Below are 115,343 nucleotides of genomic sequence, written 5' to 3'. Positions count from 1 at the left end.
GGGGTTTATCCGCAAGTTCTTAGAATCTTAAGAGTTATCTGATTATTTTGCCTAAATGTATTTATGAAGATATGGAGCACAAAAATCAGAAAAAATTTATCCAACAGGCTAAAGGTGCTGTAAAAACATTAGAAAACAATGTGTTGACAACAGAGTGATAACAATGGGCAGTTTGAATGCCCTTGTTCTTGTTACGCTGTATTTATATCGTATTGATTTTGACACCGCAAATCTGTGGGAATGTGACTTTAATTTACTACAAGTGCATTCAAGTCCGACTTGTAATTATATAATTCAATCTACAAAATTTGATTATTTTTTTGCCGCGATCTAACACCTTGTTGAATTAGTATATTGATTGCTTTATTAACAGTTGAAACTGCAACATTAAGTTTGTAAGCAACTTCATTTTTTGTTCCTTTTGGCCAAGGTTGATCCGGTAATAAGTTGTTCACCTCCTCAAGAAAAGCCTTGTCAAGTTCAATAATTCTGCGTTTTATAAAAGGGGTTTTAATTGGTAGACTTAAAATCTCTATACCTTCAATATTGAATTTAATTGCAGCTTTTTCGTAAATATTCGAGTTCAGATTATCACGTTTAGAATTATTCCCAATTAGATTGCTAGACTTTATAAATAGATAGGTCTCAGTTATTTGATCACTTGTAAATAAGTTGACGTCAAACTTCAGAAGTTCTTGTACCCCATAATTATATTTGCCAAATAGCTTTGAGACAGTTAAAAACGATACTATATGCCGATACCTTTTCAAAAATCCATCATTACTATATTTTCCTGTTGGTCTATGTAACTCTAGCACTTCATCTGTTTTGATCAATATTTTTGCAATTATTGGCCAGATTTCCAGAGGCGTCTTTTCCGAAAAAACCTCTTCATAAGACTGTTCATTTCTCATGAATTTAGATTTCAGTAAGGGTGCTCTTTTTGGTCTTCTAAGTATGAGGCTAAGAAAACCTGCTGCTATATACAATGGTGTCACTATAAGTGTTGAAACTATCCCTTGGCTTGCATAATAGTTCGTTCTTCTTTCATAATAAATGCCGTGTCTCAAAAGAACATCTTCAATATCGCGCTGGATTTTATCGGTTGCATGCAGCGCTGATAGCTCCACAATGGTTTGGTTATTTGTTGCTCTTATTATTGAATCCCTAATTGTAAGATCATTCGATACCAGAATCTTAACTAAAACCGATCTTTCATTGTAATCTCTTAAACCAGATTGAAAGTGTTTATAGATAGATTCAGTTGTCTGTAAACCATTTACAATTTGAATATCTTCAATATGAATGGTTTTGCCTATTACTTGTGCAGAAGTAGCTAATATGGTTACTCCATTATTCAGCCACCAAAAATCAGGAGAATCATTATCTTCCAAGGTGGCTTTAATATCTTCATTAACTCGATTAAGCCCCATATATGCCCTCACATTAGAGTCAAACAAATAGCGCCTTAGCTTAGACGATTCATCAATGATAAAGTTGTAGTAGTCAGATAGTTTACTTAATAAAACATATCTTTCTCCCTTTGCAAGTACTTCAATAAACGGTAGCTCTAGAGAGAAGTTTGGAACTTTTCTGCTTAAATCTACTAAATCGGAACTGCCGCAGAAAATAAATTCCGCGTTACATGCGCCGAACGATTGCTTAGTTATTTTAACGATTTGGTTTCCTCTCGACTTAATCGATTCACCCACATCACTCGAATCGCCACGAGATGCGTAGATAATCTTAACAGAAAAAGAATTCAGCTTATGTGCAAGACGTCTGTATGCCGCCACTAACCATCCTCTTTGCTTAAGTAACTTATCATTATAGTCTCCCTTTAAGTCTTTATCTTCTACACCAAAATCAAAAATTTCCGTGAGTGAGGCTGCAATGTTATCTAAAGGTGCTTGTTTGAAGGTATCGCCGTGCTTACAGGTAATTACGAAAACCTCAAGATCTGAATTACTTTTGGGCCAAAAAAAAGAGTTAGGATCAGTTACTAAGTGACCATTGACCAGAATATAGAAACCATCGATACCTCCATCATTTTTCCCATCGACTAATCCGGCTAAGACTTCATCTGTCGTTAGATCAAAATCTTTCATTATCTGTTCTATTGCAAAATATTCAAATGCCTCATCACGTTTTTCGGATGGTAGTTTCTGGAGTATTCTATCGTCCAAAATGCCATCTATCAGAACTGAATCATTTTTAGCCATATTCTCGTTAATTTAAAACGATTAATATAGTGTTTCTCTTTAGTTTTTCGATAATTTTTTATTTTTAGAACTTCCAATTTTAATATTTTTAGTGATCTTTAAATCACTAAGAATTTCGTAAAAAAGCAATTTTTTATCAGTTTGCGAGGTGGCTTTTGCATAAGGAATCTTTTATAAATGCTTTTTAATGAAATTTTTTCTTATTTTTATGTTATAGCAATTGCAGCTAAAAACTTATAAAATAAATGGTGAGCGATTAGGTGAGTCAAAATCGAAAACCGCATAAAATACTATTTAAACGCTGATATTTGAACGAGGTTCGAATCCCAGCGGGATCACGTTACCGGAGTAAAATTTTTCAAGAAATTTTATTCCGGTTTTTTTATGTCTTAACTTCTTGTTAATGTGATAGATAAGTTGAAGAATCAAGCGGAATTGTTGGGGGAAGAAAATAAATTCTTTCTTTTGCATTTGTAAAACAATCTATTTTTCATTTTGAGTCAAGCCGAGCAAACCTTAATCAGTTTATTATTACCAGAAGGTACTCTGGATTATTTTGAGATAACGCAAGTAGAAAAGGTAGAAAAGAAGCTAAAGATCTACCTTGAGGAGCAGAATATAGCCCCTGATGGGTATGATAAAAAAGCCCTTGAATCCAAAGGTTTCTTTCCGGAAGTTGAGATTCAGGATTTTCCTATTCGCGGTCAAAAAGTTGCTTTATGCATTGCTATTGTAGCTATGATTAAAGGCACAGTAGCCGAAGATATTATAAGCGTATTGAGGCGAATACCTGAAAGACTTCGAAAAAGGGTATGGGAAGTTACTATGGATATGGCTGCAAATATGCAATTGGCTATCAAGAGATGTTTTGTCAATGTGCGCAGAATTATTGATCGTTTCCATTTACAAAAGCTTGCTTATAACGCGGTTCAGGAAGTTCGGATTAAATATCGGTGGGAAGCTATGGATCAGGAAAATGAGGCTGTAGCTAAAGCCAGGCAGACAAGAACAAGCTATATACCGGAAATATTGGATAATGGCGATACTTTGAAACAATTGTTGGCAAGAAGTAGATATTTACTGTTCAAACACTTTAGTAAATGGACAGGATCACAGCAACAACGTGCCAAATTGCTTTTTGAACGATATCCCATGATTAAAAAAGCTTATGATTTATCCATCAAACTCGGTGATATATTTAAGAATTGTACGCAAAGAGATCTTGGCTTTACCCGATTGGCTTTATGTACAATCATGTAGAAGACAGCGGAATTGAAGGCTTTAAAACAGTAGCAAGATCCATTTATACACATCGCTTTTCCATCGTCAACTTCTTTGTTAATAGGAGTACAAATGCTTCTGCGGAAGCATTCAATGCAAAAGTGAAAGCGTTCCGAGCTGCTTCATTGATTTTAACGTTTCTATGTATTTCCCCATCAAAAACCCATTTTTCAGGATAAATCGAACTCACAATTGCCCTATTTACTTCAGAATCTGCTGTTGCGTAGCATTCAGTGAGGTTTTTAAGGTTAGTGACTTCTAAATCAGCTAAACCAGCTATGTCAAGATCCTGATTAGCCAGCTGATTTAACTCCTTTAACTCTGCTTCGCATATTGCGATGGCATTTTCGATTTCTTTTCTGATTTTTTGATCACTCTTTTACAGCATCTGATGCATCCGTTTGGCACGGAATAACATGGTCAACTTCTCCGGAATATACACAGTGAAAGGTTAGTATCAATCTGATCTTGAATAATGGTTTTTAGTTCAGTCGCCCAGACCGGTATTTTCCCTGTAGTTCCTTTTTTTAGAAATTTTTGGTACACATCAACCAGTAATTGTTCTACAGGACTTTCTGTGTGTTTCACATTTTGAAGATGTTTTGCCTAGGTGTATAGTGCATTATAGATAACTGTTCCTGCTGCTAACAGTTCTAAATCATCTTTGATGTTATAAGCCATTCCAGCGACAATCGCCCATAATCCGGCACACTAGCTGGATAGGTGATGTTGGTCGGTATCTGCACCTCTCACGATAGGTGCCATTGCATCAAGCACAGGGTCATTTAATTCGTACTTTTTAATTAGGGCATCAAAAGTACATTCATCTTTTTGATGCGTTAGTTCAACATCTGGTACATCAAATGGGATTGCATTTAATTCTTTACTGATCTCAATAACCTGATCGAATGGTACATAAAAAAAACTGAATTCTTATCAATGAAATTCTTGATTAGCCAGGGACAAGCAATGCGGTCGTTTTTTGGTCTTTCACGGGTGATCCAGTTCATTTTATCATTAACTATACATCAAACTTATGATTACTTTTTGATCATTAAATAGTATATGGGTTTTAGTTGTTATTTGCCTTAGTTAACCCTGTATGTTAAAATTGATCTCCGATATATTGTTGATAATAAGTGAGTTATTTCTATGTTTCAACAAAATTGCTTTGTCCAGAGGACCTATCAGATGTAAAAAAAACGCGGAATTATGTAAATTTATTTTTGCACCTTTATATAGGTTTGTTTAATCATGAAAAGTAAAGCTATCTTTCTGTTAGTGATATTTTTGCTCAATACCGTTGTAGGTTTTGGTTGCGCTTTAGCAATGGAGGTGGGTGATCATGATGAACCTGCTCATCATGGACACAAAGATCATGATCACCATCATGCGGGTGGACATGAACACAAAACTACCCCAATATCTGGGCAGAATTTTACAAAAGAAGATCCTTGCTGTAAAACTTTAGTGAATGATTTGGCTACTCAAAGCAAATTAGTTCCTGAAATTAGCAAAGTGCAGTTTTTTTTACCTGTATTGTGGCTTACTGATCATTCTTACTCTTTATTAATTCCCGTAACAGATGTTAAACTTGGTCGAGGCGCCTATGCAGATCATAGAGAAAGACCGCCTAACAAGGACATTCGTATAGTCATTCAAAGTTTTCAGATATAAGATTTAATGTGAGATGTTGAACCCGGTAAAATGGGGGATTAGCATATAATAAACTCCGCATAGCTACCGCTATGACCAAGATTTAGTCTAAACATTAAATTATTACATCATGAAAAAGATATTTTTAGTAGTTGCTGTAATTGCAACTGCGTGGACCAACCCTGGTTTCGCCCAAAGTACTCAGACACAATCATTGTTAACTGCTTACTATGACATCAAAAATGCCTTAGTAAACTCTGATGCGGCAATGGCAGCATCAAAAGCAAGCGAATTTTCTAAAGCATTGGCAAGTGTTGACATGAAGTCTATGCCCAAAGCAGAAATGACAACCTTCATGGGGTTTCAGGATAAACTTGCATTTGATGCCAAACATATCTCCGAAACAAAAGACATTTCCCACCAAAGGGAACATTTCGCTAATTTTTCAACAAATCTTTTTAAACTGGCTAAGGCAATAAAACTTACTAAAGACCCAGTTTATTATGACTATTGTCCAATGAAAAAAAGTTATTGGCTTTCTGATAATGCTGCGATCAAAAATCCTTATTACGGAAAGCAAATGTTAACCTGCGGAGCCGTAAAGGAAACTTTAAAGTAATCTGGTTGTTAATTGTACAGCTTCACCTTTATGTGGGTGTTCTGGCTGTACAATTGACATTCGGATTTTATCAAATAATTCTGCTATAGGATAACACAAGTATGCTTTGTTCCGCTATGCAGGTAATCAAACATTTAAAAAGATTTTATTAAAAATACGATGAAAATATTAATTTATAGCTCAGTTTTTTCCTTATTATTTCTAGCAGCCTGTTCTAATGGTAGTAATAAAACTCAGTCAACCACTCCTTCAGACGCTACAGCAACATCGGCCGCTGCATCTGAATCTTCAGAAAAAGGCACTTCTACTGCCGCAGTATTAGCCTCATACCTCAAATTAAAAAATGCCTTTACGAATGATAATGATAAAGAGGCCGCAGCAGCTGGAAATGAAATGGTAACGGCTCTTGCCAGTTTCTACAAAAAATCTTTAACACCAGAGCAGGATAAAGCTTTTACCGATATACACGATGATGCTAAAGGGCATGCCGAACATATTGGAGCTAATGTTGGAAACATTGCACATCAACGTGAACATTTCGATATGTTGAGTAAGGATATGTACGACCTCGTTAAACTACTTGGCGCTAATCAACCGCTGTATGTGGATCACTGTCCGATGTACAATAACAATAAGGGAGCAATCTGGTTGAGCGAGGTAAAGGATATTAAAAACCCTTATCTGGGAAAAGCGATGCCAACTTGCGGAACTGTTAAAGAAGAATTAAAATAATAGGCATGAAAGGCATAAAGAAAATACTTCTTGGACTATTGGTGATTTTTATACTTATTCAATTTGTACAACCTGCCCGCAATAAAAGCGGGCAGGTTATGCCGAATGATATTTCTAAAATAGTTTCCGTACCCTCAGATGTACAGGGTATTCTAAAAAAAGCCTGTTATGACTGCCATAGTAATAATACTGAGTATCCCTGGTATGTCAATATACAGCCCATGCACTGGTTTATGAATTACCATATACAATCTGGTAAAAAAGAATTAAACTTTAATGAATTTGGTACCTACACGCCAAGACGACAGCAGAATAAATTACGCTCCATAGAGAATAGTTTAAAAGATGGTAGTATGCCCTTATCGTCCTACACCCTGATGCATAGAAATGCCATTTTGAGTGAAGCGGAGAAATCCCTAATTATCAACTGGGTGCAAAATTCAAAGGATAGTTTGAACAAAAAGAATCTTTAACTAATCATTAATCATCGAATAAATGAAAAATATACTAACGGTTTTCTTATTGATCTTCTACTCTGCGGTTTCTGCCCAGGATGTTAAGAAAATGAAAATATCCGATAAAAAGCAAGACGGTGCTGAGCCAGTTCAGAAGGTAATTTACACCTGTCCAATGCATCCGGAAATTCATGCGCCCAAGCCAGGGAATTGTCCTAAGTGCGGAATGAAATTGGTACCTGAAAAGGCTAAAGCAGCTCCAACAAAACATGACGAAATGAAGATGCCTATGAAAGATGCTCCAAAGGATGGAATGGAGAGCATGGAAGGTATGCAGATGGGAGACAACAGTGCTACAATGGAAAATATTAAAAAAGCCAAAACAAATTTAGGCCCGATTAAAACCATTGCTTCTAATCAACCACCTCGAACCGTGCGCTATGACCTTTATATTGCTGATACTACAGTAACTTTTGGAAAAAAAACAAAAAGGGCTATTGCAGTAAACGGACAGATACCAATGCCAACGCTAACTTTTACCCAAGGTGATACGGCATTGATATATGTACATAATAAACTTGATGAAGAGACCTCTCTGCACTGGCATGGTCTGTTTTTGCCGAATAAAATGGATGGTGTACCATTTCTTACCCAAATGCCTATTAAGCCACATTCTACTTATATCTATAAATTCCCGATCGTTCAGCATGGTACACATTGGTATCATAGTCATAGTGAACTGCAGGAACAGATTGGGATGTACGGTGCTTTTATCATGAACAAAAGAAAAGAGTGGGACATTCCAACTATCCCGGTAGTTCTTAGCGAATGGACAGATATGAAACCAGAAGAAGTACACCGTAGCCTGAAAAATGCCAACGACTGGTTTGCCATTAAGAAAGGAACGACCCAAAGTTATGCCGAAGCCATTAGAACAGGTCATTTTAAAACAAAAGTGGCTAATGAATGGAAGCGTATGAATGCTATGGATGTAAGTGATGTGTACTATGATACTTTTCTGATCAATGGTAAGAACCAGAATGTTCAACCACAATTTAAAGCGGGAGACAAAGTAAGGCTTCGTATTGCCAATGGCGGGGCATCTGATTATTTCTGGTTAACTTATTCTGGTGGTAAAATAACCGTGGTAGCTACTGATGGAAATGATGTGGAGCCTGTTGAAGTTGACAGGCTAATTATAGCTGTATCCGAAACGTACGATGTGGTAGTCACCATTCCGGAAAATAAAAGTTATGAATTTTTGGTTACACCCGAAGACCGTACCAAATCTGCTTCACTTTGGTTTGGTAAGGGAGAAAAAGTTCCCGCTCAAAAACTGCCTAAGCTGAAATACTTTGCCGGAATGAAGATGATGAACGACATGATGGATATGAACGGTAACATGATCGAAATGAAGGGCATGAAAATGCAGAACCAGGTTATGGACATGAACACTGTCATGTACCCCGAAGTAACGGGGGAAGAGCGTCCGAAAAAAGAAAGCAAAAAAGCAGTTATGCCGGGCATGCAAATGTCTAATGAAAAAAGCATGGCAGGTATGAATATGACAGCAGAAAGCCCCGACATCATTACATTGAACTACAATATGCTTCGTGATCCAAGGAAAACAACTTTACCTAAGGGACCATGGAAAGAACTAAAGTTTGATCTAACTGGGAATATGAACCGATATGTATGGACTCTGGATAACAAAACAGTTTCAGAAAGTGATAAAATCCCTATCAAAAAAGGTGAAAATGTAAGGATTATCTTATTCAACAATAGTATGATGCGTCACCCTATGCACCTGCACGGTCATGATTTCAGGATTGTCAATGGACAAGGTGAATATGCTCCTATGAAAAACATTATAGACATTATGCCGATGGAAAGGGATACGCTTGAATTTGCTGCCACAGAACCTGGTGGTGATTGGTTTTTCCATTGTCATATCCTGTATCACATGATGAGTGGCATGGGTAGGGTATTCAGTTATGAAAATTCTTTACCTAATCCAGAAATACCAAATCCGAAATTGGCGCAGCGTAAGTTGTTTAGTGATGATAGGGAGTTTCATCCCATGGCGAGAATTGGAATTGAAAGTAATGGAAGTGATGGCGAAATCATGTTGGCAAATACCCGCTACCGTTTCACTACGGAATGGAGAGTGGGTTTTCAAGCTCATCATGGTTATGAAAGTGAAAGTCATTTCGGTAGATACCTTGGAAGAAATCAATGGCTCTTTCCTTATGTTGGTTGGGATTTTCGTAAACGAACGGTTGATCCGACGGAGAAGAATATTTTCGGACAAAAAACTGCACCCGGGAATAATCTTTTCGGACAGGGCAATACAAAAAACTTTAGACAGGTAATTCATTTGGGGGTACAGTACACTTTGCCAATGCTAATTGTCGCAGATGCTTCTGTCGATCATAAAGGAAATGTGAGATTTCAATTGACCAGAGAAGATGTACCTATATCCAAAAGATTGCGCTTTCAATTTATGGTCAATACCGATAAAGAGTATATGGCAGGATTTAGATATATCGTTACCAAGTATTTTGGCCTTTCTACCCACTATGACAGTGACATGGGCTATGGCGCCGGACTAACATTAAATTATTAATTAACATTTACATTATGAAGCATACCTATAAAATAACAGGAATGACCTGCCAGGGCTGTCGTAGTAAAGTTGAAGACGCCTTAAATAATATTGATGGGATTTCTGCAAAAGTTACCCTGGAACCAGCTGAAGCAACGATCACAATGGATAAGCATATTTCCACCGAAAAATTGCAGGAAGTTCTTTCGGCTGCCGGGAGTTATAAGATACAAATGTCAGGTTTCCATAAGAACACAGAGGATAAACAAATACATAATCGCGGTCATCAGGAACATGCAAAGTCTACGCATGGCCATCATGGTAATGCCCCATTAAAGGTTCATAAAAGTGAAACCGGAGTATACTATTGTCCGATGCATTGTGAAGGTGATAAAACTTATGATAAACCCGGTCATTGCCCGGTTTGTGGAATGGACTTGCTGAAGAAACCAGAGTTAAAGCAGGCCACTCAATTTACTTGTCCTATGCACCCCGAAATTATCAGAGATCAGCCTGGTTCATGTCCGATATGCGGAATGGATTTGGTTCCATTGGGCGTTAATTTGGAAGAGGAGGATAAAACTTATGAAATGCTTTTGCACAAGTTTAAGATCGCAACGATTTTTACCATACCTATCTTTTTGATTGCAATGTCTGAGATGATACCAGGTAATCCTATTTTCAAGTTGATGGGACTGAAATATTGGAACTGGGTTCAGTTTGCATTTTCTATCCCAGTGGTGTTTTATGCAACATGGATGTTCTTTCAGCGTGCTTGGCGATCCATAGTTACATGGAAATTAAATATGTTTACCTTGATTGGTATTGGTGCGGGGGTAGCTTGGTTATTTAGTCTTGTCGCCCTGCTTTTTCCTGATGTTTTTCCAGATCAGTTTAAAACCCATCACGGTACGGTCTATGTTTATTTTGAAGCAGCAACTGTTATCCTGACTTTAGTCTTGCTTGGTCAGCTTTTGGAGGCCAGAGCGCACGGGAAAACAAACAGTGCTATTAAAGAGCTGTTGAAACTGGCACCCAATACTGCTACCAGGATTGTAGGCGAAAAAGAAACGACAGTTTCCATAGATGATATTCAGAAAGGGGACATGTTACGGGTGAAGCCGGGCGAAAAGATACCTGTTGACGGCAGTATTAAAGTTGGGGAAGTGACGATTGACGAATCTATGATTTCAGGTGAACCTATTCCGGTTGAAAAGAAACCTGGGGACAAAGTTAGTTCTGGAACAATCAATGGTAATAAAACCTTTGTCATGCTTGCGGAGAAAGTAGGCTCGGAAACACTGTTGTCCCAAATCATTGAAATGGTGAATTCTGCAAGTCGTTCAAAAGCGCCTATCCAAAAAATGGCCGATAAGATTTCAGGTTATTTTGTGCCTGTAGTGGTTTTGATTGCCATAGCTACATTCGTAGTATGGGCAATGTACGGCCCTGATCCTGCGTATGTCTACGCTTTTGTAAATGCTATTGCTGTATTGATTATCGCCTGTCCATGTGCGCTTGGTTTGGCTACGCCGATGTCTGTAATGGTGGGGGTAGGAAAAGGGGCACAGTCTGGCGTGTTGATTAAGAATGCAGAATCGCTCGAAAAAATGAATGCTATTGATGTGGTGATTATTGATAAAACCGGAACAGTAACCGAAGGGAAACCATCAGTTGAAAAGGTCGTTGGTATAAATCCTGATTTTGATGAAAAGAAAGTCCTTGAAAGAATTGTAGCATTAAATAGCAGCAGTGAACACCCTTTAGCGCAGGCAACGCTTCGTTATGGGGAAGAAAAAAAGGTCAGCGTTCAACCTATCTCAAATTTTGAAGCTGTAACTGGTAAAGGCGTAACGGGTACATTAAAGCAGGAAAAACTTGCTTTAGGCAACCAAAAATTAATGGAACATGTTAAAGCTGAAATTGATCCTGAATTAGAAGAGCAGGTTAAGGCCGCACAAAAAGAAGGTAAAACAGTTTCTTATTTAGCAGTTGGAAATAAAGCTGTTGGCTTTGTGGTTATTTCTGATAAAATCAAGTCATCTAGTGCTGCTGCTATCAAAAAACTTCAGGAAGAGGGTTTACAGGTGATCATGTTTACAGGAGACAATGAGGATACAGCAAGAGCAGTGAGTCAAACCTTAAATTTAGATGGCTTCAAAGCTGGGATGTTACCGGAAGATAAACTGAACGAAGTAAAAAAATTGCAAGCTGAAGGAAAGAAAGTGGCTATGGCGGGCGATGGGATCAATGATGCACCGGCATTATCTCAGGCAGATATTGGGATTGCTATGGGCACTGGAACTGATGTTGCTATTGAAAGTGCAGCAATTACCCTTGTAAAGGGCGATTTGAATGGTATTGCAAAAGCCCGTTTATTAAGCCACAAGGTTATGGGTAATATCAAAGGAAACCTTTTCTTTGCGCTCGGATACAATGTATTGGGAATCCCTGTAGCTGCGGGACTTTTATATCCTTTTTTTGGAATTCTACTGTCACCGATGATAGCTGCACTTGCCATGAGTTTCAGTTCAGTATCCGTCATTCTGAACTCCCTGCGCCTTAGAAGTGCAAGAATCGACTAATTTTTAATTAAATACATTTAATCACATTAATTATGGAACATAAAGATCATAAGCAAATGGAAATGCCACAAAATCATGGCAACCATTACAAAAAGCTGCTCATTATGGCAGTACTTTCTTTCATAGCCATGTATATTCTGATGTACTCAATGGCTAATAGCCTGGAAAATGTATATCCTAATATCAACCAATTTTATATGGCGGGGCTGATGACCATGCCAATGATTATCATTGAACTCATTTTAATGGGAAAAATGTATGGCAATAAAAAACTGAATATAAGTTTGATTACGATATGCTCAGTTGGCTTAGTTGCATTCTTTTTACTAATTCAATCTCAAACAGCCGTTTCAGATAAACAATTTTTAAAAGGAATGATTCCCCATCATGCAGCAGCAATTTTAATGAGTGAGCAATCAAAATCAAATGATCCGGAAATTAAAAAGTTGCAGCAGGAAATTATTTCCAGTCAGCAGGAAGAGATTAGCGTGATGAAGGCAAAATTAAAATCTCTGAATGAGAAACAAGGGAACTAATGCTAGATCATCAGTATTTCAATTTCCTAGCTAAGGATGGGTGTAAGCTGAATGCTGCAATATTTAAGCCCAAGAATAACATATCAAAATCAACTGTGATATTACTACATGGCGGAGGACCTGATCATCAAAGTTTATTGCCTCTTGCCAAACGTCTTTGCTATAATAGAACTCTTGTTCTACCTGATGTAAGAGGATATGGTAAATCAGTTTGTTATGATCCAACCAACTATACCTGGGCTAATTATGCTTCAGATGTTATTGATTTATTGAATTATCTACAAATTCCTGACGCCATTATTGGAGGAGCGGGCATAGGTACGACTATAAGCTTAAAGGCTGCGGTTACTTATCCAGAAAGAGTAAGAGGTCTCGTATTGATCAGTGTAGAAGATATTGAAGATGATGAGCATAAGGCCGGAGAGGTAGTTTTTTTTGAAAAATACATGGATCAAATTAGAGAAAATGGATTAGCAGCGGCATGGGAATCGATTTTGAATAATCTTTCCCCCGTAATTGGGGCAATGGTTCGGGACGGTATACCCAGATCGGATACTAAAAGTATTCTCGCAGCGGCATCAATTGTTTACGACAGGGCTTTTTATCATATAAATGAGCTTCGAGAAATTTCTGTGCCTTTACTTATTGTACCTGGAAATGATCAAAGACACCCTTCAGAATTGGCGATACAGCTCACTCAATTGCTTAAACAAGCTGTGCTTTCAGATATTGGTCTGTCAGATGAAATTAGATCGATCGAGGATTTTGCGAATGCGTTTGCTCCTGTAATTAATAATTTTTTAAAGTCCAGGTCATGGTAGAGATTTATCATTTCTAAAATATTAATTTTAGCAGAGATTGCTATTTCCGCTTTGGGCTCAAATTACCTAGGAATGGTTTCTACTAGGAATGTTACGGATGATATGATCTAGTTCGTCGGCAGATGAAAGTAGGTGTTCAATAATTGTAGCTGTTTCTTCGTCCTTTTCATTCGATAATTTTAAGAGTTCTACCAGTCCTATAATTCTGCAAATTGGACCTCTGATGGTATGTGAATGCATCCATGCAATTTCATGCAATTTCTTATTTTGCGCTTCAAGTGCATTGTTAATTCTCTTACGTTCTGCATTATAAATAATGCTTTTATACAATGACAGTGCCGTTAGTTCATCTTTTAGTATATAGTCAGATATGCCAAGTGAAAGTGTTTCAACGCCGAATGTAAAGTCGTGGTAGCCAGTAAGTACAATTATTGGTGTATTCTGGCACAGCGGAATGATTCCTTGGATTAAGGTTTTCCCTTTATTGTCAGGAAGAGATAAATCAAGTAATATGATGTCAAACTCATTTTTTTCTTGGGTTAAAATAGCGACGGCTTCCTTGTAATTTGAAGCCTGCGTTATTTTTGGGGCTTCAATCTGTTCAAATAAAAAATCTTCTATTAATAGGAAATCTCCGTGGTTGTCCTCAACCACTAAAATTCTGTAAGCATTTTTATCGAGTCCCATGCTGTTAATTTTTAGGCATGGTCACAATGTTTATCCAGAATTCCTCAATTTTAGCCACAGCTTTCATGAAATCGGCTACGTCTATTGGCTTTGTAATATAACAATTTGCATAGTTGTTATAAGATTGTAAAATATCTGTTTCGGATGAGGAAGTAGTAAGCATGATGATGGGAATGTGCTTATATTCATTGTCTGTTTTAACGTAATGTAATACTTCGTGTCCACTCATTTTAGGAAGGTTTATATCCAACAGGATCAAATCCGGAATACTATCCTTTGTTGGTAAAGTCTCAAAGAAGTCTATTGCTTTTTTTCCATCTTTGATGACTGTCACTTTATTCATAATCCTGAATTCTTCAAGTGCTTCGAGAGTAAGCAGGATATCGCCATCGTTATCTTCTATAAGTAAAATGTGTATTGGTTTCATATACTTGTTATTTTAAAATAGAAAAGTGAAAGGTGGTTCCCTTATTTTCTTCTGATTCAACCCAAATTTTACCACCAAGGTTTTCCACGATTTTTTTTGTTATTGCTAGCCCCATTCCGGTACCGGAGTACTCATCTTTATTATGTAGCCGTTGGAAAATGACAAAAATCTTATCGAAGAACTGTGTGTCTATTCCTATACCATTGTCTGTTATAGAGAAAAGCCAGTAAGTTCCCAACTCTCCGCAGGAAATTGAAATAACAGGATTAACCCCCGGTTTCTGATATTTTAAACTATTTCCTATGAGATTTTGAAAAACCTGCCTGATTGGAGGTTTATAAGTTGTTATTGTAGGTAATACATCAGTAACGATTTTAGCATTAGTGTCTTTTATTTGCTGGCGAAAAAGACTGGTAATTTCAGTAATAAGGATATTCAAATTTACTTCTTCTAGGTTATCCTCTTTTTTGCCAACTCTTGAAAATTCCAGTAAATCCAGGATAATCTGACGCATTCTTTTAGCACCATCTACGGCAAAATGAATGTATTGTCTTCCTTTATCGTCAATTACAGGAGCATATTTTTTTTCTATTTGTGTTAAGAAACTGGTGACCATCCTCAAGGGCTCCTGAAGGTCATGTGATGCTACATAGGCAAATTGTTCCAGTTCGGCATTGGAAATACTTAACTCCCGACTGTAATTCTGAAGGTTTTGATTTAGTTCTTTGAGTTTTATTTCTGATATTTTTCTTTCAGTGATGTCTTGAAAGCTTCCTCTTAACTTGACGCAGGTACCATTTACAAACTCTGGTTCACCGATAACCCTTACCCATTTTATTTGGTCTTTATGTGTGACGATCTGCGTCTCAGTGTCGAATGATATATCGTTATTAATGGCTTGTTCGATATGCCGTTTAATAATAGCCTGATGTTCTATTCCATTATAAAAATTAATTCCGGATATCAAATCAGGTTTATAGTTTAGGTCAACTTCATGAATTTCCTTTGTGAGGTCAGACCAGTATATAGTTCCGGTTACATAATCTATCTCCCAACTACCGATACCAGCTAGATCTGTAGCTTTATGCAAAAGGGTTTCCATTTCTTTTTTCTCGGTAATGTCTCGTTGGACTGATATCCAATGCGTGTAGCAACCATTTTCATCAGCTACAGGAGTTACTGTTAAATTAATCCAAAATTCTTCTCCGCCTTTTTTATAGTTGACCAATGTAACTTCGCAAGGAGTCCAGGTTCGTAAGGACTCGCTCAGCTTTTTTAGTTCATTTTTATCTGATTTCGGCCCTTGTAAAATTCTGGGTGTTTTTCCGATTATTTCTTCAGATGTATAGCCCGTCATTTTTGTAAAAGCTTCATTCACATAAATGATTGCCGGACCCGGTTCATTCAGAGGCTCAGCCTGTGTAATTAATACAGCATCGTTTGTATGGGTTATTACTGATTCTAGTAACTTCAGGTGTTGCTCTTCCCGCTTTTGCTTGCTAATGTCTCTTATGAATATGGAAAGGCCATCTCCAATGGGGTAAATACGGTTTTCCTGCCATAGATTTAAAGGTTGGTAATAATCTTCATGGCATATATATATCTTTTCAGTTAATGCTTTTTGTATAGCATGGTATGTGGAAGAGCCAACGGCTTCAGGAAATACTTCCCATATGTTTTTACCAATTAACGTTTCCTCATTTAAGCCTAATATTTTTCCAACTTGTTTATTGGCATACGTATAATGTAAATTTTTGTCAAGGCCAATAAAACCATCCGTAATACATTCCAGGAGGTTTTCTATTTGTTCGGTCTGCCTTCTAATTTCGAGCTCGGCTTGTTTCTTTTCGGTAATATCGGATCGGATGGCGATATATTGATAAGGCTTTCCTTCTTGATTCAAAAATGGAACAATGGTAGTGTCTACCCAATAATAACTATTATCTTTTGCTTTATTTTTTAATTCACCTTTCCAGATGTTACCGTTTGCAATGGTATGCCATAGGTTCTTTATAAATTCTTTATCATGATAGCCTGAATTGATAATCCGATGATCTTTGCCAATTAATTCTTCGCGGCGATATTTAGAAATTTCACAAAAATTATCATTAACATGGCGAATGATTCCTCTTTGATCGGTAATTGCTATTATTGAAGATTCATCGAGCGCGTATTTATAAGCATATAATTCCTGATTTGTTTGATTTAACAACTGAGTCATTTCCTCCAAGCGATCATTTTCATTCAAAGGAGATTTTTTTTTAAGAAGCGCCATATTTTTCCTTATCTATTTATCCCGTGATTTTTAGCTAGGTAATTAAAATTAATACATTTATTTGCAAAATCAACTAATTATTCTCTTCTGAACATTTTTTTTTGATTGTTACCCAATAATCTGATGACAAGTGCCAATTGACTGGGCGATTATTTCAAGAGGATCGAAGTGAATAATAAAAAAGAACATACTTTAATGGTTAAGCCAAGTGATGGAGCCCGATCATTGAAGGATAGGTCCAAAATATCAATACTTCAAAAATACCCTGCTAGAGGTTACCTCACAAATGTTTGAGGGGATACCCAGAGAATGTTACGGACGAGGAAAACGACTAATCACAGATGCTTTTAATAAAGTTAAGGGTTTAAAAAATGTATATGCAATTGGTGATACCTGCATACAAACAACAGATAATAAATTCCACTAATACCTTTTATATATAAGGACAAGGGTACTATGGCTATAATCGGACGTAACAAAGCAGTAGTAGATCTTCCGTCTAATTTGCATTTCAAAGGTTTTGTTGCTTGGTTTATCTGGATTTTTATTCACCTAGTTTCATTGGTACATTATAGGAACAAGATTGCAACCTTGTATAATTGGATTGTTTCTTATTTCACCAAAGATCAATCACTTAGAATGATTATACGGCCAATAACAAAATAGGCTTGCAAAGCCTCATAGAAATTTGAGGCTTTTTTTTTGCTGTCTACACTTACTCGCTCTTAGTCACGAATAATATGGAATTAATTCCGTATTAAATTTATGCTGGAAGATAAAGACCAGTTATTGTATTTGCTACTAAAGAATAAAAGGACGATGGGTTTTATAGGTGACATCAAACCTTCCTTTCGTAATATTCATTGTAGCAGTGTAACATTCGTTGCTGAGAGATAGCCATAATAATTCTGACCATTGTTGGCGATTATAGGGAGTGAACTCTGATCAAACTTCAGCGGGATGATTCGGTCATATTTATCCTTATTACAAGAAATAAACATCAAAAGACATAGCCCAAAGGGCATGAGTTTACCGCGAAGGTTATTTATAGATAGCGTCATTATTAGATTGTTTCTACAAACTAACTAAATATTTCTGGTTAATTGATGTCGATATCTGTAATTAAGATACAACTCTAATAAACTGATAATATAGTACATAATTTGGATAATAAATTTTAAAGCGACAATGCTTGTATCTCGCATATTTGTGTAATGCCCTTCTGATTTTTAGAAAGAGGACATAACATATAACCAAATAGATGTGAAAACCTTGATTTACTTTAGTTAAGCTATTGTTAATCTAAAAGAGCCTGAGCGTGTACAAAAATTCAGATAGTTTAGATATTGAAAAGCTTATTGCAGGGGATGAATCTGCGTTCAATAGAGTATATCATCTTTATTCTGAAAGAATTTTTAGATTGGCATTCCGATTTGTAAAAAATCGAGCGCAATGTGATGGAATTGTTCAGGAAACATTTCTAAGACTATGGCTATTTCGCTCAAGGCTCGATCCATCTGGTAATTTGTGGCTTTATCTATATGTAATTGCCAAAAGACTTTCATTTGATGCCTATAAGGAAATTAGTAAATCATCAGTATTGAGACAGGAATTATTACTTAATCTCCAGGTAATCAGAAATACTACAGAAGAGGAAATTCTGGCAAATGAACTGGAAAGCTTTACCCAAAATGTAATAAGTAAGCTACCTAATCAACAACGACTGATTTTTAAATTAAGTCGTCATGATGGTTTATCTCATCTCGAGATCGCCAATCAACTGAATATCTCTCAAAATACAGTGAAAAACCATATGGTTGAAGCACTAAAGACCATAAAGAAAGAGCTGAAATATGCCGATTTAATCTATTTCCTGGCGCTTTTTTATATAGTTTAAAATTATTTTCATTTTGAATAGTCCTATAGTCCGCATTTTAAGTACTCTCTTTTAACAGCCCCTAAAAGGCCAAATATAAACCAGATTTGAACAAAGAAAAATTACAGCTTTTATTAAAAGCCTACTTAGATCATACAATCAGTGAAGAAGATTGTCTTGAGTTGATGGATCTTACCAAAGATATTGATCAGAAAGAAATGGATGAGATGATTGATAGGGAATTGCAAGGGATAAATAGTGGACCATCATTTAGGGGAGCAGAAGCAGATGCCGTCTTAAATCTGATAAAGAAAGATCCTAAGTTCAACAGTGTACATTTACCCATATACAAAAGAATTTTTTATAACAGCTTCTTCCGCGTTGCAGCTATATTAGTACCTGCTGTTTTTGCAATTCTCTATATTATCCTTTCGGAGAAAGAAGATACAACCGCTAATGTTAAGAGTAATCAAATCGTAATTAACCCTGGTAACAACAAAGCTGTACTTACATTAGCAAATGGCAAGCAAATATCACTAAGTGATGCACAAACAGGAGAACTGGCAAATGAAGGAAATGTATCCATTAGAAAAATCAGTGCAGGACAATTAGTTTATAACCGATCAGACTTACCAGCTGTTGATAAGAAAGAAGCAAGTTATAACACGATCAAAACGCCTAATGGAGGTGAATATCATATCGTTCTTCCTGACGGTACCAGGGTATGGTTAAATTCTGCATCATCGCTCACATTTCCAACTAAATTCTCTAAGAAAAATAGAGAAGTGAGTCTTAAGGGGGAAGCATATTTCGAAGTGGCACATGATAAAAAAGTACCATTTCATGTCCAAGCAAAAGGAAGCGTGGTAGAGGTGCTTGGGACGCATTTTAATATTTCTGCATATGAAGATGATGCTGAGGTTGCAACCACCTTATTAGAAGGATCAGTAAAAGTTTCTAAAAATAAGCATAAGTCTCTTTTGGTACCTGGTCAGCAATCTTTAATAATGGATGGAGTAGATGGTATTGTGGTAAAAAAAGTCAATACTGAAGATGTAATAGCCTGGCATAACGGCTTTTTCAAATTTCAGGACGAAGATATTAAGAGTGTGCTGAAAAAAGTATCTAGATGGTATGACGTAGAAGTAGAATATAGAAATACTAAAAAGAGCCCCAAGCTAGGAGGTTTGTCCTACAGAACCAAAAGTTTAAATGACTTACTTGCTCAATTGGAAAAAATTGGAAACTTACATTATAAGCTCGAAGGAAGGAGGATCATTGTTGTAGACTAATACTAATCTTTTACGACAATTATCGGCCAAAAATACCGGAAGTGTTCGCTGCACTTCCGGTTACCGAAAAATCGGGTCGGATAATTCTATTTATTGCCTTAAACAACCAAATATTAATTAACCTAATAACCAAATGTATAAAAAATCCACTGCAGTACCAAGCAGCAGGGCCACCTCTGCTTTGTATAAAATTTTTCTTATAATGAAGCTATCTACTGTTTTATTACTGCTAACTATTATGCAGGTTAGTGCATCCAGTTATGCTCAAAAGATTACTTTGAAAGCGAATAGGATGTCTATAGCAGCATTTTTTGCTCAGGTGCAAAAGCAGACCGGCTATGATTTTCTTTACAACTCGGATGACCTAGAAGCGGCCAGACCGATTACAGTAAATATAGAAAACATGCCATTAAAGGAAACGTTGGACTTGTGTTTTAGCAATCAGCCACTTAATTATTATATAGATAAGAATTCTATACTAGTAAAAAGAAAGGAACCCGAAGTTTTCAGAACCACTAAGGAGTTTATGCAAACTGTAATAACAGGGAAAGTCACCGATGTAAATAATATCCCTTTTCCAGGTGTTGCAATCAGGGAAAAAGGTGGTACTGCAACAGCAGTCTCTGATGTTAAAGGGAATTTTACGATTAGAGTATCTAAAAGTAATTCAATACTTGTTTTTTCTTTTATTGGATACGATAATATGGAAGTGGCAACCGGGAATCGGAATACTTTGAATGTTGTATTAAAGGAAAAACCAACCAAACTCGATGAAGTACTGGTCGTAGGTTACGGTACTGTGAACAAACGGGACCTTACTGGATCTGTAGCTGAAGTTAAAGTAGCCGAATTACAACAGGCCCCGGTAACAAACTTTGAACAGGCTCTGGCTGGAAGAGTCTCTGGGGTTCAGGTATCAAGTAATGATGATCAGCCGGGTACCGGGATGAATATTGTTATTAGAGGTGGTAATTCTTTAACGCAAAGTAATTCTCCGTTGTATGTGATAGACGGATTTCCAATTGAAAATTTCTCTACTTCTTCTTTAAATCCTCAGGATATCGAATCAATCTCAATACTTAAAGATGCTTCGGCTACAGCTATTTACGGTTCTCGTGGAGCAAACGGAGTAGTTATAGTAGAAACAAAAAAAGGTAAACCAGGCAAACCGGAAGTAAGTTATAAAGCTTATGCAGGGAAGCAATTTGTTACAAAGAAAATGGATATGATGAGTCCCTATGAATTTGTGAAATATCAATTAGAAGTGCAGCCTAATGAAATGGGAGATTTGTATCTGAATAAACCTAATATGAAGCTGGAAGACTATAAAAATATTAAGGGTATAGATTGGCAGGACTTATTGTTTAGAGGTGCAGTAATGAATAGTCATGATTTGGCAATTAGAGGCGCAACTCCGCAAACAAAGTATTCTTTTTCTGGTTCTTACGTAAATCAGGATGGTGTTGTTATAAACTCTGGATACAAAAGAACTCAAGCTAGAGTATCTATAGACCAAAATGTTACTAGTAAGCTGAAAGCTAATATAAACGTAAACTTTAGTGTAGACAGAAATTATGGCTCCGTAGCTTCTCTTCGTCAATCTTCTTCAAACTCTTATGCTTCGTTTTTAATGTATAGAACATTGGGATATAGACCTGTTTCTAATGAAGCAGATATTGTGAATGATCTATTTGACACTGAAGATGCTGTGGCATTGGCTTTAATGAACCCATTGATTACAACACAAAATGAAATCAGACAACAGACTAAGAATAGTTTATTAGTAAATGCAGGTTTAGTTTATTCAATTTCTAATAATTTGACCTTAAACATTAGAGGTGGGCTCAATTCTTTAGGAACAAAAGATGAAGCCTTTTATAATTCAAAAACTTATAAAGGACTTGCCAGTAGTGTTAACGTAAATGGTGTAAATGGAGCTTATGGCAATACTGACCTGAAAAGCTGGGTTAGTGAAAATACTTTGACTTATAAAAAGAACTTTCGTAAAAGCAGTTTAGATGTAGTTGGTGGAATAACATTTCAGCAAAATGAAGTAGAAACTTATGCTTATGAAGCAACTAATATTCCTAATGAAGACTTGAAATTGAGAGCATTACAATTAGGCTCGCCTGCAGGACTTATCTCCTTAGCTTCAAGAAATGCATTAGCATCGGCAATGGGGCGGGCAAATTATAGAATAAATTCAAAGTATTTATTTACGGCATCTATAAGAATGGATGGATCATCAAAATTTGCAAAGCAAAATCGTTGGGGATTCTTCCCTTCAGGAGCATTTGCCTGGCAGATGGGTAGAGAAGACTTTATTAAAAGATCAGATATTATCAGTGATGCAAAATTACGCCTTAGTTATGGTTTAAGTGGAAATAATAGGATTGGAGATTACGCAAGGTATCAGAATGTAGTGTTATCAACATTCTTCTCATTTAATAACCAGAAGCCGGAATACATTGCCATGGTGAATAATATGGGAAATCAAGATTTGAAATGGGAAAAGACAGCACAACTGGATATAGGTTATGATTTATCCTTATTAAAAAACAGGATTAACTTAAGTGTCGATGTCTATTCAAAAATAACCAGAGACTTACTTTTGAACTCTAACCTTCCATTAAGCACAGGTTTTTCAACGGTATACAAAAATGTAGGAAAAATTAGAAATCAGGGACTGGAATTTACTTTAAATACAGTAAATATAAACACCAAAGCATTTAAGTGGGAAACGGAATTCAACATCAGCTTTAATAAAAATAAAATATTAGAATTAGCAGAAGGTCAGGACATGATACAGTCTACTGTGCCGTTTACAGGAGATTATAATGGTACTTTTTTATATCAAGCAAAATTAGGTGAGCCTGCCGGTCAGTTTTATGGCTACGAATGGCTGGGGAATTATCAATATGAAGATTTTGATCTTGTAAATGGTAACTATGTTTTAAAAGCAGGAGTTTCTACAAATGGAAATACTGCAGCAACTATTAAACCAGGTGATATCAAGTATAAAGACCAGAATGGTGATGGCGTTGTAAATGATAAGGATGCTGTTATTATTGGAAGAGGACTACCTGTTCATTTCGGTGGCTTTACTAATAATTTTGTTTATAAAAACTTTAGTTTAAATGTGTTTTTTCAATGGAACTATGGTAACCAGATCATGAATGCAAACAGACTGGCATTTGAAGGAAACTTTGCAAACAGGGCTAACTTTAACCAGTTCGCTTCATATGCAGACCGTTGGTCACCTGAAAATCAAAGTAATGAACATTTCAGGGTTGGAGGTTTTGGGCCTAAAGGCAGGTACTCTACACGGACATTGGAAGATGGGTCTTTTTTACGACTTAAAACGGTTAACCTTTCCTATAACCTACCTAGAAATCTATTGAAGAAAATCAATGGGCTTGAAATATTCGCTTCCGCTCAGAACCTTTTTACCTGGACAAAGTATACTGGATTTGATCCTGAAGTTTCAACTGCAAATAGTACGTTGACACCTGGTTTTGATTATTCTTCTTATCCAAGAAACTTTACTGTCAGCTTAGGTGCCCGCATCTCATTATAAATTGATTATAGATATATAAAATATTGATATGAAAATCTCGAACTTTAAATTATGCTGTTTAAGCTTGTTGTTATTTTTCTCTATAAGTGTTCTTCCTTCCTGTAAAAAGATGCTGGAATTGGATATTGATGGATACATTTTAGCAACAGATAATTATTACAAAACTCCAGAGCAACTGGAAACTGCGTTAAAAGGTATTTACTCTACTTTGAGAGAAACTTATGTGTATGGAAATACTATGTTGGGCCGCATGGGACTGGAAGCTGATGAAGCTTTTCCAAATTTTAGTAACGACAAGGGTACAATCACCTATTATACAGTAAATACAACAGATGATAAGTTATTGAATCATTGGAGAGCAATTTATAAAGGGATAAACAGAGCAAATCTCTTATTGGCAAATGTTGAGAATAAAGATATTGATATAGACCAGGTGGAAAGGAATAATGTAAAAGGTCAGGCTTTATTTTTAAGAGGTTATTATTATTTTATGCTAGTCAGCCGCTATGGAGGGGTACCCTTAGTATTAAAACCCTCTGTATCTGGAAAGGAGGAAGATGTTCAGATTCCAAAATCTTCAATTAAAGAGGTTTATACTCAAGTACTGAAGGATATGGAGCAAGCTGCTGATTTGGTTGTAGAAACAAATAAAGTAGAATCTGCAGGAAGAATCAGCAAATCTGCTGTCTGGGGTATTTTAGCAAGGGTGAATTTATATATGGCTGGTTTTCCATTAAAGGAAACAGAGAGATATGCTGAAGCAGAAAAATGGGCTGAAAAAGTCATTACAAGCGGACAACATGCACTTAATAGTTCTTACGAACAGGTTTTTATTAATTATGCTAAAGATTTATATGATATAAAAGAAAGTATCTGGGAAGTCGAATTTTATGGTAATGGAAGCGGCTTATACGCCAGTACCGTTGGACAGGTAGGGATAAATAATGGTATAATGTATTCTGCTACTGGAGTGGGTGGCTTTGGTTATTCAAATGGAATTCTTCATCCGACTAAATGGTTATATGATTTATATCAAACTGGCGACAGCAGAAGAGACTGGGCAATTGCTCCTTTTCGTTATTTAAGTGATAAGCAAAATCCATGGCCTGCTAACATTGATATCATTAATAGATTTTGTGGCAAGTTCAGAAGAGAAAACGAAAGCGTTTTGCCTAGAAATAGTGTTGGTACTCCGCAGAACTTTCCTTTGTTACGTTACTCAGATGTTTTGTTAATGTATGCAGAAGCAATAAATGAGGTAAACAAAAATCCAAATCCTCTGGCTTATAATGCCATAAATCAAGTGCGTAGAAGAGCCTATAAAAAGCCTTTAAATGCAGTTAGTATTGAAGCTGATCTTCCGCAGTTGGATTATGATGGCTTTAAGACGGAATTGAAAAATGAAAGAGCAAGGGAGCTATGCTTTGAGGCTTTAAGAAAAAATGATGTAGTAAGATGGGGCGATTTCTATAAGAATATGAAAATTCGATTATTGGAAATACCAGTAGGAACAGCTTCTGTAAACGTGTCTGGAAAAGAGTATTATACCAATGCTAGTGAAAGAGACGTGCTCTGGCCTCTTCCTTCTTATGAAACTGGTGTAAATAAAAAATTGATTCAAAATGAAGACTGGTAAAATTTTAACTATTATGATCATGCCTTACATTAGATGTATCCTGTTGTCTGCAATTTTATTTTTTCATACAATTAATAATGCAATTGGACAAGAAACATCCGAGTTACAAGCACCACTAAGATATCCAGATAGTTTAGTAACCAATTTTAGCTTTGGTTTGGAGTTAACGCCAACAGTGCTTCCAAGTGGTAATTTATTAACGAATATTTCCCTTCTGGGAAAGGGATTTTATTTAAGTAAATTATTGGGTAGAACAAATGATGGAGCTTTAATTTATAGCAGGCCTCAGTTTTTAAATCACCTTTCAGCAACTATAGACCAGACTAAAGTAGTTTATTTAGAAAGTGATGAACCTAAGCTGATTGCATCAAATAAAAAGAATAAACACTGGCAGTATTATAAAGCAAACGAGAGTAAGGATAATTTAACTTTAACTAATCCTATAGATATAAAAATAGATGGAAAACCTTTGACTGGCGATTTTACTATTTTCAGACAAAAAGGGAAGAACTATGCATTGAAAATCAGAGCAATTAAAGGAAATTATTGGCCAGGTAACCAACATCCATGGGGTGTTCCGCCAAATCCAGATATTGGCTTCAACAAAGGTTATGATGCCGATGGAATATGGTTAGGACAAAAAACGATAGTTCAGGTTTCTTACACTGAACAGTTAAACGATTGGAATTTCAGTGCATGGAAAACTGTATTTGAAGATGATAAACCATTTGTAATTAATGAATATTCAAGCGCTATTAAATTAACTGTTTCAGACTTTCTTCAGAATGGTCAAAAGCAGGTCTTAATATCCTATGATGTGGATAAGCAAACAGCTTATGATATTCGGATTTCCGATAAAGGTATGGTATTTAAATTGATCAGGCTTCCTAAAGGGATTCCCTCTACAACCAAAGAATCGTACTTTAGTATGCCTACAACGCTCACAAAAGCTATAGATAAAAGCAATGGATTTCTGCTTGGCGGTAACCCAGGTACTTTAACGGAATTTTATAGTAAGAATGGTGTATGGAACTCCAGACCAGTGATGGTTAAAGGTGGAGATTTACATGTACAAACATTAGCAGTTCCTAATTTCATTGATTGGGATAATAATGGTTCTGCCGATATAATTGCAGGAGATGCTTCTGGGTTTTTATGGTTTATTAAAAATTTAGGTTCCACAGATCTCCCTGTGTGGGATATCCCTCAAAAGATGCTGGCTAATGGTAAATTGATACATCATCAGGCTGGCTATTCTGGTTCTATTCAGGGACCAAATGAAAAGAGATGGGGATACTTACAACCTTTAGTATGCGATTGGGATAATGATGGATTGTTGGATGTGGTTTGTAATGATATTACTGGCAAGTATCTGTTTTACAAAAATACAGGGACTAAAGGAGCTCCGGTCTTAGCCAAAGCTGTTCCAATAATGTACCTGAAAAAACAATACAAAGCGGCATGCAGAAGCAAACCTGCTCTGTTGCCAAAAAAATATTTGTCAGATCACTCACCCAAAAGCCTACCTTCTTTTGTAGCTATTAATGGTGAGGGTAATTTATGTGTATATAAAAGAGATTCATCCGCACCGAATAACATTTTTAATGAACAGGTATTAATGAGCAACAATAAAGAACCAGTAAGGATTGTAGGTTTTGCAGGGCACGAAGGGCGTGCTACATTAGGGGTATGTGATTATAATAGTGATGGAATATGGGATGTCGTTTTTGGTCAGGGAGTTCATATGTCCCAGTCAAAAGTTGCACCTGGAGCTAAACCTTATGCAACGGCCTATATAATGGTAAATAAAGGAACAAATGAAGAACCCTTGTTTGATATTCCTAAACCAATTTGTCAGGAAAATGGAAAGCCAATAAATTTAGATAGACATGGTGCCTGGATCTATCCTTTATTAAATGACAAAGACAATCTTGTTGATTTGTTTATTGGGGGGGAAGACGGGAGGTTTTACCACTTTAAGAAAGTGACCCTTTGCAATCAATAGTTTCAAATGTATTTTTTAACTCATTCCCATTATTAAGCAAGACCATTGTTTAATAATGGGAACTAAAACAATTTTATTATGAAAGTTTTTTCCATTTCAGCTCGTACCATACTACAGGTTTGTATTGTATTAACATGCTGTGTATTTATTTCTTGTAGCTCTAAGGTGATTTCTAATCAATCTGCTGCAAATTCCAATAATCCTGAAGTCTCCCTTGGCTGGAAATTAGGAGCACAGGCTTATACCTTTAACCGCTTTAGCTTTACCGAGGCCTTATCAAAAATTGATAGTTGTGGTTTAAGGTATGTTGAAGCTTATCCTCAGCAAGTAATTGGTGGTGGAATAACAGAAAAAATGGATTATAAGATGTCGCCAGCGAGTAAGTTATACTTGCAAAACCTGCTTAAATCGAAAAATATCCGTTTGATTTCATATGGTGTAATTAAAACTAAAGATAGTAGTGATTGGGAGAAGATTTTTGCATTTGCGAAATCAATGGGCGCAGAAAATATTACTTGTGAGCCTGAGTTGAAAGATATACCCCTGGTTTCACAACTTTGTGATAAGTACCAGATCAATGCTGCCATACATAATCACCCTAATCCAAGTTATTATTGGAGCCCTGAGGTTATTCTAAAAACTATTAAGGGACAAAGTAAAAGAATGGGAGTTTGTGCTGATATCGGTCACTGGGTGCGGTCAGGGCTAGACCCGGTTGCTTGTCTTAAACAATTAGAAGGTCATATAAAACAGCTTCATGTTAAAGATTTGAATGAAAAAGCAAATGTTAAAGCTCATGATGTGCATTGGGGTACTGGGGTTGGTAATATGTCTGGTGTTATTGCTGAATTAAAACGTCAGGGCTTTAAAGGTGTGCTTTCTGCCGAATATGAATATAATTGGAACAACAACACTCCAGATGTAACGACTAGTGTGAAAAATTTTAGAAAAATGTTGACGAAATAATAACTATGAATAGTATCATTCCCAGAAGAACTGCTATACGAAACCTTTTAATAATTGCTGGTGGAGCAATGGTACTACCTGCTTGTTTTAGGGAGTCGGGAAAGCTTACCATTAAACTAAATAATTTTAGCATTACAACAGAGAACGAAGCTCTTTTGGAAATGCTTTGTGAAACACTTGTTCCGGAAACGGATACTCCAGGAGCAAAATCTCTCAAATTACACTTGTTTGTCCTGAAAATGGTGGATGATTGTTATAAAGAAGAAGATCAGCAGATTTTTGTCAAGGGCCTGGAACAATTCGCTGATTTTGCAAAAGAAAAAGCAGGTAAGTCTTTTTCGGAAGCTTCAGCTCTTGAACGGGAAGGACTGCTTAAAAGTATTCAGCTAGACAAAGAGAAAGATAAAGCAATTCAAAAGTTTTATAAAATCACTAAGAGTAAAACCATTCAGGGCTATTTAAACTCAGAATATGTCATGACAAACCTGGTAAAGTATGAACTTGTACCTGGTCGTTACAACGGTTATTTCCCGGTATAATCCTGAGCAAGGATTTTTTAGATTATAGAAATATGGCGAATATCGCAATAGACAGTATAAAAGAAAGAACATTTGATGCTATAGTTATTGGTTCTGGTATCAGTGGCGGATGGGCAGCTAAAGAGTTTACTGAAAAAGGCTTAAAGACTTTGGTGTTGGAGCGCGGAAGGAATGTGGAGCATATCAAGGATTATCCAACCACAAACAAGTTCCCATATGAGTTCGAACATCGTAACGAAATGCCTTTTAAAGATAAGGAAGCAAACCCTATTGCAAATCGCTGTTATGCTTATAAGGAAGATTCACAGCATTTTTTTGTAAAAGATAATGAACATCCATATGTGCAGACAAAACCGTTCGACTGGATTCGTGGTTACCAGGTAGGAGGTAAATCTCTGCTTTGGGCTAGACAAACCCAGCGTTGGAGCGACTTTGATTTTGAAGGTCCGGCACGTGACGGATTTAGTGTTGATTGGCCAATCAGATATAAAGATTTGGCAGACTGGTATACTTATGTAGAACGTTTTGCAGGTATATCAGGTAATAAAGATGGATTAGCGGAACTGCCTGATGGTGATTTTCTACCTGCATTTCCATTGAATGCGGCTGAAGAGCATTTCAGAAAAGTGATTAAAGGAAAATATCCCAATCGCCATTTAATCAGTGCCCGGTGTGCACATTTGTCTAAACCTAATCAAATTCATTTTGATCAGGGTAGAGGTCAATGTCAAAATCGTATACTTTGTCAGCGTGGGTGTCCTTTTGGTGGGTATTTTAGCAGCAATGCAGCTACTTTGCCCTGGGCTCAAAAGACTGGTAAATTAACGTTAAGGCCATTGTCGGTAGTTCATTCAATTATTTATGATTCAAAAAAAGGAAAGGCTACTGGCGTTAAAGTGATTGATACGGTTACCAAAGAAGAAATTGACTTTTATGCAGAGGTGATTTTTGTAAATGCTTCTGCCATAAATACCAATCTCATTTTGTTGAATTCCGTTTCTGATCGATTCCAGAATGGTTTGGGGAACGATACGGGATTGCTTGGTAAATACATGGCATTTCATAATTATAGTGCAGCAATTACTGCTGAATATGATGGGCAGCTTCAATATAAGACTGACGGACGGAACCCCGCCGGAGGTGGTTATATCCCACGTTTTAGAAATTTATATCAGCAAGAAACAGACTTTTTAAGGGGATATGCTGCTGCACTAAGTGCTAGACGTAAGGAATCAAATGATACGAGTGGAGTAGGTAAAGCTTTGAAAGAGAATCTGATTAAAAAGGATTTGGGACCATGGAGAGTCGGATCACATATGATGGGGGAGACAATTCCAAAAGAAGGCAACTTTGTGAAACTTGATTCTGACTTGAAGGATGTCTGGGGAATTCCTCAATTAAATATCTCTATTGATTATGATGAAAACGATCATAAAATGAGAGCCGATTATTTTGAGCAGATGACAGATATGTTTCAAACCGCAGGATTTACAAATATTGAAACACGTATTGATGACAGAAGACCAGGGAATGATATACATGAAATGGGCGGGGTACGTATGGGCAAAGATCCCAAAACATCGCTCTTAAATGAATGGAACCAAATACATTCTTGTAAAAATGTATTTGTAACTGACGGGGCATGTATGACATCAACTGGTACGCAAAACCCTTCTTTAACTTATATGGCCTTAACAGCACGAGCCTGTGATTATGCTGTAACACAATTAAGGAAAGGTAATTTCTAATAAATAAATCACTTAATGTGACTCTCTTAGCAGTAAATATTTGTTCTTTATTCAAATATTTACTGCTATATTCCTATTTTAAGCTTTTCAAGCATTAATGATAGAATATTTCCAAAAATAAATTATTAACATTGCCTTGAAAAGAGCCAAGTGTAGCTGTAAGGCAATCAATGGGAAATTATGCCAAATATACGGATGAACAGTTAACCGCATTACTTCGGACAGGAGACCGTATGGCGTATACTGAAATATACCACAGGTATAAACGCTTGCTTTACCTTTTTGCTTATAAACGTCTCGGAGAAAAAGAAGAAGTGTGGGATATTGTCCATGAAATATTTCTCTCTCTATGGCTTCATCATGAAGGACTAGAAATAAATTATACTCTAAGTACCTATCTACACAGTGCTGTCCGTAATAAGATTGCCAATTTAATTGCCCATAAACAAGTTTCTTTAAGGTATCTGGATAGTTTTAAGAATTATTTGGATAGCGCAAATAGTACCACCGACCATTTATTAAGGAGTAAGCAATTGGCCGCTTTGATTGAAAGGGAAATTGCAGCACTTCCTGATAAAATGCGTGAGGTATTTGAAATGAGCAGAAAAACGAACTATTCCCGTAAAGAAATTGCTGAAGAACTTGGACTTTCCGAAGAAACGATAAAAAGCCATATGCATCAGGCATTGAAAAAACTAAAAGTAAAGCTAGGTTCTATGCTTGGAATGGTGTTTTTTATCTGATAACTGAAATATTTATTTTTTTTCTTTTTAGACTAACCCTTAGGTGCTGATTAGCTGACTAACTCTTAAAATCAGCAAATAGTGGTTATGGATAATCAGAAGGAAAAAGCTTTGTTAGAGAAGTATAAGCTTGGTGAGGCTACTGAGCTTGAGAGGGCAATGGTTGAAGATTGGATAGCTCATGGCATTTTTCCTGAATATGAAATCTCAGATTTAGATCTTGAAGTGCAATTGTCTGAAATGGACAAGCAGCTTCCTTTGTTTGAGAAACAGACAAAACTTTGGCCTCGTCTTGCCGGTGCAGCTGCTATTTTTTTAGTGTTAGGTGCTGGCATTCTATACTACATCGGTAAAGCAGACAATGAACTGCCAAAAAATGAAACTTATGCTAATGATGTAACTCCTGGCTCTGTTGGTGCAACTTTGACATTAGCTAACGGAAAAAAGATTAAGTTAACTGATGCTCTAAATGGTGAACTTGCGAAAGAGGAAGGTGTGGTAATCACTAAATCTGCTAATGGAAAATTGGTATATAGTGCTAAAGATATTGTAACGGAAGCCAATAGAATGAATACCCTTTCTACGGCAAGAGGAGAGACTTATCAATTACAACTACCTGATGGCTCAAAAGTCTGGTTAAATGCCGCTTCAAGTTTAACGTATTCTGCATCGCTAAATAAAGAAGGAATTCGTCAGGTCGTCCTGCAAGGGGAAGCTTATTTTGAAATTGCCAGAGATAAAAAACGTCCTTTTATAGTGGAAACTGCTAAACAAAAGGTTGAGGTATTGGGTACACATTTTAATGTGAATAGTTATTCGGATGAAGCGTTTACGGCAACAACCTTATTGGAAGGCTCAGTACGGATAAATACAAGTGCAGATGCTGTTGCAAACAAAGTAATCAGGCCTGGAGAACAAGCTGTTCTTGCTGCAAATGGTTTGCGTATTTCGGAAGTGGATATTGAAGAAGCTGTAGCCTGGAAAAATGGGAAGTTTATTTTTCAGCAGGAAACAATTGGAACTGTTATGCGCAAGATTGCCCGTTGGTATGATGTTGAGGTAGTTTATGAGGCAGATTTAAAGGATAAGACTTTTAGTGGCTCTATGAGCCGCTTTGAAAATGTTTCACAAGTTCTTCGTAAGATAGAAATGACCGATCTGGTTCATTTTAAAGTGGAAGGAAGGAGGATCGTGGTAATGAAATAGGGGCTATCTGAAAGGAAGGTCTTAAAAAAACAAGAACCGGGAGTACTTGGAACTACCCCCGGCAAATGTCTGGACTATCCTGTATTAATTTTTTCGAATCAACTAAATAAGAACCAAACTAAACAAATGTAATGATTTTTACTGACCGTAGAGGGTCTATGCCTTTTCCTGATGGAAGGGGTAGACGAAATGCTATACTTAGAAAATTGCTGATGAGGTTAAACTTTACTATCCTTATGATGATTATGATGCTGTTGCAGGTTAGTGCTGTTAGTAAAGCACAAGTGTCTGTCAATGGTTCAGCGATGCCATTACTCGAGGTAATTAAAAGCCTCAAGAAACAAACTGGCTATGACTTTTTTTACAGTGACCAAAGTATAAAAAAAGCCAGACCAGTAACAGTAAGCCTTAAAAATGTCTCTCTGGAACATGCGCTGAAAACTTGTTTGGATGCCCAGTTCCTGACTTTTAAAATTGATGAGCGTACTGTTGTTATTAAAGAAAAGTCTGTTAGTCTTCTTGATAAAGCTGTAGAATACATCCAGAATTTAAAAATTACCGGAACGGTAAATGATGAAAAGGGTGTGCCCATTCCGGGAGTCACCGTAAAGGTTAAAGGAACCAATGCAAGTGCAATTACTGATAAAATGGGTAATTTCAGAATGGATATAGCTAACCCAAAATCAGTGCTGGTCTTTTCATATATTGGATATGAGAACTTAGAGCTGGAAATTAAAAACAGAACTAATCTGGTGGTCACATTAAAGGAAAATCCTACCAAATTGGATGATGTTGTTATTATTGGTTACGGTCAGGTTCGCAGAGGGGATTTGACAGGCGCTGTTGCTACTGTTGATATAAAGAGTTTTGAAAAGGCTCCTGTTGCAACATTTGACCAGGCTCTGGCAGGCCGTATAGCCGGTGTTCAGGTTTCTGGAAATGACGGACAGCCTGGTAGTATCAATAATATTGTTATTAGAGGAAATAATTCAATTACTCAATCAAACTCTCCTTTGTATGTCATTGATGGTTTCCCCATAGAATCAATTGACGAAAGTCCGGTGAGCCCATCTGATATAGAATCGATACAGGTATTAAAGGATGCTTCATCTACCTCTATTTATGGATCAAGAGGAGCTAATGGAGTAATTATCATTACAACAAAACAAGGGATGAAAGGCGCACCTGTGATTAGTCTGAACAGTTATTACGGACTTCAGCATGTGGCTAAAAAACTGGATATGTTATCTCCTTATGAATTTGTGAAATATCAGAATGAACTGAATCCTACTACAACAGATAAATTGTATCTGGATGGTAGAACTCTTGATGATTACAGAAATATCAACGGAATTAATATGCAGGACGAGCTGTACCGTACCGCTCCGATACTTAATAATGATATCGCTATAAGAGGGGGGACCCAGGGAACACAATATTCAGTTTTTGCAAATATCCTCGGATCTGATGGGGTAATTATTAACTCTGGTTTTAAAAGAACTCAGGGGCGCTTCTCATTATCTCAGCAAATTAAGAAAAATCTTAAGGCGAATATTAATGCTACTTATACCAAATCAACAACAACAGGATCAATAATTTCAGACCCAACCGGAGGGATACCTAGTTTAAGTACAATTTATAGTGCTTTAGGTTACAGACCCGTATCTGGTATAGCTGATGTAGATTTATTGGAAGAACAATTTGATCCTGCTGTAATTTCCGAAACACCGACAGATTATAGGGTGAATCCTATTATTTCTCTTAAAAATGAGATCAATGAAAGGTCTCTTAGTAATGTCATTATCAATGGTACACTGGATTTTAAAATAATTAATAACCTGGAATTGAAAATTCGTGGAGGGTATATAGGAAATAATTTTGGTACAAAAACATTCTATAATTCTAAAACCCAGATAGGAAGTCCTTTTTATCCTACAACAAAAGGTACTACAGGTGGTATATATAATCGGAAAATCGATAACTGGCTAAATGAAAATACACTTACATATAACACCAAAATCAATAAAAACCGGATAAATGCAATGGTAGGATTTACCATTCAGGAAAACACAAACTTCTACTCTGGTTATACAGCTAGTTATATAGAAGACGAAAGCCTGGGTATTGATGGTTTAGATCTGAGTACATCTATCGTACCAGAAAGCATCACAAAAAAGTGGAACCTGGCATCGTTCCTGACAAGGTTAAATTATGACTATAGCGACAAATATCTATTCACATTTAGTTTCAGAGCAGACGGTTCTTCTAAGTTCAGAAGGAAGAACGTTTGGGGATATTTTCCTTCAGGTGCTTTCGCCTGGAAAATGAAACAGGAAGATTTTATGAAAAATCTAAGTTTTGTGTCTGATGCAAAATTGCGGGTAAGCTATGGTACAACTGGAAATAACAGGGTAGATGAGTACGCTACTTATTCGGGAATCACTTATCCTTACGTTAATTACTATTCGTTCAACAATGGTAATCCTGAAAGAGGAGCGGCCTTAACTACAACAGGTAATGTGGATTTAAAATGGGAAACTACTGCACAATTTAATATCGGCTATGATCTAGGCTTTTTTAAGCAAAAATTAAGACTTGTTGCTGATTATTATAGCAAAAAGACGACTGATTTATTACTTAATGCTCAATTGCCCCATACTACAGGTTATCTTACTTCTTTTCAAAATATTGGAAACGTTAAGAACGAAGGGTTTGAATTTGCACTGCAATATGATGCTGTCAAAACTAAAAATTTTGAATGGGCTACATCTTTTAACATCAGCTTCAATAAAAATAAAGTCTTGAAATTACAAGATGACCAGAATTATCGCTTATCTACCGTAAGCTTTGTTGGGGATTTCAGTGGTATTGCCCCATATTATGCAGAGGTTGGAAAACCAATGGGAATGTTCTATGGAGCTGAATTTGAAGGTTTGTATCAATATCCGGATTTTAATTTAGCCAATGGGATATATACATTGAAAGATGAGATACCAACGAATGGAAGAACCAGAAACAGTATTCAACCTGGAGACATGAAGTTTAAAGACCTGAACAACGATGGAACAATCAATACCAGTGATTATACCATTATAGGTAATGGAAACCCGGTTCATATAGGTGGATTTATGAATGATTTTCGATACAAGAATTTTGACCTGAGTGTTTTTCTACAGTGGTCTTATGGTAATGATATCATAAATGCAAACAGGTTATACTTTGAACAGAATACCTATAACTATTATAATTTCAACCAATATGCTACTGTGGTTAACCGCTGGTCACCAGACAACCAAAATACCAACATTCCCAGAACGGGTGGTGTGCCGCCAAGAATTTATCACTCAAATATCATTGAGGACGGATCATTTCTAAGGTTAAAGACGGTTTCATTAGGCTATACTTTTTCTAAGGAATTGCTGAAGCCCATAAAGCTTAAAACAGCAAAAATATATGTATCGGCCCAAAATTTATATACGTGGACAAATTATACAGGTTCTGATCCTGAAGTTTCGGTGAGAAACTCGGCTTTGACACCTGGATTTGACTGGTCTGCATATCCAAGAGCCAGAACAATCACTTTCGGTCTAAATGTTTCACTTTAAAGGTTTAAGAAGATGAAAAAAATTATATTATTATTTGTCTCATTATGTTTTTTCGGATGTAAAGACTTCCTGGAAAACACACCTACAGACTTTATTAGTCCTGAAAATTATTATAATACTGAGAAGGAATTGAGTAGTGCCCTAACCGGTGTTTATGATGTAATGGGCGATGCTTATATCTATGGCAAGTGGTACCAGATGCAGATTACTGTAGGTACCGACGAAACTTATATGACAGGGGTTCAGCCATCTGGCGAGCTCAATACTTATCAGCATAGTCCATCCAATACTTATGTCCGTTATTTTTGGAGATACTTGTATTTTGGTATAGAAAGGGCTAATAATCTTATCGCCAATATAAATAAGCCTAAAATGGACGAGACTAAAAGAGCACAGATTTTAGGCGAAGCACTGTTCTTAAGGGCATATTATTATTTCGTTCTGGTTTCTCATTATGGAGATGTACCATTACAACTTATCCCAAATCCTTCAACTAAAGATGTAAGTATCGCCAGAACTGATTCTAAAGTGGTATACGAGTACATTATAAATGATATGAAAAAAGCTGAGGAGCTATTGTCTACACAAACTGCCAGCAGTTTAGGCTTTGGAGGCAGAGTTAGCCTTTCAACAGTCCGAGGCATATTAGCCAGAGTCTTTTTACATATGGCAGGCTTTCCATTAAAGGACGAATCGAAATACAATGATGCCCTCATCTATGCCAATAAAGTGATTGATTCTAAAGAACATGCTTTAAACCCTAGCTATCAACAGATATTTATTAATTATGCTCAGGATAAATATGATGTAAAGGAAAGTATCTGGGAAGTTGAATTCTGGGGTAACAGAACAGGAAATGCTTTCCAGGAAACTGGAAATCTTGGAAATATCAGTGGCCCTCTTGCCAGAGACCCTGAGATTGGGGTGAGCGCTTCAGCAATAAAAACTACAGGACTGTTTTTTAAAGCTTATGAGGTTGATGAAAATAGTGCAGCAACGTTAAAGTATTCTCCTGATTTAAGGAGGGACTGGAATTGTGTGCAGTATGGTTATGGTACTGCTACAAGTAATCCTGGTAGGGTAAAAACCTTAAATACTAATATTTACAACATGGATCTGGGTAAATGGAGACGCGAGTATGAAACCCTTATTCCTAAACACACCACCTTTACGCCTCAGAATTTCCCTTTACTTAGATATGCTGATGTATTGTTGATGATGGCTGAAGCAGAGAATGAAGTAAACGGGCCTACTTCTGTTGCAATTAAAGCGGTAAATGACGTCAGAAAAAGAGGATATGGAGAATTGGTAAATGGTCAGACTTTAAAAACAATATCATTGAGTAATGGTGGAAGTGGTTACACGACGGTGCCTACTGTCACCATTACCGGGGGCGGAGGAACTGGAGCTCTGGCTACGGCGATTATTTCTGCGGGAAAAATAACCAGAATAGCCATCAGTAATTATGGTAAGAATTTTACTTCTGCACCTGTAATTACAATAACTGGTGGAAACGGAACAGGGGCAATTGCAGTCGCAAGTATCATGGATGCAAGTTTGACTCCTGCTCAAACGGCTTCAAAAGAGGAATTCCGTAAAGCCATACAAAAGGAAAGGATGCTTGAGCTGGGTGGTGAGTTCTTAAGAAAACAAGATTTGATACGCTGGGGTTTACTGGTTAAGAATCTGAAAGATAATTCAGATGATATTATAAAAAATGCAGCTGCAAATCGTAAATATACTTCGCAAGCAGGAGATAATGTTACTGAAAGAGATGTATTACTGCCAATTCCTGAGTACGATATTAGCCTCAATAAACTGTTGACACCAAATCCAGGCTGGTAAAACGTAAACTTATTTATTTAGAACCTTTTAACTGCTTATCAATAAGCGGGTAGACAACTATTTTTTATTATGAAACATAAAATTCTAATATTTCTATTAGCACTTTCCAGCAATTTATTTGCTCAAGAGCCTGTAAAACAGCAAAAAGTACCCGGTATTCAAATTGTGCATTCTCCAAAAAGTTCAGGAAAATACCTGGGTAGCCCATCAATTATAATATTGCCTAACGGAGATTACCTGATGTCATTTGATTTCTTTGGGCCTGGTTGTACATCAGATATTGTACAGGTGTATAAATCATCTGATAAAGGAAAAACATGGAGTTATTTGACGGAATTACAAGATACGTTCTGGGCAGGTTTATTCCTTGTGAAAAATGATGTTTATCTCCTTGGCGTAAGGGGATCTGACAGAAATCTTTCGATTAGAAAATCTACTGACTTTGGTAAAACATGGTCCGCTCATTCCATCTTAAGAGAAGGACGTTTCCATGGCTCTACTACACCTGTACTTTTTCATAATGGAAGAGTATATAAAGGATATGACCATCTTGGAATTGAAGACAAAAAGAAAAAATGGATGGCTGATAACAAATCCTTTATCATGTCGGCACCTGAACAATCTGATCTCATGGATCCGAAAAGCTGGTCTTATACCAATGAAATAGTAAAACCGGCTGCAATAGATGGAACTGGATGGCTGGAAACTAATGTCGTTCTGGGAAAGAATGGCAATATAGTAGGGTTAACCAGACTAGCGAATGAATCTGGATATAATGCTGGTTACTATAGTCTTAAATCCGATACTGAAATTGATGAAAATACAGTTGGAAGAATTCCTTTTATCGGTGGGGCAACTAAGTTTAATGTGATGTGGGATGCTAAAACAAAAAGATATTGGGCATTAACTAATTATCCGGCCGAGAAATTAAGAGCACCAAAGATGAGAGCAGGAGGAATGAGAAGTGTATTGTCATTAATCTCTTCTAAAGATTTAAAAAGCTGGAAAACAAATGCAATTCTGCTGGCAAGTGAAAATGTAAAATACCACGGATTTCAATATGTCGACTGGCAATTTGAGGGCAAGGATATCATCTTTATTTCCCGTACTGGATTTACTGATGCATTCGGAGAAGCTGATAATGCTCATAACTCAAATTACATGACATTCCATAGGATAAAAAACTATTCAAAAGCCAAAACCCCAACGGAATTCAAATACCTGATAAACTGAAATGAGTAAAAATTAAATTATATTCTGATGAAAAGATTACTGTTTATATTTTTTATAGCATATCCTATTTTTCTGTTTGGTTGCAAAAAAGTAGAAGGAACTAACTTTATGGTGGTAAATGATACCACCACAAACCAATTTGCTCAGGTGCCAGGAGTTGTTGTGGTTCATAGTCCCAAATCAAGTGGTAAATACCGTGGGACTCCAAGTCTGGTGAAATTGCCGAATGGCCATATTTTATCATCAAATGATGTTTTTGGCACTGGTGTTCCTAATGCTACGGATATTTTTATCTCAAAGGACAATGGAGTTTCATGGTCATATGTATCAACCGTTACAGGTGCTGTTTGGTCCGGTTTATTTTACCATCAAAATAAATTGTTTCTATTAGGAGCTGATGTAAGTCAGGGAGCAAATTTGGTGATACGAGGCTCTACAGATGAGGGATTAACCTGGTCTGCTCCAACAATTATTGTTCCGGGTGCTTGTCACGGTTCTTCTACACCGGTTTTATTTGCTAACAATAGAATTTATAAAGCTTATGAATTTCATGATACGGATCTCAACGGTAAATGGATGTCTGGAAATAAGTCTTACATTGTTTCGGCATCGCAAACTGCAGATTTATTAAATCCTGCAAGCTGGCTGAAGTCAGATGCACTTCAAAAACCTGCCTGGTTAGATGGAACTGGGTGGTTAGAAACAAATGCTGTTATAGGTCCGGATGGTAAGATAAAAGGGATATCTCGTTTGGCCTCTATGGAAGGTATTTATGCAGGGTATTATTCTCTGTCTTCCGACGCACAAATTGAAGCTGGCTCTGGAAAGAAAATTCAGTTTTGGGGCGGATCTTCAAAATTCAATATCAGGTATGATTCAAATACTCAGAAATACTGGGCATTGGTTAATTATGCTCCGGCACAGTTCAAAGCTGATAACAGATCGGCAGGTGGAATTAGAAATGTTTTGGCCCTTAGCAGTTCAACAGACCTGGAAACCTGGGTGATCGAATCTATAGTTTTGGCCAATAACGATGTAGAGAATGTTGGATTTCAGTATGTCGACTGGGTTTTCGATAATAATGATATTCTTTTTGTTTCACGTACTGCATTTGATGACGGATTGGGAGGGGCGGATAACTATCACAATGCAAACTTTATGACTTTTCATAAGATTACAAATTATGCTTCAACAAGTACTCCTGTAGAATGGCAAAATCTTTTGCCTGGAAATAGCTGGAATGGTGGAGTGCAGGATATTGATATGTCGGCAGGTAAAGGGGACACTAAAGCGAACCCTGCATTAATTTCTCATCCCGGACAATTGGTTTATCTGTCAGAACAGGTTTATAAGGGAAATTCTTTTGAAAATAAATATTTCAAAATGACCAATGATATAGATCTGAATCACTTTAATTATCTGCCAATAGGATGGTACATCACAACAACTGTAAATAAACCCTTTAGCGGAAATTTCGATGGCGACGGACATCAGGTATTGAATCTTAAGATCAATAGAAATGATGATACTTATACTTCTAGTGGGTTGTTTGGATATACACTTAGAGGTAGCATTACAAATTTAGGTATAGGTGGACAAAGTGACATCCTCGTCGGTGGGGTAGCTGGTGGAATTGTAGCTTATGCTAATGCAACTGTGATCTCTAGCTGTTTTAATAAGGCAAATGTAAAAGGTGTTTCTTTTGTGGGGGGAATCATAGGCTATGGTGTAAGCGCTCCTAAAATTAGCGATTGTTACAACACTGGAATAATTTCATTGCAAACAACAACAACTGTTAATAAAAACGTAGGTGGAATAGCTGGCTATCTGAATACCGGTTTTATAAAAAACAGCTATAATGCCGGATCTATTTCTACAACATTAACTTCGACAACAGGTGCGGGTGCCATATCGGGTAAGACAAGCAGTTTAATTTCTAACTGTTATTTCTTGTCCGGAACTATTACCAATACCAATAACAATGAGGTTGAATTGACCGAGACCATTATGAAAAATATTTCAACAGTTAATCTTTTGAATAATGGACGAACACCATTGTTATGGAAAACAGATGATCTCAATCTGAATAATGGATATCCTATTTTAAATTATTAAGCTTATTAAAAATGTTAAAATATAAAATCATAAAAGATTTATTAGCAATTGCCTTCTTGACAATGTTAAGCTATAGTTCTTCTGCACAGGAAATACAATGGTATAATCCAGAAAAAGAGACAGGCTTTATTATAGAAGGGCAGGCTTGGACAAAGACGGTGAAGAACCGTTACGACAGACTTCCTGCCTCTGCTGAATCACAAGTGAGAAAAGAAGTCTGGAAACTTTCTAATAACTCTGCAGGTTTATACATAAGCTTTACAACGGACGCAAAAGACATAAAAGTGAAATATGGCTTGAAAGAACGTTTGGCTTTAAATCAGATGCCAGCCACTGGGGTTAGTGGGGTTGACTTATATGCACTGACTAAAGACAATAAATGGAAATGGGTAAAAGGACAGTATCTTTCATTTAAAAATGATACGGTTTCAATCAATTTCGATAAACTTTATCCTGAATCTGTTAAAGCATATAGAATTTATTTGCCTTTATATAATACACCTAAGTGGTTTGAGATTGGTATTGATAAAAAATCTACATTCAAAACCTTGTCGGATAAGCAATCAAAGCCAATTATTGTTTATGGAACCTCTATAGCACAGGGTTCCTCTGCATCCAGAGCAGGTATGGCCTGGACAAATATCCTGAACCGTAAATTAAATGTACCTGTTATCAATCTTGGTTTTTCAGGTAACGGGCGACTGGAACCAGAGATCACCAGTCTAATAGCTGAAAAAGAAGCCTCAGTTTTTATTCTGGATTGCTTACCAAACCTCATGATTTTCTCCGAAGCAGAAGTAAAGGAGAAAATTCTAAAGGCAGTTCAGACGATCAGGCAAAAACATAAGCATACACCAATTATACTTACTGAGCATGCGGATGCTACAATTTCATTGGTCAATGAAGATAGACAAAAGCCTTTTTTGAAGATTAACACTTTGATGAAGAACCTGTTTAACCAGATGAAGAAGCAAGGGGTTAAGCACATATCTCTGTTAACAGCCGAAGAAATAGGGCTGGATATTGATAGCACTGCTGATGGTATACATCCGTCCGATTTAGGAATGATGCAATATGCTGAGGCTTATGAAAAGCTGATCAAAAAGATAACCAAATAACGCTCATTTAAAAATCCCCGCAGCAATGTGGGGATTTTATGTTTTGATATTAATTTAATCTTTTATAATATTGTTATAACCAAATCTAAATCTGGCATCATAAACGATGAACCCAATGTTTACTTCATACACATTAGAAGAACTCTTCCTATACGTTAAGGAGGGGGATCATGGGGCATTCGATGAACTCTATGGAAGGACCTGGGAAGATTTATACATCAAAACTTATAGCAAATTAAAGATCGAGGACCTGGCAAAAGATGTTGTTCAGGAGGTTTTTGTAGATCTTTGGAACAAGCGGACTGAGCGCAAGATCGATAATGTAATGGCCTATTTGATGCAGGCGGTAAAATTTAAAGTGATCGATGAATTCCGCAAATCAAAATATAAGTTTGTAGAGATCGATAATTTTATTGAACAGATACGTGACAGTAGTGATGCTGATGATCAGCTTATTTCGAAAGAATTTTTCAGTCTGCTCAGACAATGGACAGAAACGCTGCCACGTAAAAGAAGAGAGATTTTTAGATTAAAATATGAAGAAGACCTCTCCAATAAAGAAATAGCAGAACAATTAGGTGTTTCAGTTAAAACTGTTCAAAATCAGTTGCTTAACTCTTCTTTTGAGTTGAAGTTATTACTTCGGAATGCACTGTTTACATATTTTTTACTTTTTTTTGGGAGATAAGGGGACTTTCTACGACAAGTAGTTATAAGACCATTTAGTATGTCAAACAAATCTATTCGGAATAGATTTTTGTCGATTTTCGACAAATACCTGAAAGGAAAAACTACTGCTGAACAGAATAATCTTGTAGATTATTTTTATGATTCTATTCCGGATGAAGTTGTAGCTCCAGAAAAACTTACAGCGATCCAGTCGGAAATTAAATCTGCTATAAATGAGAGAATTAGGGGTAGTGTAGTAAATTTGGCCCCTCGTTGTCGATTTAACTATTTAAAAGTAGCTGCTTGCCTTGCATTAATTGGTCTTTCAGCTACCTTCATCTATCAGCATTATTTTGCTCCAGCTAATCAAACTGCATATACACTCGCCATGAACGACAGCAGTTCACCTGTTATCGTGCTTAATGATGGGAAAAGCTATGATCTGAATGATAGTCGTCTCCATAAAAAAGCGCTTAAAATAGAAGACAATGGAGAGAAAGTTTTTGTACTATCAGGAGATTCCAAAGATAGTCAGGATATCAACTTCATTAAGAACCCCACCAATCGGATATTTGCTTTTCAATTGCAAGATGGAACCAGGGCATGGTTAAACCCAAAGTCGACTTTGGAAATACTTCCTGTGTCGAATGGTAAACGTATGGTTAAGATAGAGGGAACAGTATTGTTTGATGTGCAAAAAATAAAAACTGCCGATCATTATATGCCCTTTGTAGTTAAGACTGCATTACAGACCATCGAGGTATTGGGAACAAAGTTTATTGTTAATTCCTTTGATAAGGATGAGGATGTCCTCTTATTAGAAGGAAAGGTTAGGTTAACTCATAACAATTATAATACAGCTGTAATACTGAAGCCAGATCAGAGAGCCTCTTTACAAAGTAATGATCCGAGGATTTTAATTACCAAATCTACAGACGGACATAAAGTAGAAGCATGGCATAAAGGATTATTCTATTTTGAAAATGAGAAAATGTCCGATGTAATGGCAGAATTGGCCGACTGGTATGGTGTAGAGATTATAGTAGATCGCGCCATTAAAGACATCCCGATTACTGGTATGATCAGCAGGTATGAAGATGTTGAACAAGAACTGAAAATGATCGAAATGACCAACAACGTAAGCTATAAACGTAGTGGTGGAAAGATTTATATAAAATAACAAACTAAATAAACCCTTGTGATGCAAAAACTATTATTGAGGCGCGATAACGCGGTGCTGACCTTACTGCGTTATCTATCCATGCCACTGTGCTTGTTGGTCCTTGTCGGTTTTTTAAATGCCAGTCAGGCATTAGCCAATCAGCAGACAATTTCCATTTCGTTCAGCAACACCACCATTAAAGAAGTGTTTAAAGAATTGAACCAGAAAACTGGCTTGAAATTCATTTATTCTACGCTTGATTTAAATGAAAACAAGAAAGTAAGTGGAACTTTCAAAAGTGTTACTGTAGATAAAGTAGTAGGTCATGTTCTGGCCAATTCATCAGTAACTTATGTCATTAAAGACAACACCGTTATTATCAAGAAACTAAAGGAAAAATCTACTCAGGATAGGGTAATAAATGGAAGGGTAGTAGATCAGCAGACTAAACCTTTGCCCAATGTAACTATCAGGACAAATGTATCCAATGCGGTGACTTTGACAAATAATGATGGTAGGTTTTCTATCAAAGTGACTGATAGTGATACAGAGCTGAACCTAAGTATGTTGGGTTTTACTATCCAGGTGCTGAAATTGGATGAAAGACTTGAGTATGAAGTGAAATTGGTTGAGGCCGATCAGTACTTGAACGAGATTGTTGTAGTAGGCTATGGGGTACAAAAGCGTAAAGATTTAACGGGTTCCGTATCGTCTGTAACTTCTGCCCAAATCAATAAAATGCCAACAACCAGCATTGCAGAAATGTTAAGGGGAGCAGCTACCGGTGTACAGGTTACAGCTGGTAATGCATCCCCTGGTGGAAGTTCTAGCATTCTTATCAGAGGTAGAAGATCTCTTTCTGCAGGTAATGATCCTTTATATATTGTTGATGGTATACCTACAGTAAGTATTGATGATATCAATGCCAATGAAATTGCCTCAATTGAAATTTTAAAAGATGCTTCTTCCCAGTCAATTTATGGTGCCAGGGCAGCAAATGGAGTGATTTTGGTAACAACCAAGAGAGGTATATCTTCAAAAACTAAAGTCAATGTAAATTCTTATGCAGGGGCACAAAACCTTTATCGAAACTTCGAGTTTTATGACGGTGAACAATGGGCAGCTTATAGAAAAGAAGCCTTTTATAATGCCTATGGTTATTATGATGAAGAAGAGGCTTTTAGAGGCTTAATGCGTGATGTATACAGCTCTAAAGAATATGTGAATTGGGAAGATGTAATGCTTGGTACTGCTTATCAGAACAAAAATGATGTACTGATCCAATCAGGAAGTGAAAAGACAAAATATGCATTGTCGCTGGGACATTTTTATCAGGATGGTCTGGTGCCCTCCTCAGACTTTAAACGCTTCACGGGTAGATTGAATGTCGATCAAACACTATCCAAAGCAATTTCGGTCGGAACTAATATTTCCTACACCAAATCATATAGAAACATTGCTGATGGAAGCTTTAGCTCATTTATCACAATGCCTCCATTGTCAAAGGTTTATAATGATGATGGTTCTCTGAGAGAGGATGTAACTGAAGCAGGAGAGTCACATTATAATCCGCTTTGGAATATCGACAATTCCGTAAATAACAGCATCACCGACAGGGTAAATATTAATCTTTTTGGCGATTGGAAGATCAACAAAGATTTTTCTTTCAGACTAAATACTAGTTTAAACAACAGAAAGGTACAGGATAACACTTATTTAGGACTAAAACATACCACTGGACGAAATAATGGAGGTGAAGCAACCGTTTCGGAAAGCACTTATAATGATTATGTGGTAGAAGGAATTCTAAATTACAATAAGGATATCAATAAGCATCATTTTGATGCCACAGCCATGGCCAGTATCAACGGAATCCAATGGAAAAGAGTTGGCAATACTGGCTTTGGTTTTGCTAACGACGACCTATCGTATAATGCCATTAGTTCTGCCAAAACTTATGCGGTAATGGCCTATGAAATGTCTGACAGGAAGTTACTGTCTTATATGGGAAGGGCAAGGTATAATTTTGATAGTAAGTATCTGGTGACTTTGTCTTTAAGGGTGGATGGTTCTTCTGTTTTCGGAGCTAACAATAAGTATGGCTATTTTCCTGCGGCAGCAGTTGCATGGAGACTTAAAGAGGAGTCTTTTTTAAAGGATGTTAAATTTCTATCAGATTTAAAACTGAGATTGAGCTATGGGCAGGTGGGTAATCAGGGGATTAGTCCATACACCACGCTGGGATTGGCTGATCGTTATCTGATTGAATTCGGAAATGACACACAGGTGGGGTATCTGCCAGATTCACAATTGAGAAACCCAAAACTAAAATGGGAAACTTCTACATCAAGCAATTTGGGTATTGATTATGGTTTTTTTAATGGCAGACTTAATGGTTCCATTGAATTGTATGATACACAGACCACTGATTTACTGGTAGAACGTTCTTTGGCTACAACCACTGGATATCAAACCCAATTGGTTAATCTGGGGCATGTACAGAACAGAGGTGTAGAGATTGGTGTAAATGGAGCTATCATAGAAAACAAAGACTTTAAATGGAATATGAGTGTGAATTTCACGCTTAACAGGAATAAGATTAAGAAAATTGATGGTTCTTTAGATGCGAATGGCCTTCCTAAAAACGATTTAAATAACAAATGGTTCATCGGTGAATCTATGAACGTGTATTATGATTATCGTTTTGACGGAATCTGGCAGTTGTCTGATAATATTGCCGGATCGGCAATGCCAAGTGCTAAACCGGGTGGGGTAAAGGTTGGTGATATAAATGGTGACAATGTAATTTCAGTTGATGACAGGGTGATTATCCAGAGAGATCCGAAATGGCTGACTTCATTCATCACCAGTTTTGATTATAAAAACCTAAGTCTATCATTGGATTTCTATTACCTGACTGGTGGCTATCGTTATAATTCTTACCTGGCTACTTTCGATACCGGTGGAGATTTGACCGGAAAAAGAAATGGTATCCGTAGGGATTATTGGACCATACATAATCAATCAAATACGGCACCAGCTCCAAATATGGTACAAGCACCCGCATTCTTGGCTTCTGGTGCTTACGAGAAAGCAGATTATCTAAAATTGAGGAATATCTCCCTGGCTTATAACATGCCCGAAAAATTGATACAGAAAGTTAAGCTCGACAATTTGAAATTGTTCTGTACCATAAGCAATGTATGGACCATGACTGATGTTCAGGCTTATGGACCTGAACAAAATCCAGGGCAGTATCCAGAGCCAAGGACCTTATTATTCGGAATTAATTTTTCATTCTAAACGAAGGGAATTATGAAAAGAAGTATATTTTATGTTTTATTGTTGTCAGCAACAATGATATCCTGTTCTAAAGTATTAGAAGAGGAAAATCTTACAAAGTACTCAGCTGATTATATCTATAGCACAGAGGGTGGATTAAAATTAGCTACAAGTGCTGTGTACTCTTTGTTACGGAGTTATGCGAACGATACAGAGAATGCAACAATTTTTGCATTGGAAAGAGGTACAGATCTTTCGGTAACTAACGGTGGAACAGGAAACTACTTTGGTATTTATGATGCCAATAACCTCAGGCCATCATCTTCACAGGTAGCGCATATGTGGCGTACCATGTATCAGATTATTGGAAAGGCAAATGAAATTATCAGTGCAGGCGAAAAGCTTCCTGAAACAAATGGTCTAAAAGCTACAATTGCAGAAGCGAAATGTTTTAGAGCACAGGCATACTTCTTATTATACAGAACTTACGACAGAATCTGGCTTAATACAGTACCTACGACATGGGAAAATGTAGATGCACCTAAAAACTATAAAGCAGCCAGTAACGCAGAGATTTTTGATCTTCTTTATAGTGATTTAAACTATGCCATTGAGAACTTACCCTGGAAATCCACAGAACCAGGAAGGTTTAATCAGGCCGCAGCAAGACATATGAAAGCTAAAGCTGCATTATGGGCTAAAGACTGGGATACGGTACTCGATCAGGTTGATAAAATCAATACATCCGGACAATACAGATTGGTGTCGTTGGATAGTGTTTTTAACGCAGCAGATTTGAACCATAGCGAAGCATTAATGGTGCAGCAATGGAGCAAGAACCCAGGTGGAAATTTATCTAATACTACACCTCTGGGGAATTATTTCTCCGCTTATTTTATCGCCTCATATAGAACTGAAATTGGAGGAACAGCAGAATATGCCTGTAGTTATGATAATTGGGGTTATACTTATGGCAGATGCTTACCTAGTCCTTATCTATTCTCTCTGTATAACCCGCTTAAGGATAAACGATATAATTCCTTCTATATCCATAAATATAAAAACACCACGCCTAAGGCTATCCCTTATGGAAGTGTGACGGTAAATCCTGGTGACTATTTTCCATTATACAAAAGTGGTAACAAAAACAGATTGGTTTATCCTGGATGTACAAAATATGGAGACATCTGGACACGTACACCATCGGAGACGCGTAGTTATAAAGACCTGATCATTTATCGTCTTGCCGAAACCTATATCATAGGGGCCGAAGCTGCGCTGATGAAAGGCAATCAAACCTTAGCGAAGGAATACTTTAATAAGGTTTGGAAAAGAGCAGGAAATGATGAGTTTACTGGTTCATTAACCATCAAAGATATTATTGATGAACAGGCCAGAGAGCTTGCTTTTGAAGGAGATAGATGGTATTTCTTAAAAAGATTGGGAATCCTCATCTCTCAGGTTAAAAATTATGCAGGCGATCCGGAGATATCAACTTCAGTAGCCGGACGTACTAACCTGCCTGCAAATCCACATTTTGTGAGGTGGCCAATTCCAGAAGCAGAAATTATCAATATGGGAGCCAATAACTTCCCTCAAAATCCAGGATACAACTAAATTAAAATCAAGATATGAAACAGATCATTTATATAATTCTATTACTTACTTCATTTAATACTTATGCTTTTAATAATCCGAATACCTACGATATATGTGTATATGGGGAGTCGGCTTCTGGTGTAATCACTGCTATACAGAGTGGTCGGTTAGGAAAAAAAGTGGTGCTGGTTTCTAAGAACAACCATGTAGGTGGTTTGGTAACTTCGGGCTTAACGGCTACAGATATGAACAGAAATGAAGTAGTAGGTGGACTGACAAGAGAATTCTATCAACGCTTGTATAATTACTACTTAAAGCCAGAAGCCTGGGTAAATCAGAATCGTGATGAATTCTTCATCAAATCGCTCAAAAGAACCTATAAAGGTAAAAATGAAGAACGTAAAATGCAGTGGGTATATGAGTCGAAAATTGCAGAAAGGATTATGCTAGAAATGTTGAAAGAATCAAATGTTGAAGTATGGCATAATGAACGTTTAAAATTAAAAGGTGGCGTAAAAAAGAAAGGGAAGCAAATTGTATGCATTCAAATGGAAAGTGGTAAGTCAATCGAGGCTAAGGTATTTGTAGATGCCACATACGAAGGTGACCTTATGGCTAATGCTCGTGTGTCTTATACCGTAGGCAGAGAATCAAATGATACTTATGGAGAGACCTTAAATGGCTATAGGATCAATTATGAAAAAGGAGCAGATTTAACCAAAATAGACCCATATGTAATCGAGGGTGATAAAAACTCTGGTTTGTTGCCTTATATCGATAAAAGAATACCAAGTAAACAAGGTGCAAAGGATAAGAAGGTACAAGCTTATTGCTACAGACTTACTTTAACTGATGATCCGGCGAACAGAATAAAAATTCAGAAACCTGCAAACTATAATCCATTATGGTATGAGGTATTGGCCAGACAGTTGAAACTAAATCCAGGTTTAGAGCTGCAAAAAATCATTACGTTAACGCCAATGCCAAACCGTAAGACTGATACCAACCATTTAGATTTCTTTGGTGCTAGTTATGATTACGCAGAGGGAAGCTATGAGAAGAGAAAAGAACTTGAACAATTGCACAAAGATTATGCTTTAGGGATGTTATGGTTTCTGGAGAATGATCCAAGAGTTCCGGAGCATGTTAGAAATGAAATGAGCAACTGGGGTTTGCCTAAAGATGAGTTTGCTGATACTGGGAATTTTCCTTACCAGATTTATGTTAGAGAGGCCAGAAGAATGCAGGGGACATATGTTATGGTCGAAAAAAATATCAGTAAAGAGAACAGACAGAATGCTGAAAATGCTATCGGCTTAGGTTCTTATGCTTTAGACTGCCATTATGTATCAAAAGTGTTGGATGGTGAAGGGAAATTACGTTTTGAAGGGACAATTTTTAAAGCTGTTGTGCCATATCCAATTAGCTATTATGCCATTACACCAAAGAAAAATGAATGTACCAATCTTTTAGTGCCGCTATGTTTGTCTTCATCTCACGTAGCCTATAGCTCGATAAGAATGGAACCTGTTTATATGGTTCTTGGACAATCGGCAGCTGTTGCAGCTGTGATGGCAATAGATGGTAATGTTGCTGTTCAGGATGTTTCATATACTGATCTGGCAACTAAACTAGAAGGATTAAATCAGATCATCAAAACCAATTAACCTATTTCGATATGAAAAGTCAATTGATCATCTTTTATTTACTCCTGGTGTTAACAGCTGGGGCCTGCAAGGATAAATACGATTATCCAATACCTAAAAATTCATTCGAAGAAACATTTATGGATCCTCCGGCTAAGGTTAGCTTATCTAAAGTGGCTGGACAATGGCAAATGCAGGTAAATGGAGCTGAATTTTACATCAAAGGTGTATCCACGAATAAGTTCTCAGAAAGGGCAATCAACTACGGAGCCAATACGATTAGAACCTACGGAGTTAATGATACTACAAGAACAGTTCTTGATAGAGCTTATGCTGCAGGTTTGTATGTGAATTTTGGACTCTATATTGGCAGGGAAACTGATGGCTTCGATTATAATAATGCAACGGCAGTCAGTCAGCAGTTGGAAAAAATGAAACAGGATATCATCAGGTTCAAAGACCATCCTGCAATTTTATGCTGGTCTATCGGAAATGAAGCAGAAGCTAGCTATACTAATGTAAAGCTATGGTCTGCGATCAATGAAATTGCCACATTTATTCATCAGATAGATCCGAATCATCCTACTACAACTGCATTAGCTAGTTCTAATGTTGATCATATCAAGAATATCATCAACCTTGCACCAAATATCGATATCCTTTCTGTAAACACTTATGCACCTAATTTACCAGGGGTGTTGGGTAACCTGACTACAGCCAATTGGCAAAAGCCATATATGATTACTGAATATGGACCCAGAGGTACCTGGCAAATGGCGCCAGAACCTACAAGAATACTTAGCTGGGGTGGTTTGGTTGAACAAACAAGTACTGAGAAAGCTGATGTCTATCAGCAAGCTTATAAGGATAATATTCTGGCCAATAAATCAAAAGGATGTATCGGATCTTTTGTATTCTTATGGGGTTATCAAACACATGGTGAAGTATTGACATGGTATGGTTTTTTTGATAAAAAGGGTTACACTTTTCCTGCTGTAGATGCAATGCAGTTTGCCTGGACAGGAGCTTATCCTTCTAATAGGGCACCTATAATTCAGGATAGGAACCAGGTTTTAATGGATGGTAAGAAAGCAGAGGACAATATTATGGTTACTAAAGCTTCTGCACATACAGCAACAGTTGTAGCGACAGATCCGGATAATGATCCGCTGACTTACTCCTGGAGAATCGTTAAAGAGAAAACAGCGGCAGCTGATGGAAGTCTTCCGGATGCTATTGCGGGTCTCATTCCCAATAATGCTTCGGCAAATATTTCTTTCACGGCGCCAAATGAAACCGGTGCATATCGGTTAATTGTTTTTGTAAATGATGATGCCCATAAGAAAGTAGCAAGTGCAGTAATTCCATTTTACGTTAATTAGTATTGATCATGAGGTACAAATTATTAAAAATCGTAATGTTCTTATTGATTACAGGCTTCGTCGCTTGTAAAAAAGACAATAAGGAACAACAACCGAATCAGTTTTCTGTAAAGGTTACACAGAATGTGGCGATCCCGTATATAGTCAACTCTTCTAACGAGATAAATTTCGATTTGAGCATCACATCTACAAGCTCCCTGAAGATTAAAGACGCTGAGCTGATGCTTGATGGAAGTAGTCTTAAATTAGCTACAGCAGGTGCTGCAAATCAGGTAGACTTAAAGCATGTATATAAAGTTTCTGGTCCCGAGGTTGGGAAAAGCCTGATTTTTAAACTGAAAGTTTCAAGTGAAGAGGGAGAGCTCGTAGAGAAAGATTTTGTAGTGTATGTCGAATCTGCTCCCGCTAACATCAGTGTCATTATTCCAGGTACAGCTCCTGTTGAAATTAAAGATACTGAAACCGCTGATTTCAGTATCAGCGTTAAATCAGAATACGATTTCCGTTATATCAAAACATTCCTTAACCAGGTAGAAGTACCAGCTTTAACCAAAACGAGCTTTACTAATCCAAAAGAGGATACTTATCGGTTTACTTATCATCCACTAGCTACTGATGTAGATAAAACACTGGAGTTCTACATAGAGGTAATGGATGTCATGGGGAACCTGGTCAGACAACCTTTTACTCTGGCTGTAAAACGTTCTCAGGTTGTAGACTTTAATGTATTCCCTAATCTTAATCTGGGTGCTCAACGTTGTACCACAGCAGGTCCATTCTTCAATGCAGCTACTGGTCAGGTCTATCCTACAGCTGGTTCAGCACAAATATCGGCAAGTATTGATCTGTCAGTTTTTTACAGCGGTTCAACCAATAGTTATAATATCACTTCGCCTACTTTAGCAAGTGTATCGGATAATATTTATACCGTTGCTGCTTATGGGGCAGACGCAATGGCAAATTGGTTAACAAGAAATAAAACTCTTATCAAGAAAATTGTATTTTCACAGAATGATTTTGATTTGATCAGTTCAACTGCTGATATCACAGCCCTTTATGAAAACTCTCTTGTTGTCGCTTCGGAAACGTCAGGGGGAATGGCTAACGGGAATGTGATTGTGTTTAAAACAGCTGGCAACAAATATGGTGTGCTAATAGTTAAATCAAGATCTGCAAATGCTAATACAGGATTTATAACCGTAGACATTAAAGTTGGAAAGTAAAATGAAAAAAGCCTGGTATCCATTCCTTTTAATATGCTTGAGCTCTTTGCTGAGTGTAGCAAATACAATAAAAGAAATCTCTGTAGATATTTGTATCTACGGAGGTAGCTCGGCAGGAGTGATTTCTGCGTATACCGCTGCCAAAGCTGGTAAAAAAGTAATATTAATAGAACCCGGAAATAGGTTAGGTGGACTTAGTGCAGGAGGATTAGGGCAAACTGATATTGGAAACAAGTATGTGGTATCAGGCCTGGCTTTAGATTTTTATAGAAAACTTGGTGCTCATTATGGTAACCTTGAAAACTGGATTTTTGAGCCGAAAGTAGCCTTAGGCATTTTTAATGATTACATAAAGCAAGGTGGTATAAAAGTACTTTATCAGAATCAGTTGATAATTGTAACAAAAACTGGCCGTAGTATTAAAGAAATTGTAGTAGCAGATTTGGATCATAAAAGTGCTGCGCATGTTAGGGTTAAAGCAAAAATGTTCTTAGACTGTACTTACGAAGGTGATCTGATGGCTAAGGCGGGAGCAAGTTATTTTGTAGGTAGGGAAGATAATAAAGTTTATAATGAAACCCTGAGTGGTGTACAATTTCTGAAAGGCCATCAATTGCCTGATGGCGTAGATCCTTATGTAGAAAAGGGTAATCCTGCAAGTGGTTTATTATGGGGGATTAACAAGGAAAGCTTGTTACCTGATGGAACCGGAGATAAAAAGGTACAAGCCTATAACTTCCGTATTGCTTTAACAAATGACCCTAAGAATAGAATCCCAATCACTAAACCTGATAATTACAATCCAAAAAGATATGAACTCTTAATCAGACAAAAAGAAATACAACCATGGAAGGGTTTGAACGACGTATTTATCTGGAGCAGGATGCCAAATTCTAAAACAGATATCAACAACAGAAATGGAATGTCGACAGACATGATCGGAGCTAATTGGGAATATCCGGAAGCTGGCTATTTGAAAAGAAAAGAGATCATAAAAGCACATGAAGATTATACTAAAGGATTGTTATATTTTGTTGGGAACGATCCGGCAATTCCTGAATTCATCAGAAAAGAGATGCAACTTTGGGGTTATCCGAAAGACGAGTATCTGGACAATAACCACTGGTCGCCACAACTGTATATCCGTGAAGCCAGAAGACTGGTAGGAGAAGTCGTTATGAATCAGAACCATTGTCAGGGAAGAGAAGTAGTCACAGATGATATTGGCTATGCTGCATACACTATGGACTCGCACAATTGCGACCGATTAGTGGTCAATGGGATGGTTAAAAATGAAGGAAATGTCGAAGTAGGTGGGTTCCCACCATTCCCAATTTCTTATCGCGCCATTATTCCTAAAAGAAATGAGGTCGACAACCTTTTGGTTCCAGTCTGTTTATCTGCATCGCATATAGCCTTTGGTTCAATAAGGATGGAACCTGTATTCATGGTATTGGGACAATCAGCTGCGGTTGCAGCTTGCATCGCTATTGATAAGAAAATTAAAGTACAGGATGTAAACGCAAGTGCCATTAAAGTAATACTGAAAGCTAATCCTAAAGCCGATTTTCGCAAACCCGACCTGGTTAGCCAGGTGGCTGATAGCACTGCTGTACAAATGGAAGGAAACTGGAAAAAAATCATGGCAAAGGGTTATGGGAAATATCATCTTGAAAATAATTCAAAGAAAGCAGATGAATATGTGAAGTTTAACTTCAATCCGAAAGCCTCATCAGGTAGTTATAAAGCTTATTATTATTTCCCTAAAAGTAAATCAAACAACAAAACTGTCCAGTTGGCCATTTATAATGGAAAAGAAATGAAAATGATCTCGCTAAGATTAGATGAGGTTAAGATACAAGGGCAAACAAGCAGTACCTGGGTAGAGATAGGAGAGTTTGAATTTAGCTTTGCAAATAATCCTTACATTAAAGTGTTAACAACTGATGCTACCGGTATTGTAGCCGCTAATGCCATACTATTAGTTCCAAACAATTAAGAATGAATTGAGTAAATAAAGATTCCTATTTTTTGTTGAATAGGTACTTTTTTAATTTCTTTACAATGTTTTGAAAGATTTTATTTTTGATCAAAAAGTTGGCGGATTTTTATTAAAAAAAAATGTACTTTCACAAAATGATTTTGATATGATCATTCCTGAAACATCAGGAATGCTTCATAGAATAGAAATATATTTAAAAAACAGATAATTAAATATGGAGTTTTTAAACGGCGTTAACGCCCTTACTTTAGTGTTTGTCTCACTATTGGTTTTTGCTATTGCCTATCGGTATTATGGATTGTATTTAGCCCACAAGGTATTGCGGTTAAATGCAGCAAATGTCACACCTGCCATAGAATTTGCTGATGGTAAAGATTATGTAGCAACTAATAAAAATGTACTTTTCGGACACCATTTCGCCGCTATTGCTGCAGCCGGACCATTAGTTGGTCCTGTATTGGCAGCACAATTTGGTTATTTGCCTGGTACATTATGGATTTTAATCGGATGTGTTCTGGCAGGCGGTGTTCACGATATGGTCGTTTTATTTGCTTCAGTACGACATAAGGGAGAAAGCTTAGCGACTATTGCTGGTAAAGAAATTGGTAAGGTAACTGGTATTATAGCCGGATTTGCGATTTTATTTATCCTGATTTTAACCTTAGCAGGTTTATCACTGGCCTGTATCAGTGCCATGCATGAAGCATCCTGGTCTTTGTTTACTGTAATTGCAACGATGCCTATCGCGGTTATTATGGGATTGATCATGAGGTATAGAAAAGACAGTGTTACTATAGCAAGTATTATAGGTGGGGTATTATTGATTGCAGCGATTATCGGAGGACATGAGCTGATGAAAATCAAAATGCTAAGTGATATATTCCATTGGGATATTAAAACCATCTCTATATCTATTACTGTTTATGGATTTTTAGCTTCAGTACTACCTGTATGGTTGTTATTAGTACCACGTGATTACTTGTCGACATACTTAAAAATCGGTACGATTTTAATGTTGGCTGTGGGTGTTATTTTTGTACATCCAACCTTGCAAATGCCAGCATTCACTGAATTTGTGAGTGGCGGTGGACCAATAATCGGTGGTCCGGTATTACCTTTTATCTTTATTGTTATTGCTTGTGGTGCCATCTCTGGTTTTCACGCAGTTATTGCTACAGGAACTACTCCTAAGATGTTAAATAATGAAAAGGAAATCCTTTTTGTTGGTTATGGAGCAATGTTAGTTGAAGGATTTGTTGCCCTGATGGCGCTTATTGCAGCTTGTACATTGGTACCTGGCGATTATTTTGCAATCAACACTCCAAAGGAAATGTACGACTCTTTCATTGCCCAACATCCGGAATTGCATACGGTAGACCTCGATCATTTTAGTGAAATGATTGGTGTAGATCTACATGGCAGGACAGGTGGAGCGGTATCTTTAGCTGTAGGTATGGCTCATATCTTTAACAAGATCCCTTTCATGGATGATGTAATGGCTTACTGGTACAATTTTGCCATCATGTTCGAAGCGGTATTCATTTTAACTGCTATCGATGCTGGAACCAGAGTTGGAAGATTCTTTTTACAAGAAATGCTGGGTAATGTTATCCCTAAATTCAATGATAAGAACTGGATACCAGGAATTATTATCAGTAGTTTCTTGTTCACTTTTGCATGGGGCTATCTGGTGTATACTGGTAATGTGAGTAGCATCTGGCCGCTTTTTGGAATCAGTAACCAGTTATTGGCGGCATGTGGACTGATTGTTTGTACAACGATGCTGATACGGATGAACAGACGAAAATATGCACTGTGTGCAGCCATTCCTGGTGTGTTTATGGCTATAATTACCTTTTGGGCCGGTTATGAGCAGATTGTAAATGTCTATATGCCTAAGGAACAATTTTTATTGGCATTCCTTGCATTGGTAGCTATGATATTAATGCTAATTGTATTTGTCAACACGTTCAAGAGATGGCATAAACTTTTAACGATGGACGGTGAACATATAGATCATTATGGAGATTCTGTAAAAGAGCTCGTTGAGCGCTAGTATTCTTATATACATAAAAACACTTTAAATAAAATGCCCTTTTGGATTTCCAAAAGGGCATTTTATTTAAAGTGCCTGCAGCTTCGTAAATAAACCTGTTTTATAACTAAGGCCTTCTTTATATCCATTAAAGCTTCTGCTGAAGTGCCAAATGTTGCAATTACACCTTTAATGTTATTTTGTGTGTTGCTATTGTAAACCTCGTCTATTGAGGTTAACAATACTATTAATATGGCTCAGTAGGGCTTGAAACATATCTTTAGGCTTTCATTGTTCCAGTTTCCCTTAATCTGGTATGCCAGCTAAAAGCTTCTTCAAGTATATGTGGCGTTTGTCCACCTCTTTCAAGTGCCCGATCAAAATAATCCTGTAGTTGCATCCGGTAATCCGGATGCACACAGTGATCAATGATCATTTGAGCTCTTTGACGTGGCGCTAATCCTCTGAGATCAGCCAGACCTTGTTCTGTTACAATTACATCTACATCATGCTCAGTATGGTCAACGTGTGATACCATTGGAACGATACTCGATATCTTTCCACCTTTTGCTAAAGATTGGGTAACAAATACACTCAGGTAAGCATTTCTGGCAAAATCACCAGAACCACCAATACCATTCATCATATTGATCCCACTCACATGTGTAGAATTTACATTGCCGTAAATATCACATTCCAATGCAGTATTCATTGTAATTACCCCCAGTCTGCGAATTACTTCAGCTGCATTGCTCACACTCTGCGGACGTAAAATAACTTTGTCTTTATATTTATCTAAGTTGTTGAAAATACGATCATAATAAGCTTCAGATACAGTAATAGATGAACCAGAAGCAAAATCCATTTTTCCTGAATCCAGCAAATCAAAAGTACTGTCCTGTAAAACTTCGGAGTACATGGTCAAGTGCTCAAAATCACCTGCCCTAAAACCATCCAGAACTGCATTGGCTACCTTACCGATTCCGGCTTGTAAAGGAAGAAGTGATCTCGTAAGATTTCCTTTTTTCACTTCCTGATCAAAAAAGTTAACCAGATGTCTGGCCATAGCTACAGTTGCTTCGTCTGGTGTTGAGATTTCTGCCGGGCTATCTTGTTTATTGGTAATTACAATACCTGCAATTTTATTCGGGTCTACATGAACATGTGTAGAACCTACGCGGGTATGTGCTGCAACAATTGGAATCTCTGAACGGTTCGGGTATTCACCAGTAGAAAAAATATCGTGTAGTCCAATAATTTCTTCAGGAATACATAGGTTTACCTCTATAATAATTTTATTAGCGAGTAATGCGAATGCACTTGAGTTGCCTACAGAAGTTGTGAGTGCTAATCTGCCATCTTCTTCAATCATAGCCACCTCTATAACTGCAATATCTATTTTAGGGAAATTGTTAGCACGTAAAAGATTTGCAGTTTCTCCCAGATGCTGGTCTATGAACATAATTTCACCATTGTTAATGGCTTTACGCAAAACCGGATCAACCTGAAAGGGTAACCTTAAAGATAAAGCGTTAGAAGAAGCCAGGGCTCCATCTGTTCCATAACCTAAAGAAGCCCCCGTCATTAAAGTAATTTTCAATGGATCTTTCTTTGCACGTTCTGCTAATGCAGGTAAAACAGCCTTGCTGTCTCCGGATTTTGTAAAACCACTGGAGGCTACAACCATCTTGTCTTTAAATAAAGAAGCAGCTTGCTCTGGCGTAATTATTTTGTCTATTAATTCCGCTCTCTTGATTCTGTTTTCGTACATAAGGAGTTTTTACAAAAGGATATTTTTAGATCAGCAAAGGTAGTCAAGCCAATTAAGTTACACAAATCTGGAACTAATACGATTCTGGTTTGTTATGGTTTATATGAATTAATGCTTGTGTATTAACGTACTTAAAAATGGAGGAACGTTATCATGGAAACATTTTCAGTAATGTTCAGGGCGGGTAATCTGAACCTGAATGCAATTGTTACCGAACATAGTCATCATCAGAAATTTAAAGTAGAACTGGTGACGAAAGAGTCGGACCCGATTTTATTAGACCGTTCACCTAAAGGTGACTGGAAAATTATGCAACCTGGTTCCCGAAACTTTTCGAATAAGGATTTTGAGGAGCTTGAATGGGCGATAGAGAAGAAGCTGATGGAAAGGTACAGTGTTAAAAATATGTTGGTGCTGACAGATTATTCTAATGAAGCATCAAATGCGGCAAAATATGCAACTGAACTTGCTCAGCAGTTGAATACCCAAAAAATATTCCTGTATCATTCTTATGAATCAATAGCACTTCCTGCTACTTCCTTTGCACCTATTTCAGGGTTCCCGATGGAATCGCATGATTCGAGCCTTAAAAATATTAATAAGTTGAAGAGTGAACTGGAAGAAACAGATGCGTTAAAGGCTGAAATAGAGGTTCGTACTGATGAAAGAGAACTGATTTATGGGGTTAATACACTTGTACAGCAGCTGTATATCGGCCTTGTTGTGGCGGGAATTACCGGGAAGAATACCCTTGAAAGGGTGTTGATTGGTAGCAATACACTTAGTCTTGTTAAAGAGTGTTTAGCTCCTTTACTAATTATCCCTTCAGTAGCAAGGTTCGAGCCTATAAAGACAATTGTTTTTGCTTGTGATCTGAAACGGGTATCTGAGGCTACACCGGTATTGGCGATAAAGACTTTCCTGCAATCCTTAGGTGCAAAATTACTAATCTTAAATGTTGATTCTGAAGGAAAGCATTTTACAACAGACACCCTTAAAGAGATGAGTCAGTTACATGAATTCTGGGATGAGCATGAGCCTGAATATCATTATATTGATCATAGTGATACCGCTGAAGGAATAATGGGATTTGCAAAAGAGAAAGGAGCACAACTGGTCATTACTGTTCCTAAACTGTATGGATTCCTTGAAAGTTTGTTTCATAGTAGCTTAACCCGTAAACTAACCTTTAATAGTTACTTACCTTTATTGCTTTTTAGGGAGGATGTATAGTGTTTATTATTTAAAGAGGTAATTATGAAAATTTTTGTATTGCTTGGGCGTATTTTGTTCTGCCTTATCTTTTTAACATCTTCAATTGGTCACTTTTCAGCTCAAAATATTCAATATTCTGCTTCTATGGGCGTGCCTTTAGCAGGTTTTTTTGTTCCGGCCTCTGGTGTAATAGCAGCACTTGGAGCTTTAAGTATCATTTTAGGATATAAAGCCCGGCTGGGAGCTTTCTTAATAATAATTTTTTTGGTGCCCGTTACTTTCATTATGCATCCATTCTGGGTTGCTACAGATCCTGCAATACAGCAAATGCAGTTGGCAATGTTCATGAAAAATATTTCAATGCTTGGTGCCGCTGTGTTGATTGGTTACTTTGGTTCAGGACCATTGAGCTTAGATGAGAAGTATGTTGAAGATTCACCATTACTATAACATGGTTAGTAAATTTTAAATTATGGAAACAAATAAAATAAAGCAACTGCATGAATTTGGCCAAAGTGTATGGTTGGATTTTCTTGATCGTATGCTGATTTCTTCTGGTCAGTTGAAAAAGCTGATAGAGGAAGATGGCCTGAGGGGTATGACTTCCAATCCTGCAATTTTTGAGAAAGCAATCAGCAGTAGCCCCGCCTATGATGAACAGATCAAGGAGATTGCGAGTAGGCAGCAGGATAATGAGGCAATTTTTTATGAAATAGCCATTACAGATATACAAAATGCAGCAGATCAATTTGCGGCTGTATTTGCCAATGGTGATGATGGATATGTGAGTTTAGAAGTTTCACCAAGATTGGCACATGATGCTAACGGAACAATCAAACAAGCTGTAGCACTTTGGCATAAGGTTAATCGCGAAAATGTAATGATAAAAATACCAGCTACCATTGAAGGCCTGCAAGCTATTCGTAAAACAATCAGCGAAGGACTCAATATCAACGTTACTCTTTTATTTGGTTTGGAAAGATATGAGCAGGTGGCTGATGCTTATTTATCAGGTTTGGAAGATCGGGTTGCAGCAGGACAACCTATTGATCATATTGCTTCTGTGGCCAGTTTCTTTCTAAGTCGTATTGATGTAGTTGTTGACCCGCAAATTGAAGCAAAGGGATATCCAGAAATGAAAGGAGAGGTTGCAATAGCATGTGCAAAACAAGCTTATCAGATATATAAAAACATCTTTACAAGCGATCGTTTTATGAAATTACAAGCATTAGGAGCAACACCACAACGGGTTTTATGGGCAAGTACCGGAACCAAAGATCCTTCTTTCTCCGACACGAAATATGTAGATGCGTTGATTGGTCCTGAGACCATCAATACCATACCAATGGAAACCTTGATGGCTTTTAAAGATCATGGACATCCGGCAAGTAGATTAGAACACAATCTGGATAAGGCAATTTATACCCTGGAACAACTTAAAAAAATTGATATCGACCTGAATTCAATTAGCAATCAATTAGAAAAAGAAGGAATTGATAAATTCAATAAACCCTATGATCAGTTGCTACAAGCTATTCAGATGAAGAAGGTTTTTAAAATTGCAGCGATGTGATCCCGGCTAAATAACAATATCAAGTAATTATGAACTGTCGTCAAATTATTGAAAAAATGCTTGCTGTTGCAGACATTAAAATAAATGGTAACGCTCCATTTGACATTCAGATTAATGATAATAGATTTTATGATACCATCTTAAGTGAAGGTTCTATGGGACTGGGTGAGTCTTACATGCAAGGCTGGTGGGACTGTAACAGGCTGGATGATTTTTTATATCGCATTCTGCATTTCAATCTCGACAAAAAAGTCAGACGCAATCTGCATTTGCTGTACCTGATGTTATCCGCTAAATTAATGAATCGGCAATCCGGTAACAGAGTGCTTAAAGTGGCCGAAAAGCATTATAATTTAAGCAATGAGCTTTTTGAACTGATGTTAGATAAATATATGATGTATTCCTGTGCTTATTGGGAGGATGCAAAAGACCTTGATGAAGCACAAGAACATAAGCTAGATCTGATATGTCGTAAGCTATGGCTTTCACCTGGTCTTAAAGTGCTGGACATTGGATGTGGATGGGGTGGTTTTGAACAATATGCATCAGAAAAATATAATGTACATGTAACCGGGATTACCATTTCTGAAAAACAAGCTGAGATGGCAGCAAAGCGTTGCAATAATCTTCCTGTAGAAATCAGAATGCAAGACTACCGAGGAATTAATGAAAAGTTTGATCGCATCGTTTCCATAGGTATGTTTGAGCACGTTGGCCCTAAAAATTACCCGATTTTTATGAATACAGTTTATCGTAACCTTAAAGATGATGGACTGTTCCTTTTACATTCTATAGGAAGCACTGAACAAAAAGACATAACTGATCCCTGGATTGATCGGTATATTTTTCCAAATGGTGTAATTCCATCAGCTAAAAGGATTTGTCAGGCTTTTGAGCAGTATTTTGTACTGCAGGACTGGCATAACTTTGGTCATTATTATGATCTGACCTTAATGGAATGGCTCAGAAAGTTTAAAACAGCCTGGCCTGCTTTAAAAGAACAATATGATGATAGATTTTACCGGATGTGGGAATATTATTTGAATATCTGTGCAGCATCATTCAGAAGTGGTAAAAATCAGCTCTGGCAACTGGTCTTAACAAAACAAGGTTACAATGTGAATTATAAATCTGTTCGGTAGTTAATTTTACATTTTTATGCTTTAACTTTTCTGAACTATTTCGTTATTTACAGATTGTATAGCACAGGTCGATACAAATACCTCATAAAAATTACAAAATGAATAGAATGTTAATGATAGGTCTGATGGCCTTAGTTTTTTCGTCTTGCCAGTCTGGATCAGAAAAAAAACAAGATGTAATCATACCAACACCAACTGGTGTACCTTCTGCATCAACTCAGACTGTACCATCAGGACAAAGACCAACTAAGAATCCTGAACATGGCCAGCCATTTCACGATTGTGCAATTCCTGTTGGTGCAGATTTAGTAGCAGAAAACTTACCAGCACAACCTAAGGCAGTAGAAGCTCCTGTAAATATGCAACCAGAAGTTCAGCAGCAAGCTGTACCTAATGCTAAAGATGTAAAATTAAATCCAGCTCATGGGGCTCCGGGCCATAGATGCGATATAGCTGTAGGTGCGCCTTTAAGCTGATATAAGAACAGCGTTTAGAAATTATAAAGCCGTTTTTCGATAAGAGAAACGGCTTTTTTAAGAGATCTGCTGTGATTTAAGGCGGAGGAAGAATGTCAATCTTTCTCCGCCTTTTTGTCGTCTGCAAAAGATTTGTAGCGCAGGAATATAAGCTTTACCTTTGCGGCTTCTTAAAAAAATACAGTCTGAATAATAATATAAATTTTGAAAATTCTGCGTTCTGGTCCTTTGGTGAATCTATCGAAATCAATGAACTTGTCAGTGGTTTAAGTTTCTCAATCAATAATGAGTTGCATCCTCTATGTAGGTTAGCAGCAACGGAATTACAACATCATCTGCAGCATCAACAGGATTGGGAGCATAATTTCGGATTGTTAGCTGAAGCTGAAGGAGTGGTTATAGGAAAGATGTTTGGTGTATTAGTTGTTCGTACTAAAGAAGGTAAAATTGGTTATCTGGCTGCATTTTCAGGAAAACTGGCAGGTAAAAATCATCTTCCTAAATTTGTCCCACCCATTTTTGACGGTTTGGAGGTAGGAGGTTTTCTAAATACAGGAATGGAGGAGTTAAGTCGGATGAGTGAAGAAATCAGAAGTCTGGAAACACTGGAAAATGAAAGTCTTAATCTGCAAATTCAACACTTAAAACTATTTAGGAAGAATCATTCAAATGCGTTACAGGATCGTATATTCGAGCAATATCATTTTTTAAATCGTGCTGGGGTTTCAAAAGGTCTGATGCAGGTTTTTGAACATACTGTAGCCGGAAAACCATCAGCTGGAGCAGGAGAGTGTGCAGCCCCTAAATTATTGCAATATGCTTTTAATAACGGGATGGAGCCTCTGGCCTTGGCAGAGTTCTGGTGGGGCTTATCTCCTAAATCAGCACACTGGAAGCATGGCGAATTTTATCCACCATGTCGCGAAAAATGCCAGCCGATTTTAGCACATATGTTATCCTAATAGTTTCGTTCTCTTTACATAACTAACTATTATCAGCCTTTAATATGATATAAATCATTATTTTTTTGTGCCCTATCTTCTAAATTTGAAAAGATGGATTATATTAAAATATATAATGAGATTGGCGCTAAAGATATCGCTGAAGTAGGTGCAAAAAATGTATCATTATGTGAGATGTACGCAAATTTAAGCCCGAAAGGAATTGCAGTTCCCAGAGGATTTGTAGTTACAGCCTCTGCATACAGACATTTTCTGCATTATAATGAACTGACCTGGCCACTTTCATTGCTAATGAAAGATTTAGATAGAATAAATTACCATAATTTAACAGATATTGGCAGACAAGCAAGGGCACTTATTTTGTCTGGTCGTTTAGCGAATGATATTGGTATGGCCATTATTGCCAGTTATGAATCCGTATTTAATCATACAGGATTAGGAGTTGCTGTACGGAGTACTGCAATAGCTGAAGACGCTCCGGAGGCAGACTTTGCAGGGCTTCATGATTCGTACCTGAATATTAAAGGAAATTACGCGCTACTTCATGCTATAAAGCAATGTTACGCTTCACTTTATAGTGATCGGGCTATTCGTTACAGGGAGGATAAAGGATACGATCATAATAAGATCTTTTTATCAGCGGGAATTCAGGAAATGGTTCCCGCTGATATTGATAATTCTTTTGAATTTACAGAATAAGGGTAACTTATTTAACGTATACCGTTTTGATATTAACAAACTCCTGAATTCCGAATGGACCTAATTCACGACCATATCCAGATTGATTGATGCCACCAAATGGCAATCTGGGGTCAGATTTAACCAGTGCGTTTACAAAGGCGGAACCAGCCTGCAATTTTGTTCTGGCAATTTCCTCACCTAATGTTACGTTTTTGGTGAAAATTGCAGCGCCTAAGCCAAAATTTGTATCATTAGCCAGTTTAATTGCATGTTCATTGTCTTTAGCTGTCAAAATAGCTGCAACAGGACCAAACATTTCCTCATTGTAAGCAGGCATTCCAGCTTTTATACCAGTAAGTATTGTGGGTTCATAATAAGCATGTTTACCTTTGAATTTTGGAATCTGACCTCCCAAAATACATTTAGCTCCCAATTCAATATTTTTCAATACCTGCTGATGAAGTTCATCCCTCAGATCTTCCCTTGCCATGGGGCCAAGGTTTGTATCCTTTTCTAAAGGATCACCAGTTTTTCGCTGTTTCATTTTTTCTACAAAAAGAGTTGTAAATTTCTTTTCAACTTCTTTAACAACAATGAACCTTTTTGCAGAGATACAGCTTTGTCCGTTGTTGATCAGTCTGCTGCTTGCACAAATTTCAGCTGCTACTTCCAGATCAGCATCGGCCAAAACCACATAAGCATCACTACCTCCAAGTTCTAACACGGTTTTCTTAAGTAGTCCGCCAGCCTGGGAGGCAACTTTAATTCCAGCTTCAGTACTTCCAGTTAGGGTAACTGCTTTAATTAAAGGATTTTCAATTACTTTAGATACAGCCTTACTACCGATCATTAATGTTTGAAAAACATGATCAGGGAAACCAGCATTTTTGACGAGTTTTTCAATTGCAAGTGCACAACCAGGAACATTAGAAGCATGTTTGAGTACACCACAATTACCAGCCATTAAAGCAGGAGCAAGGAATCTGAATACCTGCCAAAATGGAAAATTCCATGGCATGATAGCTAATACTACACCGATGGGCTGGAAACTTACATAACTTTTTTGAGCCTCAGTTTTGATCAGCTGATCTTTTAAAAAGCCCTGAGCTTCCGCTGCATAATATTTGCAAACTGATGCACATTTTTCAACTTCTGCAATACCCTCTTTAATTGGCTTTCCCATTTCGTAAGCCATTAATTGCGCTAAGCTCTCTTTCTCTTTATCAAGCTGATCAGCTAGTTTTATCAATAATGCAGATCTGTTTGAAAAATCATTATTTCGCCAACTGAGCCAAGCTTTATGAGTTTGAGATACTTTGCGCATAACTGCATCTGGAGTATCTTCCCTATAAGATTTGATGACTTTCCCATTAGCTGGATTAATGGATTGTATGCTCATGTTTATATTATTTATTTCTGACTTTCCATAATTGTTTTTAAGCTGTTCAATCCATCTTGTAGACTTTTGCCCAGCATATTCTCCATATTCATAAAAAGGAGCATGATATTCATTGGATAAGCCATTCTACCATTAAAACCCCATTTTACTTTAGTTTGCCCATTCCCCGTATCTTCAGTAGTCATATAAGCTTCATCCTTTGCTTCAAAAGGCTCCATAAACCTCAATTGCATATCAATTCGTTCGCCATCCTTTATATTGGTGATTTCCTGTTCGCCTTTGCCGACATTCTTATTTTCACTATTCCAGGCGTATATAAAGCCAACGGTACCGTCAGTACCCGTATAAGTCTTTTTAGATGCAGGGTCAATTTTATTCCAGACGCTATAGTTGTCCTGGTTTTTAACATACTTAATGTATTCAAATACTTCAGATTTAGGCTTATTAATGGTGACTTGACGCTCTACAGCATAATCTTTTTTAAGAAATAATGCTATAATCAATGCTAGAATTACAATCCCAACAAATGCTAATAATAGTCCTTTTAAAAATTTCATGATGATTTGATTTAGTTTGTTTTTCAGTTTTTCTTTTATATAAATATCATCAAAATTCATCTCAATATTCAAATTCATCTTACACTTAAAAAAGTGCGGCAGGGATGTTGCATAATGTATCGTATATATTGAATAAAATTTAAGATTATAACGATGAAAAAATTAACGGTATTTATATTTTTAATGGTTGCAGCATTTAATGGTTTTGCACAAGAAACATCTAATGGTTATGCAGAAACCAAACCTGTAGCTGTGCAATTAAACAGGACTCCAGCGGCGTTGGGTATCTCTCAAAAAACGATGGATAGGTTGAAAACCATAACAAATCCCCCTACAAATCTTGCATTGTTTGCGGTAGATAGGCGTCAGGATGGTGATAAAGCCAATTCTGATGTGATCATGATTATTTCATTAGACCAACAAAGTGGGAAAATAAAAATGTCTTCAATCATGAGAGATACTTATGTAGATATTGAGGGACACGGAAAAGATAAAATAAATGCCGCATATTCACTTGGAGGGCCACAACTTGCTATAAAAACCATCAATCAGAACTTTGATATGGATATTAAAGATTATGTGAATGTTGATTTTTACAGTGCTGCAAAGATTGTAGATGCATTGGGTGGAGTAGAGGTAAATGTAAAACAAGCTGAACTTGAATTCCTGAATAACTACCTTAATGAGCTGGCTATATATGATAAAATACCAGCTATACACGTAAAAAATGCTGGTCTTCAAAATTTAAGTGGTCGCCAAACTGTTGCTTATACCAGGATTAGAGCGGTAGGTAATGGTGATTGGGAACGTACAGAGAGACAAAGGTCTGTATTGGTAGCTTTATTTAATAAAATGAAAAATGCCGGCCCGGAAAAGTTTCCGGTATTAGCTTCACAAGTATTACCAAATTTAGAAACCAGTATGGCTAGTTTTACTTTAATGAGCTTTGCTGGAGCAATTTTGAACGCTAAAAATAAAGAGATAGATCAGGCAAGATTTCCACTTGATGGGCAAAGTGCGGGTAAAAAAATCAACAACATCTGGTACCTTACTACGGATGTAAAAGTCACTACGAATTCAATTCATAATTTTATTTATAAAAATATTAAGCCTGTCTCTAAATAGAAACAGGCTTAATTAAAATGCCTGGTTGGTTATTTTTTAGGAACAAACCTGGTTACCTGGTGGCTGATAGGTTTGATGGTTTTAAGGTAAGCGAACATTGCTCCTAAATCACTTTCTGTCATACCTCCATACATGGTCCATGGCATCGGTGTCTGGAACTGATTATTGGTTTTTGTACTGTCAACGTCAACGTTACCAGGTTGTGCATGGCTTTTAAATTTACTGATGAACTGTTCTGAAGTCCAGTTTCCGATACCTGTAGTTTTATCAGCTGTAATATTCATAGAATATACAGTTCCTGAAGGCATCATGAAGTCCCTGCCACCTGCAAATTCCATCCCTTTCACATTGTTGCCTTTATCCTGTTTCGTATGACAATCAACACAAGCTGCTGCATTAACCAGATAGCCACCATATTTTAAAGTATCAGAAGGCAAAGGCTTTGTTTGCAATGAAGCAGGAGCAGGAATGGTATTAACTATGAAATTCAGAGGTACATTTAGTTTACGTTCAGGAATCTCAGAAGATTGTTCAGGCAATGTACGGATATAGGCTATAATATCATATATATCTTCTTTATCCATTTTACCATATGCCGGATAAGGCATCAGATTGATCAGAGCCTTTCCATCTTTTGTCACACCAGTTGTAATCAAGCGGAAAAGTTCGCCATCAGTCCAGTTTTTTAAATTGAACGGAGTAATGTTAGATGAATACACTGTGCCGGGAAATCCAATCGTTTCATCGAACTTTTCACCACCTTTACCTAAAGAACCAGGGATAGGAGGTCCGGAAAATATAGTCCAATCTCGTTGAGAGTGACAATCTATACAAAGTGTAACATGATTAGCCAGGTATTTACCACGTTCGATGCGTTCTGCAGTTGCTTCGATTTTAAGATCAGGGGCATCACCAACACTAGGTAAGGCGAATTTTACATAGCTTAAAGCTGAGCCTATCACGATGAATAACACCAGGGCTATGTAGATAAGAGCTTTTTGAAATTTTTTCATTTTTCTTTGAGTTAGAGAATGCTAATAATCAAAAATAACAATTTATTTAAAGGAAAGAATTTTATTTTTATTGTATTTTTAAAAACGCCGTTTTTGTACATCTGATTGAACTTTTTTATAATATTTATTTTTTTGATCTCAAAAATAATCTAGTGTAATTGTCTGTGATACAGTTTGTCATGTTGGATTTTTTCTCCAGGATTTAAATTGAATAGGGTTGATATTCCCCAGGTATTGAGATAATGTTTAGTTTTGAGTATTATGAAAGCTTTAAAACCAACTGTTTGTATTGAATACTGTCCGAAATGCGGCTGGATGCTAAGAGCAGCCTATATGGCACAAGAGCTGTTAAGTACTTTTACTGATGAAATCGGAGGTGTAATGTTGAAACCCGCAGAAGTAGGGGGAGCCTATATCATTAGTATTGATGGAGCAATTGTTTTTGATCGCAAGGAGGAGGGGAGATTTCCTGAAATAAAAGAATTAAAACAATTGGTTCGTGATGTAGTTAGTCCTGATAAGAGCCTTGGACATTCTGATAAGACGGTTTAATTAAATTTTAAAAATAATAATTATAAATTATTTGGAATAAGCTCGTTCTGTGCTTATATTGTTGATAATCAGCTTTTTTTACAGTGTTATTTTGAGTCAGGTATTCATAGTTAGTGGATGCCAGGTTAGGCGTGACTTAAAGTTAATTAATGTAGTTTAAGTAAAGTGCAGATGAGGGATATTATCTGTTTAAGCTCAAATTCTATAGGGAACACACAGGGAAAAAACAGGGGTCCAACAGGGACTTAACAGGGACAAATGCCTATTTAATCCGTGTAGAATTCTTGTTTAATACTTATTAAATTATATTTACCTATTGTTAATGGTAAGAAAGTTCTGAGAGGTGTTATTATTTACTTTAAAACTTAAATTATGGCAATTATTAAAAACGGAATTTTAGGTGGTTTTCAGGGAAAAGTAGGAACAGTAGTAGGGTATAGGCTAGATGATCAGGATATTATTCGTAGCGTAGGCGAAGGGCGTACTGCTCTATGGTGATATGGATCTAGCAGAAACCGCATCTGTGGTATCAGAGGATACTAATACGGTTACATTTAATTGGTCTGGCGGGAAACGTGAGCATGATGATCGTGCAATGTTCATGTTATATGATATTGATGGATGTGAAGCCGAATTTGATACTGCAGCAGTAAAACGACAATTTGAAACTGGAGTATTTAAATTACAGAAAAATTTTTCTGGTAAAACAGTACACGCTTACCTGGCTTTCGTATCTGAAGATAGAAAAAGAAGAAGTAATAGTCAATATTTAGGCTTGGTAACGGTTCTTTAAATTAACTTTATGGTTGTTTAACGCTCCTTTTAGCATAAAATAGTTGCGATTTAAGGAGCGATTGTAAATAATGTGGCTTAATATCAGTGTACTACGGTATTTGTTAATTAATTGTTTGGACAATATATATTCTAACCCTATATTTGCACCACTCAAAAGGGAAACACTTAGGGTAATAGTTCAACAAGAATTATTGATTCCGTAGCTCAGCTGGTAGAGCATTACACTTTTAATGTAGTGGTCCTGGGTTCGAATCCCAGCGGGATCACAGAGGATAGTAACAAAACGTATAAAAGCTTGCAAATCAAATGATTGCAAGCTTTTTGCATTTAGTGCAGACCCCAAAATATTCAAAAGATCGCAAAAAATAGGTGAGCGATTCGGTGAGTAATTTGAGGTTCCGATTTACTCACCGAATGATACATAACTATTTGTTATTCAAGTAGTTCAAAATATGAACGACTTGATGCGTAAAGACTGCAAGGCTAACTTTGTTAACCTTAAATCTTTGATTATGAAAACCAATTTCAGTCTGCTCTTCTACATGAAGAAACAAAAAAACTACCTTTCTGGTAGTGCACCTATCTATTTAAGAATTACCGTGGCAGGTAAACGCTCTGAGATTGCAACAGGTAGGGTATGCGAGCCAAAACAATGGAGCTCAAGAACTGGACGATTGAGGGGGACTAAGGAAGGTGTTAAAAGTTTTAATGCTTATCTGGATAATCTACAAGCAATGGTATACCAGGCACATAAATTATTAAGCCTAGCAGGAGTGGCGATTACAGCGCAAAGCATCAAAAATAAATTTGCAGGTAAGCAAGAGCAAGCGCATACTTTATTGGAGGCGGTTAAGGATCATAATGCGAAGATGAAAGCTTTGGTTGGTATCGAATATGCAATAGGAACACTAAAGCGATTTGAGGTATTGGAAAGACATCTTAAGGCGTTTATGCAGGAGAAATACAAGATTGCAGATATCAGTCTCAAAAAAATAGATCACGCCTTTATCAGCGATTTTGAGTTTTATCTGAGGACCGAGAACAGTTGTGCGAACAATACAGCGATCCGATACCTTAAAAACTTTGGGAAGATCATCCGCATCTGTATCAGCTTAAAATGGATGGATGCAGACCCAATGTTAGGCTATAAGCTCAAATCTAAGCCTGTAGAGCGCCCATTTCTAACCGAAGATGAATTGCAGCGCATAGCTGAAAAACAATTCAGTTCCCAAAGGCTTTTACAGGTAAGGGATGTGTTTCTGTTTTGCTGTTTTACGGGGCTTGCTTATGCAGATGTGCAGAAACTAAAACTATCAGATATCAGCAAAGGTATTGATGGCAACAGGTGGATCTTTACCCACAGAAAGAAAACGGGTACCCGTTCTGCTATCCCTTTGTTACCGACTGCTACAATGATTTTAGACCGATATCGTGAAAATGCATATTGCATCAACCAAAATAAGGCAATGCCGGTTGCCAGCAATCAAAAAATGAACGAATATTTGAAAGAGATCGCTATTCTATGTGATATCAGTAAACCACTTAGTTCACATGTGGCCCGGCATACCTTTGCTACCACTGTTACCTTATTAAATGGTGTGCCAATAGAAACTGTATCAAAAATGATGGGTCATACCAGTATCAGAACTACGCAGATCTATGCCAAGATACTGGATATTAAAGTTAGTGAGGATATGGCTTTATTGAGAGATAAATTCCAACAGGCGATATAAAACCCAAATGAAGCGTCTGAAGATTTAGTATTTCAGACGCTTGATTTGGCAACCAAGGCAAACATGAACTCAATTGTTTTCTGTTTAAATAATCAACTTAACTGTGCTGCATCTTTGAGGATGCCAGGATGGTTTGTATTCAATATAGCCGTAAGTTGTTAACTCGTTAATATTCTTGTGATAGGTAGCTATTGATTTGATACGTGAAAACCGCATGAGTTTAGGTCGGCTTACCTGAAATGGTGTTTCTGGCGCCTGGCTATTGCAAAAGTAAAACAAGGCCATAAAGAGACTGATATGGGTAGGTAATAGTCGTTCATCAAGTGCCATACGTTGAAAATAATGGGTTAAAGTATGCTTCTGTATATTCAGGTAATCCATGTTGTAAGGTCTCATATTATTCTCCTTTCATCATTTTCTCAATTTCTTGTTTGTTGTAGTACATACTACCTCCAATCTTTTTGAAGGGGAGTGTCCCACTGACTCTCAGGTTTTGTAAAGTGCCAGGTGATATATTTAGCATCTTTCTCACTTCTATACTTCTTAGCCATTCAGTCGTTTGTGTAGGCTTGTTGTCTATAATAAGGCTTCTCATTTCCCGTATAAACTCTGTTTTGAATTGTTGCAATTCCTCCATTGTCACGATGTCTATTTTCATAATTAGTGTGTTCCTTTCCTTGTTCTGGTTGATAATTTTTAAATGCTATTTTGTATGTTTTTTTAGATATGATATCTAAAACCTGCTTATTGCTAATTTTATATTGATATAAATTAGTGTTAAAGTTTACTTAGGCAAATAATGGATAATGTTTTTGCGTTGATCTCTACTAGTGATAAATTTATATAACTAATGACGAAGGAAACAGCTGATTTTTGGTAGGGGCGATGAATAATGGTGACAAAACATGCGTTGTAGCTGGTAATGGAGTGGGCCTGCTATCTATTAATTCTACACCAATTTAGCCAGCTGCTTTCGGGGCGCAGAAATTGTTCGGCATAAACGCTCCTGTGGTATTTGCCCGCTTTCCCATTTATTCCGCTGCAATCCCTGCTTGCTCAGCAGCTGTCTGGACCCAGCGCATAATTAATCAAATTTTCAATTAAAAATTAAGATGATGAAAGCGCAAATTCAAAATTCCTTGTTCATGGTATCCGAAATCAAAGTATCCTATATGCCTAAATTTAAAGCCAGTGAAAGACCCCGGATCTGCAGATCTAAAGATGCCTATGAGATTCTGTATAACAACTGGGATTTAGGCAGGATTGAAATGACTGAACAATTCTTTATTCTCCTTTTAAATCGGGCCAACAATGTGATCGGTATGACAGAAGTTTCAAGAGGAGGCTTTGCCGGAACTCTAGTGGATCCCAAAGTGATTTTTTCAATTGCCTTAAAATGCGCAGCATCAAGCCTGGTATTGGCGCATAATCATCCAAGTTCAAATATTAAACCAAGTCAGGCTGATCTGATCATTACCCGTAGATTGGTTGAAGCAGGAAAAATTCTTGATCTGGAAATAATGGATCACATCATATTATCTAAAGACAAATATTTCTCCTTCGGAGATGAAGGGCTTTTATAGCCCTCTTTTAAGTCCTTTTCTTTCCAATTGGAAATGGATGGTGCTTAATATATTGAGCAAAATGGTCTCGCTCGTATAATTATTTATCTCTACTAGTGACCAACCCATTTTCTCCCTTTCCACCTTTGGCTATCAATTCATATAGCCATGAACAAAACCATAAAACTGAAAGCGCAACTAGAGGAAACAAGATTGCCATCAAGGAAAACCAAAGACCCGAATCTGAAGGGCAGAAAATATAAAGGAAGTCCTTACCTGAAACTAAAGAAAGTCAAGGCCGAACCACGTATCAAAATCCGGCAACTCCTAAGGAGCTTCGTACCCCTGGAACAGTTCAAGCCACCTCGGATATCTGAACAAACCGTCCGGTAAATAATAGCCAATCCATTCACCATAGTTCAATCACCAACAAGCGTTTAAAAGCACTCTTGTAAGGAGCTTATTGTAGCCCGCGTGGTCTAAGCAAAGATATATTTTCGTCCACGAAAACCTTTTTACAGGCTGCGGAACTTGCCTCTTTTATTTCAATATAAACCGATTATGCCCAGAAAGAAATCAACCCATCCTGAAGCCATATTAACTCATTTTGTCAGAACCAGGGTAACTGAAAAAGTCTACCTCAGGTTAGATAAGATCAGCCGGAATAGTGACTGTCATTCTGTGGGTGGGGTTGCGAGAAAGATCCTGAGCCAGGAGAGGATTACCCTCTTTTATAAGGACATTACAATGAATGCAACTATGGAAGAGCTGGCATTAATTCGCAAAGAATTAAGAGCAATTGGTGTCAACATCAACCAGATCACGCGCAGTTTCAACCAGGACAAGTCTGAAACCAAGCGCAGTTTCTATGCGATAAAAGCAGCGGATCAGTATCAAAGGATTGATGTTAAGGTGGACGAACTGTTAATCATCATTTCCAAACTTGCGAACAAATGGTTGCAAGAATAATTCCGGGCAAGACCATTAGGGGGGCATTGCATTACAATGAGAACAAAGTTAACGAGGGAGAAGCCAGTTTAATTATGGCCAGTGGTTTTGCGGGGGAGATTGAGCAGATGAATTTTAACCAGAAACTGAATCGCTTTAAACACCTGTTGGAATTGAGGCCGGACGTGGGTACTAACACTTTGCACATTTCCCTGAACTTCCATTCCAGTGAGCAGCTGGATAATTTTACATTACAGCAGATCGCGAACCGTTATATGGAAAGGATTGGTTACGGGGATCAACCTTTCCTGGTTTACCGTCACGATGATGCTGCGCACATGCATGTGCATATTGTGACTACAAATATCACCGCCCAGGGGAAACGGATAGACTTGCACAACAATGCCCTTCAGTCAGAATTGGCCAGAAAAGAAATTGAGACGGAATTTAACCTGGTGAAGGCTGAATCAACGAAAATCCAAAAGGAAGCTGGGATCAAAAAACTGGAACCTGGAAAAGTTAAATATGGTAAAATGCCGACCAAAAGAGCCATCAGCAATATTCTGACAGCAGTAACCCGGGATTATAAGTTTACTTCTCTGGCTGAATTTAATGCCATTCTGAAGTGTTTCAATGTGGTGGCTTTACGTGGCGGGGAAGATACGCCGATGTATAAGCATAAAGGATTAATGTTTTCCATGCTGGATGAAAAAGGTGTGCCCATAGGGGTTCCAGTAAAGGCGAGTGCTTTTTATGTTAGGCCGACGCTGAAAAACCTGGAGAAGCTTTTTGCCAGAAATGTAGAAAAGAGAAAACAGTATAAGGCTGGTCTGAAACAGCGGATCGAGCAGGTGTTAAGTCTACCGGGTAAAATGTCTAGGTCTCAGTTTGAGCAGGAAATGAAAAAGCAAGGTGTTGAGGTGGCTTTTCGTCAGAATGCACAGGGTTTTATTTTCGGGGTCACTTTTGTAGATCATCATAGCCAGACTGTATTTAATGGCAGTGATCTGGGTAAGGCTTATACCGCGAAGGCAATATCGGATCGGTTTAGAGCTGCGAGTCTGAAGACTGTTCAGGAGAATAAACCATCAATAAGACCTAAAGTAAAACCAAGTACTGATATCCGGCAATCACTAAAAGATGATGTACGCCCTGAAGGAAAGACCAATTTTTTAGAGGCACTATTAGCCAAAACGCAGCCTGAATATGGTACGGGTATGCCGCGTAGAAGAAAAAAGCGGAAAAAACGTCGTCCGCAAATGAATCAGGAATTGACATTATAACCATTTTTATATGAATACAGGAGAAGATGTGCAGGGCTTGCGTAAGATCATTGACCTGACCAGGTTAATCAGCATCGCCATATTAATCATTCATTTTTACATCGTTTGTCACCAGGCTTTTCAGTTATGGGGATTAACGGCAGAAATTACAGACCGTATGGCGGAAAATGTCGCACAGACAGGATTGTTTATTGGCCTGCTCAAAGCCAAACTAGCTGCATTACTGTTTTTGTGCATATCCCTGTTGGGGGTAAAAGGCAAAAAGGACGAGAAGATCCAAAGGAACACTATAGTGGCTTACCTGTTATGTGGCTTACTGGTATATTTGTTTAGCCTGCTGGTATTTTACCTGCCCGGGAGCATTCCCCTCATAGCTGGCTTGTATATGGGCTTAACTGTTACCGGGTATTTACTGATCCTTACTGGTGGCAGCTGGTTGTCCAGGTTGATCAAACTCAATTTAAGCAAAGATGTGTTCAACTCGGAGAATGAAACCTTTCCTCAGGAAGAAAGGTTGTTAGAAAATGAGTATTCGGTGAACCTGCCTACTAAATACAGGTTAAAGGGCGTGGTCAGAAATGGATGGGTCAATGTGGTGAATCCTTTTAGAAGCATTTTGGTGTCGGGCTCTGCGGGTGCCGGGAAGACGTATTTTGTGATCCGGCATATCATCGATCAGCATTTGAAAAAGGGATTTGCGATGTTTTTGTACGATTTTAAGTTTGATGATTTGAGCAGGATGGCTTATAATAAGCTGCTGAAATATCATCAAAATTATAAGGTCAAACCTGAATTCTTTGTGATTAACCTGGAAAATCCCAAGCATAGGTGTAACCCGCTTGATCCGGAAAGTATGGAGGACATTACCGATGCGACGGAATCGAGCCGGACGATTATGCTGGGGCTGAACAAGGAGTGGTTAAAAAAGACTGGGGATTTTTTTGTGGAAAGTCCGATTAACTTTTTAACAGCGATCATCTGGTATTTGCGTAAATATCAGAATGGGAAGTATTGCACGCTGCCGCATGTGATTGAGCTGATGATGATTGATTATGATCCTTTGTTTGCTTTGTTGCAACAGCAGGAGGAAATTAAGGCTTTGATCAATCCTTTTATTTCAGCTTACAGGAATAATGCGATGGCGCAACTGGAGGGGCAAATTGCTTCGGCTAAGATTGGGCTGGCGAGATTGTCTTCTCCTCAACTCTATTATGTGCTTTCGGGTAATGATTTTACGCTGGACATCAATAATCCTGATGCGCCTAAGATTGTGTGTATGGGGAATAACCCGCAGAAGATTGATACCTATGGGGCGGTATTGTCTTTATACGTGAGTAGGATGTTGAAGCTGGTGAATAAGAAAGGGAAGCTAAAGTCGAGTCTGATCTTTGATGAGTTTCCTACTTTAGTGGCTACGGGTATTGTGAGTACGATCAGTACGGGTAGATCGAATCTGATCAGTTGTACGCTGGGGATTCAATCTATTGAGCAGATGAAAAAGGAATATGGTGCTGAGTTTGCGGAAATTATTGCGGGGATTTCGGGTAATATCATTAGTGGCCAGGTGACTGGGGATAGTGCCCGGAAGCTTTCTGAGACTTTTGGGAAGATTATGCAGGATAGGGAGAGTGTGAGTATCAATAGCTCGGAAACTTCTGTTTCTAAATCTACGCAGCTGGATTATGCGATTCCGGCTTCTAAAATTGCGACTTTATCTTCCGGTGAATTTGTGGGGATTGTGGCGGATAGTCCTGGTGAAAAGATCGATCTGAAAATGTTCCATGCCCAGTTGCAGAATGATCATGAGGGGATAGCTAAAGAAGAAGCTGCTTATATGCCTATTCCTTTGATCAGGAAGGTGAGTTATGATGATTTGCAGGAAAATTACATCAGGATCAAGAATGATATTCAGAAGATTGTGAGGGCGGAATTGAAAGTGGAGGAGAAATCGCAGCCTGCTACAAAAAAGAAACCTAGGGCGAGGAAGCGACTGGTCAAGAAGTCTGTTCCTGCCGTTAAAGGGAAAACTAGTAAAGGACAGCAGCAGACTTTGTCTTTGTGATTTTTATTCGGAATGGTTTGGTTTTTGGGTTTAGTTTTTTACCTTAGATATTGAGAGCGTTAATTTAAAAAGCGGAGCTGGTCACCTGACTGGTTCCGTTTTTTTTTGATCGCTCATCATTCTAAATAGGCAACTACCAATTTTTTTTCTGAATTAAATTTTTACTTCAATTGCCCCTGTTTTTATTCTCGGCAGTCTATAGATAAAGAAGTTCATTGGAATAGGGGAAGCACTATTGAAGTAAAGCCACTCGTATGATTAAGCGATTTGACTAGTTCACTTTGCAATTGAAAGACATGGTAGGAATTGTGGTTACTGTTGCAGTGTTAGTCGTATTGTCAGTTTGTACGGATGCAATAGTTTGTATGAGTGAGCGGTTAATGAAAATAAATTTTGATTTGCGGCTGAGGTTTAAGTTTTTGGTTTTCATATGCTTGAGGTTTAGATTAACAATAGGAATTAATCATAAGCACAGGAAGCAACTAAGTGCTGCTTCCTGTTAAAAAATTGAACTAGTTCACCTTGCAAAGGTATGTTATAGTTGGATGTGTTGTCTGACTTGTTGTCGTCGGATCACTTGGAGCAGATGAAAAAGCTGTCGATTTGTTTTTGAATGTAAATTTCGATTTGCGGTTAATGTTTAAGTTTTTGGTTTTCATAATAATGAATTTAAAAATGAATAATTGATTTATAGGTCTGAAACCTTACCTAAAGATAAGTAGTTGGGGACAACCGAATTTTGAATCGAATGTGAATAGCAGGATGGCTTGCTGAACGACCAGATGGCTCCGTAAATGGTCGCTGAGAAGTGAATAATGATGGATAAAAAAATTGTGATGAATTAATGAAGAATTTGAGCTGTTATATAGTTGATGCCAGACCAGCGATTTTGGAATTGCTTTCGGGTTATGTGGAGATGACTCCAGGATTGGTATTGCTTGCGGGAGAGGGGAATCCGGTTAAGGCGATGAAGGCTTTGCTGAGTAAACAGGTACAGGCGGATATTACTTTTACGGATGTGGATTTACCGGGGCTGAATGGAATTGAGTTTGCCGGGGCGGTGAACCAGTTGACCAATCTTGTGTTTATCACTGAGAAAAGGGAATATGGCCCGGAGGCTTTTGAACACAATGTGATGGACTATATCCTGACGCCGCTTTCTTATTGCCGCTTTTTAAAGAGTATAGAAAAGCTGAAAACTGCGGTATTGGGCGGGAAGAAAAGAGGAGCAGATCTGCAAACGCCATTTTTGTTTATTCCTGGGGATGGAAAGGGCTCGTGGATCAAACTGATGCATGAGGATATTTTATACGTCAAGGCCGATTCAAATTATATGCACTTTGTAACCAGTGATCGAACAAGGATGTCTTATACGACCATGGAGCAGACCGAAAAAGATTTGCCTTCAGAGCTATTTGTACGCATCCATAAATCTTATATTGTCAATATTCAGCGGGTCACTAAAATTGATAGCCACACCGTTTATTTGTCAAACGGTGCGGAGTTACCAATTGGCCGTAGCAATAAATCTTTATTGATGCAGCGGGTTTTGAGGAAGCATTAAACCAATTCCTTATGATGGTGCTGTGCGGTTTTGATTTGTTTAACCAGGTAATTGTAGATGATGGTTTCATGAATGCGCTGATCGGAGGCAAAGAGCCGGTTGATGTGCATATGAAACAGGTTCGCAAACAGGTCTGGTTTTCGCTTGTCGTCTGTGATCGTCAGCATATTGACAAATGACTGTCTCAGAGATTTGAAGTACTGTATCAGGAATTCCGGAATAATGTGTCCTTGCTTATTGAATTCGTTATAGTTACTGTTCAGCATCTTAAAAAGTTTCGTATTCATTTCATGTTCTCGGTTATGCGCTTCACAAAATTTGGAAATGAGTTGTTGGAAATCGCTCGCATTTCGGAAAATCGCTTCGCCCGTTTCCAGCATCAGCATAAGGGTCAGATGGTAAATCATGGTTTCCTCAAGATGATTGCCAATACAGCTGAAGGCATAGCAGGAATCAATATGAAAATGCGTTTCTATTATAGGGTAGAGCTGGGCAGAATATTTTTCAATTTCCCGTTCATATCGGCATACTCGGATATCAGCGATTAAGCCGCAATCCATTTTTACTTGCATTAAACCTTCAGTAGCCTTTATGACCACGGATAGTTGACTACTATCAGGAATTCTTAAACGCAGGCGGATGTGATCACCGTTTTCATTGTACCGGATAAAAAACCATTCCGTTATGCTCTTTTGTTGGTTGTTCAATAATGTAGCAATTTCATTCAAGAGCAAATCATCTGTTTGCAGGAAATGCACATAGAATTCAAAGTAAAGCCATTCACTTCCAGGCAGGAAGAAACGCTGAATTGTATTTTTGTTTCTTTTCTCAAAGGGGATTGTTTGATAAATGCATTGTGTATGATAAAAAGACAAAAGAAATTCAGAGTTAAAGTCTTCTCCTCGTTGATTTTTGACTTGAAAGTTGGATGAGGTAAAACCTTCGTTTACCAATAATGTTTGTTTTGCTTTGAGGATTGAAATTAACATACGGATATCGCTGTCATCTTGCAGATCTAAAATTAGCGTTTGATCAGCATGACCAACTTTAATGTGGAAAGGAAGATTAATTTCTTTAACGTAATTCAAAAAGTTTTGCAGGTTTTGGAATTCTTCTCTGTATTCAAGTTTCCATTTTGCGGTCGAGATAATAATGTTTTTGTATTGTATTCTGGGGTAAAATAGCTGTCCGGGTATGGCCTGTTCAGGATCGAAAAGAAACCGGGTTTGTATGCCTTGCATTTGGACGTCACAAAGTAGTCTGAATAAAGAGAGGTCTGATCTGACATAGTTGTATGCTGTAGTGAGCCTGGGTATCAAACGTTTATTATGTTTCCGGGAAATCAAGTAAAGCTGATCTCCCATCACAGTAAGATCAATATCGTCTATACTGATGGGTTGCTTAGAGCAGTCATAATTCAAGATGGAAAGTTGAAAATCGTAAATCTGTGCTCTTCTATTAACATTATCTACGTTAATATCTCCTACATGAGCTATATCAAAGAATAGCACATCAGGATTCGCCTGCTGTTCTATTTCTGCAAGTTTGCGGCAGTTATCGAGGACTTGATCATTAACAATAGAAAATCTGCCCAATAATGTGTTTGCAGAACTACCTCCCAGCTGTTCCAGTAATATACCTTGGTCTGTTATGGAGAAAAGCATATTGATGCCATTTGGTAAAGGCATTTTCTGTTTTTTTAAGTCAATGGTCTCATCTTCAAGACAGATAACTTTTGATCCGTTTCCTTTTAACATTATTGGAGCCAGTAGTTCTCTGAGGTTAGTATCCTGGTTTATAGCGGACTTTGATTTGTTTTCCTGGATGTCTTTTATCAAATTAGATAGCCCTTTTTGTGATTCCAGAAACCCAAAGCCGATCCCGATTTCAGGATCGAGCGCTTGCATGATTGGAATACGCCTTTGATCGTATTTCTTGCGGAATCCAGTGATAAAATTGTCAAGATCTACCGTGTTTTTTTGTGTTGGTGCCCAATGGTGCAAAAAGTTAATGAGTTCTTGAAAGTCTTTTAATAAATACTCATTCAAGGCGCCGGATAATTTATGATATTCGGTAATGGTATAAACTGTAGAGGACAGATTAACCGGAATTTTTAGCCGCTGGAAATAATCCTTTCCTATGATATTGGGATGAAAATTGGTAATTAGTAGCTTTGCATCGATCAGATCGAAAATCAGGGGTTTGATGGAATTAGTGTCAAGGCAAAGCGGAATCAGCTCAGCGATCAGTAGGGTAAGTTTTAATGGCACTGAGCATAATTCGAGGATGCGCTCAATTACTGGTTCATAGCCGACATCACTCAATTCGAATTCCCTTCCTTCTTTATAGAGATACCTAATCTGATCGCCGATCCGGTAATAACTGGAATTGGCGAATACCAGTATATCGTGATCTGGTTTGTTTTTCCAAAAATCATTTAAATCAGCAATTTCCGGCCAGTTTCTGAAATGATGCGAAATTGGTTTTTCATTAATTACTATGGGCTCCTGGTCATTTTGAGTTAAACCACAAACACCAAATCCTGCAAAACTGCCATAAGGTGTTGCGCGGAATCTTGCCCTGTTGAAGTATTTTCCAATGGTGATCTGTACCCCTGATGATTGGTTTGGAATGTCACTTGGCTGTAAATCCCTGATCATTTCATAAAAGTCGGGAGAAGCATCAGCAATAGAGGCTTTAAGTGCTTCCCAGCAATCTTCCAGTTTGGCGTTTAGAGGAAACTGGGGGATTCTGAACAGTACAGTATCGTGCAGGTATAGTTTTGTTTTAATTTTGCCCTTTTCCATAAATCTGATTGAATTGAGTTTTCAGTCTGATTGACTGGTCTCAAAGATAATATGAGAAGGCTGGGGACAGATCACATACAGGGTAAGCAGCTATATTACTTGCTGAACAGCCGTATGGCTATGTAAAATACATTGTTAAAATCCTTTGAGGTTGCTGCGTCAACAACGTATCCTAGGGATGGCTGTTGTTTTGACTAAGATTCTTCCAATAGCATTTGAGCAGTTTGCAAAGTCTCGGCATCTCTTGCCATGCATTTAAGCATACTGATCTCATTTTGGATCAGGATGACTGATTTCAATTCTTTTCCTATCCATATTTTATCGGGATAGGAGAAGGGGTTAAAAAATTGGTTCCAATGCTTTTTTATGGGAACATACATGGCATACCCTTCAAGACGAAATTCCAGTTTGCTGTCAGTATTTTCTGCTATCCAATGCACATATTCGGTGAGAAGCAGCGTAGTCAAATTGAATTCAAAGGATTCCCATTGTTCTTTAATTTTGATGTATACCATAGGATCATAAGCGAATAGGTGATCTTTGCTGACCATAAATAAATCTGCAGGCCGGTTGTTGAGGATGAATTCGATGCTTGATTCGCTTTCTTCTAGGAGGGCAAAAAATGGATAGATGGTATCATTAGGGGATTTTACAAATGGAGAAACTACCTGAAAATAGTTCTGCTCAACTTCTTGGTTATCCAGTGATTCTTTGGGGAACAGCGTCTGGTGTAGGATTTGTAGCTTTTCTTTAAATTCCGAAATTGTCATAATTGTTGTTTTACTTTTTTACGCGCTTAAAAACCCTTTGTTCCCGATGGTCTTTATTTGAGCTTATAATATTTCCTTTTTCATCCCATCGAGCTGTTTTACTTCTTAAGTACAGTCTTCCTTTTATAATCTCCATTTCTATGCAGTCGTTTTGGTTTCTGACTGCCGGCAGGACAAGTAAGTTTCCTTTTAGTTGTACTTTAAATGTTTTGGTGGGGGCCACGCCTGTACCAATATCAGTAAACAGAGCATAATCTTTCTTTGGCTCAAAATATATCTTAACCGTATTGGTATAATGTTTTTCTTTACTCTGCCAGGTTCCTTCAAATGCCGATTTGATGGTATCAGGAATGCCTTTTGTTTGGGCAAAACAAAACTGAGTGCCGAGTAACAGGACTAGAAATGGTTGTTTTATTGCTGGATGTGTGTACTTCGAAATCATCATGATGGTGTTTTATTTTGACTGCATCAATGCTTTGTGTTTGTAATACAGTTTCGAGCATCTTTTAGAAAAATTAAAATATGTTTTATCACTAAAGCCGGTTAAGTAAGTTTTATTAAACCACAGTTTTGTTTTGATGGTGGGGATTTTTACCAGTTTTCCTTGTTGATTATTGGCCAAGTTGTCGTAGAAATTCCAATTGCCTATATAGTCACCGGTGAGTAAATTGACACTGGATTCGCCACTGCCATCGTTGTTGGCCGGGCCAAATTCGTAACGGCTCATGCCTATTAATTGGACTTGCTTTGTTTTTTTATCATAACGAAACTGGTTTTTGTATCCTGCCCGCATCCAATGGTTTTGAAACTCAAAGCCGTTTTTTGTTGCACTTACACCGCTTTGCTGGTTCAGTATTTCTATGGGCTGGCTTGTTATGGGCTTGTATTGCTGAGAGGAAAGCTGGCATACAATAACTGACTCATCTGTATCCAGATAAATGGTGTCGTTCTTTCCGTCAAAATCAATGTCTTTAACCAGTTTTTGCTGTGCCCTTGCCTGCGCAATAGACAATAGGATAAGGAGTAAGGTAGTGTAGATTTTCATTTGTATTTTTTTATTTATAAAACCGAAAATTCAACACCATTGTATCTTTTTTGATAAATCGAAATATCCAAAGGCTCATTTTTTTCTACTGCCATCAAGATTTCATTTTGAAACCCTACTTCCTGTTCCAGTAAATGGTTCCAGTATTCGGTTCTTCTGAGAAATTTTCGTAATGGTCCAGCGTGTCTATAATACCAAGAAAAAGTGCAACTACACTTGCCTTTTTTTTGGTATCAGCCACAGCATTTTCAAAAGCATCCAATATGAAAATTGATATCTGTTCAAGTTCTTCATAGTCATCTGCATATTCGTCTACTTCAGCATTGCTTTTTTCAATTGCCTGGCTGTAACTTTCTGTTTTTTGGTTAAGTATATCGGTTCTTAGCTGATTTTTACTGACATTGATTCCAATATACCTGTTAATAGCTTCCTCAAAACCGGGCAATAGATAATAAAATTCCATGACAGCAAGTTTTACATTTTTAGCTTGTTCTGCCGATAAACGCCCGAATACATTTTGTAAGTTTTCCGTATGCTGTTTAATATGTTTTACGATGTCCATAAGGTAGGTTATGATCTATGCTTCAAATAATACTATATTTTTTATGCCATTAATAACCGTTTGGGGCAATGAGATTGCCCACATTATTGTTTCTTCGGTACTTTGGCAAACGATACTGTTTCCTTCAAAATAAAAAGAATTCAAAGGCAGTTTCTGAAAGGGATATTTTATAACAAAGGATTGTTCTTTTTCAAATAATAAGGTGAGGAAATCTATGGATGAATAATCAACTATTTTAATTAATCTGATGCTTTTAAGCACTCCTTTTTCTAATGAAATTTCAATTTTGGTAGTGTCATTTTCGGCAAACCGAATTTCATTTGCATTTAACAGCAACATTTCATTTATAATTGCTCGGTCTATAGGAAAGGAAGATGCAATTATAATGCTTTTCCTTTGACTTGTGAACTGCAGTCCATTATTTAAAGCAATTAAATCAAAAATAGGTACACATCGTGGATCTCCATAAGGATTGGTATCTATTTCAAATTGTTGGCTATCGAAATTGAAGAAAAATCGTTCTCCAAGTACGATACTGAACTCCTTTATGGATGGGTCGAGTACAATTGTTGCTCCCTTAGTTTTTATTTTTTTCTCACTCATTTTTAATTACTTAATTTTAAGTATGCCCAACTTACCGTTATAGAAATAATTTCCGTTTTCTGTAATTAGGTAACACTCTGTTGTAGACTTAAACTTTTTTCCGCCAATCTGGTAATAAAACATTTCGTGCATGGTTCCAAGCCTTCCGGTATTTGTCCATTTGTAAATTATGCTTTCATCAAACTCATTCAGCTTCTTTAATTTTTCATCCATTTTTACATCCGCAATGTTCCTGGTTGCAATAGTGTCAGCTTTTATTTTTGAGTTGTAATCAGGTGCTAAAAACATGATATCCTTGATGATGAAGTCATTTTTTTCGTTGATGTAAACTGATGATTTTGAATCTAAGGTTTCAGAAAGATACGTTTTGCCGTTAAATACATTTTTAAGCGCAAAGCTGTTTTTTATGCTTACATCAGTCGCTGTTTTTCCATTACTGCCTGGATTTTTAGTTTCGGAGTAATTATGATGAGGCATTTGCGTTAGATAGACCGAGTCGCTTAAAAACGTAATGTAAGGAAATAGTGACACTGAATCTTTTTTCTCAATGAAAATAACCTCCCCGTTTTCAATTAGTTTTTCCAGGGTTAAAACATCTGGATGCTTATCCTTACTGGTACAAGAATGAAAAAGAAAGGCTGTTGCCAAAAGTAATGTGGTTAGTTTTTTCATGTTTGTTCTTTTTTCAAAACCCTTATTTGTCTTTTAGGCTTGTTCAGAAGCTTTTTATTTATTTTTATTCCTCCAAAAATCAATTAATCTCTTGATATCAAAATCAGATTGTGAACTGTACCAAGGATATGGATTATCACTATTGTCTATGTTCTCCTGTCTTCCATCTAAATAATAAAACTTTGGTAATTCTTTCGGTCCCATATTAAATTTCAATTCGCTATAATCTTCTGGCACAAAATCGCCCGCTCCATTTTTAACAACATCAAAACCTTCCTCTCCTAAAAAAAAGATACTATAAGAATCAATTATATGAGGATAGTGTAAACGCTCTTTTTTTATTGCCTTGTCATAGTCGTGTTTTTCGTGGCTAAAATAATTGAACACTTCAATCACATCTCCAAAATCATCTTTTGCAATTACCCTTGCAAATGCATATTCATTTGAATCTAACAGGATACTAATAACGTCTCCTGTTTGTAAAACAATTTTTCTTTTTTTCTTTGCCATAATCAAAATATTGCTCTTTTAATAGTGAACTTTTGCACTTCCATTTGGTTCTTCTGACCAGATCTAAGCTTGCCCCATATTGTTCCGATCGTTTTAATTTTATTGTGCCTGGGTGATCTTGACTTTGTAATATTCATACGTGTTACCTGTTTCTTTGTATTGGATGACTTCTCTAAAATAAAAAATATCATCGGCTGTCCAGAATCCTTTTTCAATGACACAAAGCCATTTATTATATTTCTTTTTAAAGATTTGATCAAGCTCAAATACTTTCTGGAATTTACCATTTTTCTTTTCCTGGATGAAATGATAAAAGCATTCCTGACCTTCAAATACTTTGTTCAGTCTGTATTTGCCACCAGGAGAAGTGCTGACCAGATCTGGATTACCAGCATCATAGGTCTTTTGTCCAGTTTTCAGATCAAAGCTTACATCTATGGTATGGCCTCCTTCCAGGAGTAATATGTCTTCGCTTGGAAAATAGGCAACAAATGTGCAATCCTCTAATTGATCGTTATTTCCAGAAGTGCTGCCGTTGCGAAAATTGATCTTACTGACCCTTAAACGACTGTCCATTTCCTTGAAGTCAACTACTCCGGTCAGTAGCTTTTGTACGGTATTAAAATCAGTGATTTTCTCTAACGGTTTGCTCACTTTTTCTTGTTGAGAGGCTGTGTTAAACTGAGCTGCGGTTATTTTTTCTATGGTTAAAGTGGCTGGAAGGGGTATACTTTTAACTGGGGGAGTTGCCAGAATTGTAACTGGTTCTTTTATGGGTTTTGGATCAATTGGGTTTTTCGTTTTTATTTTCTGCTCACAGGAAATGATGACTACTGGCAGTAAAACAACTGCAGGTATTTTTTTCAGAAACTTGATATTCATTTTATCGAAATTTTATAAGAATGCTCTTTTTTATATCCATTGCTTGTACGATTTGTTACCCCATATTTTGTCTTTTTTTCCATTTCCAGTCTTTCAATTTCGATTAGTCGGAAACGAGCTTTATATCGTTTAATGTAGTATCGGCATGTATTTGGTTCATTTTCAGCTGATGATTTTCTGTCTTGGAACCTGAATTCATCTGCGACTGCGCTATTTTTTCTGCGATCAAAAGGCGAGCCATTTTTTCATAAGTACCTGTTTTCTCTGAGGATAGGGCAACCAGCAAATTGTAACTGTTTTTATTAGGTTTTTGAAAATAAATCTTTAGTATTGCTTTGGAATTTGATTATTTTAAGGGATAAATTCCATTCATTACTAACAAGCAAATAAACCAATTGGCAAATATACCGGAGATACTGCCTGATGAACAGCGCCTTTTAAAGCAGATTGCTGAAGGGGATGCGTATGCGTTTCGCTCGGTGTATGACCATTACCACAGAAGGGTTTATACCTTTTCGCTGAAGTATGTAAAATCTGAGGCCCAGGCGGAGGAGATTGTTCAGGAGGTGTTTATGCGTTTCTGGTTGATGGGGTCTCGGGTGACTGAAATAAAGCATCTGGGGAATTACCTTTTGACAATTGCGCGTAACCGTGCGATGGATGCGATGTACCGCAGGCAGCTGGAGATCCGGGCGGATTTACGGATGGGAGATGACTGGAAGGAAATTCATAATGATACCGAGGAGCTGATTTTGTTGAATGATACGCGTAAGGTTTTACTGGATGCGGTGGAGTTATTGCCTCCTCAGCAGAAACGTGTTTACCAGTTGTGTCACCAGCAGGGTTTGAAGTATGAACAGGTGGCCAGTGAACTAGGTCTATCCCAGCAGACGGTTCAGCGTCACATGAAGCTGGCGCTTCGTTTCCTGCGCAATTATCTTCGTGAGCATACCGATGTGGCGGCATTGATTGTCATCTTTAAATTGCTGTAAAAAAAAATATTTTATTTCTGATTGCCCCTGTTTTGATTCTCGTCAGTCTATAGAGAAATGGGCGTGTTTTGCGCTTATGATAACGGACTCAAAAAAATGAATAAAGACAGGATCATATACTTACACGGGCGCTACATAGAAAATGCGCTTTCTACGGCTGAACAGTTGGAGTGGACGGCTATACTAGAAGATGAAGTGCAAAGGGATTTTGTAAAGGAACTGATGGAGGGGACTTGGCATGGGATGAAAGCTGAGGAGGATCTGGAGCTTCGGGGGAACCGTTCTGAGGAGATTTATGCGCAGGTGATTGCTACGCCTCGTGAGGAATTGAAGCTTAGGAGGCTTTGGCCTAGGATTGCTGCGGCTGCGGCGGTGGTATTGGTATTGGGGGCTGGTTTGTTTTATTATAATCAGAAGGAGGGAATTAAGCCCGGTTCGGAGATCGCTGTGGTGCAGGATGTTGATCCGGGTGGTAACCGGGCTTTTTTGACTTTGGCTGATGGGAGAAGGATTGCTTTGACGGATGCGGCTAGTGGTCAATTGGCAAAGCAGGGGGGGATTACGGTGAGTAAGACTGCGGATGGTGAGCTGGTTTATGAGGTTAAGGGGAATGATCATGCTGCGGTGGAGGATGTGAGCTTGAGTAATACGGTGGAGACGCCTCGTGGTGGTCAGTACCAGGTTAAATTACCCGATGGAACGAGGGTTTGGCTGAATGCGGCTTCAAAACTGGTGTATCCGGTGAATTTTAAAAGTTTAAGCAAAAGGGAGGTGGTTTTGACGGGTGAGGGTTATTTCGAGGTGGCCAGGGACAAATCGCGTCCTTTTGTGGTACATGCTGCGGGTCAGGCTGTTCAGGTGTTGGGTACGCATTTTAACATTAGTGCTTATACCGATGAGGATGTGGTGAAGACGACTTTGCTGGAGGGTAGTGTGAGGGTGAGTGCTTTGGCGGGTGGGAAACTGGAGAAGGTGCTGGTGCCGGGTGAGCAGTCGGCTTTAAAGGGTGATAGATTGAAGGTTGCTGAGGTGGATGTACAGGAGGCTGTGGCCTGGAAGAATGGGGTGTTTATTTTTGAGGGGGAGACGGTGGGCAGTATCATGCGTAAGCTTTCGCGCTGGTATGATGTGGAGGTGGTGTATGAGGATAATTTGGCGGATAAGACTTTTAGTGGTTCTATGGGACGCTATGAGAAGATTTCGCAGGCTTTGCATATGATTGAGATGACTGATCTGGTGCATTTTAAAATTGAAGGGAGGAGGGTGATCGTGAGGAAATAGGCTACTAGAGTGTTGGATGGATCACTAGAAAAAGGAGCCGGGAGTACTTGCGATACGCCCGGCGAGGTTTGGATCTGTCCTGAATAATTTTTGAGAATCAACTGAACAAGAACTAAACTAGACAAATGTAATGAATTTTAATGACCTGAAGTGGTCGAAGTCTTTGCGGTATGGCAAGGGCTGGACTGTGGCTGGAAAGGGTTTTTCGGGTTTTCCTGGAGCCGGATCTGGCTGGTTAAGGGGGGTAATTATGAGATTGAACCTGATCATATTTTTTTTAACTGCGATGCTGATGCAGGTGAGTGCGATTAGTACGGCGCAGATTACTTTATCTGAGCATAAGACGCCTTTACTTGCGGTAATCAAGAGCTTAAAGAAGCAGAGTGGTTATCACTTTTTTTACAATGACCAGAATTTAAAGGAAGCTAAACCGGTGACGGTGAGTCTGAAGAATGTTTCTTTGGAGGAGGCGCTAAAGGCTTGTATGGAGGGGCAGGAGCTGACCTATAAGATTGAGCAGAAGATGGTGGTGATTAAGCAGAAGCCTAAGAGTTTGCTGGATAAGGTGATGGGCAGATTTTTGTTGTTGGATGTCAAAGGTGTGGTTCGAGATGAGAAGGGGGAGGCTTTGGCTGGTGCTACGGTGAGGGTGAAGGGTACGGATAAGGTGGTGATGACGGGGAGTAAGGGGGAGTTTGTACTGGTGGGTGTGGAGGAGAATGCGGTGCTGGTGATTTCTTATCTGGGTTTTGAGAGCAGGGAGCTGAAGGCGCAGAAGGATATGGGGGATATAGCGATGGTGTTGGCTTCTGGGGAATTGGATGAGGTGAGTGTGGTCGTAAATACAGGTTTTCAGTCGCTGCCACGTGAACGCGCAACAGGTTCTTTTGTAGTTTTAGATAGCACATTGTTAAATCGTAAAGTATCTACTAATATTTTAGATCGATTAGACGGAGTAACGAGTGGTTTGATATTTAATAAAACAAGCACTCAGGATGAGAAGATCTCAATTAGAGGCCGGAGCACAATTAATGCATCAGCTGACCCACTGATCGTGGTTGATAATTTTCCGTATTCCGGTAGTATCGAAAATATCAACCCCAATGATGTGGAATCAATTACCGTGCTTAAGGATGCCGCAGCAGCAAGTATCTGGGGAGCGCGATCAGGGAATGGCGTAATCGTAATTACCACCAAAAAAGGTAAGCTGAATGAGAAAATCAATGTATCCTTTAACGCCAATACAACAATTGGAGATAAGCCCGTTATTTATTACACAAAAAACTACTTGACCGCGGAAGGTTACATTGAGGTAGAACAGTTTTTGTTTGACAAAGGCTTTTATAATTCATTGATTAATAATACTACTTCCCGGCCAGCCTTAACACCATCTGTAGAACTGATGCTGCTGCGACGTAATGCAACCAATAGCACAGATAGTGCGCGAATATTAGGACAGCTTAATGATCTGAAAAATTATGATGTCCGGGAGGACTTTGATAAATACGTTAATCGAAAAAGCGTAAAGCAACAGTATAATTTGGCATTCAGAGGTGGTGGTAGCAACTATACATTTACTGTATCCGGCGGATATGATAATAATAAAGACCATTATATTCGAAACGGAGATCAGCGTTTAACCTTTAATACTTTAAATTCCTACAGACCTACAGAAAAGCTGGAATTTACAACGGGCATTACGTACGTAGAGACGGAAAGGAAAGGCAATGCAGGTGGTTTGATTTTCGGAAGTGGGGGTACAAATTACTATAGTGACCGAGCACTTTATCCTTATGCAAGACTCGCTGACGAAAATGGCAATCCTCTTTCTACTACAAAAAATTATCGACAGTCTTACCTGAACAGCTTAGCCGGACTTGGCTACCTGGATTGGTCTTATGGTATCCTGGATGAAATACAGCGAAGTAACAATTCTACTAAATCAGATAACCTGTTTTTCAGGAGCAGTGTAAAATACTCTTTTGATAAATACCTGAATGTTGAACTACAATACCAGTATGAACGAGAAAATGCGAATACACGTAATCTGTCCGATTTAAGTACTTATTCAACCCGTAATCAAATCAACAGGTATTCACAACGCAATGCGCAAACGGGCGTATTTACCTATCCCATTCCCAAAGGGGGCATCCTATCCATGATCAATAATAAGATCTCGGCTTACAATATCCGAGCACAGTCCAATTATAACAGGAAGATTAAGGGATTGCATGATGTAAATGCAATACTTGGAGCAGAGATCAGACAGGTTCAATCAGACAGATATTCCAGCACATCTTATGGTTATAATGACGAGCTTGGTACGGCAATTAACAATTTGAATTTCTCAAACAGTTTCCCCCTTACACCCTCCGGTTCAGCTGTGATTCCAGATCCTTCTGGGTTTAGCTTGGGAACAATGAACCGTTTTATTTCTTACTATTCTAACATTGGTTATACATATGATGAAAGATATACCCTTACTTTAAGTGGTCGAAAAGACGGGACAAATCTATTTGGGGTCAAAACCAACCAAAAAGTCACACCTCTATGGTCTGCCGGATTAAAATGGAACCTGAGCAACGAGTCCTTTTATAATTTTGAGCTATTGCCTTACTTAAGTTTACGAGGTACCTATGGATTTAACGGCAATGTTTACAATCAGTCGGCATACCTGATTGCCCAGTATGGTTTAAATGCCCAAATTTCTGGTTTGCCAGGAGCTGTGGTGGTTTCCCCTCCTAATCCTGAGCTTCGCTGGGAGCGTGTGCGCAATTCTAATATTGGCATCGACTTTCGTACAAAGAGAAGTATTGTTTCAGGTTCATTAGAGTTGTACTATAAGGACGGTTTGGACCTGATTCAAGACCAATATCTTGCTCCATCGACGGGCTTTAGTACGTTCAAGGGTAATTCTGCTAGGGTGTCGACCAGAGGTCTTGATATAACTCTAAGCTCTCGAATTATAAGGGGAAAGCTAAGCTGGACGACAGATATTCTTTTTAGCCGAATTAGTGATAAGGTGAAAAATTTTGATCGCAATTATAGTTCCACAGATGTGGTTTCCGGTTCTGGATTAATGAAACCAGTCGTTGGTAATTCTTTATACGGTCTATACTCTTATAAATGGGCCGGATTAGATGCTGGAGCAGGTGACCCTCTTGGATTGTTAAACGGGGAGAAAAGTAAAGATTATCTCAAGATCATAAGTACTGCTAAGATCGAAGACTTAGTTTATCATGGCTCTTCACGTCCGCAAACTTTTGGGGGCCTGCGAAATTCAATAGGTTGGAAAGATCTTTCTTTTTCATTTAATATCACGTACAAGTTAGATTATGTGTTTAGGAGGACGGGGATGAGTTTGAATCTACAGGATATAGCGACTAACGCACCACATTCAGATTACTATCTTAGATGGAAGGCTCCGGGTGATGAATTAAATACCTCAGTGCCATCATTAGTATATCCTTCGAACATTAATCGCTCAAATTTTTATAAATATAGCGAAATACTGGTGGAGAGTGGTGACCACATCCGTTTTCAGGATATTAATCTGAATTATAACTTAAAGAAGGAAAAATATGCCTGGTTACCCTTGCGATCGATGCAATTATACTTTTATGCAACAAATTTTGGTATAATATGGAGGAAAAACAAGCAACAGATCGACCCTGATTTTAATGACATTTTTACAATCAACTATCCGACACCAAAGAGTTTTGCTATTGGGATTAATGGAAGTTTTTAAAAGAATAATTATGAAGACATTTATTACACTATTTATAACTGTTTTGTTATTCAGCTCATGCGATAAGCAAAATGAGTGGCTTGAAGTCAAGTCGAATAAAAAAGATGTGATACTATCTACCGCTGCAGACTATCAAGCGGTTTTAGATAATTTATTTAGACTTAATTACAATCAGGCTTCATTCGGAATGCTTTGTACAGATAATGTTACTGCTGATCTGGCATTATGGCAACAAGCTGATGAGCCATCTCGAAATGCCTATATTTTTGCAGAGCAAATACTTGGTACCCCTTCCGCTCCATCAATTGGATGGTCATCTGAATACAGTAACATTGCAAGTTGCAATATCGTAGTTGAGGGCATTCAAAGGATAAGGAATAATGTAACATTAGCTGAATACAATAATATACTTGGTTCTGCATTATTTTTCCGTGCTAACAATTACTTTTCTCTTACCCAAAATTTTTGTACTCCATATAATGACAAGGCCATAAATTCCAGCTTAGGAGTTCCTATACGGCGAACCACTGACGTCAACGAGAAATCTGTTCGGCCAATTTTGAAGGAAAACTATGATAATATTCTTGACGATTTAAAAAATGCTGAAAAGTTGTTGCCAGATCTGCCTGCTTATCAGACCCGCCCATCCAGGGTAAGTACGTTGGCTCTCTTGGCTCGTGTTTATCTGACAATGGGAAAATATGAGGAATCTCTTTCTTGCTCGGAGAAAGCCTTATCAATCTATAGTGAATTAATTGATTATAATACCTTAAAAGAGAACGACGAATTTGTATTCCCGGTATATCCGAACAATAAAGAAATTCTTTTTTTTGCAGGGAGTAGCACTTATCATCCATTGTATCGGTATCAATATACTCAGGTTAATTCGGAGCTATATAATTCATATCAGGAAAATGATCTTAGGAAAATTCTTTTTTTTAAAAAGGGTAATGGGGGTATTATTCTATTAAAAGGGCAATATACCGGTGAATATTCTATGTTTTCTGGTTTTGCTACGAATGAACTATATCTGATGAAAGCCGAGTGTCAGGCAAGACTTGGGTTTACTGAATTGGCGATGGAAACTATTAATTACCTTTTGAAAAATCGTTGGCGGAAAAATACTTTTGTACCGTTGCCTGCTATCAATGCTGATGCTGCTTTACACATAATTCTTGATGAAAGGCGAAAGGAAATTCCCTTTTTATCGAACATGCGGTGGCAAGACCTCAGAAGGTTAAACCAAGAACCTCGTTTTGCAAAAAAAATAGTACATAGACTAGATAATGTAGATTACGTTTTAGAACCCAATAGCCCAAAGTATGTATTTGATATACCCTTTAATGAGATTGAGTATAGTGGGATTCAACAAAATATACGATGATAAATTCAGTTAAGGTAACAGCATTGGTATTATTCTATCATGTATTATTTGCCAATCCACTAAAAGCAAATACATGTATACAAAAATTCAGTGATAGACCTCCGAATAAATTCAATTTAAGTATACATTTTATCGATACCAAAGAGATTGATTCAGTGCGAATGATTGTTTGGGAGCAATATTTCACTGGGAGGCCTATCGCCATTTTCCCACGCAAGGAGTATACTGTTGTTGGTAAGAAAGGATCATTCAACTTTGTTATCTCCAACGTCCCTAAAACCTTTTATTTCACATTAGTTGATGTTAAAGGGAATAGCATTTTTCCCATAGAGCTTGCTTCTGGGCCTCTTTTGGGAACTACAGGAGATATCGTTAATTGCAGGGTTTCTAATGAAAAGGTCAATTTTAGTGGGGCTAATGAGAAGCTCTATAACTTTCAGCTCCTTTCTCGCAAGGTTGAGAGAGAACTCACAAATGCTTATATGGGAAGTTTTTCACTTTCAGTGAAGGATGTAGCATCATTTGCAAGAATTTATGAGAAGTCTTCAATGTTTCAACATGCCATAATGAATGCTCAATTAGCTGTACTTAGTGGATTCGAAAAGGGTTTTTATGAAGACTTAAATCTTTTGTTAAAAGCAGATATAATCGGCGCTCGTCTCGACTTAATCAGCGAAAATTATAGAAATAATGTCCGCCTATACATCAACAAGCAATTTACCGAAGAAAAAGATAGAGAAGAAGCTCGAAACAGACTTAAAAAACTATATGTTCAATATACGGTAAATAAGCTTGGAATTGAATTCCCTGATAGTATAATGGAATATTCAAAAGCGTACATTCCTTATTTAATTACTAAAGCCAAAATCGAGCAGTTAACTGAAGTGCAACCTGATGTAATGACATCTATTAAAAATAATTACCAGGGAAGTATTAAAGACAAGCTAATCGCTTACTATTTAGCTACGAACTACGAACAATTGGATAATTTGAGTTCTACTCTTGATAGGGAAATTGAGGGTTTAACAACACCACGTTATAAATCAATTCTAAAAAAACTAAAGACTAATTTTTCTTTTGGATCTAGTGTTTATCAATTTACCCTTCCAAATGCAGGTGGCGAGATGGTAAGGCTTTCTGATTTAAAGGGTAAAATTGTATTAATCGATTTTTGGTTTACTGGATGTACAGCCTGCTCTATCCTTTATAAGGATATTCTTAAAGACATAAAGCAATTGGTAGATACTTCTAAGGTAGCATTTGTTAGCATTTCAACAGATAAACAAAAGGATCAATGGTTACGAAGTGTAGAGAGTGGAAAGTATACTTCACCAACTGCAATTAATCTTTATACTGAAGGTAAGGGATCAGATCATGAGGTGATTAGACAGTTCGATGTAAATGCCTTTCCTAAACTAGTATTGATTGATAAGAATGGGAAACTTTTGTCGAATAACAAACAATTGTTAAACCGTGATTTTTTATTGAAGTTTTTACGAGCTGATTAAGGAAGGAATTAATCTAATTCGCTATTGGATATAATGCCAATTTTAAGAGAGGGTATGCAATAGTGTAAACAGGGCAATAGGTTTCTTTGCCCTGTTCTATATTTTTTATTTAATTGTTTGTTATGGCTTGGTTTGAGGAAATCGATACGCCCCGGAAGGATTTTGAGTCTTTGATGGGCTGTTTGTTTGTTGATAGGAGATTACCGGATTTGGGTTTTGAAGGGGTGTTTTTTGGGATGTTGAAAACTCTGGTCTATCATAGGCCAATGATATTGCAGTATGAGCGTAAAGCGGCTGATCGGGCATTTTTTGTGGTTAGGGGTTTCGTATTTGCTTTCTTTTATAACCAGGATCAGGAGATTGTACCTTTTAGAATTTTCAGGCAGGGAGAACTGGCTTTGATTCCGGAGGGGATTAGGGAGAATGTGCCTGCTGATTATGCTTTGATGGTTTGTGCGGATACGCGTTTGCTGGAGGTTTCTTTTGAGCAGATGAAAGAGCTTTATCAGGCTTTTCCCTGGTGTTTGATGGCGGTGCTTCGGGTGATGGCTACTGGATTTTTTCGTGATTTTGATAAGTCTTTGATGATTTCTTTAGGACATAAGGAGTCGATCCGAAGGTTTTATGAGTTATATGGGGAACTTTTTGGGAATGTTTCTTTCCGTTTCAGGGATATGTATATTGCCCGTTTTTTGAATATGAATCCGGTTACTTTTAGTAAACTGCGCAGGGAGCTTTTTCCTGCTTATCCATTGCGATAGGTTTTGTTTTGTGCTCAATGTTTTTTGATAAATTATTGTTTTTTAATTGTTTCTCTTAATTTTTGTTAAGACGGGTTATTGGTAATGGGTTTATTTTTGTATAAACTAACCTCTTATCATGAATAATTTAATCTCTCAGTTAGGACGATATTTAGTCCGGGTATTATCGCTCACTTTCGGAAACAATAATTTTGTTGGTTTACTTACTGCTGGCTGCGTTGCTGCTATGCGTTGGTGTGATTGTCTGATGGCTGTTGCATTAAGGCTTTGCCTGTATCTTGAAATCTTTTTTAGGTGTGTGAGGCGAAGGGCTTTTGTGCTGTTATTGTTTCCTGATCGGGTTTGTTTTTCTTTTTCACCTTTATTTCGAGGACTTCAATTGATCATTGGAGTTATTGGGGTTTTTAAGCTTTTTAAGGTTTTACATAAGGAGAATCTTTTGGAGCGTTTGCATCCTGCTGGTAAGTTATTTTATCTGTGGTTTGATGGGGTTTCTCCTCCGGATTTGGCTTAGGGGGGTATACAGCTCTTGGATTGATTTGCGGACGCTGCTGCTTTGGGTAGGGGAATCTACTTGTTGGTCTTTTATTGAACCTATTCTGATTTTATCGGAAGGGTTTTGAGCTTTATTTACTCTTGTTGAAGGGAGCAATCCCTTTTCTTTGCCTCGCTGGTTGTGTCTGGCTCAGCGGTTTCTTTTTTTTATTTTTTCTGATTTTTTCTTTTTGCCTATGTTGCTTTTTAATTCTGAAATGCATCTGGTCACTTTTGTTTTTGTGATTTTGGAGCTGATGATGCTCAGTGTGCAATTGTATTTTTATTTGATCTGGCCGGCGGATAGGCGGCGTTTGATGTATTTGATTTTGCTGGTGTTGTTGATCTTGTATAATGTGGTTGGAGGGATATTTCCTGATCCTGGTATGGGTTGGCCTTCTGTGGTGGTGCAGCATATCGTTGCTTATGGCGTGGGCTTTTTGATGGGGGCGTATTTTCCATATTATTTTTATGTTTCTTTTGAGTTGCGTTCGCTTCGCTTTCATGCGCTGTATGGGACGGTGATTTTTTTGCTGCTGCCTTATGTGGTGTTTTTTGTGTTGTTATACCCGCTTTTGGGGGATCTTGATTTTGCGATCCGTTATGGTTTGATTGTTCCGGGTTTGTATGCTCCTGTTTTGCTGTATGCGATGTTTTCGGCGATTCGTTTGCGTTTTTCTTGTGTTCAGGGGGAGTGTGAGGCTGATCCATATACGCGGGTGGAGATGCTGGCTGTGTATTGGGCGGTTTTCCCTTGGGGATTGATGCCTTTATTGGCTTATTTTGGGGTGGAGCAGTGGGTGGAGGCTTTGTTTGCCAATATGGGTTTTTCGGTGATTGCGGTGTTGTTTTTATGTCAGTCGGCCAGGTATGAACGGAAGCAGCGTCGGCGTAGGGAGGAACGAGATGCGATGGAGGAGAAGCTGCAGGCGGATTTTAATCAGACTTGTCTGGAGATGGGTTTGAGTGTGAGGGAGGCGGAGGTGGCGCTGTTGCTTTGTCAGGGTTTGGAGTATCGGGTGATTGGGGATTTGCTGCACATTTCTTCGCGGACGGTGGATACGCACGCGCATAGGATATATTACAAGTTGGAGGTGAGAAATAAAATTGAGCTGCAGCAGGTGCTGGGCTTTTCAAATTAATGCTTTTGTGATGAGTGAATTGATTAAACCTATTTCTGATGGTGCTTTTGCGCGCTTGTTGAAGGTGCTGGAAACGGTAATGGTATTGAGTTTTAATTTTAAATTGGAATTAAAAAAGGTGCTTTATGAAACCAGTTTTCTCAAGGATGCCCGGATTTTGAATTTTGGTGATACGCAAGGGTTCGCCTGGTTTATGTTATCGGGCTTGCTGCGGGAGGTTCGGATCAATAAGGTTACGCTGAAAGAAAAAACGAGCTGGTATTGGTTGCCTGATAGTTTTGTGTATACTGATCCGGGGTTTTTTAGTCAGCAGCCTTCGCTGCGGGCGATTCAGGCGGAGGTGGATTGTTGTTTGATTCTGATGAGTTATGCGGATTGGCTGAATTTAAAAGCTGAATTTTCTGAGTTGGATGCGATTACGGAGGCGATAAGGGGCAGCTACAATCACATGCGTATTGAGCATATGGAGGACATGAAGTTGCTGAGTGTGGATGAGCGTTATTTGGATATGGTGGAGACGCTGGATTATTTGTTTTTAAGGACGCAGCTGAATTATATTGCGGATTTTATGGGGATGGCGCCTGCTACCCTAGGACGACTAAGGACGAAGTACTGTGATAGGATAGGTTAGGGGGACACGATTTAGATCGTGTTTTTTTACGATTTGGATCGTGTCTTTTCGGTTTTTCATTTCGGAATTTAGGCTTAACCAAATATCAAGTTATGAATAACCGTTTTACAAACTTATTTACGACCCTTTCAGTTTTCCTGTTGGTAGTATTATTCGTTTATACAGCTTCAGATAAACTTTGGAACATGAGCGAGTTTCAGCGCTTTCTGTTGAGTTTACAGTGGATCGGACCTGCGGGTAAACTGCTTGCCTGGACGATCCCTCTATTAGAATTGCTGATTTCGGTTTTACTGCTGGTTCCGCTAAGTAGGAGGGTTGGATTGTTAAGCGCATTCATCTTGATGATTTCTTTTACCAGTTATCTGGTATTGATGAAGTTATTTGGTTCAAATGTTCCCTGCCACTGTGGGGGCGTGATCTCAGAACTGACTTGGTTGCAGCATATCTGGCTTAATGTGGCGCTGATTGTAATGAGTGGATTGGCGTTGTTATGGTATGCTAAAGGACAGCAAACAACTTTTAAGAATACGGTTTGAAAATATTTACGCGCGTAATGACAGGTTATCGCTGTGTCCTGCTAGAAAATACGGCACCAATAATTTAAACTTAATAACATGAAAAACCAATTATTCGGCATTGCAGCCGTGGGATTAGCACTGGCATTCAGTGCATTCACCAATGTTCAAAAAACGTTGACACCAGTAGAATACGGAGTGTTAGCAGAAGACAATGACAGGTATCAGATTACCCCTAGCCAGGCCGCACCGGGTCATGGCTGTGCTTCATTATCTATTCCATGTACAGTAGCGTTCGATAATGTGACCAATCCGATATATCAGGAAGGTTTGAATTGGTACGTAGATAAAGATGGAACTCCTGCTCATTTCAATGAAATCGGTAGTGGTGGCTATACAGATTAATTTTTTTTTAGAGGAACGGTGTTGAACCGTTCCTCTTTTTTATTTTAACAGGTTGTTGATGACATTGGTCAGTTGATCCGCATTTTTCATGGAATCCTGGTACAGACTACTCAGCTTACCGTAGCTGAACAACAGACCGGTTGGATAGGATTTGATCTGGTAATGGGCGATCACCGGATGACGATTTCCTTGTCCGGCAGTATACAGGTTAATAGCTTGCTCTGAAGTATATTGATTGCCTGAGAGACTCTTGAGCCAGGTAGATTGTTGCTGGTCTACGGATATGGTCAAAAAGACCACTGCTGGGTTGTTTTTAAAGGTTTCCTGTACTTTACTTAGTTCATGTTGGTAAAAGTAGGCACAGCCCTTGCAACCGGTAAACCAGAAATCAAGGTAAACAATTTTGTCCCGGTAGTCGCTCAGACGGACGATCTTTCCGTTTTTGTCGGGAAGCACAAAATTGAAAACAGCCGACCCGTTTGCATACCTGTTCGCTGCGCTGTCAAGTAGTGTCCCATAGAACTGATTTTTAACCTGCTTTTGTTCAAGCAGTTCGCTGATTTGGTCTAATTTTCCTAGGTTTTCCAGTAGAAAAACTGTCAGGAGTTTTTCCTTCATTTCGCTCTTGTATTGCAGGTTGATCTGTGTATAGATTTCAGTATCGTCCTTACCATGTTGCATGATATTTTCAAGACGTAATTTGGCCAGTAAATAGGAAACATAAGAATCGGACTGAAGTTGGGCCCATTTAGTAAAAAATGCGTCTGACTTGAGATCAATAAATTCCTTGTTTGCTTTGATCTTTTCTTTTTCTTCATTGCTACTTTTGTAATTAAATCCGGAACGTTTCAAAGCATTGAGGGTGTTGAAATTGCTGCTGCTGATGAGGTTTGTTTGGAGTAAATTGTATATCGGCTCGCTGAGTGCTTTCTGATAATCAGTTAGCCTTTTTTTTGCCTGTTCAATTCTGCTAGCTTTGTTTGCTCGGTTTTTGAAATATAAATTGCTGTCAACTGCGTATCGGCATTGAAATTTAGCAGATCCTTTCCCCTGGAAATTCACCTTCAGTTTTTTTAAGATATCCTGACTTAGTAGATAAGGATTTCCGCCGATCAATTCCCAGTCTTTTACCGGAATGGAATCCTGAAGGTTGATAGTGATCTCGTCACCAGGTTCTACCAGATACATATACAGCAGCTGCTTTTGGATTTCCTGTTCATGGAAATTCAGGTTGAAATATCCAATAGGTGAATCTGCTTTAAAGCGGAAGTAATAAGACCCCTGATCATACTTATAGGGAACGATTTTTCTGGATGGACAGAATTCCGCTGTGCTGGCGCTGGCCAGTTTTGACCAGTATTCTAATTGCGGCAGGCTGTGGTTAGTACCGGAAGACAGACGGATGGTTACTCGGATTTCATTACTGTTTTGATCATCTTTTGTTTGCTTTCCATGTCGTGAAAAGAAAGTGCTGAGCAGGATGATTAGTAGGAGGATATTTTTCATAATCATTTTATCTGGGGTTTTGGATAATTCCGCTGAGTTGAATTTCTCCTGGTGGAATTGGGTATGTGTATTTAGGATCATTTGGGACAAGCAGGTAGGTTTTTCCGGCAAGAACACGTTTGAGGGTAATCGCAGTATTTTCCTGTTGGTTCAACCGTCTGAGGTCTGTCCATCTGAGCCCGCGAAAAAGAAGTTCCTTTCGGCGCTCTTCCAAGATCAGCATCAGAGCTTGCTCGGCTGATGTGACCGTTATCTTTGTGTATTTTCCGGTTTTGTAACGTTTTTCCAGTAGAGTATTAAGGTCTGCTAATGCGGCTTCGGTCAAACCTGCTCTTGCCAGGCATTCGGCCCGGTTTAAATAAACTTCATCTGTAGCGAGACCGATAAATGGAACAGCTGAACCGGAGTAGGCTGCTTTTAGGTATGGTGTTTTTGCAGGTTGAGCAATAGAAAAATATAACGTTTTTCTAAGATCATCGTCGCTATAGGACTGATAAAGTACTGAATCTATGATGCAGGTCGGCGAAAAGATATAGTTGCCGTTCAGTCTTTTTGCAGCAAAAAGTACCTCTTCATTATCCGGAAAAGGAAATGGCGCAGTGGAACTACTGTTGAGGGTATTGTAATCAATGAGTTTGCTGTAAAGACTTAAGCTACTGTCTGCGTAATTTTTGGCTTTTTGGTAATCCTGCATGGTAAGATAGACTCTGCTTAGCATACCATAAATCATGGCCTTTGATGGTCTGATGCGGTTACTGGCCTGGAAAGGAGTATTGCAAAGGGTAGCTGCCTGTTTCAGATCAGATGTGATCTGGTTATAGGTCTGGCTGTTGGTTGCGCGCTGGATGGGAGCGGTAAGATTCTGACTCAGTCGTAGGGGGATGCCCAAATCGCTATCTGCTGTGGCGGGACGATAAGGTTGTCCATAGGTTTCACTCAGCTGGAAATGGCTGTAGGCTCTTAGGAACAGACCTTGCGCTATAAGATTGTTATATTCGCTAATCTGTCCGCTTTCTGGTTGGAGTTTACTGAGTCCTTCCAGCAGGACATTACAATAATAAATTGCAGAATAGGGATAGCTCCAATCCTGGTTTTGGCCATCGTTACCTTCGTAAATATCCTTTTCCCATGTATAAGCATTTTTAAAGATATTGACCCGGGAGTTCCAGTCTTTTTCCAGCAGGTAATAGTTGTCGGTTCCGAATTCGGAAAGATTGGCCATCTGGTGATACAGGTTTTGGTTGTCAATTAGCTGCTGGTACTGGCCGATTTCGGTCAGTACGGATAAGGATTTGTCTGGAACTTTGTCCAGATATTTTTTACAGGAACTTGCGCTAAGCAGCAGGATAAGTCCTGCGATATGTAGTGATTTCATCGTTATAGTTTAAAAAGTAAATCTTAGTCCGCCGGCAATACTTAAGGGAATGTCGGTATTTGGGGAGTCAGGGTCTATACCCGAATCGTTTGCCCTCCAAAGTAGGGAGATATTGCTTGCATATAGGTAGAAGCGTACATTTTGAAATGGCGATCCTTTATAGCGCTGACGGTTAATATCATACCCTATCTGCACGTCCTGCAAGCGGATATGGTCAGCTTTTTCTACTAGCGAGGAGGAATAGGTATAAACCTGGTCTCGCAATGGATTTGCGGGATAGATCATGGAAGGAACGCTGGTTTTGGTTTCATCACCGGGTTTTTGCCAGCGCAGCTGATAATCTCTTTGACTAGCGTTTCCACTGAACAGGCTGGAATAATTCAGGCTTGGTCTTCGGAAATAATAACCGAATTTATAGACCAGATTAAAAGATAGTGAGAAATCTTTCCAGTTGAAAGTATTTCTGAACCCGCCGAAAACAGGTGGGCGGGAGGGACCGTTATAGATCATGTCTGAAGCATTAACTGATCCGGTGATTTCGCTGTAATTGCTGCTGGGATTACCATTATGGTAAGCTCTTGGATCTCCGGTTTGAGGATCAAGGCCAGCGTTTTGATAGCTATATAAAGCATAAACTGGCTTACCAGTCCGATAGGCTCCGGTAACAATATAGCTGCTGATATTTGCAGGTTGTACACGGTACTCGGTAACCTCATCGCTGGCGATACTGAATTGAATAGAGGTATTCCATTTGAATGCTCCATTGGTATTTTGGCTGTTTAGTACCAGATCAAGACCACTTCCTTTAATGCCGGCAGTATTTCCTTTGAAGGAGGCAAGGCCTGTTGAAGAGGCTAGCTCTGCTTCGCCGATCATATCAAATCCTTTCTTCAGGTAATAATCAAGACTACCGGAAATGCGGTTTTCAAATGCGGAGAAATCTGTTCCCAAATTGATCATGCGGATACGTTCCCAGCGCAGGTCTGGGTTTGGTGGGTTTTTAATGAGTTGCGTAGGTAGGTTGTAGCTGTTGGAAACGTAAGCTTGGGCAACCAGATAGGCGGATACGGATTTGTCGACATTTCCACTGTAGCCGTAACTTGCTCTGATTTTAAGGCGATTGATTTTATTCATTTTGAAGAATGCTTCTTCGGAGATGTTCCAGCCTGCTCCAATAGAATAGAGTGGCACCCATTTTTGATTGGTATTGACGCCGAACAGGTTGGAAGCGTCTTTACGCATACTTGCAGTAAACATGTATTTGTTTTTATAAGTATAGGCAGCATTGGTATAAAAGGAGAGGTAACGGTCTGTCAGACTTTTCATGTCCTGTCTGTTTGTAATTTTTAGGTTTTGTCTGCCGGTAACGTAACTGCGATAATTGCCGATCAGGTCTACGGGACTGTTGATGGCGTGCTCATCATCGTAACCATAAAGTCGACTGCCGATCCGTTCACTTTGCAGGTCGTTAATTTCAGCGCCGCCAATGATGCTCAGGTCATGGCTGTTCCATGTTTTGGCATAATCCAACTGGCTTCTGATTCGGTGTGAGCTGGTACTTTGGTTGTTCAAATCTAATATGCCACCTAATGGTACTGGTCGGTTTACTGCTCCCGTGGTTAGGTTGATGGTAGAGAATTGATTGATATAATCCCTTGCCATAAAGGTTTGCGGGTTGTAATGATTCTTTCCTTCTGTTTGTGATTTGCCATATTGATATTTAATGTTCAGATTCAACCCTGGTATAATGCTGAATTTCAGTCCGGCGTTGATTCGGTAATCTGTAGCTTGAAGGGTGTTGTCAGTCAGGTTGAGTTCATCTAGTGGGCGATAATTCCAGTCTAGTAGTTTTCCTTTTCCTGCGGTATCAATGAAGGTTTGCCTGTAACGGGCTATAGGTAATGCATTTCCGTTTTCGTCTGCAAAACTGGCATAAGGATAAGCATAGATTGGGGCGGTGTAATTACTGAGATCTGTTGATTTGGTGAAGATAATGCCGCTGGTGAGTTCCAGTTTGTCTTTGATAAGCTGATAGGTATTGTTGAGGTTTAAAGTTAGTCTGTCGTAGCCGTTTCCTTTTTGTCCTTCGAGGTTTTTATCCCATCCAGCGGAGGCATAGTAGCGGTTTGTATTGCTTCCACCGCTAATGTTAAAAGCGTATTGCTGGGATAGGCTTTTGCGGTAGAAGTATTCAGATAAGTCGTTTCTTGTATCGATTTTCCTGAGTGCTTCGAGTTGTGCTGTGGCTTCTGTGGGGAGAATTTGTCCGGCTTTTCTTTTGACAAAGATTTCTACGGCTGGGGAAACTGATGTTTTGGCAACGGCTGTGAGTATGGTGTTGTAAAAACCGTTATCAAACAGATATTCTTCCAGATCGATGTAATCGCTGCTGGAAATTTGTGCGTTGGAGAACAGGTTTGGTTTTCCGGTCACCGATAAGGTTGTGCTTGCAGATATTTGTGTTTGAGCATTGTATTTTCCGCTATTGGTCGTGATGACGATTACGCCGTTTCCGGCTTTGGCACCCCAGATGGAGGCGGCTGAGGCATCTTTGAGTACGGTGATGGTTTTGATGTCATTGGGGTTAATGTTGCGGATATCTCCATCATATTCAAAATTGTCCAGTATGATAAGGGGCTGGCTATTGGCCATAATGGTACTCAGACCACGTATGGTCATGTTTACTGTTTTGGGATTTCCGATACCTTTATTAAAAACAAGTCCGCTGGTGACCCCATCAAGTCTGCTTAGGATATCGGTGGAGAATTTCCGGTCAATCAGTTCTTTGTCGATTACGGTAAAACTACCGGTTGTTTTCTCTTTGGAGAGGGTTTGGTAACCGGTACTAACGATTTCAACTTCTTTTAGTTCGCTTTGGTCTTCTGTTAGGATGATGTTATATGGGCCTGTGGTTCTTGTGTTGAATGAGATTTCTATGGATTTATAACCTAGGTTGGTGATTTGTAACGTACCTGTTTGGTTGTTAGTGACGATAGTGAATTCACCTTTTGAATTGCTTAGGGCAGTAACCTTTTCGTCTTCGATTCTGATGGTGCTGCCCGAAATGGGTATACGTTTTTGATTGGTTATTTTTCCGCTTAAGGTCGTGGGTTGTTGCTGCGCATTTGCGTTAAAAAAAAGGCAAAGCGTGGCCATAACGATGATTAGTATCGATTTTTTCATACAGTTTTTATGAATGGTTATTGGTTAGTTTATTTCAAGATTAGGGGATAAAGCGAGGCAGAACGGTCTGCTCCCTAATGCTTATGAACTGCCTGCTTTGGGATTGTCAGTCAGGTGGACTAATAATAAGATTGTTGGTGTGGTTGAATTGGCGTAAAGTTTTCATATTAATAACAATTAGTTTTATAATATGAAGAGAAGGCAAGATATAAAAGTGGGTTCTGCCAACCGCAATCTCCATTCAGTTCTCACGCCTTATGTTGACACGGATTTACAGCAGAACCCACTCTTATTTTAGAATATGCGAATATAGCATATCCATAACAAGAAATGGGCATGATCTGCTGTCTTGCGTCAACGGCGTGAGATTTGGAGATTGCAAGACTCTTCAATAATGCCTATATAAAAGGCTCGATTTTGTTCTCTAATTCGTTTTACTTCATAATACTAATATAATAATAATATATTACACTTCCATATATCGAGGTGTTAAAAATCGCTTTTTTTATTCACTTGCCTCCTTAGAAAATACCTATGGAGGAAATCAAAACTATTGAAATGTCGGAGTTAGATTATCGATTAATCCTTCATATAAAAGGTTTGAGAGAAAGTCGAGGTCTTAGCCAAATTGAGCTTAGTCACAGAATGGGATTGTCCTCTGGATTTATCGGTAAAGTGGAGTTGATAACAGCTCCTGATAAGTACAGTATTCGACATTTGAAATTACTTGCTGATATTTTCAAAGTGAAAAACTTCGCTGATCTGTTCCCTAGCAAAATGCCTGCTCACGATATGATCAGATTAACGCTAAAAATCACAAACGACATAAAAAAGGACGGTACTCCATCCAAGAAAAAAATTACTGAGGTTATCAAAATCGAGTCAATCACGAAAAAGGTAAACTAAAGTTTTTCTATCGGTGGTTGTATTAAATAGAAATAAGTTATAAATGCAGATATGCTAATTATTGAAAAGACATACCATTTTGATTTATTAAGTTTTCGATCTGTAAGTAGGTATTGGTAGAGTGTGACAAGGGCTCCTGTTAGCGTTGCCATGCATATTATAAACGCAAATTTCATTGTTGGATTAAAATAGTAGTCATAATACAAATACATCAGATCATTAATTTTGGATAAATAAAATATTGATGCAATTATACCTATGGCGAAGGTCATCATCCATTTTAAATGGGGATTGAGCTTGAAAAATCTGATCATTATCCAGGAAGCAATGAATCCGGTAAGTAAACCTGCTACAATGCGGAAACTCATTTCTATCAGCACGCGTAGCTCGCCTGGAAGACTTCGGAAATAATCAATCCACATTTTATACAGAACGAAGGGAGTGGCAATAATGACTGTCGCGGCCATTATGAAGAAAATCCCACCACCAGCATTGCCAGTGACACCATCTGTTTTACCCATCATCTCATCATATTGTGCTTTTTCTCGTTCCGCAATACCTTTCGCTATTCTTCCTTCGGGTGTTGACGGATCGTAAAAGTAACCAGAGCGTGCTGCATTACGGGCGCGGTCAATATCTTCCTGTGTTCTTCTCCATTGGTCCATTTCTTCGTTCATAGATATTTAGATTGCTGGCTTTTAAGTGTGGTGGAATAGTTAAATTTAAATCTTTTTTAGTAATCATAAAAATTATATTTAGTGAATGAGTTTTCATAGTAAATTGGAAATTTCGGCTCCATCGCCGTCAATTCTGGAAATGTTGTGTTTAGCAGTTTTTTTGTTTTATGGAAAAGTAAAATGAGGAAAATTGTATTTAGGTTTTGGCTGGTTATTTTTTAATTTCAGGCGTTTGATAGAATTGGTTTAGCGACGTTAAATACCAATTTTATTCTTTATAAAGCAACAATGAGTATTTGTACTGAATGTATTTTGCGATTCTGGTGTGTCGATTAATCATATTGTATTATCTTCGAAGACTTGACGTTCCATCTTAGTTGTTTTAATCAATCATTTCTTGGCTGTCAGGTATTTTTGGACTAACTCGATTTTTGCAATTCGAGTGTGAATTCAGTTAGCGATTTTTATTTATAAGAGATATATGCGCGTTTTCAAACCAGTTTTATTTATTAGCCTGATAGTATTAATTTCAAGTTGTGTTAAAGATCAGATGTCAATTGAGAAAAAGAATCCTGTTCTTGTAAATTCATTTGCCATGGAGGTAGATGGCCTGCTCTGGCAACCCGGGCAGGTTGGCAAAGAGGAATGTAACCGTACTTTTAAGGGTGCATGGTCTTCGCTGGGAGAGAAACCTTTTTTTAACATATCCGCCTATAGGGATGCAAAGGGAAGAACAGATGCCGATAGCGAAAACGTATTAGAAATACAAGTAATGAATGTAAGGGAAACAGGTGAATATAAGCTTACCGGGTCTTATCTTGAGTCGTTTAAATCCTATGCGCTTTTCAAGATCACTAAACAAGATGGAAGCTCTGGCATGTATTCTAATAAGCATGATATTTCTTCATTTACTGTTAGTTTTGAACAATTCATATCCAGGCCAGGTACAAATCTTAAAGGGGTGAAGGGGGCTTTTTATGGAACGCTCTACAATGAAAAAGATCCGCTGGACTCAATTGTAATTAAAAGGGGAGCTTTTGTATTTAAGAAAACAAACGAATATAACTTCAGACAGTGTGAATAGTTTAGGTGTGAATTCAATTTGTCATTAATTTGAAGCAGTTTTGACTAGGCTTGATTTCCGTATTTTGGTAAATGTTTACAATGACTGCCTCGATTAAAGAAACGTATAAAGACTTTTATCTTTTTCTAAAATGTCCAATTGACCAACCGGCGATTGACCAAACTGCGAGGCAAAGAATAATTGCGCTTTTTTCCATTTTGGCGATGGAAATTCCGATTATAGCAATAATCGCAGCATGCATTTATGGTATTCAAAAACTAGGATTAATTGATACAGGGACGCATAAATTGGATACATTATTCCGGAGTTACCTTTGTGGAAATTTGTACTTTGGGGGGTGATTATAAATCCGTTTCTGGAGGAATTGATTTTCAGGCTCTGTTTAAGATATAATTTTAAAAATTTGACACAGTACTCTATATGGCCAGTTTCAGCTATCGGCAAGCAGACTATGACAAAAATTGAGCTATTTTTAACTCATTTTTGGACCAATAAGTTTCGACTGGTATTTTTCCTCTCTGCATTGGTATTTGCATATTTTCATTTGTCAAACTACCAGCTTTCAATTACGGTACTGTTGTTGTCACCCTTGCTTATAGCACCCCAGTTTATCACTGGTCTTTTTTTGGGCTATTTGAGGATTAGGTATAGTTTTATGTTGGGGTATTTCTTGCATGCTGTTCATAACGGCTTTTTTATAATGATCTCTCTTATTTTTATGAATTTCAATTGAACATTTTGTTGAAACACCATTTGATCCAGGTCATAGGGTGGATGTGGTTAAGAAAAATGCTTGATGATTTGGCTTTGGGTTGGGCTTTGTATTAGGTTGAGTTGTAAAATCACGCTGATGCAAAAATTCTTAAGCCGGCTGGGTGTGTTGTATAAACGCTTTTACTCAATATTGAATTCCGCATAGACTTTAAAATTCTCTTTTGTTTTTTGATAATCAGAATTGAGGTAATATTTAATAATTCTGTATTTGCCTGATTTATAGCTGATTTGGTCTTTATATAGATTTTTTTTGAAATTTTCGGTACCGCTTGGTTTGAGTTTCCAGCCAAGGTCCTGGAATAGCATATCCTTTGGAGAGATTTCTTTCCAATGGTTCTTTTGATATTGCTCAATCTGATAATGTAATCCGGTTGTAATGGTGTCATTGGTATTGTTGGTCATGGTTATGCTTACAGAATCTGGAATTTCAGAAAGTTTAAATACGTTTGGCTCAACCGATAATGATACGGTTTTGTCGGCAATATCATTTACTTGTTCATTTTCTGTTGATTTTTCTTCACTGTTTTTTGTTGGTTGGTATTGGCAACTGAATAACAAGGTTGTCGAAATTATAAGCAGGATCAGTTTTTTCATTTAGATTTCTTTGTCATTGTTTCTACAGATTACTAAGATACAACAAAAGCCAATGTAGGTTAATCGGATTTGATCTGCTTAGCTTTTTTTGGATTTATTTAACCGCTAGGTACGGGTAATCCCGTATAATTTAATTGACGGTTTTTTCTGTACAATTTTCTTTTTTCTGTGTGGCTAGATTGTGGGCTTAAAGTTTTTTAGGCCTATGATGAAATTTTACTTTTTCCCCAGCTGTTGTGATGAATTAATGCCAGTTAACGGGTGCCGGTGGGGTTTACTTAATCTTTAACGCTATGCGTAAAAATAACAATGCTAAACAGGAGTTCCGGGATCTTCGGCTGAGGTTGAAGGGGATTGCGGCTCGTAATGATTTTTCTTTGATGGTTCGGTTTAATGAATCGATTTCGTTGATTAATGTTTTTCTGGGGGTGGTACGGGAAAGGGTGACGACGGTGGCTTTCAGGGATCAGTTGGAGGAGATTTATTTTTTTAAGTTTGAAAAGCCGGAGTATTATGCGCTGAAGATTTATGAGGTGTCGCTGTTTGGGATTCTGAACCAGCGTCCGGTCGGTACGGATGAGATGCTTAAGTCTTATTATCTGGAGGAGCTGGCTTTTATTTCAAGGTTTTTTAAGCAGTATAGTTTTTTGTATGAGTATTACCGTTCTGGTTTTACGCAGATGGATGAGTTGTTGTTTTTGAGGGAAGGGATGGCGCCTGATGTGCTTTTGCCTGAGTTTTGGGAGCTTGACCCGGAGTTTTCTACGCCGGGGGATTATTTGTTTTCTAAGTTTATTGCTTATGAGGGGCTTAGGGAGTTTATTCTGGGGGAGATCCGGGTATTGGAGGTGAGGGCTGCTGCTGTGGTTGCGCCTGTGAGTGGGGATAAGAAGTGGTCTGACTGGACGGGGGAGGTGGTGAATTTGGTGGAGTTGGGGTATGCGCTTTTTGCGTCCAGGCAGATTGGGGATGGGAAGGTGTCTCTGGCGGAGATTTTCCGCTGGCTGGAGGAGAGTTTCGGGGTTGAGGTTGGGATTCCTGCGAATAGGTTCAGGGAGATTAAGCGTAGAAAAAGGATCAGCCGTACACATTTTACGGATTTGCTGCGGGAGAATTTGTTGAAATACATGGATAATGATCAGGATGGGTAGGGTTGGTTTTTTAGGCTTGATGCTCGTTTTTGGTGGTTTTGGTGGTTTTTTTCATGGGTTTTGAAATTTATTGATCTCTAGTAGTGACCAACTGTTTTTTTGGTTTTGAAATTTTGTGGTGTGAATCCGTTGCAATGTCGTGGCGGAATAAAAATAAAGATATGATGATGTTACAAGCGTTTACGTGGCAGGAATTTTTGATTGCTGCGCTGGTCTTGAGTGTTCTTTGGTATGTGGGGGTTGGACTGCTGTTTTACCGGGCGGAGATTTCGGGGTTTTTATCGGGGAGGGGAAGGACTGCGGAGCCTTTGGCTCATGGCTGGGCGGATCAGGTGGATGAGCTGGAGGTGGATCTGATGGGTGCTGCGGCGGGAGAGTCTGGGGTGAGCGTGCTGGAGGCGGATGAGTTCAGTTTTGTGCCCAGGGAGTCGGTGGATAGACCTTTAGATCCTTTGGGTGATCTGGCGGATGTGCAGGAGGAGATTAAAAGCATTTGTTCGGTGTTGGAAATGGAGGATGGGACGAAGGCTGATTTCTTTGCGCTGTTTGGGATGATCCGGGAGAAATATCCGAAGGTATTTGCTACAGGGCTAAGGGCTGAGCTGGCGGAATTTATTGTGGAGCATTTGCCTTTTGAGCTTTCCGAGGATGAGCTGGCTGGTCTTTTGGATTAGGAGTTTTCGTAGGTTCTTGTTGAGTTTTCTTTTCGAGGTTTTTTTTAAGTTTTCTTTTTTGAATTCCCTGCCAGATAGGTAATGGCGGTGATTTGACTGCTGATCGGGGAATTTTAAATGAGAAATATGAAGAAAAAAATGAGTGATGCTTTGGCTTTTGGGAAGCGAAGAAAGTTATCAGGCCGGTATGTTTTACTGGCGATGTGTTTGTCGGTTTATGGGGTGTTAAGTGCGGTGATTGCGAGGGCACAGGATGGAGAGGCCGGTGCGCCCATATAGGGTTGTTAATAAATGTGCCTTTGGCAAGGCATTGGGTTAGTGTTCAAAAGACCCAACATTAATCAGCTAACTCGTGAGGGAAACCAATAACGGGAAACATAGCCTGCTGATAAAGCTATAAGTCAGTTAGTTATCAGACTGCGACTGAATAGTGAGATGAAAAAACAGATATAAGGATAAAGTCCTGATTGATTGAATGATAGCCTGAGTGTTCTTTGCCGTGTTTATGACGTAAGATAACTAAAATCGTCATACTGTAATACTCCCAGATTCCCTGCCTATCGTGGGAGCTAGAACAAATTACAGCACAACTGCAATATGCAGTAAAAGGTGGAAGTCATATCCGATAATCTGTTGCGCCATAATTATTAACAACTAAATGGGGATTACCTAAATCGGAATGCCACTGGCGTGGCTATGAGAGTAGTCTCTGAATATCCGGTATGGTAACGGAGTCTTCGTAGTAGTCCGAGCAAGGGAAAGCCTTGTACATGGCGAAGGAAGACAGCTAATATTTTTTAATACTAATAAAGGAAAATGTGTGAGACATTATGAGAAGTCCGCAAAATGTATTAAACAGTCTAACAAGACACAGTATGGTTCCAAACTATAAGTTTGAGAAACTATACAGGATTTTATTCAATCCTGAGATGTACTATGTTGCCTATCAACGTATTTATGCGAAGCCAGGTAATATGACAGCAGGTTCTGACGGCAGTACTGTCGACGAAATGAGCCTTGCAAGGATTGAAAAGCTAATCGGTGCCATTCGTGATGAATCGTACCAACCAAAACCTTCAAGGAGGACATATATTCCAAAGAAAAAAAGCGGAAAAAAACGTCCTCTGGGGATACCAGTATTTGATGATAAATTGGTACAAGAGGTAATCAGATTGGTGTTGGAAGCGATTTATGAGGGACAATTTGAACATTGCTCTCATGGCTTCAGACCCAAACGAAGTTGCCATACTGCACTAATGCAAGTTAAAACTACTTACCGTGGAGTAAAATGGTTTGTTGAAGGCGATATTAAAGGTTTCTTTGATAACATCGACCACGATGTTTTAATCAATGTCCTGAGAGAACGCATAGAAGATGACCGTTTCATTCGGCTTATAAGGAAGTTTCTAAATGCTGGGTATGTTGAAGATTGGATTTTTCATAAAACGTACAGTGGAACTCCGCAAGGTGGAATTGTTAGTCCAATTCTGGCTAATATATACCTGGACAAACTGGACAAGTATATGAACGAATACATCCAGAAATTCGACAAAGGAAAAAAACGGAAAGCAAATCCTGAAACAGCTAAACTTCAAAGTAGAAGAGCTTTACTGGTCAAGAAACTAAAAATTGTAGAGGATGAAACTGAAAAGTTATCTCTTATCAGCGAGATAAGAACTATTGAAAAAGAAAGAACCCTAATTCCTTATGCAAATGAAATGGATGGGAATTACAGAAGATTAAAATATGTAAGATATGCAGATGATTTTCTGATCGGTGTAATTGGTAATCTGGAAGATTGCAGGCAAATCAAAAAGGAAATTAAAGACTTCCTCAATGATAAGCTGAAGCTTGAACTATCAGACGAAAAGACTTTGATCACCTATTCAGAAACTCCTGCTAAATTCTTATCATACAATATTACTGTAAGAAAATCCAATCTAGCAAAAAGGGATGAGAAGACTAGAAGTTTAGATCGTGTTTATAGTAAAAGGGTCGTTTTAAAAATGCCTGAAAATGCGATGAGGGACAAGTTGATTGAATATGGTGCTGTCAAGTTTGATCAGTATCAAGGGGAACAACGGTGGAAGCCATCAGCAAGACCAAGGTTATTTAATAATGACGATCTGGAAATTATAAGTCAATACAACTCCGAAATCATAGGGTTTTATAACTACTATTCAATAGCGTTAAACGCTGGAGCGATTAACACCTTCAAATACTTCATGGAATACAGTATGTATAAAACCTACGGGAGAAAACATCAACTGTTCATTCCACGAGTAATTGAGAAGTACAAAATTAATGGTGAGTTCACCATAAGGTACACAAATAAAAAAGGTGAAAACAGAATCAGAGTCTTATACAACAGAGGTTTCAAAAAGAAAGATGAAGCTATGACATCCCGTGTGGATAGTTTTCCAAAGTGGGATGATATGTTTTCTACAACCAGTTTAATAGACAGGTTGAAAGCTCAAAAATGTGAATTGTGTGGTTCGGAAGGAGAACTTCAGATGCACCATATAAGAAAGATGAGTGACATTAATAAGCAAGGCAAAGCGCCTTGGCAAATTAAAATGATCGCCAGAGCAAGGAAGACAATGGCAGTGTGTATACCCTGCCATAAAAAGATTCATCACGGAGGTTAGACTGCGAATATTAGTGGAGAGCCGTATACATGGAGACGTGTACGTACGGTTTGGGGGAGAGACCTCGGAAACCTATTATAGAAATATAAAAAGGCGCTGGGTTCTTATCCTACGGATCAGGGCTGCGGCGGATCAGGTGTCGGGTTATTTTGATACGGGATGTGATCTGGTGTATGCGATCGGTGCAGTAGTGGGCTTGAT

At 38.0% G+C, this 115,343-nt stretch carries 94 protein-coding genes, 1 tRNA gene and 2 pseudogenes; 72 read left to right on the top strand and 25 right to left on the bottom strand.

The features are described 5' to 3' along the window. Nucleotides 1-299: 299 nt before the first annotated feature. Entirely contained in the window at nucleotides 300-2,222 is a 1,923-nt protein-coding gene (locus ABDJ41_RS20260) for an AIPR family protein (protein WP_349787944.1), read from the bottom strand. Nucleotides 2,223-2,717: 495 nt separating this feature from the next. Here ABDJ41_RS20260 and ABDJ41_RS20255 point away from each other — a divergent pair, with 495 nt between their 5' ends. Together ABDJ41_RS20255 and ABDJ41_RS23055 are read left to right on the top strand one after the other, a co-directional pair. Continuing rightward, a complete protein-coding gene (locus ABDJ41_RS20255) occupies nucleotides 2,718-3,482 on the top strand; it encodes an ISAon1 family transposase (RefSeq protein ID WP_349787943.1) in 765 nt (254 codons plus the stop codon). After that, entirely contained in the window at nucleotides 3,467-3,682 is a 216-nt protein-coding gene (locus tag ABDJ41_RS23055; protein ID WP_502930355.1) for a transposase, read from the top strand. Before ABDJ41_RS20255 ends, ABDJ41_RS23055 begins: the two co-directional genes overlap by 16 nt. 532 nt (nucleotides 3,683-4,214) lie before the next feature. On the opposite strand, the pseudogene ABDJ41_RS20245 reads toward ABDJ41_RS23055, so the two are convergent. Further along, nucleotides 4,215-4,513: pseudogene (locus ABDJ41_RS20245) on the bottom strand (chromate resistance protein ChrB domain-containing protein). 244 nt (nucleotides 4,514-4,757) lie between these two features. Between ABDJ41_RS20245 and ABDJ41_RS20240 the strand changes: the two are divergent. From ABDJ41_RS20240 to ABDJ41_RS20205, 8 genes are all read left to right on the top strand, one after another. After that, nucleotides 4,758-5,180, top strand: coding sequence for a hypothetical protein (locus ABDJ41_RS20240; RefSeq protein WP_349787941.1), 423 nt, complete (start codon nucleotides 4,758-4,760; stop codon nucleotides 5,178-5,180). A gap of 109 nt (nucleotides 5,181-5,289) precedes the next feature. After that, on the top strand, nucleotides 5,290-5,778 hold the full coding sequence (locus ABDJ41_RS20235; RefSeq protein WP_349787939.1) for a DUF3347 domain-containing protein: 489 nt from the start codon (nucleotides 5,290-5,292) through the stop codon (nucleotides 5,776-5,778). Between the two features lie 159 nt (nucleotides 5,779-5,937). After that, nucleotides 5,938-6,510, top strand: coding sequence for a DUF3347 domain-containing protein (locus tag ABDJ41_RS20230; RefSeq protein ID WP_349787938.1), 573 nt, complete (start codon nucleotides 5,938-5,940; stop codon nucleotides 6,508-6,510). A gap of 5 nt (nucleotides 6,511-6,515) precedes the next feature. Continuing rightward, complete coding sequence (locus ABDJ41_RS20225; RefSeq protein WP_349787937.1) at nucleotides 6,516-6,983, top strand: heme-binding domain-containing protein; 468 nt, start codon at nucleotides 6,516-6,518, stop codon at nucleotides 6,981-6,983. 22 nt (nucleotides 6,984-7,005) lie between these two features. Continuing rightward, nucleotides 7,006-9,591 (top strand): multicopper oxidase domain-containing protein, encoded by a 2,586-nt coding sequence (locus tag ABDJ41_RS20220; RefSeq protein WP_349787936.1) that lies wholly within the window; start codon nucleotides 7,006-7,008, stop codon nucleotides 9,589-9,591. Between the two features lie 14 nt (nucleotides 9,592-9,605). Further along, the gene (locus ABDJ41_RS20215; RefSeq protein WP_349787935.1) at nucleotides 9,606-12,155 is read left to right on the top strand and encodes a heavy metal translocating P-type ATPase; all 2,550 of its coding nucleotides are present in this window, start codon (nucleotides 9,606-9,608) and stop codon (nucleotides 12,153-12,155) included. 32 nt (nucleotides 12,156-12,187) lie between these two features. Then, nucleotides 12,188-12,691 (top strand): DUF305 domain-containing protein, encoded by a 504-nt coding sequence (locus ABDJ41_RS20210; protein ID WP_349787934.1) that lies wholly within the window; start codon nucleotides 12,188-12,190, stop codon nucleotides 12,689-12,691. Then, nucleotides 12,691-13,512, top strand: a complete 822-nt coding sequence (locus ABDJ41_RS20205) for an alpha/beta fold hydrolase (RefSeq protein ID WP_349787933.1) — start codon at nucleotides 12,691-12,693, stop codon at nucleotides 13,510-13,512. The genes ABDJ41_RS20210 and ABDJ41_RS20205 overlap by 1 nt, the downstream gene beginning before the upstream one ends. 66 nt (nucleotides 13,513-13,578) lie before the next feature. Here ABDJ41_RS20205 and ABDJ41_RS20200 read toward each other — a convergent pair whose 3' ends face one another. Genes ABDJ41_RS20200 through ABDJ41_RS20190 form a run of 3 tightly spaced genes read right to left on the bottom strand, consistent with a single transcriptional unit; the run spans nucleotide 13,579 to nucleotide 16,901 of the window. After that, nucleotides 13,579-14,199 carry a response regulator gene (locus tag ABDJ41_RS20200; RefSeq protein ID WP_349787932.1) on the bottom strand — a complete coding sequence of 207 codons (621 nt, stop codon included), beginning with the start codon at nucleotides 14,197-14,199 and terminating at the stop codon, nucleotides 13,579-13,581. Between the two features lie 4 nt (nucleotides 14,200-14,203). Next, a complete protein-coding gene (locus ABDJ41_RS20195; RefSeq protein ID WP_349787931.1) occupies nucleotides 14,204-14,626 on the bottom strand; it encodes a response regulator in 423 nt (140 codons plus the stop codon). 7 nt (nucleotides 14,627-14,633) lie between these two features. Further along, nucleotides 14,634-16,901: a PAS domain-containing sensor histidine kinase gene (locus ABDJ41_RS20190; protein WP_349787930.1), complete on the bottom strand. Its 2,268-nt coding sequence runs from the start codon at nucleotides 16,899-16,901 to the stop codon at nucleotides 14,634-14,636. A 456-nt stretch (nucleotides 16,902-17,357) separates the two neighbouring features. Between ABDJ41_RS20190 and ABDJ41_RS23050 the strand changes: the two genes are divergently transcribed. The 25 genes from ABDJ41_RS23050 to ABDJ41_RS20070 all read left to right on the top strand — a co-directional run bounded on the left by ABDJ41_RS23050 (nucleotide 17,358) and on the right by ABDJ41_RS20070 (nucleotide 57,426). Beyond that, a complete protein-coding gene (locus ABDJ41_RS23050; protein ID WP_502930354.1) occupies nucleotides 17,358-17,567 on the top strand; it encodes a hypothetical protein in 210 nt (69 codons plus the stop codon). A gap of 652 nt (nucleotides 17,568-18,219) precedes the next feature. Further along, complete coding sequence (locus ABDJ41_RS20185) at nucleotides 18,220-18,798, top strand: RNA polymerase sigma factor (protein ID WP_349787929.1); 579 nt, start codon at nucleotides 18,220-18,222, stop codon at nucleotides 18,796-18,798. Nucleotides 18,799-18,884: 86 nt separating this feature from the next. Further along, nucleotides 18,885-20,069 (top strand): FecR family protein, encoded by a 1,185-nt coding sequence (locus tag ABDJ41_RS20180; protein ID WP_349787928.1) that lies wholly within the window; start codon nucleotides 18,885-18,887, stop codon nucleotides 20,067-20,069. Between the two features lie 202 nt (nucleotides 20,070-20,271). Continuing rightward, on the top strand, nucleotides 20,272-23,646 hold the full coding sequence (locus tag ABDJ41_RS20175; RefSeq protein ID WP_349787927.1) for a TonB-dependent receptor: 3,375 nt from the start codon (nucleotides 20,272-20,274) through the stop codon (nucleotides 23,644-23,646). A 28-nt stretch (nucleotides 23,647-23,674) separates the two neighbouring features. Then, complete coding sequence (locus ABDJ41_RS20170; RefSeq protein WP_349787926.1) at nucleotides 23,675-25,282, top strand: RagB/SusD family nutrient uptake outer membrane protein; 1,608 nt, start codon at nucleotides 23,675-23,677, stop codon at nucleotides 25,280-25,282. After that, nucleotides 25,269-27,287, top strand: a complete 2,019-nt coding sequence (locus tag ABDJ41_RS20165; protein ID WP_349787925.1) for a hypothetical protein — start codon at nucleotides 25,269-25,271, stop codon at nucleotides 27,285-27,287. The genes ABDJ41_RS20170 and ABDJ41_RS20165 overlap by 14 nt, the downstream gene beginning before the upstream one ends. Nucleotides 27,288-27,365: 78 nt before the next feature. Then, nucleotides 27,366-28,253 carry a sugar phosphate isomerase/epimerase family protein gene (locus ABDJ41_RS20160; RefSeq protein WP_349787924.1) on the top strand — a complete coding sequence of 296 codons (888 nt, stop codon included), beginning with the start codon at nucleotides 27,366-27,368 and terminating at the stop codon, nucleotides 28,251-28,253. A gap of 5 nt (nucleotides 28,254-28,258) precedes the next feature. Then, entirely contained in the window at nucleotides 28,259-28,792 is a 534-nt protein-coding gene (locus ABDJ41_RS20155) for a gluconate 2-dehydrogenase subunit 3 family protein (RefSeq protein WP_349787923.1), read from the top strand. A 32-nt stretch (nucleotides 28,793-28,824) separates the two neighbouring features. Further along, nucleotides 28,825-30,540, top strand: coding sequence for a GMC oxidoreductase (locus tag ABDJ41_RS20150; RefSeq protein ID WP_349787922.1), 1,716 nt, complete (start codon nucleotides 28,825-28,827; stop codon nucleotides 30,538-30,540). A 170-nt stretch (nucleotides 30,541-30,710) separates the two neighbouring features. Further along, a complete protein-coding gene (locus ABDJ41_RS20145; RefSeq protein WP_349787921.1) occupies nucleotides 30,711-31,283 on the top strand; it encodes an RNA polymerase sigma factor in 573 nt (190 codons plus the stop codon). Between the two features lie 87 nt (nucleotides 31,284-31,370). Next, nucleotides 31,371-32,489: a FecR family protein gene (locus ABDJ41_RS20140; RefSeq protein ID WP_349787920.1), complete on the top strand. Its 1,119-nt coding sequence runs from the start codon at nucleotides 31,371-31,373 to the stop codon at nucleotides 32,487-32,489. Nucleotides 32,490-32,620: 131 nt separating this feature from the next. Next, entirely contained in the window at nucleotides 32,621-36,094 is a 3,474-nt protein-coding gene (locus ABDJ41_RS20135; protein ID WP_349787919.1) for a TonB-dependent receptor, read from the top strand. Between the two features lie 12 nt (nucleotides 36,095-36,106). Beyond that, complete coding sequence (locus ABDJ41_RS20130; protein WP_349787918.1) at nucleotides 36,107-37,939, top strand: RagB/SusD family nutrient uptake outer membrane protein; 1,833 nt, start codon at nucleotides 36,107-36,109, stop codon at nucleotides 37,937-37,939. A 69-nt stretch (nucleotides 37,940-38,008) separates the two neighbouring features. Next, nucleotides 38,009-39,172, top strand: a complete 1,164-nt coding sequence (locus ABDJ41_RS20125) for a sialidase family protein (protein ID WP_349787916.1) — start codon at nucleotides 38,009-38,011, stop codon at nucleotides 39,170-39,172. Nucleotides 39,173-39,199: 27 nt separating this feature from the next. Further along, a complete protein-coding gene (locus tag ABDJ41_RS20120) occupies nucleotides 39,200-41,287 on the top strand; it encodes a sialidase family protein (protein ID WP_349787914.1) in 2,088 nt (695 codons plus the stop codon). Nucleotides 41,288-41,298: 11 nt separating this feature from the next. Next, a complete protein-coding gene (locus ABDJ41_RS20115; protein ID WP_349787913.1) occupies nucleotides 41,299-42,405 on the top strand; it encodes an SGNH/GDSL hydrolase family protein in 1,107 nt (368 codons plus the stop codon). Nucleotides 42,406-42,520: 115 nt separating this feature from the next. Continuing rightward, nucleotides 42,521-43,093, top strand: a complete 573-nt coding sequence (locus ABDJ41_RS20110; protein WP_349787912.1) for an RNA polymerase sigma factor — start codon at nucleotides 42,521-42,523, stop codon at nucleotides 43,091-43,093. A 39-nt stretch (nucleotides 43,094-43,132) separates the two neighbouring features. After that, nucleotides 43,133-44,254, top strand: coding sequence for a FecR family protein (locus ABDJ41_RS20105; protein WP_349787911.1), 1,122 nt, complete (start codon nucleotides 43,133-43,135; stop codon nucleotides 44,252-44,254). Nucleotides 44,255-44,275: 21 nt separating this feature from the next. Beyond that, nucleotides 44,276-47,539, top strand: coding sequence for a TonB-dependent receptor (locus ABDJ41_RS20100; RefSeq protein WP_349787910.1), 3,264 nt, complete (start codon nucleotides 44,276-44,278; stop codon nucleotides 47,537-47,539). 12 nt (nucleotides 47,540-47,551) lie between these two features. Then, nucleotides 47,552-49,135 (top strand): RagB/SusD family nutrient uptake outer membrane protein, encoded by a 1,584-nt coding sequence (locus ABDJ41_RS20095; RefSeq protein ID WP_349787909.1) that lies wholly within the window; start codon nucleotides 47,552-47,554, stop codon nucleotides 49,133-49,135. Between the two features lie 14 nt (nucleotides 49,136-49,149). Further along, nucleotides 49,150-50,784 carry an FAD-dependent oxidoreductase gene (locus ABDJ41_RS20090; protein WP_349787908.1) on the top strand — a complete coding sequence of 545 codons (1,635 nt, stop codon included), beginning with the start codon at nucleotides 49,150-49,152 and terminating at the stop codon, nucleotides 50,782-50,784. Between the two features lie 11 nt (nucleotides 50,785-50,795). Next, the gene (locus ABDJ41_RS20085; RefSeq protein ID WP_349787907.1) at nucleotides 50,796-52,145 is read left to right on the top strand and encodes a glycoside hydrolase family 2 TIM barrel-domain containing protein; all 1,350 of its coding nucleotides are present in this window, start codon (nucleotides 50,796-50,798) and stop codon (nucleotides 52,143-52,145) included. 8 nt (nucleotides 52,146-52,153) lie between these two features. Next, the gene (locus ABDJ41_RS20080) at nucleotides 52,154-53,368 is read left to right on the top strand and encodes a hypothetical protein (protein WP_349787906.1); all 1,215 of its coding nucleotides are present in this window, start codon (nucleotides 52,154-52,156) and stop codon (nucleotides 53,366-53,368) included. Nucleotide 53,369: 1 nt separating this feature from the next. After that, entirely contained in the window at nucleotides 53,370-55,367 is a 1,998-nt protein-coding gene (locus ABDJ41_RS20075; RefSeq protein ID WP_349787905.1) for an FAD-dependent oxidoreductase, read from the top strand. Between the two features lie 217 nt (nucleotides 55,368-55,584). Then, nucleotides 55,585-57,426, top strand: coding sequence for a carbon starvation CstA family protein (locus tag ABDJ41_RS20070; protein ID WP_349787904.1), 1,842 nt, complete (start codon nucleotides 55,585-55,587; stop codon nucleotides 57,424-57,426). A 259-nt stretch (nucleotides 57,427-57,685) separates the two neighbouring features. Here ABDJ41_RS20070 and scpC read toward each other — a convergent pair whose 3' ends face one another. Continuing rightward, a complete protein-coding gene (gene scpC / locus ABDJ41_RS20065) occupies nucleotides 57,686-59,176 on the bottom strand; it encodes a succinyl-CoA:acetate CoA-transferase ScpC (RefSeq protein WP_349787903.1) in 1,491 nt (496 codons plus the stop codon). Nucleotides 59,177-59,329: 153 nt separating this feature from the next. Here scpC and ABDJ41_RS20060 point away from each other — a divergent pair, with 153 nt between their 5' ends. From ABDJ41_RS20060 to ABDJ41_RS20030, 7 genes are all read left to right on the top strand, one after another. Beyond that, nucleotides 59,330-60,409: a universal stress protein gene (locus tag ABDJ41_RS20060; protein ID WP_349787902.1), complete on the top strand. Its 1,080-nt coding sequence runs from the start codon at nucleotides 59,330-59,332 to the stop codon at nucleotides 60,407-60,409. Between the two features lie 24 nt (nucleotides 60,410-60,433). After that, nucleotides 60,434-60,841 carry a DoxX family protein gene (locus ABDJ41_RS20055; protein ID WP_349787901.1) on the top strand — a complete coding sequence of 136 codons (408 nt, stop codon included), beginning with the start codon at nucleotides 60,434-60,436 and terminating at the stop codon, nucleotides 60,839-60,841. Between the two features lie 22 nt (nucleotides 60,842-60,863). Next, nucleotides 60,864-61,964, top strand: a complete 1,101-nt coding sequence (gene tal / locus ABDJ41_RS20050) for a transaldolase (RefSeq protein ID WP_349787900.1) — start codon at nucleotides 60,864-60,866, stop codon at nucleotides 61,962-61,964. Between the two features lie 29 nt (nucleotides 61,965-61,993). Beyond that, the gene (cfa, locus tag ABDJ41_RS20045) at nucleotides 61,994-63,106 is read left to right on the top strand and encodes a cyclopropane fatty acyl phospholipid synthase (RefSeq protein ID WP_349787899.1); all 1,113 of its coding nucleotides are present in this window, start codon (nucleotides 61,994-61,996) and stop codon (nucleotides 63,104-63,106) included. Between the two features lie 98 nt (nucleotides 63,107-63,204). Beyond that, a complete protein-coding gene (locus ABDJ41_RS20040; RefSeq protein WP_349787898.1) occupies nucleotides 63,205-63,582 on the top strand; it encodes a hypothetical protein in 378 nt (125 codons plus the stop codon). A 92-nt stretch (nucleotides 63,583-63,674) separates the two neighbouring features. Beyond that, nucleotides 63,675-64,544, top strand: coding sequence for a hypothetical protein (locus ABDJ41_RS20035; RefSeq protein ID WP_349787897.1), 870 nt, complete (start codon nucleotides 63,675-63,677; stop codon nucleotides 64,542-64,544). A 93-nt stretch (nucleotides 64,545-64,637) separates the two neighbouring features. Continuing rightward, the gene (locus tag ABDJ41_RS20030; RefSeq protein WP_349787896.1) at nucleotides 64,638-65,243 is read left to right on the top strand and encodes a PEP/pyruvate-binding domain-containing protein; all 606 of its coding nucleotides are present in this window, start codon (nucleotides 64,638-64,640) and stop codon (nucleotides 65,241-65,243) included. A 7-nt stretch (nucleotides 65,244-65,250) separates the two neighbouring features. Here the strand turns inward: ABDJ41_RS20030 and ABDJ41_RS20025 are convergent, their stop codons facing one another. After that, complete coding sequence (locus ABDJ41_RS20025; protein ID WP_349787895.1) at nucleotides 65,251-66,624, bottom strand: NAD-dependent succinate-semialdehyde dehydrogenase; 1,374 nt, start codon at nucleotides 66,622-66,624, stop codon at nucleotides 65,251-65,253. A gap of 11 nt (nucleotides 66,625-66,635) precedes the next feature. Further along, nucleotides 66,636-67,181, bottom strand: a complete 546-nt coding sequence (locus ABDJ41_RS20020) for an SRPBCC family protein (protein ID WP_349787894.1) — start codon at nucleotides 67,179-67,181, stop codon at nucleotides 66,636-66,638. A gap of 153 nt (nucleotides 67,182-67,334) precedes the next feature. Between ABDJ41_RS20020 and ABDJ41_RS20015 the strand changes: the two genes are divergently transcribed. Continuing rightward, on the top strand, nucleotides 67,335-68,306 hold the full coding sequence (locus ABDJ41_RS20015; RefSeq protein ID WP_349787893.1) for an LCP family protein: 972 nt from the start codon (nucleotides 67,335-67,337) through the stop codon (nucleotides 68,304-68,306). Nucleotides 68,307-68,335: 29 nt separating this feature from the next. Here the strand turns inward: ABDJ41_RS20015 and ABDJ41_RS20010 are convergent, their stop codons facing one another. Then, on the bottom strand, nucleotides 68,336-69,319 hold the full coding sequence (locus ABDJ41_RS20010) for a c-type cytochrome (protein ID WP_349787892.1): 984 nt from the start codon (nucleotides 69,317-69,319) through the stop codon (nucleotides 68,336-68,338). 261 nt (nucleotides 69,320-69,580) lie between these two features. Between ABDJ41_RS20010 and ABDJ41_RS20005 the strand changes: the two genes are divergently transcribed. From ABDJ41_RS20005 to ABDJ41_RS19990, 4 genes are all read left to right on the top strand, one after another. Next, the gene (locus ABDJ41_RS20005) at nucleotides 69,581-69,871 is read left to right on the top strand and encodes an Rdx family protein (RefSeq protein ID WP_349787891.1); all 291 of its coding nucleotides are present in this window, start codon (nucleotides 69,581-69,583) and stop codon (nucleotides 69,869-69,871) included. A gap of 499 nt (nucleotides 69,872-70,370) precedes the next feature. Beyond that, entirely contained in the window at nucleotides 70,371-70,664 is a 294-nt protein-coding gene (locus ABDJ41_RS20000; RefSeq protein WP_349787890.1) for a DUF6266 family protein, read from the top strand. A gap of 195 nt (nucleotides 70,665-70,859) precedes the next feature. Then, nucleotides 70,860-70,932: transfer RNA gene (locus ABDJ41_RS19995), tRNA-Lys, on the top strand. Nucleotides 70,933-71,178: 246 nt separating this feature from the next. Beyond that, nucleotides 71,179-72,399: a site-specific integrase gene (locus ABDJ41_RS19990; protein ID WP_349787889.1), complete on the top strand. Its 1,221-nt coding sequence runs from the start codon at nucleotides 71,179-71,181 to the stop codon at nucleotides 72,397-72,399. Nucleotides 72,400-72,483: 84 nt separating this feature from the next. On the opposite strand, the gene ABDJ41_RS19985 is transcribed toward ABDJ41_RS19990, so the two are convergent. Further along, nucleotides 72,484-72,795, bottom strand: a complete 312-nt coding sequence (locus ABDJ41_RS19985) for a hypothetical protein (protein ID WP_349787888.1) — start codon at nucleotides 72,793-72,795, stop codon at nucleotides 72,484-72,486. A 1-nt stretch (nucleotide 72,796) separates the two neighbouring features. After that, the gene (locus tag ABDJ41_RS19980; RefSeq protein ID WP_349787887.1) at nucleotides 72,797-73,057 is read right to left on the bottom strand and encodes a helix-turn-helix domain-containing protein; all 261 of its coding nucleotides are present in this window, start codon (nucleotides 73,055-73,057) and stop codon (nucleotides 72,797-72,799) included. A gap of 454 nt (nucleotides 73,058-73,511) precedes the next feature. On the opposite strand from ABDJ41_RS19980, the gene ABDJ41_RS19975 reads away from it, so the two are divergent. From ABDJ41_RS19975 to ABDJ41_RS19950, 6 genes are all read left to right on the top strand, one after another. Beyond that, nucleotides 73,512-73,982, top strand: coding sequence for a JAB domain-containing protein (locus ABDJ41_RS19975; RefSeq protein ID WP_349787886.1), 471 nt, complete (start codon nucleotides 73,512-73,514; stop codon nucleotides 73,980-73,982). Between the two features lie 147 nt (nucleotides 73,983-74,129). Next, entirely contained in the window at nucleotides 74,130-74,354 is a 225-nt protein-coding gene (locus tag ABDJ41_RS19970; RefSeq protein ID WP_349787885.1) for a hypothetical protein, read from the top strand. A gap of 168 nt (nucleotides 74,355-74,522) precedes the next feature. Then, nucleotides 74,523-74,930, top strand: coding sequence for a plasmid mobilization relaxosome protein MobC (mobC, locus tag ABDJ41_RS19965; RefSeq protein ID WP_349787884.1), 408 nt, complete (start codon nucleotides 74,523-74,525; stop codon nucleotides 74,928-74,930). Then, nucleotides 74,915-76,192, top strand: a complete 1,278-nt coding sequence (locus tag ABDJ41_RS19960; RefSeq protein WP_349787883.1) for a relaxase/mobilization nuclease domain-containing protein — start codon at nucleotides 74,915-74,917, stop codon at nucleotides 76,190-76,192. Before mobC (ABDJ41_RS19965) ends, ABDJ41_RS19960 begins: the two co-directional genes overlap by 16 nt. Nucleotides 76,193-76,202: 10 nt before the next feature. After that, on the top strand, nucleotides 76,203-78,254 hold the full coding sequence (mobC, locus tag ABDJ41_RS19955; protein ID WP_349787882.1) for a conjugal transfer protein MobC: 2,052 nt from the start codon (nucleotides 76,203-76,205) through the stop codon (nucleotides 78,252-78,254). A gap of 853 nt (nucleotides 78,255-79,107) precedes the next feature. Then, nucleotides 79,108-79,818: a LytR/AlgR family response regulator transcription factor gene (locus tag ABDJ41_RS19950; RefSeq protein WP_349787880.1), complete on the top strand. Its 711-nt coding sequence runs from the start codon at nucleotides 79,108-79,110 to the stop codon at nucleotides 79,816-79,818. Here ABDJ41_RS19950 and ABDJ41_RS19945 read toward each other — a convergent pair. The 9 genes from ABDJ41_RS19945 to ABDJ41_RS19905 all read right to left on the bottom strand — a co-directional run bounded on the left by ABDJ41_RS19945 (nucleotide 79,815) and on the right by ABDJ41_RS19905 (nucleotide 87,669). After that, nucleotides 79,815-82,625: a thiopeptide-type bacteriocin biosynthesis protein gene (locus ABDJ41_RS19945; protein WP_349787879.1), complete on the bottom strand. Its 2,811-nt coding sequence runs from the start codon at nucleotides 82,623-82,625 to the stop codon at nucleotides 79,815-79,817. The genes ABDJ41_RS19950 and ABDJ41_RS19945 overlap by 4 nt on opposite strands. 194 nt (nucleotides 82,626-82,819) lie before the next feature. After that, on the bottom strand, nucleotides 82,820-83,395 hold the full coding sequence (locus ABDJ41_RS19940; protein ID WP_349787878.1) for a hypothetical protein: 576 nt from the start codon (nucleotides 83,393-83,395) through the stop codon (nucleotides 82,820-82,822). A gap of 10 nt (nucleotides 83,396-83,405) precedes the next feature. Continuing rightward, nucleotides 83,406-83,840, bottom strand: a complete 435-nt coding sequence (locus ABDJ41_RS19935; protein WP_349787876.1) for a hypothetical protein — start codon at nucleotides 83,838-83,840, stop codon at nucleotides 83,406-83,408. A gap of 9 nt (nucleotides 83,841-83,849) precedes the next feature. Further along, nucleotides 83,850-84,440: a hypothetical protein gene (locus ABDJ41_RS19930; RefSeq protein ID WP_349787875.1), complete on the bottom strand. Its 591-nt coding sequence runs from the start codon at nucleotides 84,438-84,440 to the stop codon at nucleotides 83,850-83,852. Nucleotides 84,441-84,555: 115 nt separating this feature from the next. Beyond that, nucleotides 84,556-85,002, bottom strand: a complete 447-nt coding sequence (locus ABDJ41_RS19925; protein ID WP_349787874.1) for a hypothetical protein — start codon at nucleotides 85,000-85,002, stop codon at nucleotides 84,556-84,558. Nucleotides 85,003-85,017: 15 nt separating this feature from the next. Next, the gene (locus tag ABDJ41_RS19920; RefSeq protein WP_349787873.1) at nucleotides 85,018-85,605 is read right to left on the bottom strand and encodes a DUF8184 family protein; all 588 of its coding nucleotides are present in this window, start codon (nucleotides 85,603-85,605) and stop codon (nucleotides 85,018-85,020) included. A gap of 6 nt (nucleotides 85,606-85,611) precedes the next feature. Then, nucleotides 85,612-86,277 carry a hypothetical protein gene (locus ABDJ41_RS19915; protein WP_349787872.1) on the bottom strand — a complete coding sequence of 222 codons (666 nt, stop codon included), beginning with the start codon at nucleotides 86,275-86,277 and terminating at the stop codon, nucleotides 85,612-85,614. Nucleotides 86,278-86,331: 54 nt separating this feature from the next. Beyond that, nucleotides 86,332-86,787, bottom strand: coding sequence for an Imm26 family immunity protein (locus ABDJ41_RS19910; protein WP_349787871.1), 456 nt, complete (start codon nucleotides 86,785-86,787; stop codon nucleotides 86,332-86,334). 99 nt (nucleotides 86,788-86,886) lie between these two features. Next, nucleotides 86,887-87,669: a hypothetical protein gene (locus ABDJ41_RS19905; RefSeq protein ID WP_349787870.1), complete on the bottom strand. Its 783-nt coding sequence runs from the start codon at nucleotides 87,667-87,669 to the stop codon at nucleotides 86,887-86,889. A 395-nt stretch (nucleotides 87,670-88,064) separates the two neighbouring features. Between ABDJ41_RS19905 and ABDJ41_RS19900 the strand changes: the two genes are divergently transcribed. From ABDJ41_RS19900 to ABDJ41_RS19850, 11 genes are all read left to right on the top strand, one after another. Continuing rightward, on the top strand, nucleotides 88,065-88,661 hold the full coding sequence (locus tag ABDJ41_RS19900) for an RNA polymerase sigma factor (RefSeq protein ID WP_349787869.1): 597 nt from the start codon (nucleotides 88,065-88,067) through the stop codon (nucleotides 88,659-88,661). A 96-nt stretch (nucleotides 88,662-88,757) separates the two neighbouring features. Continuing rightward, nucleotides 88,758-89,942 (top strand): FecR family protein, encoded by a 1,185-nt coding sequence (locus ABDJ41_RS19895; RefSeq protein ID WP_349787868.1) that lies wholly within the window; start codon nucleotides 88,758-88,760, stop codon nucleotides 89,940-89,942. 130 nt (nucleotides 89,943-90,072) lie between these two features. After that, nucleotides 90,073-93,690 carry a SusC/RagA family TonB-linked outer membrane protein gene (locus ABDJ41_RS19890; protein WP_349787867.1) on the top strand — a complete coding sequence of 1,206 codons (3,618 nt, stop codon included), beginning with the start codon at nucleotides 90,073-90,075 and terminating at the stop codon, nucleotides 93,688-93,690. A gap of 10 nt (nucleotides 93,691-93,700) precedes the next feature. Continuing rightward, nucleotides 93,701-95,074: a RagB/SusD family nutrient uptake outer membrane protein gene (locus ABDJ41_RS19885; protein WP_349787866.1), complete on the top strand. Its 1,374-nt coding sequence runs from the start codon at nucleotides 93,701-93,703 to the stop codon at nucleotides 95,072-95,074. Next, nucleotides 95,071-96,582: a TlpA family protein disulfide reductase gene (locus tag ABDJ41_RS19880; RefSeq protein ID WP_349787865.1), complete on the top strand. Its 1,512-nt coding sequence runs from the start codon at nucleotides 95,071-95,073 to the stop codon at nucleotides 96,580-96,582. The genes ABDJ41_RS19885 and ABDJ41_RS19880 overlap by 4 nt, the downstream gene beginning before the upstream one ends. Before the next feature lie 122 nt (nucleotides 96,583-96,704). Next, nucleotides 96,705-97,343, top strand: coding sequence for a Crp/Fnr family transcriptional regulator (locus ABDJ41_RS19875; protein ID WP_349787864.1), 639 nt, complete (start codon nucleotides 96,705-96,707; stop codon nucleotides 97,341-97,343). A gap of 118 nt (nucleotides 97,344-97,461) precedes the next feature. Beyond that, the gene (locus ABDJ41_RS19870; protein ID WP_349787863.1) at nucleotides 97,462-97,857 is read left to right on the top strand and encodes a hypothetical protein; all 396 of its coding nucleotides are present in this window, start codon (nucleotides 97,462-97,464) and stop codon (nucleotides 97,855-97,857) included. Nucleotides 97,858-98,005: 148 nt separating this feature from the next. Then, nucleotides 98,006-99,019: a helix-turn-helix domain-containing protein gene (locus ABDJ41_RS19865; protein WP_349787862.1), complete on the top strand. Its 1,014-nt coding sequence runs from the start codon at nucleotides 98,006-98,008 to the stop codon at nucleotides 99,017-99,019. Nucleotides 99,020-99,029: 10 nt separating this feature from the next. Continuing rightward, nucleotides 99,030-99,650, top strand: coding sequence for a Crp/Fnr family transcriptional regulator (locus tag ABDJ41_RS19860; protein ID WP_349787861.1), 621 nt, complete (start codon nucleotides 99,030-99,032; stop codon nucleotides 99,648-99,650). Between the two features lie 92 nt (nucleotides 99,651-99,742). Beyond that, on the top strand, nucleotides 99,743-100,186 hold the full coding sequence (locus ABDJ41_RS19855) for a MauE/DoxX family redox-associated membrane protein (protein ID WP_349787860.1): 444 nt from the start codon (nucleotides 99,743-99,745) through the stop codon (nucleotides 100,184-100,186). A gap of 78 nt (nucleotides 100,187-100,264) precedes the next feature. After that, nucleotides 100,265-100,570, top strand: a complete 306-nt coding sequence (locus ABDJ41_RS19850; RefSeq protein ID WP_349787859.1) for a hypothetical protein — start codon at nucleotides 100,265-100,267, stop codon at nucleotides 100,568-100,570. A gap of 39 nt (nucleotides 100,571-100,609) precedes the next feature. Here ABDJ41_RS19850 and ABDJ41_RS19845 read toward each other — a convergent pair whose 3' ends face one another. From ABDJ41_RS19845 to ABDJ41_RS19835, 3 genes are read right to left on the bottom strand one after another with little or no spacing between them, the layout of a single operon-like run. Next, nucleotides 100,610-102,076, bottom strand: coding sequence for a TlpA family protein disulfide reductase (locus ABDJ41_RS19845; RefSeq protein ID WP_349787858.1), 1,467 nt, complete (start codon nucleotides 102,074-102,076; stop codon nucleotides 100,610-100,612). A gap of 7 nt (nucleotides 102,077-102,083) precedes the next feature. Further along, nucleotides 102,084-103,451, bottom strand: coding sequence for a RagB/SusD family nutrient uptake outer membrane protein (locus ABDJ41_RS19840; RefSeq protein WP_349787857.1), 1,368 nt, complete (start codon nucleotides 103,449-103,451; stop codon nucleotides 102,084-102,086). A gap of 9 nt (nucleotides 103,452-103,460) precedes the next feature. Continuing rightward, complete coding sequence (locus ABDJ41_RS19835; protein ID WP_349787855.1) at nucleotides 103,461-106,634, bottom strand: SusC/RagA family TonB-linked outer membrane protein; 3,174 nt, start codon at nucleotides 106,632-106,634, stop codon at nucleotides 103,461-103,463. Nucleotides 106,635-107,168: 534 nt separating this feature from the next. Here ABDJ41_RS19835 and ABDJ41_RS19830 point away from each other — a divergent pair. Then, nucleotides 107,169-107,540 carry a helix-turn-helix domain-containing protein gene (locus ABDJ41_RS19830; protein ID WP_349787854.1) on the top strand — a complete coding sequence of 124 codons (372 nt, stop codon included), beginning with the start codon at nucleotides 107,169-107,171 and terminating at the stop codon, nucleotides 107,538-107,540. On the opposite strand, the gene ABDJ41_RS19825 is transcribed toward ABDJ41_RS19830, so the two are convergent. Next, complete coding sequence (locus ABDJ41_RS19825) at nucleotides 107,537-108,217, bottom strand: hypothetical protein (RefSeq protein ID WP_349787853.1); 681 nt, start codon at nucleotides 108,215-108,217, stop codon at nucleotides 107,537-107,539. The genes ABDJ41_RS19830 and ABDJ41_RS19825 overlap by 4 nt on opposite strands. A 550-nt stretch (nucleotides 108,218-108,767) precedes the next feature. Here ABDJ41_RS19825 and ABDJ41_RS19820 point away from each other — a divergent pair. After that, nucleotides 108,768-109,301, top strand: coding sequence for a DUF5025 domain-containing protein (locus ABDJ41_RS19820; protein ID WP_349787852.1), 534 nt, complete (start codon nucleotides 108,768-108,770; stop codon nucleotides 109,299-109,301). A gap of 313 nt (nucleotides 109,302-109,614) precedes the next feature. After that, a complete protein-coding gene (locus ABDJ41_RS23045) occupies nucleotides 109,615-110,034 on the top strand; it encodes a CPBP family glutamic-type intramembrane protease (protein ID WP_502930353.1) in 420 nt (139 codons plus the stop codon). Nucleotides 110,035-110,195: 161 nt separating this feature from the next. Here ABDJ41_RS23045 and ABDJ41_RS19815 read toward each other — a convergent pair whose 3' ends face one another. Continuing rightward, nucleotides 110,196-110,669, bottom strand: coding sequence for an immunoglobulin-like domain-containing protein (locus ABDJ41_RS19815; RefSeq protein ID WP_349787851.1), 474 nt, complete (start codon nucleotides 110,667-110,669; stop codon nucleotides 110,196-110,198). Nucleotides 110,670-111,049: 380 nt separating this feature from the next. On the opposite strand from ABDJ41_RS19815, the gene ABDJ41_RS19810 reads away from it, so the two are divergent. The 5 genes and pseudogenes from ABDJ41_RS19810 to ABDJ41_RS19790 all read left to right on the top strand — a co-directional run. Beyond that, entirely contained in the window at nucleotides 111,050-111,820 is a 771-nt protein-coding gene (locus ABDJ41_RS19810) for an RteC domain-containing protein (RefSeq protein ID WP_349788064.1), read from the top strand. A 161-nt stretch (nucleotides 111,821-111,981) separates the two neighbouring features. Further along, the gene (locus tag ABDJ41_RS19805; protein ID WP_349787850.1) at nucleotides 111,982-112,494 is read left to right on the top strand and encodes a hypothetical protein; all 513 of its coding nucleotides are present in this window, start codon (nucleotides 111,982-111,984) and stop codon (nucleotides 112,492-112,494) included. Between the two features lie 117 nt (nucleotides 112,495-112,611). After that, on the top strand, nucleotides 112,612-112,773 hold the full coding sequence (locus tag ABDJ41_RS19800) for a hypothetical protein (protein WP_349787849.1): 162 nt from the start codon (nucleotides 112,612-112,614) through the stop codon (nucleotides 112,771-112,773). A gap of 596 nt (nucleotides 112,774-113,369) precedes the next feature. Next, nucleotides 113,370-115,142, top strand: a complete 1,773-nt coding sequence (locus ABDJ41_RS19795; protein WP_502930341.1) for a reverse transcriptase domain-containing protein — start codon at nucleotides 113,370-113,372, stop codon at nucleotides 115,140-115,142. 13 nt (nucleotides 115,143-115,155) lie between these two features. Next, nucleotides 115,156-115,343 (top strand): annotated as a pseudogene (locus ABDJ41_RS19790) (hypothetical protein); the annotation flags it as partial.

It is taken from the genome of Pedobacter sp. ASV1-7, assembly GCF_040203335.1.
Classification (GTDB): Bacteria; Bacteroidota; Bacteroidia; order Sphingobacteriales; family Sphingobacteriaceae; genus Pedobacter.
Note: the sequence above shows the minus strand (reverse complement) of the source record. Positions and strands in the feature narration are given on the sequence as shown.

Bases quoted from the DNA above. Each gene is read 5' to 3' on its own strand.
- mobC (WP_349787884.1), top strand. From the start codon at position 74,523: ATGCCCAGAAAGAAATCAACCCATCCTGAAGCCATATTAACTCATTTT.
- ABDJ41_RS19835 (WP_349787855.1), bottom strand. From the start codon at position 106,634: ATGAAAAAATCGATACTAATCATCGTTATGGCCACGCTTTGCCTTTTT.
- ABDJ41_RS20130 (WP_349787918.1), top strand. From the start codon at position 36,107: ATGAAAAAAATTATATTATTATTTGTCTCATTATGTTTTTTCGGATGT.
- ABDJ41_RS20080 (WP_349787906.1), top strand. From the start codon at position 52,154: ATGAGGTACAAATTATTAAAAATCGTAATGTTCTTATTGATTACAGGC.
- ABDJ41_RS20125 (WP_349787916.1), top strand. From the start codon at position 38,009: ATGAAACATAAAATTCTAATATTTCTATTAGCACTTTCCAGCAATTTA.
- ABDJ41_RS20195 (WP_349787931.1), bottom strand. From the start codon at position 14,626: ATGAAACCAATACACATTTTACTTATAGAAGATAACGATGGCGATATC.
- ABDJ41_RS19985 (WP_349787888.1), bottom strand. From the start codon at position 72,795: ATGAGACCTTACAACATGGATTACCTGAATATACAGAAGCATACTTTA.
- ABDJ41_RS20235 (WP_349787939.1), top strand. From the start codon at position 5,290: ATGAAAAAGATATTTTTAGTAGTTGCTGTAATTGCAACTGCGTGGACC.
- ABDJ41_RS20230 (WP_349787938.1), top strand. From the start codon at position 5,938: ATGAAAATATTAATTTATAGCTCAGTTTTTTCCTTATTATTTCTAGCA.
- ABDJ41_RS20175 (WP_349787927.1), top strand. From the start codon at position 20,272: ATGAAGCTATCTACTGTTTTATTACTGCTAACTATTATGCAGGTTAGT.
- ABDJ41_RS20240 (WP_349787941.1), top strand. From the start codon at position 4,758: ATGAAAAGTAAAGCTATCTTTCTGTTAGTGATATTTTTGCTCAATACC.
- ABDJ41_RS20075 (WP_349787905.1), top strand. From the start codon at position 53,370: ATGAAAAAAGCCTGGTATCCATTCCTTTTAATATGCTTGAGCTCTTTG.
- ABDJ41_RS20205 (WP_349787933.1), top strand. From the start codon at position 12,691: ATGCTAGATCATCAGTATTTCAATTTCCTAGCTAAGGATGGGTGTAAG.
- ABDJ41_RS19825 (WP_349787853.1), bottom strand. From the start codon at position 108,217: ATGAACGAAGAAATGGACCAATGGAGAAGAACACAGGAAGATATTGAC.
- ABDJ41_RS20060 (WP_349787902.1), top strand. From the start codon at position 59,330: ATGGAAACATTTTCAGTAATGTTCAGGGCGGGTAATCTGAACCTGAAT.
- ABDJ41_RS19895 (WP_349787868.1), top strand. From the start codon at position 88,758: ATGAATAAAGACAGGATCATATACTTACACGGGCGCTACATAGAAAAT.
- ABDJ41_RS20085 (WP_349787907.1), top strand. From the start codon at position 50,796: ATGAAAAGTCAATTGATCATCTTTTATTTACTCCTGGTGTTAACAGCT.
- ABDJ41_RS19830 (WP_349787854.1), top strand. From the start codon at position 107,169: ATGGAGGAAATCAAAACTATTGAAATGTCGGAGTTAGATTATCGATTA.
- ABDJ41_RS20155 (WP_349787923.1), top strand. From the start codon at position 28,259: ATGAATAGTATCATTCCCAGAAGAACTGCTATACGAAACCTTTTAATA.
- ABDJ41_RS19860 (WP_349787861.1), top strand. From the start codon at position 99,030: ATGAGTGAATTGATTAAACCTATTTCTGATGGTGCTTTTGCGCGCTTG.
- ABDJ41_RS20220 (WP_349787936.1), top strand. From the start codon at position 7,006: ATGAAAAATATACTAACGGTTTTCTTATTGATCTTCTACTCTGCGGTT.
- ABDJ41_RS20165 (WP_349787925.1), top strand. From the start codon at position 25,269: ATGAAGACTGGTAAAATTTTAACTATTATGATCATGCCTTACATTAGA.
- ABDJ41_RS19815 (WP_349787851.1), bottom strand. From the start codon at position 110,669: ATGAAAAAACTGATCCTGCTTATAATTTCGACAACCTTGTTATTCAGT.
- ABDJ41_RS23050 (WP_502930354.1), top strand. From the start codon at position 17,358: ATGGCTATAATCGGACGTAACAAAGCAGTAGTAGATCTTCCGTCTAAT.
- ABDJ41_RS20135 (WP_349787919.1), top strand. From the start codon at position 32,621: ATGATTTTTACTGACCGTAGAGGGTCTATGCCTTTTCCTGATGGAAGG.
- tal (WP_349787900.1), top strand. From the start codon at position 60,864: ATGGAAACAAATAAAATAAAGCAACTGCATGAATTTGGCCAAAGTGTA.
- scpC (WP_349787903.1), bottom strand. From the start codon at position 59,176: ATGTACGAAAACAGAATCAAGAGAGCGGAATTAATAGACAAAATAATT.
- ABDJ41_RS20105 (WP_349787911.1), top strand. From the start codon at position 43,133: ATGTCAAACAAATCTATTCGGAATAGATTTTTGTCGATTTTCGACAAA.
- ABDJ41_RS19880 (WP_349787865.1), top strand. From the start codon at position 95,071: ATGATAAATTCAGTTAAGGTAACAGCATTGGTATTATTCTATCATGTA.
- ABDJ41_RS20200 (WP_349787932.1), bottom strand. From the start codon at position 14,199: ATGGGACTCGATAAAAATGCTTACAGAATTTTAGTGGTTGAGGACAAC.
- ABDJ41_RS23055 (WP_502930355.1), top strand. From the start codon at position 3,467: ATGTACAATCATGTAGAAGACAGCGGAATTGAAGGCTTTAAAACAGTA.
- ABDJ41_RS19930 (WP_349787875.1), bottom strand. From the start codon at position 84,440: ATGAAAATCTACACTACCTTACTCCTTATCCTATTGTCTATTGCGCAG.
- ABDJ41_RS20000 (WP_349787890.1), top strand. From the start codon at position 70,371: ATGGATCTAGCAGAAACCGCATCTGTGGTATCAGAGGATACTAATACG.
- ABDJ41_RS20260 (WP_349787944.1), bottom strand. From the start codon at position 2,222: ATGGCTAAAAATGATTCAGTTCTGATAGATGGCATTTTGGACGATAGA.
- ABDJ41_RS19905 (WP_349787870.1), bottom strand. From the start codon at position 87,669: ATGAATATCAAGTTTCTGAAAAAAATACCTGCAGTTGTTTTACTGCCA.
- ABDJ41_RS20170 (WP_349787926.1), top strand. From the start codon at position 23,675: ATGAAAATCTCGAACTTTAAATTATGCTGTTTAAGCTTGTTGTTATTT.
- ABDJ41_RS19925 (WP_349787874.1), bottom strand. From the start codon at position 85,002: ATGGACATCGTAAAACATATTAAACAGCATACGGAAAACTTACAAAAT.
- ABDJ41_RS20120 (WP_349787914.1), top strand. From the start codon at position 39,200: ATGAAAAGATTACTGTTTATATTTTTTATAGCATATCCTATTTTTCTG.
- ABDJ41_RS19795 (WP_502930341.1), top strand. From the start codon at position 113,370: ATGGTTCCAAACTATAAGTTTGAGAAACTATACAGGATTTTATTCAAT.
- ABDJ41_RS19980 (WP_349787887.1), bottom strand. From the start codon at position 73,057: ATGAAAATAGACATCGTGACAATGGAGGAATTGCAACAATTCAAAACA.
- ABDJ41_RS20215 (WP_349787935.1), top strand. From the start codon at position 9,606: ATGAAGCATACCTATAAAATAACAGGAATGACCTGCCAGGGCTGTCGT.
- ABDJ41_RS20150 (WP_349787922.1), top strand. From the start codon at position 28,825: ATGGCGAATATCGCAATAGACAGTATAAAAGAAAGAACATTTGATGCT.
- ABDJ41_RS20025 (WP_349787895.1), bottom strand. From the start codon at position 66,624: ATGAGCATACAATCCATTAATCCAGCTAATGGGAAAGTCATCAAATCT.
- cfa (WP_349787899.1), top strand. From the start codon at position 61,994: ATGAACTGTCGTCAAATTATTGAAAAAATGCTTGCTGTTGCAGACATT.
- ABDJ41_RS19855 (WP_349787860.1), top strand. From the start codon at position 99,743: ATGAATAACCGTTTTACAAACTTATTTACGACCCTTTCAGTTTTCCTG.
- ABDJ41_RS19805 (WP_349787850.1), top strand. From the start codon at position 111,982: ATGATGATGTTACAAGCGTTTACGTGGCAGGAATTTTTGATTGCTGCG.
- ABDJ41_RS19990 (WP_349787889.1), top strand. From the start codon at position 71,179: ATGAAAACCAATTTCAGTCTGCTCTTCTACATGAAGAAACAAAAAAAC.
- ABDJ41_RS20110 (WP_349787912.1), top strand. From the start codon at position 42,521: ATGTTTACTTCATACACATTAGAAGAACTCTTCCTATACGTTAAGGAG.
- ABDJ41_RS20100 (WP_349787910.1), top strand. From the start codon at position 44,276: ATGCAAAAACTATTATTGAGGCGCGATAACGCGGTGCTGACCTTACTG.
- ABDJ41_RS20160 (WP_349787924.1), top strand. From the start codon at position 27,366: ATGAAAGTTTTTTCCATTTCAGCTCGTACCATACTACAGGTTTGTATT.
- ABDJ41_RS20145 (WP_349787921.1), top strand. From the start codon at position 30,711: ATGGGAAATTATGCCAAATATACGGATGAACAGTTAACCGCATTACTT.
- ABDJ41_RS19810 (WP_349788064.1), top strand. From the start codon at position 111,050: ATGGTTCGGTTTAATGAATCGATTTCGTTGATTAATGTTTTTCTGGGG.
- ABDJ41_RS20210 (WP_349787934.1), top strand. From the start codon at position 12,188: ATGGAACATAAAGATCATAAGCAAATGGAAATGCCACAAAATCATGGC.
- ABDJ41_RS20030 (WP_349787896.1), top strand. From the start codon at position 64,638: ATGGATTATATTAAAATATATAATGAGATTGGCGCTAAAGATATCGCT.
- ABDJ41_RS20015 (WP_349787893.1), top strand. From the start codon at position 67,335: ATGAAAAAATTAACGGTATTTATATTTTTAATGGTTGCAGCATTTAAT.
- ABDJ41_RS20095 (WP_349787909.1), top strand. From the start codon at position 47,552: ATGAAAAGAAGTATATTTTATGTTTTATTGTTGTCAGCAACAATGATA.
- ABDJ41_RS19975 (WP_349787886.1), top strand. From the start codon at position 73,512: ATGATGAAAGCGCAAATTCAAAATTCCTTGTTCATGGTATCCGAAATC.
- ABDJ41_RS19885 (WP_349787866.1), top strand. From the start codon at position 93,701: ATGAAGACATTTATTACACTATTTATAACTGTTTTGTTATTCAGCTCA.
- ABDJ41_RS19970 (WP_349787885.1), top strand. From the start codon at position 74,130: ATGAACAAAACCATAAAACTGAAAGCGCAACTAGAGGAAACAAGATTG.
- ABDJ41_RS19920 (WP_349787873.1), bottom strand. From the start codon at position 85,605: ATGAGTGAGAAAAAAATAAAAACTAAGGGAGCAACAATTGTACTCGAC.
- ABDJ41_RS19870 (WP_349787863.1), top strand. From the start codon at position 97,462: ATGAATAATTTAATCTCTCAGTTAGGACGATATTTAGTCCGGGTATTA.
- ABDJ41_RS19850 (WP_349787859.1), top strand. From the start codon at position 100,265: ATGAAAAACCAATTATTCGGCATTGCAGCCGTGGGATTAGCACTGGCA.
- ABDJ41_RS19800 (WP_349787849.1), top strand. From the start codon at position 112,612: ATGAGAAATATGAAGAAAAAAATGAGTGATGCTTTGGCTTTTGGGAAG.
- ABDJ41_RS19935 (WP_349787876.1), bottom strand. From the start codon at position 83,840: ATGATGATTTCGAAGTACACACATCCAGCAATAAAACAACCATTTCTA.
- ABDJ41_RS19960 (WP_349787883.1), top strand. From the start codon at position 74,915: ATGGTTGCAAGAATAATTCCGGGCAAGACCATTAGGGGGGCATTGCAT.
- ABDJ41_RS20190 (WP_349787930.1), bottom strand. From the start codon at position 16,901: ATGGCGCTTCTTAAAAAAAAATCTCCTTTGAATGAAAATGATCGCTTG.
- ABDJ41_RS20140 (WP_349787920.1), top strand. From the start codon at position 31,371: ATGGATAATCAGAAGGAAAAAGCTTTGTTAGAGAAGTATAAGCTTGGT.
- mobC (WP_349787882.1), top strand. From the start codon at position 76,203: ATGAATACAGGAGAAGATGTGCAGGGCTTGCGTAAGATCATTGACCTG.
- ABDJ41_RS20040 (WP_349787898.1), top strand. From the start codon at position 63,205: ATGAATAGAATGTTAATGATAGGTCTGATGGCCTTAGTTTTTTCGTCT.
- ABDJ41_RS19840 (WP_349787857.1), bottom strand. From the start codon at position 103,451: ATGAAATCACTACATATCGCAGGACTTATCCTGCTGCTTAGCGCAAGT.
- ABDJ41_RS20010 (WP_349787892.1), bottom strand. From the start codon at position 69,319: ATGAAAAAATTTCAAAAAGCTCTTATCTACATAGCCCTGGTGTTATTC.
- ABDJ41_RS19910 (WP_349787871.1), bottom strand. From the start codon at position 86,787: ATGGCAAAGAAAAAAAGAAAAATTGTTTTACAAACAGGAGACGTTATT.
- ABDJ41_RS19915 (WP_349787872.1), bottom strand. From the start codon at position 86,277: ATGAAAAAACTAACCACATTACTTTTGGCAACAGCCTTTCTTTTTCAT.
- ABDJ41_RS19875 (WP_349787864.1), top strand. From the start codon at position 96,705: ATGGCTTGGTTTGAGGAAATCGATACGCCCCGGAAGGATTTTGAGTCT.
- ABDJ41_RS19945 (WP_349787879.1), bottom strand. From the start codon at position 82,625: ATGGAAAAGGGCAAAATTAAAACAAAACTATACCTGCACGATACTGTA.
- ABDJ41_RS20090 (WP_349787908.1), top strand. From the start codon at position 49,150: ATGAAACAGATCATTTATATAATTCTATTACTTACTTCATTTAATACT.
- ABDJ41_RS20070 (WP_349787904.1), top strand. From the start codon at position 55,585: ATGGAGTTTTTAAACGGCGTTAACGCCCTTACTTTAGTGTTTGTCTCA.
- ABDJ41_RS19940 (WP_349787878.1), bottom strand. From the start codon at position 83,395: ATGACAATTTCGGAATTTAAAGAAAAGCTACAAATCCTACACCAGACG.
- ABDJ41_RS20055 (WP_349787901.1), top strand. From the start codon at position 60,434: ATGAAAATTTTTGTATTGCTTGGGCGTATTTTGTTCTGCCTTATCTTT.
- ABDJ41_RS19820 (WP_349787852.1), top strand. From the start codon at position 108,768: ATGTCAATTGAGAAAAAGAATCCTGTTCTTGTAAATTCATTTGCCATG.
- ABDJ41_RS20225 (WP_349787937.1), top strand. From the start codon at position 6,516: ATGAAAGGCATAAAGAAAATACTTCTTGGACTATTGGTGATTTTTATA.
- ABDJ41_RS19845 (WP_349787858.1), bottom strand. From the start codon at position 102,076: ATGAAAAATATCCTCCTACTAATCATCCTGCTCAGCACTTTCTTTTCA.
- ABDJ41_RS20020 (WP_349787894.1), bottom strand. From the start codon at position 67,181: ATGAAATTTTTAAAAGGACTATTATTAGCATTTGTTGGGATTGTAATT.
- ABDJ41_RS19890 (WP_349787867.1), top strand. From the start codon at position 90,073: ATGAATTTTAATGACCTGAAGTGGTCGAAGTCTTTGCGGTATGGCAAG.
- ABDJ41_RS20115 (WP_349787913.1), top strand. From the start codon at position 41,299: ATGTTAAAATATAAAATCATAAAAGATTTATTAGCAATTGCCTTCTTG.
- ABDJ41_RS20005 (WP_349787891.1), top strand. From the start codon at position 69,581: ATGAAAGCTTTAAAACCAACTGTTTGTATTGAATACTGTCCGAAATGC.
- ABDJ41_RS20035 (WP_349787897.1), top strand. From the start codon at position 63,675: ATGTCAATCTTTCTCCGCCTTTTTGTCGTCTGCAAAAGATTTGTAGCG.